At 71.6% G+C, this 112,172-nt stretch carries 109 protein-coding genes and 1 riboswitch (2 of these 110 only partly in view); of the genes, 56 read left to right on the plus strand and 53 right to left on the minus strand.

From position 1 onward, the window contains the following. Positions 1-123 carry the 3' portion of an MFS transporter gene (locus ABT158_RS36735; RefSeq protein ID WP_352361562.1) on the plus strand. The gene continues 1,077 nt to the left of window position 1, outside the view, so 123 of the gene's 1,200 nt are visible here — the last part of the coding sequence; its start codon lies beyond the left edge, outside the window; the stop codon is at positions 121-123. A 266-nt stretch (positions 124-389) separates the two neighbouring features. Next, a complete protein-coding gene (locus ABT158_RS36740; RefSeq protein ID WP_352361564.1) occupies positions 390-1,187 on the plus strand; it encodes an alpha/beta fold hydrolase in 798 nt (265 codons plus the stop codon). 82 nt (positions 1,188-1,269) lie between these two features. Here the strand turns inward: ABT158_RS36740 and ABT158_RS36745 are convergent, their stop codons facing one another. Continuing rightward, positions 1,270-2,016, minus strand: coding sequence for an SRPBCC family protein (locus ABT158_RS36745; protein WP_352361566.1), 747 nt, complete (start codon positions 2,014-2,016; stop codon positions 1,270-1,272). Between the two features lie 284 nt (positions 2,017-2,300). On the opposite strand from ABT158_RS36745, the gene ABT158_RS36750 reads away from it, so the two are divergent. The 7 genes from ABT158_RS36750 to ABT158_RS36780 all read left to right on the plus strand — a co-directional run bounded on the left by ABT158_RS36750 (position 2,301) and on the right by ABT158_RS36780 (position 9,520). Then, positions 2,301-2,888, plus strand: coding sequence for a hypothetical protein (locus ABT158_RS36750; RefSeq protein WP_352361568.1), 588 nt, complete (start codon positions 2,301-2,303; stop codon positions 2,886-2,888). 16 nt (positions 2,889-2,904) lie between these two features. Next, on the plus strand, positions 2,905-4,074 hold the full coding sequence (locus ABT158_RS36755) for a sensor histidine kinase (protein WP_352361570.1): 1,170 nt from the start codon (positions 2,905-2,907) through the stop codon (positions 4,072-4,074). After that, positions 4,071-4,727 (plus strand): response regulator, encoded by a 657-nt coding sequence (locus tag ABT158_RS36760; protein WP_352361572.1) that lies wholly within the window; start codon positions 4,071-4,073, stop codon positions 4,725-4,727. Before ABT158_RS36755 ends, ABT158_RS36760 begins: the two co-directional genes overlap by 4 nt. 29 nt (positions 4,728-4,756) lie before the next feature. Then, positions 4,757-5,074, plus strand: coding sequence for a DUF3140 domain-containing protein (locus ABT158_RS36765; RefSeq protein WP_352361574.1), 318 nt, complete (start codon positions 4,757-4,759; stop codon positions 5,072-5,074). Between the two features lie 82 nt (positions 5,075-5,156). Next, positions 5,157-5,369 carry a hypothetical protein gene (locus ABT158_RS36770; RefSeq protein ID WP_352361576.1) on the plus strand — a complete coding sequence of 71 codons (213 nt, stop codon included), beginning with the start codon at positions 5,157-5,159 and terminating at the stop codon, positions 5,367-5,369. 86 nt (positions 5,370-5,455) lie between these two features. Next, a complete protein-coding gene (locus ABT158_RS36775; protein WP_352361578.1) occupies positions 5,456-8,332 on the plus strand; it encodes an ATP-binding protein in 2,877 nt (958 codons plus the stop codon). Between the two features lie 171 nt (positions 8,333-8,503). Further along, a complete protein-coding gene (locus ABT158_RS36780; protein WP_352361580.1) occupies positions 8,504-9,520 on the plus strand; it encodes a fatty acid desaturase family protein in 1,017 nt (338 codons plus the stop codon). Between the two features lie 3 nt (positions 9,521-9,523). On the opposite strand, the gene ABT158_RS36785 is transcribed toward ABT158_RS36780, so the two are convergent. Further along, positions 9,524-9,739 (minus strand): hypothetical protein, encoded by a 216-nt coding sequence (locus tag ABT158_RS36785; protein WP_352361582.1) that lies wholly within the window; start codon positions 9,737-9,739, stop codon positions 9,524-9,526. A gap of 47 nt (positions 9,740-9,786) precedes the next feature. Here ABT158_RS36785 and ABT158_RS36790 point away from each other — a divergent pair, with 47 nt between their 5' ends. From ABT158_RS36790 to ABT158_RS36805, 4 genes are all read left to right on the plus strand, one after another. Next, positions 9,787-10,908, plus strand: a complete 1,122-nt coding sequence (locus ABT158_RS36790; RefSeq protein ID WP_352361584.1) for a sensor histidine kinase — start codon at positions 9,787-9,789, stop codon at positions 10,906-10,908. Beyond that, positions 10,905-11,573 (plus strand): response regulator, encoded by a 669-nt coding sequence (locus ABT158_RS36795; RefSeq protein WP_352361586.1) that lies wholly within the window; start codon positions 10,905-10,907, stop codon positions 11,571-11,573. The genes ABT158_RS36790 and ABT158_RS36795 overlap by 4 nt, the downstream gene beginning before the upstream one ends. 97 nt (positions 11,574-11,670) lie before the next feature. Beyond that, on the plus strand, positions 11,671-12,921 hold the full coding sequence (locus ABT158_RS36800; protein WP_352361588.1) for a cytochrome ubiquinol oxidase subunit I: 1,251 nt from the start codon (positions 11,671-11,673) through the stop codon (positions 12,919-12,921). Between the two features lie 11 nt (positions 12,922-12,932). Then, on the plus strand, positions 12,933-13,673 hold the full coding sequence (locus tag ABT158_RS36805) for a cytochrome d ubiquinol oxidase subunit II (RefSeq protein ID WP_352361590.1): 741 nt from the start codon (positions 12,933-12,935) through the stop codon (positions 13,671-13,673). 41 nt (positions 13,674-13,714) lie between these two features. Here ABT158_RS36805 and ABT158_RS36810 read toward each other — a convergent pair whose 3' ends face one another. From ABT158_RS36810 to ABT158_RS36820, 3 genes are read right to left on the minus strand one after another with little or no spacing between them, the layout of a single operon-like run. Continuing rightward, positions 13,715-15,466, minus strand: a complete 1,752-nt coding sequence (locus ABT158_RS36810) for a bifunctional metallophosphatase/5'-nucleotidase (RefSeq protein ID WP_352361592.1) — start codon at positions 15,464-15,466, stop codon at positions 13,715-13,717. Positions 15,467-15,491: 25 nt separating this feature from the next. Next, positions 15,492-16,265, minus strand: coding sequence for an alpha/beta fold hydrolase (locus ABT158_RS36815; protein ID WP_352361594.1), 774 nt, complete (start codon positions 16,263-16,265; stop codon positions 15,492-15,494). Positions 16,266-16,273: 8 nt separating this feature from the next. Beyond that, on the minus strand, positions 16,274-16,996 hold the full coding sequence (locus tag ABT158_RS36820) for an SDR family NAD(P)-dependent oxidoreductase (protein ID WP_352361596.1): 723 nt from the start codon (positions 16,994-16,996) through the stop codon (positions 16,274-16,276). Positions 16,997-17,063: 67 nt separating this feature from the next. Between ABT158_RS36820 and ABT158_RS36825 the strand changes: the two genes are divergently transcribed. Then, on the plus strand, positions 17,064-17,696 hold the full coding sequence (locus tag ABT158_RS36825) for a TetR/AcrR family transcriptional regulator (RefSeq protein ID WP_352361598.1): 633 nt from the start codon (positions 17,064-17,066) through the stop codon (positions 17,694-17,696). 19 nt (positions 17,697-17,715) lie between these two features. On the opposite strand, the gene ABT158_RS36830 is transcribed toward ABT158_RS36825, so the two are convergent. Beyond that, positions 17,716-19,380, minus strand: coding sequence for an alpha-amylase family protein (locus tag ABT158_RS36830; RefSeq protein WP_352361601.1), 1,665 nt, complete (start codon positions 19,378-19,380; stop codon positions 17,716-17,718). Between the two features lie 160 nt (positions 19,381-19,540). Between ABT158_RS36830 and ABT158_RS36835 the strand changes: the two genes are divergently transcribed. Beyond that, positions 19,541-20,002 (plus strand): MarR family winged helix-turn-helix transcriptional regulator, encoded by a 462-nt coding sequence (locus ABT158_RS36835; RefSeq protein WP_352361603.1) that lies wholly within the window; start codon positions 19,541-19,543, stop codon positions 20,000-20,002. Positions 20,003-20,015: 13 nt separating this feature from the next. Here ABT158_RS36835 and ABT158_RS36840 read toward each other — a convergent pair whose 3' ends face one another. After that, on the minus strand, positions 20,016-21,128 hold the full coding sequence (locus tag ABT158_RS36840; protein ID WP_352361605.1) for an NAD(P)/FAD-dependent oxidoreductase: 1,113 nt from the start codon (positions 21,126-21,128) through the stop codon (positions 20,016-20,018). Between the two features lie 167 nt (positions 21,129-21,295). Here ABT158_RS36840 and ABT158_RS36845 point away from each other — a divergent pair, with 167 nt between their 5' ends. From ABT158_RS36845 to ABT158_RS36855, 3 genes are all read left to right on the plus strand, one after another. Further along, positions 21,296-21,703, plus strand: coding sequence for an SgcJ/EcaC family oxidoreductase (locus ABT158_RS36845; RefSeq protein WP_352361607.1), 408 nt, complete (start codon positions 21,296-21,298; stop codon positions 21,701-21,703). A 35-nt stretch (positions 21,704-21,738) separates the two neighbouring features. Then, the gene (locus ABT158_RS36850; protein ID WP_352361609.1) at positions 21,739-22,716 is read left to right on the plus strand and encodes a sigma-70 family RNA polymerase sigma factor; all 978 of its coding nucleotides are present in this window, start codon (positions 21,739-21,741) and stop codon (positions 22,714-22,716) included. Between the two features lie 85 nt (positions 22,717-22,801). Next, positions 22,802-24,199, plus strand: coding sequence for an MFS transporter (locus tag ABT158_RS36855; RefSeq protein ID WP_352361611.1), 1,398 nt, complete (start codon positions 22,802-22,804; stop codon positions 24,197-24,199). Here the strand turns inward: ABT158_RS36855 and ABT158_RS36860 are convergent. Further along, positions 24,165-25,148 carry an aldo/keto reductase gene (locus ABT158_RS36860; protein ID WP_352361613.1) on the minus strand — a complete coding sequence of 328 codons (984 nt, stop codon included), beginning with the start codon at positions 25,146-25,148 and terminating at the stop codon, positions 24,165-24,167. The two genes, ABT158_RS36855 and ABT158_RS36860, sit on opposite strands and share 35 nt — an antisense overlap. 62 nt (positions 25,149-25,210) lie before the next feature. On the opposite strand from ABT158_RS36860, the gene ABT158_RS36865 reads away from it, so the two are divergent. The 3 genes from ABT158_RS36865 (at position 25,211) to ABT158_RS36875 (ending at position 27,686) form a co-directional block, all read left to right on the plus strand. Further along, on the plus strand, positions 25,211-26,089 hold the full coding sequence (locus tag ABT158_RS36865; RefSeq protein ID WP_352361615.1) for a LysR family transcriptional regulator: 879 nt from the start codon (positions 25,211-25,213) through the stop codon (positions 26,087-26,089). A gap of 148 nt (positions 26,090-26,237) precedes the next feature. After that, positions 26,238-26,438, plus strand: a complete 201-nt coding sequence (locus ABT158_RS36870; protein WP_352324961.1) for an EF-hand domain-containing protein — start codon at positions 26,238-26,240, stop codon at positions 26,436-26,438. 63 nt (positions 26,439-26,501) lie between these two features. After that, positions 26,502-27,686 (plus strand): PucR family transcriptional regulator, encoded by a 1,185-nt coding sequence (locus ABT158_RS36875; protein ID WP_352361617.1) that lies wholly within the window; start codon positions 26,502-26,504, stop codon positions 27,684-27,686. Between the two features lie 67 nt (positions 27,687-27,753). On the opposite strand, the gene ABT158_RS36880 is transcribed toward ABT158_RS36875, so the two are convergent. Both ABT158_RS36880 and ABT158_RS36885 read right to left on the minus strand, forming a co-directional pair. Beyond that, complete coding sequence (locus tag ABT158_RS36880; protein ID WP_352361619.1) at positions 27,754-29,040, minus strand: hypothetical protein; 1,287 nt, start codon at positions 29,038-29,040, stop codon at positions 27,754-27,756. Between the two features lie 151 nt (positions 29,041-29,191). Continuing rightward, on the minus strand, positions 29,192-29,335 hold the full coding sequence (locus ABT158_RS36885; RefSeq protein ID WP_352361621.1) for a hypothetical protein: 144 nt from the start codon (positions 29,333-29,335) through the stop codon (positions 29,192-29,194). Positions 29,336-29,492: 157 nt separating this feature from the next. Here ABT158_RS36885 and ABT158_RS36890 point away from each other — a divergent pair, with 157 nt between their 5' ends. Further along, on the plus strand, positions 29,493-30,743 hold the full coding sequence (locus ABT158_RS36890; protein WP_352361623.1) for an MFS transporter: 1,251 nt from the start codon (positions 29,493-29,495) through the stop codon (positions 30,741-30,743). Here the strand turns inward: ABT158_RS36890 and ABT158_RS36895 are convergent. The 3 genes from ABT158_RS36895 to ABT158_RS36905 are packed head-to-tail and all read right to left on the minus strand — an operon-like array spanning position 30,735 to position 33,104. Continuing rightward, positions 30,735-31,214 carry a hypothetical protein gene (locus tag ABT158_RS36895; protein ID WP_352361625.1) on the minus strand — a complete coding sequence of 160 codons (480 nt, stop codon included), beginning with the start codon at positions 31,212-31,214 and terminating at the stop codon, positions 30,735-30,737. The genes ABT158_RS36890 and ABT158_RS36895 overlap by 9 nt on opposite strands. Positions 31,215-31,271: 57 nt before the next feature. Then, positions 31,272-32,426 carry an NAD(P)/FAD-dependent oxidoreductase gene (locus tag ABT158_RS36900; RefSeq protein WP_352361627.1) on the minus strand — a complete coding sequence of 385 codons (1,155 nt, stop codon included), beginning with the start codon at positions 32,424-32,426 and terminating at the stop codon, positions 31,272-31,274. 39 nt (positions 32,427-32,465) lie between these two features. Beyond that, positions 32,466-33,104: a hypothetical protein gene (locus ABT158_RS36905; protein ID WP_352361629.1), complete on the minus strand. Its 639-nt coding sequence runs from the start codon at positions 33,102-33,104 to the stop codon at positions 32,466-32,468. Between the two features lie 84 nt (positions 33,105-33,188). Between ABT158_RS36905 and ABT158_RS36910 the strand changes: the two genes are divergently transcribed. From ABT158_RS36910 to ABT158_RS36940, 7 genes are all read left to right on the plus strand, one after another. Next, positions 33,189-33,818, plus strand: coding sequence for a helix-turn-helix domain-containing protein (locus tag ABT158_RS36910; RefSeq protein ID WP_352361631.1), 630 nt, complete (start codon positions 33,189-33,191; stop codon positions 33,816-33,818). Between the two features lie 77 nt (positions 33,819-33,895). Continuing rightward, entirely contained in the window at positions 33,896-35,065 is a 1,170-nt protein-coding gene (locus ABT158_RS36915; protein WP_352361633.1) for a homogentisate 1,2-dioxygenase, read from the plus strand. Further along, entirely contained in the window at positions 35,047-35,820 is a 774-nt protein-coding gene (locus tag ABT158_RS36920; RefSeq protein ID WP_352361635.1) for a hypothetical protein, read from the plus strand. The genes ABT158_RS36915 and ABT158_RS36920 overlap by 19 nt, the downstream gene beginning before the upstream one ends. Next, the gene (fahA, locus tag ABT158_RS36925; RefSeq protein ID WP_352361637.1) at positions 35,817-36,920 is read left to right on the plus strand and encodes a fumarylacetoacetase; all 1,104 of its coding nucleotides are present in this window, start codon (positions 35,817-35,819) and stop codon (positions 36,918-36,920) included. Before ABT158_RS36920 ends, fahA begins: the two co-directional genes overlap by 4 nt. 77 nt (positions 36,921-36,997) lie before the next feature. Beyond that, entirely contained in the window at positions 36,998-38,149 is a 1,152-nt protein-coding gene (locus ABT158_RS36930; protein WP_352361639.1) for a L,D-transpeptidase, read from the plus strand. A gap of 90 nt (positions 38,150-38,239) precedes the next feature. Continuing rightward, complete coding sequence (locus ABT158_RS36935) at positions 38,240-38,671, plus strand: NfeD family protein (protein WP_352324976.1); 432 nt, start codon at positions 38,240-38,242, stop codon at positions 38,669-38,671. Between the two features lie 4 nt (positions 38,672-38,675). Next, a complete protein-coding gene (locus ABT158_RS36940; RefSeq protein WP_352361641.1) occupies positions 38,676-39,761 on the plus strand; it encodes an SPFH domain-containing protein in 1,086 nt (361 codons plus the stop codon). A gap of 45 nt (positions 39,762-39,806) precedes the next feature. Here ABT158_RS36940 and ABT158_RS36945 read toward each other — a convergent pair whose 3' ends face one another. The 5 genes from ABT158_RS36945 to ABT158_RS36965 form a co-directional block, all read right to left on the minus strand. After that, a complete protein-coding gene (locus tag ABT158_RS36945; protein ID WP_352361643.1) occupies positions 39,807-40,976 on the minus strand; it encodes a Gfo/Idh/MocA family protein in 1,170 nt (389 codons plus the stop codon). Between the two features lie 26 nt (positions 40,977-41,002). Further along, positions 41,003-42,625: a type 2 periplasmic-binding domain-containing protein gene (locus ABT158_RS36950; RefSeq protein WP_352361644.1), complete on the minus strand. Its 1,623-nt coding sequence runs from the start codon at positions 42,623-42,625 to the stop codon at positions 41,003-41,005. 16 nt (positions 42,626-42,641) lie between these two features. Beyond that, entirely contained in the window at positions 42,642-43,508 is an 867-nt protein-coding gene (locus ABT158_RS36955; protein WP_352325035.1) for a carbohydrate ABC transporter permease, read from the minus strand. A gap of 11 nt (positions 43,509-43,519) precedes the next feature. Beyond that, positions 43,520-44,431 carry an ABC transporter permease gene (locus ABT158_RS36960; protein ID WP_352325034.1) on the minus strand — a complete coding sequence of 304 codons (912 nt, stop codon included), beginning with the start codon at positions 44,429-44,431 and terminating at the stop codon, positions 43,520-43,522. Positions 44,432-44,584: 153 nt separating this feature from the next. Continuing rightward, the gene (locus ABT158_RS36965) at positions 44,585-45,718 is read right to left on the minus strand and encodes an ROK family protein (RefSeq protein WP_352361647.1); all 1,134 of its coding nucleotides are present in this window, start codon (positions 45,716-45,718) and stop codon (positions 44,585-44,587) included. 170 nt (positions 45,719-45,888) lie between these two features. On the opposite strand from ABT158_RS36965, the gene tdh reads away from it, so the two are divergent. The 4 genes from tdh (at position 45,889) to ABT158_RS36985 (ending at position 50,297) form a co-directional block, all read left to right on the plus strand. Further along, the gene (gene tdh / locus ABT158_RS36970) at positions 45,889-46,917 is read left to right on the plus strand and encodes an L-threonine 3-dehydrogenase (protein WP_352361649.1); all 1,029 of its coding nucleotides are present in this window, start codon (positions 45,889-45,891) and stop codon (positions 46,915-46,917) included. Further along, positions 46,917-48,089 carry a glycine C-acetyltransferase gene (locus ABT158_RS36975; RefSeq protein ID WP_352361651.1) on the plus strand — a complete coding sequence of 391 codons (1,173 nt, stop codon included), beginning with the start codon at positions 46,917-46,919 and terminating at the stop codon, positions 48,087-48,089. The genes tdh and ABT158_RS36975 overlap by 1 nt, the downstream gene beginning before the upstream one ends. 13 nt (positions 48,090-48,102) lie before the next feature. Then, positions 48,103-49,005 carry a LysR family transcriptional regulator gene (locus ABT158_RS36980; RefSeq protein ID WP_352361653.1) on the plus strand — a complete coding sequence of 301 codons (903 nt, stop codon included), beginning with the start codon at positions 48,103-48,105 and terminating at the stop codon, positions 49,003-49,005. Between the two features lie 122 nt (positions 49,006-49,127). Continuing rightward, complete coding sequence (locus ABT158_RS36985) at positions 49,128-50,297, plus strand: MFS transporter (protein ID WP_352361655.1); 1,170 nt, start codon at positions 49,128-49,130, stop codon at positions 50,295-50,297. 6 nt (positions 50,298-50,303) lie between these two features. Here the strand turns inward: ABT158_RS36985 and ABT158_RS36990 are convergent, their stop codons facing one another. The 6 genes from ABT158_RS36990 to lhgD form a co-directional block, all read right to left on the minus strand. Beyond that, complete coding sequence (locus ABT158_RS36990; RefSeq protein ID WP_352361657.1) at positions 50,304-51,911, minus strand: GTPase family protein; 1,608 nt, start codon at positions 51,909-51,911, stop codon at positions 50,304-50,306. Continuing rightward, positions 51,908-53,734: a GTPase family protein gene (locus ABT158_RS36995; RefSeq protein WP_352361659.1), complete on the minus strand. Its 1,827-nt coding sequence runs from the start codon at positions 53,732-53,734 to the stop codon at positions 51,908-51,910. The genes ABT158_RS36990 and ABT158_RS36995 overlap by 4 nt, the downstream gene beginning before the upstream one ends. 109 nt (positions 53,735-53,843) lie before the next feature. Beyond that, complete coding sequence (locus ABT158_RS37000) at positions 53,844-54,503, minus strand: response regulator transcription factor (protein ID WP_352361783.1); 660 nt, start codon at positions 54,501-54,503, stop codon at positions 53,844-53,846. An 83-nt stretch (positions 54,504-54,586) separates the two neighbouring features. After that, positions 54,587-55,999, minus strand: a complete 1,413-nt coding sequence (locus tag ABT158_RS37005) for a sensor histidine kinase (RefSeq protein ID WP_352361661.1) — start codon at positions 55,997-55,999, stop codon at positions 54,587-54,589. Further along, positions 55,999-56,691 (minus strand): response regulator transcription factor, encoded by a 693-nt coding sequence (locus ABT158_RS37010; protein WP_352361663.1) that lies wholly within the window; start codon positions 56,689-56,691, stop codon positions 55,999-56,001. Before ABT158_RS37010 ends, ABT158_RS37005 begins: the two co-directional genes overlap by 1 nt. 17 nt (positions 56,692-56,708) lie before the next feature. Next, a complete protein-coding gene (lhgD, locus tag ABT158_RS37015) occupies positions 56,709-57,899 on the minus strand; it encodes an L-2-hydroxyglutarate dehydrogenase (protein WP_352361665.1) in 1,191 nt (396 codons plus the stop codon). Positions 57,900-57,972: 73 nt separating this feature from the next. Between lhgD and ABT158_RS37020 the strand changes: the two genes are divergently transcribed. Beyond that, a complete protein-coding gene (locus ABT158_RS37020) occupies positions 57,973-58,344 on the plus strand; it encodes a hypothetical protein (RefSeq protein ID WP_352361667.1) in 372 nt (123 codons plus the stop codon). Positions 58,345-58,348: 4 nt separating this feature from the next. Here the strand turns inward: ABT158_RS37020 and ABT158_RS37025 are convergent, their stop codons facing one another. Then, entirely contained in the window at positions 58,349-59,347 is a 999-nt protein-coding gene (locus ABT158_RS37025) for a hypothetical protein (RefSeq protein WP_352361669.1), read from the minus strand. A gap of 35 nt (positions 59,348-59,382) precedes the next feature. Beyond that, the gene (locus ABT158_RS37030; protein WP_352361671.1) at positions 59,383-60,654 is read right to left on the minus strand and encodes an MATE family efflux transporter; all 1,272 of its coding nucleotides are present in this window, start codon (positions 60,652-60,654) and stop codon (positions 59,383-59,385) included. A 70-nt stretch (positions 60,655-60,724) separates the two neighbouring features. On the opposite strand from ABT158_RS37030, the gene ABT158_RS37035 reads away from it, so the two are divergent. Then, positions 60,725-61,693, plus strand: coding sequence for an aldo/keto reductase (locus ABT158_RS37035; protein WP_352361673.1), 969 nt, complete (start codon positions 60,725-60,727; stop codon positions 61,691-61,693). 146 nt (positions 61,694-61,839) lie between these two features. Here the strand turns inward: ABT158_RS37035 and thpR are convergent, their stop codons facing one another. The 4 genes from thpR to ABT158_RS37055 all read right to left on the minus strand — a co-directional run bounded on the left by thpR (position 61,840) and on the right by ABT158_RS37055 (position 65,701). Beyond that, entirely contained in the window at positions 61,840-62,397 is a 558-nt protein-coding gene (gene thpR / locus ABT158_RS37040) for an RNA 2',3'-cyclic phosphodiesterase (RefSeq protein WP_352361675.1), read from the minus strand. A gap of 30 nt (positions 62,398-62,427) precedes the next feature. Continuing rightward, positions 62,428-63,636: an MFS transporter gene (locus tag ABT158_RS37045; RefSeq protein WP_352361677.1), complete on the minus strand. Its 1,209-nt coding sequence runs from the start codon at positions 63,634-63,636 to the stop codon at positions 62,428-62,430. Positions 63,637-63,692: 56 nt separating this feature from the next. Then, positions 63,693-64,139 (minus strand): MarR family winged helix-turn-helix transcriptional regulator, encoded by a 447-nt coding sequence (locus tag ABT158_RS37050; RefSeq protein WP_352361679.1) that lies wholly within the window; start codon positions 64,137-64,139, stop codon positions 63,693-63,695. Between the two features lie 125 nt (positions 64,140-64,264). After that, positions 64,265-65,701, minus strand: a complete 1,437-nt coding sequence (locus ABT158_RS37055; RefSeq protein ID WP_502911599.1) for an NCS2 family permease — start codon at positions 65,699-65,701, stop codon at positions 64,265-64,267. A 91-nt stretch (positions 65,702-65,792) separates the two neighbouring features. On the opposite strand from ABT158_RS37055, the gene ABT158_RS37060 reads away from it, so the two are divergent. Both ABT158_RS37060 and ABT158_RS37065 read left to right on the plus strand, forming a co-directional pair. After that, entirely contained in the window at positions 65,793-66,005 is a 213-nt protein-coding gene (locus tag ABT158_RS37060; protein ID WP_352361683.1) for a DUF2530 domain-containing protein, read from the plus strand. 92 nt (positions 66,006-66,097) lie between these two features. Beyond that, positions 66,098-67,558 carry an alpha/beta hydrolase gene (locus ABT158_RS37065; RefSeq protein ID WP_352361685.1) on the plus strand — a complete coding sequence of 487 codons (1,461 nt, stop codon included), beginning with the start codon at positions 66,098-66,100 and terminating at the stop codon, positions 67,556-67,558. Positions 67,559-67,678: 120 nt separating this feature from the next. On the opposite strand, the gene ABT158_RS37070 is transcribed toward ABT158_RS37065, so the two are convergent. Continuing rightward, positions 67,679-70,711, minus strand: coding sequence for a sacsin N-terminal ATP-binding-like domain-containing protein (locus tag ABT158_RS37070; protein WP_352361687.1), 3,033 nt, complete (start codon positions 70,709-70,711; stop codon positions 67,679-67,681). Between the two features lie 94 nt (positions 70,712-70,805). Then, positions 70,806-71,606, minus strand: coding sequence for a DUF3027 domain-containing protein (locus ABT158_RS37075; RefSeq protein ID WP_352361689.1), 801 nt, complete (start codon positions 71,604-71,606; stop codon positions 70,806-70,808). Between the two features lie 125 nt (positions 71,607-71,731). Here ABT158_RS37075 and ABT158_RS37080 point away from each other — a divergent pair, with 125 nt between their 5' ends. After that, complete coding sequence (locus ABT158_RS37080) at positions 71,732-73,237, plus strand: MFS transporter (RefSeq protein WP_352361691.1); 1,506 nt, start codon at positions 71,732-71,734, stop codon at positions 73,235-73,237. Here ABT158_RS37080 and ABT158_RS37085 read toward each other — a convergent pair. Beyond that, the gene (locus ABT158_RS37085) at positions 73,234-73,629 is read right to left on the minus strand and encodes a cold-shock protein (RefSeq protein ID WP_352320910.1); all 396 of its coding nucleotides are present in this window, start codon (positions 73,627-73,629) and stop codon (positions 73,234-73,236) included. The two genes, ABT158_RS37080 and ABT158_RS37085, sit on opposite strands and share 4 nt — an antisense overlap. A 90-nt stretch (positions 73,630-73,719) precedes the next feature. Beyond that, positions 73,720-74,328, minus strand: a complete 609-nt coding sequence (locus tag ABT158_RS37090; RefSeq protein ID WP_352361693.1) for an HAD family hydrolase — start codon at positions 74,326-74,328, stop codon at positions 73,720-73,722. Between the two features lie 112 nt (positions 74,329-74,440). Here ABT158_RS37090 and ABT158_RS37095 point away from each other — a divergent pair, with 112 nt between their 5' ends. Then, positions 74,441-74,833: a hypothetical protein gene (locus tag ABT158_RS37095; RefSeq protein ID WP_352361695.1), complete on the plus strand. Its 393-nt coding sequence runs from the start codon at positions 74,441-74,443 to the stop codon at positions 74,831-74,833. A gap of 34 nt (positions 74,834-74,867) precedes the next feature. Beyond that, positions 74,868-75,485, plus strand: a complete 618-nt coding sequence (locus ABT158_RS37100; RefSeq protein ID WP_352361697.1) for a TetR/AcrR family transcriptional regulator — start codon at positions 74,868-74,870, stop codon at positions 75,483-75,485. Here the strand turns inward: ABT158_RS37100 and ABT158_RS37105 are convergent. Next, the gene (locus ABT158_RS37105; RefSeq protein WP_352361699.1) at positions 75,478-75,645 is read right to left on the minus strand and encodes a hypothetical protein; all 168 of its coding nucleotides are present in this window, start codon (positions 75,643-75,645) and stop codon (positions 75,478-75,480) included. The genes ABT158_RS37100 and ABT158_RS37105 overlap by 8 nt on opposite strands. Before the next feature lie 45 nt (positions 75,646-75,690). On the opposite strand from ABT158_RS37105, the gene ABT158_RS37110 reads away from it, so the two are divergent. After that, positions 75,691-78,021, plus strand: a complete 2,331-nt coding sequence (locus ABT158_RS37110) for a helicase-associated domain-containing protein (RefSeq protein WP_352361701.1) — start codon at positions 75,691-75,693, stop codon at positions 78,019-78,021. A gap of 25 nt (positions 78,022-78,046) precedes the next feature. Here the strand turns inward: ABT158_RS37110 and ABT158_RS37115 are convergent, their stop codons facing one another. Then, on the minus strand, positions 78,047-79,399 hold the full coding sequence (locus ABT158_RS37115) for a hypothetical protein (protein ID WP_352361703.1): 1,353 nt from the start codon (positions 79,397-79,399) through the stop codon (positions 78,047-78,049). Between the two features lie 422 nt (positions 79,400-79,821). Here ABT158_RS37115 and ABT158_RS37120 point away from each other — a divergent pair, with 422 nt between their 5' ends. From ABT158_RS37120 to ABT158_RS37130, 3 genes are all read left to right on the plus strand, one after another. Continuing rightward, positions 79,822-81,297 (plus strand): AMP-binding protein, encoded by a 1,476-nt coding sequence (locus tag ABT158_RS37120; protein ID WP_352361704.1) that lies wholly within the window; start codon positions 79,822-79,824, stop codon positions 81,295-81,297. Positions 81,298-81,365: 68 nt separating this feature from the next. Beyond that, on the plus strand, positions 81,366-81,719 hold the full coding sequence (locus tag ABT158_RS37125; protein ID WP_352361706.1) for a hypothetical protein: 354 nt from the start codon (positions 81,366-81,368) through the stop codon (positions 81,717-81,719). Positions 81,720-81,786: 67 nt separating this feature from the next. Further along, entirely contained in the window at positions 81,787-83,439 is a 1,653-nt protein-coding gene (locus tag ABT158_RS37130) for a DNA repair helicase XPB (protein ID WP_352361708.1), read from the plus strand. Between the two features lie 219 nt (positions 83,440-83,658). Here ABT158_RS37130 and ABT158_RS37135 read toward each other — a convergent pair whose 3' ends face one another. Next, positions 83,659-83,994, minus strand: coding sequence for a hypothetical protein (locus ABT158_RS37135; RefSeq protein WP_352361710.1), 336 nt, complete (start codon positions 83,992-83,994; stop codon positions 83,659-83,661). 120 nt (positions 83,995-84,114) lie between these two features. Here ABT158_RS37135 and ABT158_RS37140 point away from each other — a divergent pair, with 120 nt between their 5' ends. Continuing rightward, complete coding sequence (locus ABT158_RS37140; protein WP_352361712.1) at positions 84,115-86,115, plus strand: HelD family protein; 2,001 nt, start codon at positions 84,115-84,117, stop codon at positions 86,113-86,115. A gap of 62 nt (positions 86,116-86,177) precedes the next feature. Next, positions 86,178-86,708: a YbhB/YbcL family Raf kinase inhibitor-like protein gene (locus ABT158_RS37145; RefSeq protein ID WP_352361714.1), complete on the plus strand. Its 531-nt coding sequence runs from the start codon at positions 86,178-86,180 to the stop codon at positions 86,706-86,708. Between the two features lie 101 nt (positions 86,709-86,809). Here ABT158_RS37145 and ABT158_RS37150 read toward each other — a convergent pair whose 3' ends face one another. The 6 genes from ABT158_RS37150 to ABT158_RS37175 form a co-directional block, all read right to left on the minus strand. After that, positions 86,810-87,262: a hypothetical protein gene (locus tag ABT158_RS37150; protein ID WP_352361716.1), complete on the minus strand. Its 453-nt coding sequence runs from the start codon at positions 87,260-87,262 to the stop codon at positions 86,810-86,812. 152 nt (positions 87,263-87,414) lie between these two features. Beyond that, entirely contained in the window at positions 87,415-89,043 is a 1,629-nt protein-coding gene (gene groL, locus ABT158_RS37155) for a chaperonin GroEL (protein WP_352361718.1), read from the minus strand. A 345-nt stretch (positions 89,044-89,388) separates the two neighbouring features. Next, positions 89,389-89,589, minus strand: coding sequence for a cold-shock protein (locus ABT158_RS37160; protein WP_106250594.1), 201 nt, complete (start codon positions 89,587-89,589; stop codon positions 89,389-89,391). A 243-nt stretch (positions 89,590-89,832) separates the two neighbouring features. Then, positions 89,833-90,108 (minus strand): MoaD/ThiS family protein, encoded by a 276-nt coding sequence (locus tag ABT158_RS37165; protein WP_352361720.1) that lies wholly within the window; start codon positions 90,106-90,108, stop codon positions 89,833-89,835. Positions 90,109-90,133: 25 nt separating this feature from the next. Beyond that, the gene (thrC, locus tag ABT158_RS37170; RefSeq protein ID WP_352361722.1) at positions 90,134-91,366 is read right to left on the minus strand and encodes a threonine synthase; all 1,233 of its coding nucleotides are present in this window, start codon (positions 91,364-91,366) and stop codon (positions 90,134-90,136) included. Positions 91,367-91,379: 13 nt separating this feature from the next. Beyond that, positions 91,380-91,520, minus strand: a riboswitch (SAM riboswitch). 79 nt (positions 91,521-91,599) lie between these two features. After that, positions 91,600-92,154: an RNA polymerase sigma factor gene (locus ABT158_RS37175; protein ID WP_189654051.1), complete on the minus strand. Its 555-nt coding sequence runs from the start codon at positions 92,152-92,154 to the stop codon at positions 91,600-91,602. A gap of 31 nt (positions 92,155-92,185) precedes the next feature. Here ABT158_RS37175 and ABT158_RS37180 point away from each other — a divergent pair, with 31 nt between their 5' ends. Together ABT158_RS37180 and ABT158_RS37185 are read left to right on the plus strand one after the other, a co-directional pair. Continuing rightward, positions 92,186-93,610 carry an alpha,alpha-trehalose-phosphate synthase (UDP-forming) gene (locus tag ABT158_RS37180; protein WP_352361725.1) on the plus strand — a complete coding sequence of 475 codons (1,425 nt, stop codon included), beginning with the start codon at positions 92,186-92,188 and terminating at the stop codon, positions 93,608-93,610. A 41-nt stretch (positions 93,611-93,651) separates the two neighbouring features. Beyond that, entirely contained in the window at positions 93,652-94,836 is a 1,185-nt protein-coding gene (locus tag ABT158_RS37185; RefSeq protein ID WP_352361727.1) for an MFS transporter, read from the plus strand. Here ABT158_RS37185 and ABT158_RS37190 read toward each other — a convergent pair. From ABT158_RS37190 to ABT158_RS37200, 3 genes are all read right to left on the minus strand, one after another. Next, on the minus strand, positions 94,814-95,395 hold the full coding sequence (locus ABT158_RS37190; protein WP_352361729.1) for a hypothetical protein: 582 nt from the start codon (positions 95,393-95,395) through the stop codon (positions 94,814-94,816). The two genes, ABT158_RS37185 and ABT158_RS37190, sit on opposite strands and share 23 nt — an antisense overlap. 96 nt (positions 95,396-95,491) lie before the next feature. Then, positions 95,492-96,262, minus strand: a complete 771-nt coding sequence (gene otsB / locus ABT158_RS37195; RefSeq protein WP_352361731.1) for a trehalose-phosphatase — start codon at positions 96,260-96,262, stop codon at positions 95,492-95,494. Between the two features lie 39 nt (positions 96,263-96,301). Next, complete coding sequence (locus ABT158_RS37200) at positions 96,302-96,601, minus strand: DUF3263 domain-containing protein (RefSeq protein ID WP_352320870.1); 300 nt, start codon at positions 96,599-96,601, stop codon at positions 96,302-96,304. Positions 96,602-96,721: 120 nt separating this feature from the next. Between ABT158_RS37200 and ABT158_RS37205 the strand changes: the two genes are divergently transcribed. From ABT158_RS37205 to ABT158_RS37225, 5 genes are all read left to right on the plus strand, one after another. Beyond that, complete coding sequence (locus ABT158_RS37205) at positions 96,722-97,528, plus strand: SAM hydrolase/SAM-dependent halogenase family protein (protein WP_352361733.1); 807 nt, start codon at positions 96,722-96,724, stop codon at positions 97,526-97,528. Positions 97,529-97,657: 129 nt separating this feature from the next. Continuing rightward, positions 97,658-98,221: a hypothetical protein gene (locus ABT158_RS37210; RefSeq protein WP_352361735.1), complete on the plus strand. Its 564-nt coding sequence runs from the start codon at positions 97,658-97,660 to the stop codon at positions 98,219-98,221. Then, positions 98,218-99,402: a S8 family serine peptidase gene (locus tag ABT158_RS37215; RefSeq protein WP_352361737.1), complete on the plus strand. Its 1,185-nt coding sequence runs from the start codon at positions 98,218-98,220 to the stop codon at positions 99,400-99,402. Before ABT158_RS37210 ends, ABT158_RS37215 begins: the two co-directional genes overlap by 4 nt. A 26-nt stretch (positions 99,403-99,428) precedes the next feature. Next, positions 99,429-99,836: a Zn-ribbon domain-containing OB-fold protein gene (locus ABT158_RS37220; RefSeq protein WP_352361739.1), complete on the plus strand. Its 408-nt coding sequence runs from the start codon at positions 99,429-99,431 to the stop codon at positions 99,834-99,836. Positions 99,837-99,862: 26 nt separating this feature from the next. After that, a complete protein-coding gene (locus ABT158_RS37225; protein WP_502911600.1) occupies positions 99,863-101,020 on the plus strand; it encodes a lipid-transfer protein in 1,158 nt (385 codons plus the stop codon). 48 nt (positions 101,021-101,068) lie between these two features. Here ABT158_RS37225 and ABT158_RS37230 read toward each other — a convergent pair whose 3' ends face one another. The 5 genes from ABT158_RS37230 to ABT158_RS37250 form a co-directional block, all read right to left on the minus strand. Further along, a complete protein-coding gene (locus ABT158_RS37230) occupies positions 101,069-102,085 on the minus strand; it encodes an ABC transporter ATP-binding protein (protein WP_352361743.1) in 1,017 nt (338 codons plus the stop codon). Next, complete coding sequence (locus tag ABT158_RS37235) at positions 102,069-103,106, minus strand: ABC transporter ATP-binding protein (protein WP_352361745.1); 1,038 nt, start codon at positions 103,104-103,106, stop codon at positions 102,069-102,071. The genes ABT158_RS37230 and ABT158_RS37235 overlap by 17 nt, the downstream gene beginning before the upstream one ends. 13 nt (positions 103,107-103,119) lie before the next feature. Continuing rightward, positions 103,120-104,100, minus strand: coding sequence for an ABC transporter permease (locus ABT158_RS37240; protein WP_352361747.1), 981 nt, complete (start codon positions 104,098-104,100; stop codon positions 103,120-103,122). After that, positions 104,093-105,037: an ABC transporter permease gene (locus ABT158_RS37245; protein ID WP_352361749.1), complete on the minus strand. Its 945-nt coding sequence runs from the start codon at positions 105,035-105,037 to the stop codon at positions 104,093-104,095. Before ABT158_RS37245 ends, ABT158_RS37240 begins: the two co-directional genes overlap by 8 nt. Before the next feature lie 130 nt (positions 105,038-105,167). After that, entirely contained in the window at positions 105,168-106,802 is a 1,635-nt protein-coding gene (locus tag ABT158_RS37250) for a peptide ABC transporter substrate-binding protein (RefSeq protein ID WP_352361751.1), read from the minus strand. Between the two features lie 470 nt (positions 106,803-107,272). Here ABT158_RS37250 and ABT158_RS37255 point away from each other — a divergent pair, with 470 nt between their 5' ends. The 3 genes from ABT158_RS37255 to ABT158_RS37265 all read left to right on the plus strand — a co-directional run bounded on the left by ABT158_RS37255 (position 107,273) and on the right by ABT158_RS37265 (position 109,357). Continuing rightward, positions 107,273-108,208, plus strand: coding sequence for an ABC transporter permease (locus ABT158_RS37255; RefSeq protein WP_352320850.1), 936 nt, complete (start codon positions 107,273-107,275; stop codon positions 108,206-108,208). After that, entirely contained in the window at positions 108,201-109,067 is an 867-nt protein-coding gene (locus tag ABT158_RS37260) for an ABC transporter ATP-binding protein (protein WP_352361753.1), read from the plus strand. Before ABT158_RS37255 ends, ABT158_RS37260 begins: the two co-directional genes overlap by 8 nt. A 134-nt stretch (positions 109,068-109,201) precedes the next feature. After that, on the plus strand, positions 109,202-109,357 hold the full coding sequence (locus ABT158_RS37265; RefSeq protein WP_185845322.1) for a hypothetical protein: 156 nt from the start codon (positions 109,202-109,204) through the stop codon (positions 109,355-109,357). Between the two features lie 509 nt (positions 109,358-109,866). Here ABT158_RS37265 and ABT158_RS37270 read toward each other — a convergent pair. Together ABT158_RS37270 and ABT158_RS37275 are read right to left on the minus strand one after the other, a co-directional pair. Beyond that, complete coding sequence (locus tag ABT158_RS37270; protein WP_352361755.1) at positions 109,867-110,790, minus strand: hypothetical protein; 924 nt, start codon at positions 110,788-110,790, stop codon at positions 109,867-109,869. A 465-nt stretch (positions 110,791-111,255) separates the two neighbouring features. Beyond that, positions 111,256-112,172: the 3' portion of a KamA family radical SAM protein gene (locus ABT158_RS37275; RefSeq protein WP_352361757.1), read on the minus strand. The gene runs 400 nt beyond the window's last position; only the last 917 of its 1,317 coding nucleotides appear in the window; the start codon falls outside the window, past its right edge — the gene reads right to left on this strand; it ends in the stop codon at positions 111,256-111,258.

Consider the following 112,172-nt stretch of genomic DNA (forward strand, 5'->3'; position numbering starts at 1 on the left):
GGCTCGGCCCTGGTGACGGTCGGCGTGGTGACGGCGCTGCTGGCGATCGGGCCGGTACGGCGGCTCGGCCGCAGGTCGCAGGCGTCCGGGGGGAGCGGGCCGGTCACGGTCCCGGCGACGTAGCCGGCGCCGAGGGGGGCGGTGCCCACGGCACGTGCCGAGGCCGGGGCGCGCGGCTGGCAGACCGCCCGCCCCCGTCTGCGGCACGTGCCGTCCCCTCCTGTTCGCGGCACGCGATGTGGGAGCCGCCCCAGCGTCCCCCGCGCTCGGGACGACTCCACCAGGTAAGAGCGCAGAGGTACCCGTATCAGTACGTCCTCCCCCAAAAGATTTCTTGACAATTTTATTTGTCGGTGGCTAACGTGGGCACCACGAAACGGAGGAACACCATGAGCAGCATGATCAACTCCGCGGACGGCACCCCCATCGCGTACGAACGCGCAGGCCAGGGCCCGGCCGTCATCCTCGTGGACGGCGCACTCAGCTTCCGCGGCTCCAGCATCAACGGCGGCCTGGCCGAAGCGCTCGCCCCCGACTTCACGGTCTACACCTACGACCGGCGCGGACGGGGCGAGAGCGGCGACACCCAGCCGTACGCCGTCGAACGGGAGGTCGAAGACCTGGCCGCGCTCGTCAAGGAGGCCGGCGGCCCGGTCCGCCTGTACGGCACCTCCTCCGGCGCCGCCCTCGCCCTGGCCGCGGTCCAGCACGGCCTGCCGGTCGAGCGCCTGGCCCTGTACGAGCCGCCGTTCGTCGTGGACGGCACCCGCGCCCCGCTCAAGGACGACTACCCGCGACGGCTGGAGGCGCTGGTGGCCGCCGGCCGCCGGGCCGAGGCGGTCAGGATGTTCATGCGCGAAGGGGTCTGCCTGCCGGCGATCGTGGTGGCGATGATGCGGTTCATGCCGGCGTGGGCCACGCTCAAGGCCGTGGCGCACACCCTGCCGTACGACACCGCGCTCGTCTTCCCGTACCAGCGGGGCTTGCCGTACCCGGAGGGCGCGTGGGCGTCGGTGACCGTCCCGACGCTCGTCGCCGACGGCGGGAAGAGCCCGCAGTGGATGCGCAACTCCGTCGGCGCGCTGGCGAAGGCGCTGCCCGCGGCCGACTACCGCACGCTCGACGGGCAGACCCACATCGTCAAGCCGGAGGCCCTGGCGCCGGTGCTGCGGGACTTCTTCGCCTGAGGACCGCCGGTCGGGCGGTGACCGTGGGGTTCTTCGACTGAGGGCCGCCGGTCGGGCGGGTTCTTCGCCTGAGGGCGGGCGGTCAGGCGGAGACGGTGGCGAGCCAGTGGGTCCAGGCGGCTTCCAGGGCCTCGCCGTCCACCGGGGCGTAGGCGTGGTGCTCCACCACCGCCATGCCGCGTCCCTGGACGAACATGTACAGGCCGTCGTCCGTACGGACCGCCACGAACGTGCCCGGAGCGGTCACCCACTCCACGACGCCCCGCTCCGGCGAACGCCCCTCGATCGCGACCGTCACCTTCTCCCCCGCCACCGGACGCCCGGCGACGCCGAGCGCGGCCCCGAGCGCGGCCCAGAACCGCTCCTCCGACGCGCACGGGCCGGCCAGGAACAGGTTGTGGGTGGAGATCCGGCCGGGGAAGTGCCTGAGGTAGACGGCCAGCTTGTACAGGTACTGGAGGTCGCCGCGCTCCAGGTCGTCGTACTCCGACTCCCAGTCGTCGCCGAGGAAGCCGCTGTGGACGAAGCGGAGCACCGTGCTGCCCGCGCCGCGGGCTTCCAGCAGGTACTCGAAGGCCATGAACGTGCCGTCGGGGTTCTCCACGCCCCGGTGGGCCAGGCGGCGGCCCGGCTCCCAGGCGGTGACCACCGACTCGGTGGCGACGTCGTCGCCGAAGGTCTGCGTGCCCCGGCCGCCTTCGCGCGGTTCCAGTTCGGTACGGCCCATGAACCACGAGTCGATGCCCGGGCCCTCCGCGATGGCCTGCCAGACGACGTCGGGGGCGGCGTCCAGCGAGATCTCGTGGCGGATCTCGAACTCGTGCGGCATGGCGGTCTCCCTGTCACGGCCCGGCGCGGTGTGCGGCCGACGATCGCACCGACAATATCGCTTGTCAAGCCGACTCCTGTTGTCGGCCCGTCCGTGGGGCGCGGTCGGCGGGCATGTGGGCGCGGTCGGCATGCCTGTGGGCTCGGTCGGCGGGCAGGTGGGGCGCGGGAGCGAGGGGCATCCCTCTTGAGAGCGAGGCGGAGGATCGCCCGTCCCGGCGATCACATCCGGAGCGGAAAACCGCAGGATGAGTGCATCGCCCCGCCCCTTGAGGAGAACCCCCGATGAACACCCGCGCCGCCTTCGTGGCCGCCCCGCTGCTCGTCCTGTCGTACGGCGTGATCCGGATCGTCGACGGCCTGGACGGGAGCCGAGGGCCGGGGTTGGCCTGGACGGTCGGCCATCTCGCCTTTCTTGCCGCCCTTGCCCTGTTCATCGTGATATTTCGGGAAATGTGGCGGATGCTGGGCCGCAACCGCATCGCCACCGCCAGCCTCGTGGTCGGCCTGGTGGGCATCGCGTGCGCGGCCGCGCAGTTCCTGATCGACGTCGTCGTCGGGTTCATGGCCGCCGACCACGACGCGATGTCCCCGCTGTTCGACCAGGTCCAGGCGGTTCCGGGGGTGTCGCTCGCGGTCTACGCCGCCGGCCCGTTCCTGTTCTACGCCGCCCAGCTCGCCCTGGTCGTCCAGCTCGCCGCGCGGCGGCAGGTCAAGGTCTGGACCCCCGTCCTCGTCCTGCTCGACTTCGCCCTCCCGATCCTGGACAAGGACCTGATCCCGCTCGGCGCCGTGTGCATGCTGGTGTCGTTCTGGCCGCTGGCCCGCGGCCAGGCCCAGGCCGGCGCCCGGCACGCGCTCGTCCATGCGTGAGGAAGAATGGGACCCCGTGTCCGATCTGACGCTTGTCGACGTCTTTCGTCGCCGGCTTCGAGCGCTCCCCCACCTCTGGGTGGACGGGGCGCTCGCCCTGTTGATCGCCCTCGTCCAGGTCTGGCCGCTGATCTCCCGCCATGACCCGTACGGCGGCAGATGGGACTGGTGGGGGTACGTGATCGCGATCGGCGCCTCGCTCCCCGTCATCTGGCGGCGCCGGTGGCCGGTGACCATGCTGATCGTCAGCCTGGTCGTGGGCGCGCTCTACGACCTCGCCGACAACCTCGCCAGCCAGCCCATCTGGTACGGCGCCCTGGTCGCCTTCTACACGGTCGCCGCCTACTCGCCCCGCCTGCCCAGGGTCGTCATGCTCGTCACGACCCTCGTCGGCGGCCTGGCCTCCGTCGGCTCGTGGGAGACCGCGATGCGCGGGGTCGCCCTGTTCACCGCCGCCTACGCCATCGGCCGCGCGGCGGCCACCTCCCGCGCCCACGCCGCCGAGCTGGCCGAGCGCGCGGCCCGGCTCGAAAGGGAGCGTCAGTTGGAAGCCGAGCGCGCGGCCGAACGCGAGCGGGCCAGGATCGCCCGCGACATGCACGACATCCTGGCCCACGCGGTCAGCCTCATGGTGGTCCAGGCCGAGGCGGGGCCCGTCGTGGTGCGCAGCAACCCGGCCAGGGCCGAGGCCGCCTTCGACGCCATCGCCGCCGCGGGCCGGGACGCGATGGTGCAGCTGCGCCGCATGCTCGGCGTACTGAAGGAGGACGAGCCGCAGGCGCCGCGGGCGCCGCAGCCGACCCTCGCGGAGCTGCCCGCGCTGGCCCGCCAGGTGGCGGACACCGGCCTGGACGTGCGCTTCGCCGAGTCCGGCGAGCCCCGCCCGATCGGCCCCGACAGCGCGCTGGCCGCCTACCGGATCACGCAGGAAGCGCTCACCAACATCGTCAAGCACTCCGGCGCCGACCGCGCCGAGATCCGGCTCACCTGGGAGGACGACCACCTGATGATCGACGTCACGGACAACGGGCGCGGCGGCGGCCCCGCGCTGCCCTCGGGCGGCAACGGCCTGATCGGCATGCGCGAACGGGCCGCGGCCTGCGGCGGCAGCGCGACCGCCGGCCCGCGCGCGGACGGGCCGGGCTTCGCCGTGTCGGCGCGGCTGCCGCTGGGAGCCGGCCGATGAGCGTGCGCGTCGTGGTGGCCGACGACCAGGAGCTGGTCAGGGGCGGGTTCGCGATGATCCTCGACGCCCAGCCCGACATCTCGGTGGTGGCCGAGGCGGCCGACGGGGTCGAGGCCGTGGCCGCCGTACGGGCCCACGAGCCGGACGTGCTGCTGCTCGACATCCGCATGCCGAGGATGGACGGTATCGAGGCGGCCAGGATCGTGTGCGCCGAGACCGCCTGCCGGGTGCTGATGCTGACCACGTTCGACCTGGACGACTACGTGTTCGACGCGCTGCGCGCGGGCGCGAGCGGGTTCCTGCTGAAGGACGTGCGGCGGGACGACCTGGTGACCGCGGTGCGCGTGGTGGCCGCGGGCGAGTCGCTGCTCGCGCCCACGGTGACCAGGAGGCTGATCGCCGAGTTCACCTCCCGCCCCGCGACGACCGCCGCCCCCGCGCACACGCTGGAGTCGCTGACCGCCAGGGAGCGCGAGACGTTGCAGCTGATCGCCCGCGGCCTGTCCAACGCGGAGATCGCCGAGGCCATGGTGGTCAGCGAGCACACGGTGAAGACGCACGTCAGCAACGTGCTGAGCAAACTGGGGCTGCGCGACCGCGTGCAGGCGGTGATCGCGGCCTACGAGTCGGGGCTGACCGTTCCCGGGGCGTAACGCGAGGGTCGGGCGGGTAGGCGGCCCATATGACTGAGGGTTTCGACACGGACACGCTCTGGGACGAGTTCCACCGGGCGGTCAACATGAACTCAGAGGAGCTGCGCGGCTACCTGCTCGCCGACGCCTCGGACGAGGAGGGCTTCCCTCCCGACCCCGACATGGGCATCGACAAGCTGGGCAGGGGCGTGCTGCACGTCCTGAGCAAGCGGAAGGGCGACCTGACAAAGGCCGACCTGGACGTGATGCGCCAGGTCGTCGAGCTGGTCGAGACCATGGGCGACCGGACGGACGACGACTCGCGGCGCGAGCTCATGTCCGTCGGGCACGACCCGCTCAGGGCATAACGCCTCGAATTCAACAAATGGTGGATGTGGGGCGACGCAAAGTGATGAAATGTGCGAAGCCGACTTCGTCCGAGGAGATCCGTTGAGAGACAACCTCGACCTCGCCGCGAGCGCCCAGCAGCTGGCCGACGCCGCCCCGACGGGATCGATCGACCGTGCCGCGGCCTCGTCCGTGGCCATCACCTTGGCCACGACGCGTGACATCGCCGACGCGCGGCAGGCCCTCGACGGGTTGACCCCGGAGGAGGTGCGCCAGGCGGCGCTCACCCTCTTCGACCAGCTCTCGGAGAGCTGAGCTCACTGCTCCGGGCTGCTCTGACCGGGTGAAGGCGGACGGCCCGCCGGGAATCCGGCATGGCCGCATGCCCGTACGGTGGAGGCATGCGGATCGGGGTCCTGGGGCCGCTCCAGGTGGCTGGGGCCGAGATCGGCGGCGCCCGGGTGCGGGCCCTGTTCGTCCGGCTGGCGCTCGACCCGGGCCGGGTCGTAACCGCCGACCGGCTGATCGACGACCTGTGGCCCGGCGAGCCGCCCGCCCATCCGGCCGCGGCGCTCCAGTCGCTGGTGTCGCGGGCCCGCAGGCAGGCGCCCGGGCTGATCTCCTCGCACCCGGCCGGCTACCTGCTGGACGTGCCGCCCGGCGAGGTGGACGCGTCGGCGTTCGAGCACCTGGTGCGGGCCGGCGACCCGCGTGGCGCGCTGGCGTTGTGGCGCGGGCCCGCGCTGGCGGACGCGGCCGGGCTGGCGTTCGCCGCCGCGCCCGCGGCCCGGCTGGAGGAACTGCGCCTCACGGCCCTGGCCGCCGCGATCACCGCCGACCTGACCACCGAATCCGCGTCCGAGGGGTCGCGAGGTGGACGGGACGGCGGGCCGGGGGTCGTGGCCGAGCTGGAGGAGCTGGTCGCGGCGCACCCGCTGCGGGAGCCGTTCCACGCCCTGCTCATGCGGGCGCTGGTGGCGCGCGGGCGGCGCGGCGAGGCGCTGGAGGTCTTCGCGCGGATCAGGGCCGACCTGGCCGACGAGCTGGGCGTCGATCCCGGCCCCGAGCTGCGTGCGGCCCACATGGCGGCGTTGCGCGACCCGGCTCCCGCGCCGAGGGGCAACCTGCCCGCCCGGCTGACCGGTTTCGTCGGCCGGGCCGGCGACGTCGCCCGGCTGCACGCCCTGCTGGGCGGCCGGGACGAGCGGCTGGTCACGCTGGTCGGCCCCGGCGGCGTGGGCAAGACCCGCCTGGCGCTGGAGGCGGCCCGCGGCCTCGACGTGCCCGACGGCGTGTGGCTGGTCGAGCTGGCCTCCGCCACGGGGGTGCGGGCCGCGGTCGAGAGCGTGCTGCGGACGACCGACGTGGTCCGGGCGCTGCGCGGCACGTCGCCGCTCATCGTGCTGGACAACTGCGAGCACGTCGTGGAGGAGGCCGCCACGGTCGCGCGGTGGCTGCTGTCGGAGGTCGCCGGGCTGCGCGTCCTGGCCACCAGCAGGGAGCCGCTCGACATCCCCGGCGAGGTGCTGCATCCCGTCCCGCCGCTGCCCGAGGCCGCGGAGCTGTTCCTGGCGCGGGCCGCGGCGGCCAGGCCCGGCCTGGAGGTGAGCGCGGCCGACGCCGAGCGCGTCTGCCGGGAGCTCGACGGCATCCCGCTGGCGATCGAGCTGGCCGCCGCCCGGCTGCGCACGATGCCGGTGTCCGTGCTGGTCCGGCAGCTCGGCGACCGGCTGGCCTTCCGCGGGGGGGGTACGTCCGAGCCGCGCCATCGTACGTTGCGCGACGTGATCGACTGGAGCTGGAACCTGCTGTCGGCGCCCGAGCGCGAGCTGCTGCGCGGGCTGACGGTCTTCTCCGGCGGCGCGACGTACGAGGCCGTCGCGGAGGTGTGCGGCGGCGACCCGGACGATCTCGCCTCGCTCGTGGACAAGTCGCTCGTCTCGGTCTCCGGCGAGCGTTACTCGATGCTGGCCACCATCAGGCAGTACGCCGCCGCCGACCTGCCCGCCCTCCGGCAGGCCCACGCCCGCTACTACACCCGGCTGGCCGAGACCGCCGACCCCCTCCTGCGTACCGGCGAGCAGCTCGCCTGGCTGGAGGCGCTGGACGCCGAGCAGGACAACCTCGACGCCGCGCTGCGCCACTCCGACGACCCGCTCAGGCTGATCCTGCCCCGGTTCTGGCCCTGGATCATGCGCGGACGGCGGCGCGAGATGAGCGAGCGGGCGGCGGCCGTGCTGCGCCGGGTCGGGGACGTGCCGCCGCCGGGACGCGAGCTGGCGCACGGGCTGTGCCGGGTGCTCACGGGCGGCGAGCCGACCCCGGCGGTGCTCGACTCCGACCATCCCGCCGCGCTGAACTTCTGGGCCATGAGCGGCGCGCAGCGCCCGCCCGCCGACGTCGTCGAGCTCGCCGAGGACGTCGTCGAGCGCCTGCGCGACTCCCCCGACCTGTGGACGCGCTCGGCCGCGCTGCTGGTCGGCGGCATCGTCCGGTTCGAGTACGGCACGGTCGCCGGCGCGCGGGACCTGCTCGGCCCGGCGCTCGACGGCTTCCGCCGCACCGGCGACCGCTGGGGCCAGTGGGCCTGCCTCTACTGGTTGTCGCTGGTCGCCGAGAACCGGGGCGACTTCGCCGCCGCGCTCGCCCTCGCCGAGGAGCCGGGACGCCTGGCCGCGGAGCCGCCGTGGCTGGACGCGCCGTTCGGCCCGATGACGTTCCTGCTCCGGCTCGGGCAGCTCAAGGCGCGGGCGGGCGACCACGAGGGGGCCGCCGCCACGCTGGCGGAGGCGTGGCGGTCGGCGCTGCGGGCCGAGGACGCGGCGACCCAGGCCAGGGTCCTGCACGCCCGCGCCGAGCTGGCCCGGCGCACCGGTGACCGGTCGGCGGCGGCCCGGCTGCTCGACCGCGCGCTGACCCTGGACGACGGCGACGGGCCCGCGCAGTTCAGGGCGTTCATGCAGGTCGAGCTGGCCCGCGTGGCGGAGCCTGGGCCGCCGCTGCGCACGGCGCTGGAGCTGATGGAGACCTGCGGCGACCGGACGGCCCGCGCGACCGTGCTGGAAGGCGTGGCCGAGCACCTGCCGCCCCGGCCGGCGGCCGAATTGCTGGGCGCGGCCCGCGCGCTGCGCGGCGTCGCCGACTCCGCCGACCCCGCCGTGGTGGCCCTGGACGGACGGTGCCGCTCCGCCCTCGGCCCCGACGCCTTCCACGAGGCTCTGACCAGCGGATCGGCGCTGCCGGACCCGGAGCGGCACGCATTGTCCCTGCTCGGCTGAGCCCGTCGCGTACGCGGCATGCGCCGCCGCACCATATGGTCGGGGAAGAGGCCACGGAAACCGACGACGAACCCCTTCTCCGCCGCTCCCGGACGAGCATGGAACACCTTCCGGTTTCGCGGCGGATACGCCAGGGTTGTGGCAACTTTCCACCGCAATGTGAGGAGATCTGTGGCCAGTCCAAGTGTGGTCGACACCCGGGGCAGTGACTTCGCCCGACTAGCCCGCCGAATCTCTGACGCCGGTCTCCTCGACCGGCGTCCGGTCTATTACGCCGTGCGGCTGGCCATCGTGGTCGCCGCGTACCTCGGCTGCTGGGCGTTGTTCGCCTGGGTGGGCGACTCGTGGTGGCAACTGCTCGTCGCGGTCGCGCTGGCCGTGGTCTTCGCGCAGATCGGCTTCGTCTCCCACGACCTCGGCCACCGCCAGGTGTTCAGGAAGCGGCGGCCGAGCGACGTGACGGGTCTCCTGCTGGGGAACCTCGGCATCGGCCTGGGCTGGGGATGGTGGACCAGCAAGCACAACCGCCACCACGCCAACCCCAACCACGAGGACCACGACCCGGACGTCTCACCCGCGGTGATCGTCTGGTCGGACGATCAGGTGGCGCGGAGCACGGGCCTGCCGCGGGCCCTCGCGAGGTACCAGGCGTTCCTGTTCTTCCCGCTGCTCACCCTTGAGGCCTGGCACCTGCACATCGCCAGCTTCAAGGCGCTGCTCGCGCCGGCGGCCAAGCGGCCGTGGGCGGAGCTGGCGCTGCTGACCGCCCACTTCGTGCTCTACTTCGGCGCGGTCTTCGCCGTGCTGCCGTTCGGCAAGGCGCTGGTGTTCCTGGCCGTGCATCAGGGGCTGTTCGGCCTCTACCTGGGCTCCACGTTCGCGCCCAACCACAAGGGCATGCCCGTCCTGACCAAGGACGACAAGCTGGACTTCCTCCGCAAGCAGGTGCTGACCTCCCGCAACGTCAGGGGCGGCCTGTTCACCGACGTGGCGCTCGGCCAGCTCAACTACCAGATCGAGCACCACCTGTTCCCGAACATGCCCGCGCCCAACCTGCGCAAGGCGCAGCCCATCGTCGAGAGCTACTGCGCCGAGGTCGGCGTCAGCTACCTGCAGACCGGGCTCGTCGCCTCCTACGGCCAGGCCCTGCGCCATCTGCACGAGGTGGGCGCTCCGCTGCGCCGCTGAGCCTCAGCCCTCCGCCTCGACCCGCCTCTCCAGATCGGCACGGCGCCGTTCGAGGTCGGCGATCAGCTCGGACTGCTCGTCGGCCTGGGCGATCATGGCCGCGGTCTCGATCTGGTCGGTCGCGCCCATGGTGCCCACCTGGTCGCGCACGTCCTGGTTCTCCGCCTTCAGCCGGGCCAGGTCCTCTTCGACCTGCCGGAGCTCATCCTTGGTACTCATCTCGGTCAACTACCCCATGACTCGCACGACCATACAAAATGGAGCACATGCGTAGATTGTCGGCGAGCACCGCGGTGTCCCTCGCGGTGGTCGCCGTCGCGCTCGCCGGCACCCTGGTCGCCGGGCTCAGGAGCGACCAGGCTCCCAGCGTGCTCGACGTGGTGCTGCCGATCGTGTCGTGCGGCGCGCTGATGTTGCGGCGGCGCCTTCCCGTCACGTCGCTGATCGTGGTCGTCGTGTCGGTGTCCGCCTACTATCCGCTCGCCCGGTTCGACGGGCCGCTGGTCGTGCTGGTGTTCGTGGCCCTCTACACCGCCGCCGACCAGGGACGGCTGGCCGCCGCGATCGCCACCGGGGCCGCCGTGCTGCTGGCGATGGGGTTCGGCGAGGCCCACGGGTCCAGGCACGTGGACGACGGCATGTTCGGCGCGATCACCGGCTGGGTGGTGGCCGCCATCGCGTTCGGCGGGGTCACCAGGAACCGCCGGGCGTACCTGCTGGAGGCGCAGCAGCGCGCGCTGGACGCCGAGCACTCCAAGGAGGAGGAGGCCAGGCGGCGCGAGAGCGAGGAACGGCTGCGCATCGCCAGGGAGCTGCACGACGTGCTCGGGCACAACATCTCCATGATCAACGTGCAGGCTTCGGCCGCGCTGCACGGGCTGGCCAGGCGTCCCGAGAAGGCCGAGGCCGCGCTGCGGACCATCAAGGAGACCAGCAAGGAGACGCTGCGCGAGCTGCGCACCACGCTGGGAGTGCTGCGCCAGGTGGACGAGGACGTCCCGACCAGGCCCGCGGACAGCCTGGCGCGGCTGCCGGACCTGGTCGCGGCGTCGGGGCTGGAGGTGGCCGTCGAGCCGTCCGGGCCCCTGGACGCCGTGCCGACCGAGGTCGACCTGGCCGCCGCCCGCATCATCAGGGAGTCGCTGACCAACGTCGCCCGCCATTCCGGCACGACGAAGGCCACCCTCTCGGTCAGCAACTCCTCAGGCAACATCCTGATCCGGGTCGAGGACGACGGCCCGGGCGCCACGTACACCGAAGGCAGCGGCTTCGGCCTGCAGGGCATGCGCGAGCGCGCCGCCGCGCTCGGCGGTGACCTGGAGGCCGGTCCGCGCCCCGAGGGCGGCTTCCGCGTCGTCGCCCGCCTGCCACTGAACGGAGTCCGATGATCCGCGTACTGCTCGCCGACGACCAGACCCTGGTCCGCGCCGGCTTCCGGTCGATACTCTCCGACGAGGACGACATCGAGGTCGTCGGCGAGGCCGGCACCGGCGCGGCGGCCGTGGCGGGCGCCCACGAGCACCGGCCCGACGTGGTGCTCATGGACATCCGCATGCCCGAGCTCGACGGCCTGGAGGCCACCCGGCGCATCGCCGGCGACCCGCGGCTCGACGGCGTCAAGGTCATCATCCTGACCACCTTCGACCTGGACGACTACGTCTACGGCGCGCTGCGCGCGGGCGCGGGCGGGTTCCTGGTCAAGGACACCGAGCCGGCCGAGCTGATCCACGCGGTCCGGGTCGTGGCCAGGGGCGACGCGCTGATCTCGCCGTCGGTGACGCGGCGGCTGATCGCGGAGTTCGCCGGCCGGGTCAAGCGGCCGGAGCCGGGACCCGAGCTCAACGCGCTCACCGAGCGCGAGCGGGAGGTCATGGGCCTGGTGGCGGCCGGGCTGTCCAACGACGAGATCGCCGCCCGGCTCGTGCTCAGCCCCGCCACGGCGAAGACGCACGTCAGCCGCATCATGACCAAGCTCGGCGTGCGCGACAGGGCCCAGCTCGTGGTGGTCGCGTACGAGGCCGGGATGATCACGCCGGGCTGGCTTACAACCTGAGTCGTACGACTTCAGTGATCTTCGGCCCGGGGTTGTACGCCGGATTGCAGACCGGAGGCTGACGCGCCGGAGCAGGCCGTGACGCCAAGCTCTCGGCATGGACACCGTCGACCTCGCCCGGCTGCAGTTCGCGTTCACCGCGGGCGCGCACTTCCTCTTCGTCGCGCTGACGCTCGGCCTGGCGACGCTGGTGGCCGTCGTCCAGACCCGGGCCACGTTCAGCGGCCACCCCGTCCACCTGCGGATGACGAGGTTCTGGGGGCAGCTCTACCTCATCAACTACGCCATGGGCATCGTCACCGGGCTGGTCATGGAGTTCCAGCTCGGCCTGTCGTGGAGCGGGCTGACCGACTACGCGGGCAACGTCTTCGGCGCCTCGCTGGCGATCGAGACGCTGGTGGCCTTCTTCGTCGAGGCGACGTTCCTGGGCCTGTGGATCTTCGGCTGGAACCGGCTGAACCGCTGGGCGCACCTGGCGCTGATCTGGGTCGTCACGCTCACCGCGTACGCGTCGGCGTTCTGGATCATGATCTCCAACGGCTTCCTGCAGAACCCGGTCGGCCACGCCGTCGAGGGCGGCAAACTCCGGCTCACCGACTTCGGGGCGCTGATCGCCAACCCGGCCGCGCAGATCGCGTTCGGGCACGTCATGGGCGGCGCGTTGATCGTCGGCGGGTTCTTCATGGCCGGGGTGAGCGCCTACCACCTGCGTAGACGCACGGCCGAGCACGACCTGTTCAGGAAGTCGCTCCGGATCGGCGTCGGCGTCGCGCTGCCGGCCTCGTTCGTCACGGTGACGTTCGGCGGGCTCGGGTTCCAGACCCTCCAGCCGTCCAAGCTGGCGGCCTGGACGGGCCAGGCCGAGCGGCTGGCCGCCGTGCAGGCGGACATGACGGCCAGGTTCGGGCCGGGCGACTACCTGCCGCCGACCGGCTGGGTGCAGGGGGCCGGCATCACGATGATGATCCTCTGGCTGGTGATGACCGTCGTGGCGGGGCTGAGCCTGCTGCTGATGTTCTTCCGGCCGGTCGTGCGCGGCTTCCGGGCCTGGCACTGGCTGCTGACGCTGATGATCCCCGTGCCGTTCGTCACCATGCTCGCCGGGTGGATCTTCCGCGAGGTGGGGCGCCAGCCGTGGGTGGTCTACGGGCTGCTGCGCACGTCCGAGGCCATGTCGCCGGTGACGGCGGGCGAGATGCGGCTGTCGCTGACGGCGTTCGTGTCGGTGTTCGCGGTGCTGATCGCGGTCAACTACTGGCTGCTGGCCAGGGCGGCCAGACGCGGGCCCGGCGCGGTCGCGCTCGGCGCCCTTCCGGCCGAGACGCCCGTCCCCGTCCCCGCGTTCTGAAGGAGCCGATCATGGAGATCTTCGTCCTGGCCTTCTTCGCCCTCGGCTACCTCGTGCTCGGCGGGGCCGACATCGGGGTCGGCATGGCGCTGCCGTACCTCGGGCGGTCGGCGGGCGAGCGGCGCGAGGTGATCGCCGCGATCGCGCCGTTCTTCCTCGGCAACGAGGTGTGGCTGGTGGCCGCGGCCGGCGTGCTCGCGGGGCTCTTCCCCGACCTGGAGGGCCACCTCCTGAGCGGCAACTACGCGGTGGTCGTCGCGCTGCTCGTCTCCTGGGTGGTCAGGGACATGGGCCTGTGGCTGCGCGGGCGGGTGCCCGGGGCGCGCTGGCAGGCGTTCTGGGACGGCGCGATCGTGGCCGGGAGCTGGGGGCTCGCGCTGAGCTGGGGGCTGCTGCTGGCCGAGGTGCTGCTCGGCATCCAGGGGCCGCTCGTGCTGCTGGCCGCGCTGGTGGTGGCGGCGCTGTTCGCGGTGCACGGGCTGGCGTTCGCGGCGCTGCGGCTGCGCGGGTCGTTGCGGGAGCGGGCCGGGGTGTTGTCCGGCGAGGCGGGCGAGGGCCGCACCTACGCGCTGACGGCCGGTGCGCTGCTGGTGGTCGGGGTGCTGGCCGGGCTGCGGCTGCCGCTGGTGGCGGGGTCGTCGGGGGCGCTGCTGGCGCCGGTGATCCTCGTCCTGATCCCGCTGCTGGTGGCCTCGCAGGGGTGGGTGTGGTGGACGTTCCGGCACCGGGTGAGCGGCCCGTCGTACCTGTGACCAGGCGGGTGACCCTGGTGGAGCACCCGCCTGGCGTCGGGTCAGAACAGCGGAGCGCCGTCGCGGGTCAGCCGCCAGTTGGCGGAGGCGAAGTCGGCGGGGTTGATCGTGCCCTTGGCGGTGGCGTACTCGATCAGCGCCTGGCGGATCTCCACCTGCGCGTTGTACAGCACGGGAGCGGTGGTGACGTGCGGGAAGCCGCCGCCGCCCGACTGGCGGTAGTTGTTGATCGCGACCACGAACTCCTTGCCGGCCGGGATCGGCGCGCCCTCGAAGGTGAGGTTGGCGATGCGCTGCCCGGCGGGCTTGGCCACGTCGATGTCGTAGGAGACGCCCGAGAGCTGGTCGTAGTTGTAGTCCGGGGTGTTGCCGGCGTTGGTCAGCTTGGTGACGTCCACCGGGTCGCCCGGGTTGAGCTGGTTGAAGTACCGGGCCGAGTACTCCAGGTAGTCCTTGATCTGGGCGCCGGTCAGCTTGATCGCCAGCAGCGTGTTGTCGTAGACGTAGAGCCCGGCCACGTCCCTGACCCGCACGTCACCGGCGGGGAAGACGGCGGTGCGGCTGAACGGCGCGGCGATCGACAACACCGGCAGCGTGTTGCCCGGCAGGGCGGCCTTCACCGTCTCGGTCTGCACCTGCTGGATGTAGTCGAGGATCGGCGTGTCCTTGTACGGCGACTCGGCCGCCGACAGCTCCTCGGCCGACTTGGCGACGACCTTGTTGACGTAGCCGACCGTGGTGTCGTGCTGCGGCTTGAGCAGCGAGACGATCTTCGGGTCCTCCGTCACCGTGTTGGTGTTGAGCGTCGCCGAGCTCTTGCCGGTGACGACCCACTTCCCGCGCTGCTTGGTGAGGGTGAAGTCGAGCCGCGACAGGCGCTGGCCCCACTTGCCCGGCTCGGTGAGCAGCACCTGCTGCCCGGTGGCCTTGTTGGTCACGAAGCGCTGGGCGACCTCGTTGTGCGCGTGCCCGAACAGCACCGCGTCGATCCCCGGCACCTGCTCGGCGACCATCGCCGAGGCGTTCTCCACGGGCAGGTCGGTGCCGTAGGAGGACATGCCGCTGTCGCCGGCGTGCGCGGTCACCACGACCACGTCCGCGCCGAGGCCGCGGATGACCGGCACCCACTTCCTGGCCGACTCGACCAGGTCGGTGAAGCGCAGCTTGCCCTCGACGTTCGCCTTGTCCCAGATGGCCACGCCGGGGTTGGTCAGGCCGAGCACGCCGACCTTGATCGGCTTGTCGCCCTTGACCTTCATGGTCTTGATCACGAACGGCCGGTACGCCGGCAGCCCGCTCCCGGCGTGCACGGCGTTGGCGCCCAGCACCGGCGCCCGCATCTGCCTGATCCAGGTGGCCAGCAGCGGCAGACCGTAGTTGAACTCGTGGTTCCCGAGGGTGACGGCGTCGTAGCCGATGGCGTTCATGGCCTTGGCCATCGGGTGGGTCTGCCCGGTCTCGGTGATCGGCTCGACCTTGGCGTAGTAGTAGGCCAGGGGCGTGCCCTGGATCGTGTCACCCGAGTCGAACAGCAGCGTGTGGTCCGCCCCGCGCTCGGCCCTGACCTTGTTGACCAGCGACGACACCTGGGCCAGGCCGATGGTGTTGCCCTGCTTGTCGGCGTAGGCGGCGTCCTTGAAGTAGTCCCAGTTGAGGGCGTTGCTGTGGATGTCCGACGTCCCCATCACGGTGACGGTGACGCTCTTGTCCCCGCTCGCGTGGGCGGGGAGCGCCACCAGGGCCAGCGCGGTCAGCGCGGCGGCCCCTGTGGCGGCGAGCTTCTTGGTCTGCATGTGCCTGGAGGGTAACCAGGACAAATTACTCGTTGGTTACGAAATCGCGGATCAAGGCTGTCACCTCTTCGGGACGTTCGTGTAGCACCACATGCCCGCTGTCCAGCTCGGCGTAACGGCTGCCGGGCAGCGCGGCGTGCAGCGCGCGGGCGTGCCCGACCGGCACAAGGTGGTCCTGCGTGCAGCCGATCACCAGCGTGGGCGCGGTGATGCTCGGGAGCAGGTCCCTGATGTCGGTCCTGAGGTCCAGCTCGATCTGGCGTACCGTGCCGGGGGGCGGGTCGCCGGCCATCGCCGCCTTCAGGCCGTCCTCGCCCAGGCCGCTCACGAAGGCCGGGCTGTAGCCGACCAGCGGGGCGTACGCCGCGAAGCTCTCGGGGTCGGTGTCCGCCAGCCGGGCCCAGGTGCGCAGGCCGAGCCGGAGCCGGGGGTCGCCGGCGTGCGTCCAGCCCGCGATGAGCACCAGCCGCCTGACCAGCTCGGGATGCCGGGCGGCGACCCCCGCCGCCACCATCGCGCCCAGCGAGAAGCCGACCAGGTCGGCCGGGCCGCCCTCGGGGAAGGCCGCCGCGACCTGCTCGATCAGCAGGTCGAGGGTGAGGTCGCCGCCGGGGTCGGTGGTCTCGCCGCTGCCCGCGTAGTCGGGGGTGATCACCGTGCGGATGTCGGTGAAGTTCTGGACGAGGTGGCCGTAGTTGCTGGCGGCGTCGCCGCCGGTGCCGTGCACCATGACCAGGCCGGGGCCGCTGCCCGCCCGGTTGAAGTGCACGTGTCCGCCGTCGTGCATGACTGTGGGCATGGGGGCTCCTAGAGGTTTCCGCCGCCGGTGGCGTCGAGGGTGGTGCCGGTGATGAAGCTCGACGCGGGCGAGGCGGCGAACGCGACCACGTCCGCGATCTCGCCGGGCTCGCCGATGCGGTTGAGCGCGTGCCTGCTCGCCGCGTACGCGCGGGCCCCGGGGTCGCTCAGCCAGCCCGCGTTGACGTCGGTGTCGATGATGCCGGGCGCGACGTTGTTGACCGTGATGCCGCGCGGCCCCAGTTCCTTGGCCAGGGCCAGCGTGAACACCTGCACCGCGCCCTTGGTCATCGCGTACGCGATGCCCTCGGGGTAGGCGATGCGGGCCGCGCCGGAGGTGATGTTCACGATGCGGCCGCCGTCGGGGATCAGCGGCAGCACCTGCCGGGTGAGGAAGAACAGGCCCTTGACGTTGACCGCGAACAGCCGGTCGTAGCCCTCCTCCGTCTCCTGCGCGAGCGGCTTGGACAGGCCGATGCCGGCGTTGTTGACCAGCACGTCGAGCACGTCGGTCTCCTCGGCCACCCGGCGGGCGAGCCGCTCGGCCTCCTCGGGCACGCCCAGGTCGGCCCGCACGGCCACGGCGTTCGCGCCGATCAGCCCGACGACCTCCTCGGCCGCGGCGGCGTCCCTGGCGTAGTTCACGATCACGCGGAACCCGTCCTTGGCCAGGCGCAGCGCGATGGCCCGGCCGATGCCCCTGCCGGCGCCCGTCACCAGGGCAGTCCTCATCGCTCGAATCCTTTCTTTAGCGATCGATACAGAAACCATAACATAGCGATCGCTATAGAATGAGGGCATGGCGAGGCAGCGGGCATTCGACAGGGACGCGGCACTGGAGAGCGCGCTGCGCGCGTTCTGGGAGCACGGCTACGAGGCGACCTCGATCGCGGCGCTGACCGCCGCCATGGGCATCAGGCCCCCCAGCCTGTACGCGGCCTTCGGCGACAAACGGCGGCTGTTCGAGGAGGCGGTGCGCCGCTACCAGCTCACCCACGGCGCGTTCACCACCAGGGCGCTCGCCGAGGAGCCCACCGGCCGCCAGGCCGTCGAACGCGTGCTGCGCGAGTCGGCCGCCGAGTACACGAACGCGGCCCACCCGCCCGGCTGCCTGATCATCACCGCCGCGGTCAACTGCGGGCCGGAGTCCGCCGACGTGGAGGAGTTGCTGCGCGGGTTCAGGGAGGCGGCGAAGGCGGCGATCAGAAAGCGCGTGGACGACGACGTGGCGGCCGGCCGGCTGGCCCCCGGCACCGACACCGAAGCCCTGGCCACCTTCTTCGCGTCGGTGATCCAGGGCATGTCCACGCAGTCCCGCGACGGCGCCTCCCACGCCGTCCTGGTGGGGGTCGCCGAACTCGCCATGGCGGCCTACCCGCCGCCCCCGCCCCGCCCTGACGGCCGCGCGGCCGTCCGGCACACCAAGCCCTGACCCGCGCGGCCGTCCGGACTTATTGCGACATGACGCCCGCGTCCTCCGGGGGCAGTTCGGGGGGCGAGGCGCGCAGCCAGCGGCAGCCGTGCGGGCCCAGCGCGAGCTTGGCCGTGCCGTCGGCCGACACCTTGATCGTGCCGTCCACCAGCAGGTCCGTGAGGTCGCAGTTCTCCAGGCCGTCCAGCCGCAGCTCGACGTCCTTGGCCGTGTCGCACAGGTTGTGGGCGACCACGACCGTCGCGCCGTCGGCGTCGCAGCGGTGCGAGAAGATCGCGTCGTCGCCGGTGTCCAGCACCGTGTACTGCCCCCACGCCAGCTCAGGGCACTCTCGGTAGCGCTCGATGAGGAGCTGGAACCAGCGCAGCAGCGAGTCGGTGTCACGTTTCTGGTCGGCCACGTTGACCCGGTCGGGCGCGAACGAGCCCTCGGGGATCTCGCGGACCGTCTCCTCCTTCTGGCTGAAGCCGCCGTCCTCGGACCACTGCATGGGGATGCGGACGGCCATCCGCCCCTCCTCGTCCAGGTTCTCCCCCATGCCGATCTCCTCGCCGTAGAAGATCACGGGGGTGCCGGGAAGGGAGAACAGCAGGCTGTAGGCCATCTTGATGCGCCGCAGGTCGCCGCCGAACATCGTGGGCAGCCGCCGCCGCAGCCCGCGGCCGAAGATCTGCATGTCCTTACGGGGGCCGAACGCCTCGAAGATCTCCTGGCGTTCCTCGTCGGTGAGCTTGTCGAGGGTGAGTTCGTCGTGGTTGCGGAGGAACATCGCCCATTGACAGTCCTTGGGGGCCCGGGGGCGTTCCCGCAGGGCGTCCATCAGGGGGCGGGCGTTGTTACGGGCGAAGGAGAGCCAGCTGTTCTGCATGCCGATGAAATCGAAGCACATGGTGATCTGGTCACCGAGCCCTTCACCGAAGTACCGCAGTAACTCCTTGTAGGGCAGGTTGACCTCGCCCAGCAGGATCGAGCCGCCCTTGCGCCTGGTCATGAAGGCCCGCAGGTCGGCCAGGAACTCGTGCGGGTTGGCCAGCTTGGGGTTGACGTTCTCGATGAGGAACGGCACCGCGTCCACCCGGAAGCCCGACAGGCCGAGCTCCATCCAGAAGCCGAGGATGCGGGTGATCTCGTCCCTGACCTCGGGGTTGCCGACGTTCAGGTCCGGCTGGTGACGATAGAAGCTGTGCAGGTAGTACTGGCCGCTGCCCTCGTCGTACTGCCAGATGGAGTCCTCCTTGTCGGGGAAGACCACCTGTTTCGGGTCATCGGGCTCGGGGGTGTCGGACCAGACGTACCAGTCGCGCATCGGCGAGTCCTTGCTCCTGCGCGACTCCTTGAACCAGGGGTGCTGGTCCGAGGTGTGGTTGACGACCAGGTCCGCGATCACCCGCAGGCCCCGGTCGTTGGCGGTCCGCATGAACTCCACGAAGTCGCCCAGGGTCCCCAGCCGGGGATCGATGCTGTAGAAGTCGGTGATGTCGTAACCGTCGTCCCGGTTGGGGGTGGGGAAGAACGGCATCAACCAGAGGCAGGTCACGCCGAGGCCCGCGAGGTAGTCGATCTGCTGGGTCAAGCCGCGGAAGTCGCCCACGCCGTCGCCGTTACCGTCCTTGAACGTCTCCACGTCCAGGCAGTACACGACGGCGTTTTTCCACCAGACGTCGGAGGTGTACGTCAGTCGCATGGCGGGCCTGCTACCCACCCGGCCAGAAGAAATGTCCTTTTGGTGGTTTGCGTCCGGTTCTAATCCCGTGACCTCGGGCTACCAGGGCATCGCCGAACCCAAGCGGCCGTGCGGATCCCGCACGAATAGTTCGGCAGCCGAACCGATGTAGGCTGATCTCATGGCCAAGCCCGAGGAGCAGCTGGGAGTCGTCTCCGCCCTGGTGCGCTCGACCTTCCTGGTCAACGCCGTCTACGCCGAGTCCGCCCGCGCGTACGGACTGACCTCCCAGCAGGGCCAGCTCCTGTGCGTGCTGATGGCCCAGCCGTACGGGATGAGCGAGCTGGGCTCGATGTTGCGCCTGGCCAAGTCGAGCCTCACCGAGCTGGTCGACCGCACCGCGCAGCGCGGCATGGTGCGCCGCGAGCCCAACCCGGCCGACCGGCGCGCCGTCCAGGTCACGCTGACCGAGGAGGGCGCCAAGCTCGCCGACGAGTTCTACACCGAGGCGTGCCGGCGCATCGACGAGCTGCCGTCGGGGCTCGACGAGGCCGAGCGCGCCACGCTCGCCGACCTGCTCTCCCGCCTGGTGCGGGACAACAACGCCCCCACGGTCTTCATCGAGCGCGCCGACACCCCCTGACCGCCGCCCGCGGTCACACCCCGGCCGGCGCCGGCTCGCCGGCGACCCCGAACAGCTCCGCGAACCGTCCGGTGAACAGGTCCCGGCCCTTGTAGTCGGCCACCGACCCGGCCGGCAGCACGATCGGCCCCTCGGGCGAGGGCAGCTGGCCGACGCCCCCTTCGGCCCCCAGCGGCAGCAGCACGAACGGCAGCGGCGAGGGCCGGTACACCGACGAGGGCCGCTCGCCGCGCAGCTGGGCGACGATGTTCGCGGCCACGACCTCGGCGTGCTGCATCGCGTTCCCGGCCATCTTGGCCTCGGCCAGGTCGGTGATGTCGCCGATCGCGTAGACATGCTCGTGGCCCTCGACGTTGAGCCGTTCGGTCACCCGTACGTGGCCGCGGGGCGTGCGCGCGTCGCCGAGGTCGCCGTCGAGGTAGCCGGTCCGGACGCGCACGCCGTACGCGCGGAACCAGATGTCGGCCGACAGCTCCCCCGCCGTGGACCCGACGGTGAACGGCTCGGCCCGCCCCGGCCCGACGGGCGGCTCGGCGTCCAGCGTGGTGCCGAGCAGCAGCTCCACCCCCAGCTCGGCGAGCTGGCTGCGCAGGTCGGCGCGCACCTGCGGCTCGAACGCCGGCAGCAGCTCCGTGCCGTGATCGACGATCGTGACCCGCTTGTCCGGCCACACCGCCTTGATCTCCCCGGCCAGCTCCAGCCCGACCGGCCCGGCCCCGGCGATCAGCACCCGCCCGGCCCGCGCGAGCTCCCCGTGGACGGCGTGGATGCGCTCCCGCGCCTGCCCGGCCAGGTCGTCCTCGAACTTGAACGGGAAGGGGTACCCCGACCCGGTGGCCAGCACGAGGAAGTCGGCCTCCACCCGTTCCCCGGACGCCAGCAGCACACCCCGCGAATCCACCGAGACCGCCCGCTCCCGGACGATCCGGCCACGCCGCATCAACCGGTCGTAGGGAAAGAACATCTTCCCGGCCCATTCCGGCCGGGCGAGGGCCCGCATGGACGCGGCGTTCTGGACAAAGGCGTCCTTGGGCTCGACGAGCACGACGTCCGCGTGCTCGTCCAGCGCCTTGGCGGCCGCCGCGCCGCCGTAACCACCACCGATGATCGCCACAGTACGGCTCATGGTGCACATCTCCCGTCGGAACCACAGCTTGTTCGTATTACGAACCATAATAGTTCGTAACCCGAACCGCAACCGCCCGAAAAGTTCTCCGCCCCGGCGCGATGAGTTCCGGCGGCCCCGCCGGTACGTATCCGTGAACCTGTCACCAGCGATGAGGAGAGACAGCCATGACCGAGACCCGAGAGCACGACGTGGCCGCCATCAAGAGCGTCCTTGAGCGCCTCTACCAGGCATGGGCCGACGGCGACGCCGACGCCTTCGTCACCGGCTACACCGAGGACGCCACCGCGATCATGCCCGGCAGCGTGCGCCGGTCGAGGGAGGAGGTGCGCCGGAAGATGGCCGAGGGCTTCGCGTCCTACCTCAAGGGCAGCACGACCGCCGACCGGCTGGAGAGCATCCGCTTCCTGGGCGAGAGCGCCGCGATCGCGGTGAGCGAGACCGGCGTCCTGTTCCCCGGCGAGACCGAGGTCCCCGCCGAGCGTATGGTGTACGCGACCTGGGTGCTGGAGAAGCGGGACGGCGCCTGGCTGCTCGCGGCCTACCACAACAGCCCGGCCGTCGTGGCAGGCTGACGTACCCGTAGGCGGGCGGAAGGCAGGGCGAGGGCGTGGACGCGGTGACGCCGGGACAAGAGGGCTTCGATCGCCGGATCGAGCCGTTCCGCAAGGAGCTGCTGGCGTACTGCTACCGGATGCTCGGCTCGCCCCATGACGCCGAGGACCTGGTCCAGGAGACGTACCTGCGGGCGTGGCGGGCGCGGGAGCAGTACGACGGCACCCGCAGCTCCCTGCGCACCTGGCTCTACCGGATCGCGACCAATGCCTGCCTGACGGCCCTGGAGGTCCGCGGACGCCGGCCGCTGCCGTCGGGGCTGGTGGCCGCGTCCGACCCGCTCGCGCCGCTCGTCCAGGGGGAGAACCTGGCCTGGCTCCAGCCCCTGCCGGACTCGATGCTGGACGCGGGCGACCCGGCCGGTGCCGTGGTCGAGCGCAGCGGCCTGCGCCTGGCGTTCGCCGCCGCCCTGCAGCACCTGTCGGCGCGCCAGCGCGGCGCGCTGATCCTGCGGGACGTGCTGAGCTTCTCCGCGTCGGAGTCGGCGGAGATCCTCGGCACCACCGTCGTGTCGGTGAACAGCTCCCTGCAGCGGGCGCGCGCCCGGGTGAAAGAGGCCGGCGTCCGGCGCGAACCGCTCGGCGAGCCGCCGCTGGCCGAGCAGCGCGCCTGGGTCGACCGCTACATGCGCGCCTTCGAGCGCGCCGACGTCGAGGAGCTCAAACGGCTGCTCACCGAGGACGTCGTCATGGAGATGCCGCCGATGCTCAACTGGTTCGCCGGGCGCGGCAACTACGGCCTGTTCATGCACTGGGTCTTCGAGGCGGCCGGCACCGACTGGCGGCTGGCGACGATCACGGCCAACGGCCAGCCGGGGTTCGGCGCCTTCCGGCGCGCCGGCGACCGGTACGAGCCCCACACGCTGCAGATCTTCACCGTCACCGCCGAGGGCATCAGCCGGAACTCGGTGTTCCAGGGGGCCGAGATCTTCGCGGCCTTCGGCCTGGCCGCCGGATTCGACGCGCCCCGATGACCCCGGCGGGCCCGCAAGTTTCTTCAAGACCGGGCAGGGGCGGACGGCCGATGCTGGGCGGGTGATTTCTCCCGTTCCTACCCTGGTGACCGGCGTGCGTCGCGGCCCGATGCTCGCCGTGTTGCTCACCGGTCAGGTCATGGCCTCCATGGACGGCTCGATCGTATCGGTCGCCGCGCAGACCATCCGCCAGGACCTCCACGCCGGCGGCACGGCGATCCAGCTCGTCGTGTCGGGCTACCTGCTGACCGTCGGCGTGCTCCTGGTCACCTGCGCGCGCATCGGCGACCTCGTCGGGCAGCGGCGCGCGTTCCTGCTCGGGCTGGGCTGGTTCACCGCCGCCTCGCTGTTGTGCGGGCTGGCGCCCGACGTGGGCGTGCTGGTGCTCGCGCGCGTCGCGCAGGCCGTCGGGGCGGCGCTGCTCACCCCGCAGATCTTCGCGCTCATCCAGACGCACTGGCAGGGCGACGCCCGCCGCCGGGCGATCGGCCTGTACAGCATGGTGCTCGCCCTGGGCGTGGCGCTGGGGCAGGTCGTCGGCGGGCTGGTGGTCAGCGCCGACCTCCTGGGCCTGTCCTGGCGGCCGGTGTTCCTGATCAACATCCCGATCGGCGTGATCGCGCTGGCCGTGGGGCCGCGCCTGCTGCCGCCCTCGCCCGGGAACGCGCAGGCGCGCCTCGACCCGGGCGGCGTGGCGATCCTGACCGCGGCCATGGCCGCGATCACCGTCCCGCTGATCTTCGGCCCCGACCTCGGCCGGCCGCTGTGGATGTGGATCTCGCTGGCCTGCGGCGCCGCGCTGTCGGTGGTGTTCGTCCGGCACGAGGCCAGGGCCCGGCACCCGCTGCTCGACCTGGCCTCGGTACGGCCGCGCGGGGTGCGGCCGGGGCTGGCGGCGTGCTGGATCGTCATGGGCTGTTACACCGTCTTCCTGCTCACCCTCACGCTGCACCTCCAGACCGCGCTGGGGTTCTCGCCACTGTGGGCGGGGCTGGCCTTCGTCCCGTACGCGCTGGGGTTCGGCGCGCTCAGCCTGAGCTGGACCCGGTATCCGCGGGGACTGCAGCGGGTCCTGCCGGTCGCGGGTCCGGTCGCCTTCGCCGCCGGGGCGGCCCTGCCGGCGCTGCTGTGCGGGGACGAGTGGCGGCCGGTCGTGGCCGTCCCGCTGCTGCTCCTGGCCGGGGCCGGGCACGCCGCCGGGTACAGCCCGCTGATCGCGCGCGTCACCACGCTGGTCGAGCCGCGGCTGGCCTCGGCGATCTCGGCGCTGAACGCCACCGGGCCGGTGCTGGCCGGGGTGACCGCCGTCGCCGGGCTCGGCAGCGTCTACTTCGCCGCGCCGTCCTCGGCCGACGGCCTGCTGCGGGTCGTCGCCGCGGTCGCCGTGCTGCTCGTGGGCGCGGCCCTGTGCGCCGTCCGGGCGACGCCGGGGAGCGGCGACCCGGCGTTCACAGCAGGGTCCCGCCGGACACGTCGAACCTGACCAGCGCCTCGTCGATCCTGGTCAGGGTGTCCGGGTGCAGGGTGAGGTCGGCGGCGGCCAGGTTCTCCTCGATGTGGGCGGGGGTGCGGCTGCCCGGGATCGCCACGACGTGCTCGTCCTGGTGCAGCAGCCAGGACAGGGCCAGCTGGGCGGGGGTGATGCCGAGGTTGGCGGCCAGGGTGCGGATGGGGGCGTACCTGTCGTTGTTGCCGGCCAGGTTCTCCGCCGAGAACCGGGGCGCGTTGTGGCGGAAGTCGCCTTCCGCCAGCCGCTGGACCGTGCCGGTCAGGAAGCCGTTGCCCAGCGGGCTCCAGGCCACCAGGCCGACGCCGAGCTCGCGGGCCGCGGCCAGCAGGTCCGGCTCCACCGGCCGCCACATCGACCACTCGTTCTGCACGGCCGTCACCGGATGGACCGCGTGCGCGGCCCTGAGCTGCGCCGCCGTCACGTTGGACAGGCCGATGTGCCTGATCAGCCCGTCGCGCACCAGGTCCGCCATCGCGCCGACCGTCTCCTCCAGCGGGACGCCGGGGTCCGGGTAGTGCAGGTAGTACAGGTCGATCACGTCGGTGTCCAGGTTGCGCAGGCTGCGTTCGGCGTAGCGGCGGACCAGGCGCGGGTCGGCGTTCACGCGCAGCTCGTTGAACGCGTACCCGACCGGGTACGGGCGGCTCGGCTCGCCTTCGGGGATCGCCAGGCCGAACTTGGTGGCCACCACGACCTCGTCGCGGGGGCGGCCCTTGAGCGCGCGGCCGACCAGGCGCTCGTTGTGGCCGTCCACCCCGTAGGCGTCGCTGGTGTCGATGTGGCCGGCGCCGCCGTCGAGAGCCGCCCGCAACGCCTTCTCGGCACGGGTGTCGTCGATGTCGCCGTACACACCGGGCGAGAGCACCATCGCGCCGAAACCGAGCGCGGGGACCTGCAGTGTTCCGAGTTCGCGTGTCTTCATGACGATGATCGTGCCGCCGGTGGGCGCCCGGCGTCCAAGACCCTTTGCTATAACCATCGGTTATGGACGTGCACCTGCGGGACCTCCGCTACTTCGTCGCGGTGGCCGAGGAGCTGAACGTGACGCGCGCCGCCGAGCGCCTCTTCGTCTCGCAGCCGGCCCTGTCCAAGCAGCTCAGGGTGCTGGAGCGGCAGCTCGGGTTCGCGCTGCTGGAACGCGTGCACGGCGGCGTGACGCTGACCCGGCAGGGCGCGGCGCTGCTGCCGGTGGCCCGCGACCTGCTCGGACGCTGGACCGCCGGCGTGGAGACGGCCCGCGCCGCCGCCCCCGCCGGGACGCTGGTCATCGGCATGCAGACGGCCGTCGGCCGGGGGTTGCAGCAGGAGGCGCTGCGGCTGTTCCGGCAGGCCCGGCCCGGGTGGGAGGTGTCGCTCCGGCTCGTGGGCTGGGACGACCCGAGCGGCGGTCTCGCCGACGGCTCCTCCGACGTGGCGTTCATCTGGCTGCCGGTGCCGCCGGGGCTGGAGACGTACGTGCTGGTCACCGAGGAGCGGGGGGTGGCGATGCCGGCCGGTCACCGGCTGGCCGGCCTGGCCGAGGTCCCGTTCGCCGAGCTGCGGGACGAGCCGTTCATCGCGCTGCCCGCCGCGTCCGGCCCGCTGCGCGACTTCTGGCTCGCCCGCGACGCCCGGGACGACGACCCGGTCGTCGGCGTCACGGCGAACACGCCCGAGGAGGTGTTCGAGGCCGTGATCAGCGGTCTGGGCGTCGTCCTGGTGGCCGAGGGGAACGCGGCGCTCTACAAGCGTCCTGGCATGGTCTACCGCCCGGTGACGGGTCTGCAGCCGGGCCGGCTCGCCATCGCCTGGCGGCGCGGGGACGCCCGTCCCCACGTCACCGCCTTCGTCGAGGCCCTGAAGCAGGCCGCCGCCACGCTCTGAGGCGGCGGGGCCGGTCAGGCGAGCGAGCGCCGGCAAATCCGGGAAAGACTCGCTTTTCCGGCGATCACCCTGAATTCATCGGCACGTTTCGGGAAGTCGCCACTAAGGTCTGACCCGACGCACCGGTAACACAGGAAAGGCACCCCCTATGAGCGACCACGCCATCACCTTCGACCTCATCGACGTCGACAAGGACGGCCGCATCTCCGCCGTCGAACTCGTCCGCCTGATGGAGATCCTCGGCCAGCCCATCACACTGGACGCGGCCCAGGAAGGCGTGCGGAAACTGGACAAGGACGGCGACGGCCTGATTGACGTGGACGAGTTCGGCGCATTCCTGCAGAAATGACAGAAACAAGCTCTTGCTAGGCAAAGTCTTCTCGCCTGAGCCACAATGGCGACAGGAGGGACGATGGCCATCAAGAGTGACATCAGCGAAACCCGGCTCCCCGCGGACCTCGTGAGAACGCTCAAGGCGGGCATCGGAAAGGTCTCGGCCGAGGTGATCGAGGAGATCCAGACCCGGATCCCCGAGTACGCCCGACCGGCCGACGAGATCTACATCAAAGTCGTGAAGATGGCGGTCGAGGAGGCCATCGACGGCTTCCTCGACCGCATCGAGAACCCGGGCGCCCCCTTCGACGCCGAGCCGTTCCGCATGATCGGCAAGGGCGAGGCGGCCGAGGGCCGCAACCTGGAGCCGCTGCAGACGGCGATGCGGCTCGGCGCCCGCGTCTGCTGGCGGCGGCTGACGGAGATCGCCGACCCGCTCGGCCTGACCCCGCAGACCCTGTACGACCTGGGCGAGGCCATCTTCGTCTGGCTCGACCGGCTCGCCGACGCCGCCGCCCAGGGCTTCGACGAGGCCAGGGCGCACGCCGCCGGCGAACTCGAACGCCGCCGCAACCGCCTGCTCGACCTGCTCCTCAGCCGGCCGCCCGCGCCCCCCGAGGCCGTCGCCGACCTGGCGAGGGCCGCCGGTTGGCGGCTGCCGCGGACCGTGGCGGGCGTGGCGCTCGACGACCGGCACGGCACGTACCGGGCGCCCGCGCTGCCGCCGGACGTGCTCGGCGGGCTGGAGCGGCCCGCGCCGTGCCTGCTGGTGCCCGACCCGGACGGGCCGGGACAGGCGCAGCTGCTCGACCACGCGCTGCGCGGCCACCGTGCCGCGATCGGCCCGGCGGTGCCGCTGGCCGCGGCCGCGACGTCCCTGCGGTGGGCGCGCGAGGCGCTGGAGCTGTCGCGGCGCGGCGTGCTGCCGCGCGGGCTCCTGCGCTGCGCCGACCACATGGCCACGCTCGTGGTGTTCAAGGACGAGGAGCTGGTCGGCGCCATGGCGCAGGCCCGCCTCGCGCCGCTGGCCCACCTGCGGCCCGCCCAGCAGGACCGGCTGGCCGAGACGCTGCTCGCCTGGTTGCGGCACGGCCGGGGCGCCGGCGAGGTGGCCGCCCGGCTGCACGTGCATCCGCAGACCGTGCGCTACCGGCTGCGGCAGCTCGAAGAGCTCTACGGCGACCAGCTCGCCGATCCCGACGTCCGGTTCGAGCTGGAGATCGTGCTCAGGGCCCGCCAGGCCCTCATCGCCGCCGGGCCGTGAGCGGCCCGCCGCGCCCGGTCGGCGCGGCGGGGACCAGGCGGGACCGGGCGGGACCGGGCGGCTGCCGTCAGGCGGTGTGCAGGTAGACCTGGCCGAAGACCTCGGACAGGTTCTTGATGTCCGTGGCGACGTCGGCCTCGGGGCTGCTGTAGTCGTAGACGGTGGCCAGCCTCGGGCGCACGGTGCCGAGCTTCTTGAGCTGGTCCCAGGTGGTGTTGGCCGCCCACTTCTCGCCGTACACGCGGTTGACCTGGCCCTGCGCGTCCTGCCAGCGGCTCCACAGGACGACGGTCTCGGCGGCGTCGGCCTGGAGCGGGGCGGCGATGCGGTCGGTGATGGCCTGGGTGGCCTGCTCGGCGGTGAGCTTGGAGGTGCCGGCCGCGGTGAACCCGGCGTCCTCGGCGGCGATCTGGGCGTAGGCGTCCCAGGCGCGGGCGCGGACCTGGATCCACTGGTTGCGCTGGGCCTCGGCGGCGTCGATCTTCCAGGTGGCGTACTCGGTTGCCAGGTGGCCGGTGTCCAGGGTCAGCTGGTCGATCTGGCCGCCGGAGAGCCAGGCGCCGATCCGGGCGGGGTCGAGCAGCGGGTACTTCTTGGTCATCTCGGCCTTGCAGGCGTCGTTGGCGCCGCAGCCGAACAGCGGGACCACCGTGTGCGCCGCCAGCTTCTTGCCCGGCACGAGATTGCGCAGCGCGGTCGTGGCCTCGGTGACGAACTTGTCCAGTTCCTCGGCCGTGGCGAAGGTCTGGTTGTAGCCGAGCTGCGAGGTGAACCTGATCCCGGCGACCCCCGGCTGCGCGGCCAGGGCGGCGACCTTCTTGGCGGCCTCGGCCAGCTTGCCGGCCTTGTAGTCGTCGGCCAGCTCGGTCTCGATCCAGGTCCGCAGGCCCGCCCCGACCGCGCTCTTCACGGCCTGGCCCGCCGGGCTCTCGGCGGCGGCCGTCCTGGCGGCGGCCGAGATGCCGTCGGGGTCGACGTGGCACTTCTGGCCGTCCGGGCACTGGTCGGGGGTGCCGCCGTCCTCGGCGCCGTCGACGTCCGGGGAGCCGACGTCGTGCATCTCGCCGTCGCCCTCGGAGTCGGTGGCGCACTCGTTGCCCGCTTCGGTGCAGTCGACCACGATCTCGTGCATCGGGCCGGAGTCGATCATGTTCTTGCCGTCGTTGTCCAGCCAGAACCGGGCGATGTCGGCGGCCTCCTCGGGAGTGGCCAGCCAGCGGCAGACGACGAACGCCGGGGTGTCGGCGGACATCAGGTCGTTGCAGCCCCGTGGATCGTCCTCCGACCAGGCGGGAACTCCGACGCCGAGCAACGACAGGGCCAGTCCGATGACGAAGATCTTCCGCAGTCGCATGGCGCCTTTACTCCCATGGGGGGGCGATCGTGGGCAGATAGCACAATATCGGGACGATCAACAACCTTCAATGAGATCCACGGCCGGTCCTCACGCGGTTCTCGACGCGCAGTAGGCGTCGCAGTCGAGCGCGGGCGAGGCCGCGGGGCGGTCATCCGTCCTCTTCCGCCCAGTGCCAGCCCGAGCCGTCCGGGTTCTCCCGCACCACCCTCGTACGTCCCTGCACCACCCTGACCCACCCGGTACGCAGCACTTCCTCCCGGCGAGACGGGTGATCGACCTGCGCGTCAGGCATGCCTGGAAACTACGCGAGAACCGGGCGCGGTTCTTGCCCGGCGCCCGCACTTTTCCCGGCCGGCCCTGTCACCCCCGTGACAAATATTGGGACGACAACCCGCCGCCACAAACGGCAGACTGGGACGGATTTGAACGTTTTCGAGGGGACTGGCCCAGTGCACAACTATCTCCGCGACCTAGGGCTGCTCCGCGACCGCAAGTTCGCCCTGTTGTTGTCCGCGCGGACCATCTCCATGCTCGGCAGCGCGTTCGCGCCCGTGGCGCTCGCCTTCGGCATCCTCGACCTGCCCGGCGCGGACGCCACGACGTTGTCGGTGGTGCTCACCGCCGAGTCACTGCCCATGATCGTGTTCATGCTGTTCGGCGGGGTGATCGCGGACCGGCTGCCGCGGCAGCGGGTGATGATGGCCGGCGAGCTGCTCATGGCGCTGGGCTACTTCGCGCTGGCGGCGATGCTGCTGACCGGCTGGGCGCCGCTGCCCGTGATGAGCGTCGCGGCGGCCGCCTGCGGCGTGGGCATGGCGATCATGTTCCCGGCGCTGACCGGCATCATCCCCGAGATCGTGCCCGCCGAGCGGCTGCAGGCCGGCAACGCGCTGCTCGGCCTCGGCGCGAACGCCTCGCGCGTGGCCGGCGTGGTGCTGAGCGGCGGCACGGTGCTGCTGTTCGGCGGCGGCTGGGCCCTGCTGATCAGCGGCGCGATGTTCGCGCTGGCCGCCGTGCTGATCGCGCTGCTGCGCCCGACCCCCGCCGAGCGCGCGGCGGCCGAGCGGCACTCGGTGCTGGCCGACCTGCGCCACGGGTGGCGGGAGTTCAGCTCGCGGCAGTGGATCTGGGTGGTGGTGGCCCAGTTCTCGGTGCTGGTGATGGCGATCCAGGCCGGGCACGGCGTGCTCGGGCCGTTGCTGGCCAAGGAGACGCTGGGCGGGCCGGCGGCCTGGACGGCGTTCCTGGCGGGCGAGGCCGTCGGGACGATCGCCGGGGTGCTGGTGTCGCTGCGGCTGCGCCCGCGCCGGCCGATCCTGCTCGGCACGCTGTTGTGCCTGCCGACCGCGCTGCCGTACGTGCTGCTCGGGCTGGACGCGCCGCTGTGGGCGATCGTGGCGGGGGCGTTCGTGCTGGGCGTGTGCTTCGACGTCTTCGGCGTGCTGTGGCAGACGACGATGCAGCGCGAGATCCCGCCGGAGTCGTTGTCGCGGGTCAGCTCGTACGACGCGCTCGGGTCAATGATGTTCGGGCCGATCGGGCTGATGCTGGCCGCGCCGGCGGCGGTGGCCTTCGGCACCGAGGGGGCGCTGCTCGGCTGCGCCGCCCTCGTCGTGCTGTCCACGCTCGCCGCGCTGGCCGCGCCGGGCGTGCGCAACCTGCGCGCCCCCGAGCCGGAGCCCGAGCCGGTCTCACTCTGAGCGGAACCAGGCGTTGGCCCTCGGCTGGAACATCAGCGTGACGGCCCCGAGCACGGCCGTCACGTGCAGCACCCGGCTGATCGTGAAGAGCCAGGTCACCACGTCGGCCCCGGCGGCGGCCTCGGCGATCGAGCCACCGTGCAGCAGCCACTGGATCGGCCCCACGACCAGCGACAACGTGCCGAACACGCCGAGCCCGACGGCCAGCGTGAGCCTGGCCCAGTTCTGCCCGGCGCGCATCCGCAGCGCGAGGAAGACCGCCGCGGCGAAGACGGCCACCCGCAGCCCGGCGCCGGGCAGCAGGTCCAGGACGCCCGAGGTGCCCGCGTAGAGCTCCCTGCCGACGGCGAGCACGGTCTCGAACGCCCCCGCCGCGACGGCGGACATCCACAGCAGCGCGGCGGCGTGCACGACGGGCGGCGGCTGGGGGGTGCGAGGCTCGGCGGTCTGCGAGGCGAGGGCGGTGGTCATGGCGGGCTCCCTGTCGTGTCGGCTACAGGAAGAGTCTGATCCGCGCGCCCGCGCCGATCATGCCCGTCGTCCCCCGAATCCCGGTGAGGCGGGCCCTACCCCGAGGTCTCCGCTCGTGCGCAGGCCGCGGGCGGCCACGCGCTCGTGGCCGAGCCCGAAGCGCGGCTCGGGGGCGCGCTCGCCGTCCAGGATCGCGGCCACGTACGCGGCCAGGGCCGGGGCGTGCTTGAACCCGTGGCCCGAGTCGCCGCCGAGCAGCCACACGCCGGGGGTCTCCTCGGCGATGATCCACTCGGCGTCGGGGGTGAGCGCGTACTGGCAGACCTGGCTGAACAGCACCGGCGCGGCCGCCAGCGAGGGGAACCTGCGCCGCAGGTAGTCGCGGGCCTGCCCGACCGCGGACGGGTCCACCGCCCGGCTGCCCTCCTCCGGCTCGTACGGCTCGCCCTCGGCGTCGGAGGTGGCCTTCATGCCGACCCCGTCCACGTCGCCGTGCCCGTAGGCCGAGGAGCCGTAGTCCACCCAGGCGGGCGTCTCGGGGGACGACCACGCGGCGGGCGCGGCGAAGTGCACCGTGTCCTGCCTGGTCACCGTGACCGGCACGGAGAACAGGCCGGGCAGCCAGGCGCCGCACGCCCACACGACGCGGTCGGCCCGCCGCACCTCGCCGTCCACCTCGACCGCGCTCAGCCCCGGCACGGGCGCCGCCCGTCCCCTGACCAGCCGGACGCCGGCCGCCAGGGCCAGCCGGGCGGTCACCTGCGTCGCCCGCCGCGCCCTGAGCACGCCCGCGTGCGGCTCGTGGAGCAGGAAGCTCAGGTCGTCGCCGCGGTAGTCGGGGAAGAAGCGCCGGCCGTCCGCCGGGTCGAGCACCTCAACCGGGATATCCAGATTTTTCAGTACTTGGGCGCTGGCGTGCTCCCACCCGTCCGGCCGGGCCGCGAACCACACCATGCCCGACTCCAGGAACAGCTCCTCGCCGGCCCGCTCGCCCAGCCGCCGCCAGCCCTCCCGCGCCTCCCAGGCCAGCCGCGCGTACCAGTCGTCGGCGCCGTGCGCGCAGCGCAGGAGCCGCGTCTCTCCCGCGCTGGCCTGCCGGACGTGTCCGGGCTTGTGCTGTTCGACCAGGGTCACCTGCCAGCCGGTTTCGGCCAGCCGCAACGCCAGCGACGACCCCCATATACCAGCTCCGACCACAATGACCGATTTCATGGAACCACCGTGACCGCAGGAACCGCCCCGCGCAAGGGCTCAGACGATGATCAACCGGACCACGACGCCCGCGCAGTTGCCCGCCACGCAGACGCGCACCGGGATCTCGGAGATGCCGGCCGCCTGGGGCACCCCGCCCACGTGCCCGTCGGGGCCGATGGTCACGCCCGCGGGAAGCTTGTCATGGTCGGTCACGCTGAAGGTGGGGACGACGCCCTGAGGGCCGCCGTTGATGCCGATCTCGCCGGCGAGCGGGACGCCGGCCCGCCCCGGGAAGGTCAGCTCGCGCGGCTCCCATGGAACGTTCCCGAGCACGACGAGGGTGATGAGCTGCTCCTCGCACGAGTGCCCGGTGCAGAGCCGGACCGGGGCGATGAACGTGCCCACGCGCGACGGCGTGCCGGACAGCCGCCCGCTCGCGTCGACGCTTACCCCCACGGCGACGTAGCCGGGACGGAAGGTCACGCCCTTGGCGACCGGCAGCAGCCACTGGCTCACCGTGATGCCCTGGGTGAGGTAGAAGGTGTTCTCGACCAGCCGGTCGCCCCCCGCGCGCGGCGGCGGGTCGATCAGGGTCTCCCTCGCCGTGTACGCGATCGGCGTGGTGAGCGAGGGCACGGCCGGCGGCAGGGCGCAGAGAGCCAGCCCGGCGACCAGGAACAGCCACCTCTGCCGCATCTCCACCCCCCCGACGCCTCTCGTCCCTACGTACCCCTTCACCGTGCTCTTTCACTGGTCAGCCGTCACTCCATAATCGAAGTCATGGCCGCCGAATCCGCCCAGACGCTCGAACGCGGGCTGCGCCTGCTGCGACTTCTCGCCGACGGGAAGGGCGGGCGCACCCCGACCGAGCTGAGCACCGAGCTGTCGCTGAGCCGGCCGGTGGTCTACCGGCTGCTGACCACGCTGCTGAACGAGGGGTTCGTCCGCCGCGACGCCGAAGGGCGGGTGCATCTCGGGTTCGGGGTGCTGGTGCTGGCCCAGGCCGTGCAGCCGCTGCTGCGGGCGGCGGCGGTGCCGACGCTGCGGCGGCTGGCCGAGCAGGTGGGCGCGACGGCCCACCTGACCGTGGCCGAGGGCGACGACGGGCTGGCGGTGGCGGTGGTGGAGCCGTCCTGGACCGACCTGCACGTGGCCTACCGGGAGGGGTCACGCCATCCGCTGGCGAAAGGCGCGGCGGGCCGGGCGATCCTGGCCCTGCGCGAAGGGCGCGACGAATACCTCGTGACGGAGGGGCAGTTGCAGGTGGGGGCGCGGGGCATCGCCGCGCCCGTGACCGGGCTGCCGTGGCTGGAGGCTTCGGTGGGGGTGGTGACGTTCGGCCCGCTGGAGGAGGAGACGGGGCCGCGCGTGGTGGCGGCGGCCGCCGAGCTGGCCGCCGCGCTGGGTTGACATCTCCACACCGATGTCGGACGGTGGTCACACATAGAGGACACATGCGTCCGATAAGCGGACAACATGGAGGGCGGATGCCGTACTACCGCGTCGTTGGGGAAGTGCCACGCAAGCGGCACACGCAGTTCAGGCGGCCGGACGGCGGCCTCTACGCCGAGGAGCTGATGGGCGAGGAGGGCTTCTCGTCCGACTCCTCGCTGCTCTACCACCGCCACCTGCCCACCGCGATCATCAAGGCCGAGGCGGTCACGCCCGCCTCCGCGACGCGGCTGGAGCCCAACCTGCCGCTCTCCCCGCGCCATTTCCGCACGCAGGAGCTGTCCAGCGCCGGTGACCTGGTCGACGGCCGCATCCTGCTCGCCGGCAACGCCGACGTCCGGTTGTCGTACGCCACCAGCGACCGCCCCAGCGAGCTGTACCGCAACTCCATGGGCGACGAGTGCGTCTACGTGCAGCGCGGCTCGGTCCGCTTCGAGTCCACCTACGGCGTCATCGAGGCCGGCGAGGGCGACTACGTCGTCGTCCCGACCGGCACGATCCACCGCTGGGTGCCCGACGGGCAGGTCAACGTGCTGGCCATCGAGGCGTCCGGGCACATCAGGCCGCCCAAGCGCTACCTGTCGCAGTACGGGCAGTTCCTGGAGCACGCGCCGTACTGCGAACGCGACCTGCGCGCCCCCACGCAGACCCTGCTCGTGGAGGGCGAGGAGGTGCCCGTCCTGGTCCGCACGCGGGGCGGCCTGACCAGGCTCGTCTACCGCAACCACCCCTTCGACGTGGTCGGCTGGGACGGCTACCTCTATCCGTACGCCTTCAACATCGACGACTTCGAGCCGATCGTGAAGAAGACGCACGCGCCGCCGCCGGTGCACCAGACGTTCGAGGGGCCCGGGTTCGTGGTCTGCTCGTTCTGCCCGCGGCCGCTCGACTACCACCCCGAGGCCATCCCGATCCCGTACAACCACCACAACGTGGACTCCGACGAGTTCATGTTCTACGTGGGCGGCGACTACACCGCGCGCAAGGGCTCGGGCATCGACGTCGGCTCGGTCTCGCTGCACCCGGCCGGGTTCACGCACGGCCCGCAGCCGGGCGCGGTCGAGGCGGTGATCGACGCGGTCGCCCGCGGCGTCACCACCACGAGCGAGATGGCCGTGATGGTCGACACCTTCCGCCCGCTCGACCTCGGGCCGGGCGCGCTGTCCTGTGAGGATCCCGGCTACGCATGGACCTGGGCACGATGACTCTCTACAGCGAACTGGTCGACGACGCGGGCCTGTTCCCGCCGACGTCGCTGCACATGGACGAGGCGCTGGCCCGCAACCAGCGCGACCTGGAGCACGGCAACGACGTGCTCACCCACCGCTTCCTGTGCCCGGCCAGCCGGCTCGACCGGCTGCGCGGGCACGCCTACCGGCCGCGGCGCATCGGGCTGATCGTGGACACGCCCGAGCTCCCCGACTTCGCCGACCTGCCGGTGGACTTCGTCGAGATCCCGCTCGGGGCCGACGAGTCCGTCGCCGAGCTGGCCCGGCGCCTCGGCCTGCCGGCGCACGTGCGGCTGTTCGTCGAGGTCCCGCCGGACCGGAAGGTCGCCGGGGTGCCCGACGGGGTGGGGCTGAAGGTGCGCTGCGGCGGGCTGAAGGCCGAGGCGTTCCCGTCGGTGGAGCATCTCGCGGCGTTCGTCCGGGGCTGCGTCGAGGCCGACGTCCCGTTCAAGGCCACGGCCGGGTTGCACCACGCGGTGCGGCACTTCGACCCGAGCCTCGGCGTCGACCGGCACGGCTTCCTCAACCTGCTGCTGTCGGTCTGCGAGGCTGTGGAGGGCCGCGACCCCGCGCCCGTGCTGCGCACCACCGACGTCGGCCATCTCGTGCGGCTGGCCGGGGCCGTGAGCGAGGAGACCGCCAAGCGGGCGCGGCGGCTGCTGGTCAGCTACGGCTCCTGCAGCACCGGCACGCCCATCGAGGACCTGCAGACGCTAGGAGTGATTCAGTGAGCTGGGGAGTGGACAACCTGCCCTACGGCGTGTTCTCCCGTCAGGGCGAATCCCCCAGAGTGGGCGTCAGGTACGGCGACAAGGTGCTCGACCTGGCCGCCGCGCTGCACGACGAGGTGTTCGCCGCCCCCTCGCTCAACCCCTTCATGGCGAGGGGCCGCTCGGCCTGGCACGACACCAGGACCCTCATCCAGAACAAGCTGACCGGCGACTCCTCGGTCACCGAGAGCCACCTGATCCCGCTCGACCAGGTACGGCTGCACATGCCGTTCGAGGTGGCCGACTACGTCGACTTCTACTGCTCGCTCGACCACGCGAGCAACATCGGCCGGATCTTCCGTCCCGACGCCGAGCCGCTGCTGCCCAACTGGCGTCACCTGCCCGTCGGCTACCACGGCAGGTCGGGCACGGTCGTCGTGTCCGGCACGCCGGTCCGGCGTCCGCACGGCCAGCTCGGGGCCGGGGTCTACGGGCCGTGCGCCAAGCTCGACATCGAGGCGGAGCTGGGGTTCGTGGTCGGCGTGCCGTCGGAGCTGGGCTCGCCGGCCGGGGCGTTCGAGGACCACGTGTTCGGGGTGACGCTGGTCAACGACTGGAGCGCGCGCGACATCCAGGCGTGGGAGTACGTGCCGCTCGGGCCGTTCCTGGGCAAGTCGTTCGCGACCTCGGTCTCGCCGTGGGTCACGCCGCTGGAGGCCCTGCCCCGCGTCCCGGGCCGCCCGCAGGACCCCGAGCCGCTCGACTACCTGCGCAGGCAGGGCGACTGGGGCCTGGACATCGCCGTCGAGGTGGTGCTCAACGGCGACGTGATCTCGCGCCCGCCGTACCCGAGCATGTACTGGACGCCCGACCAGATGCTCGCCCACATGACCGTGAACGGCGCCTCCCTGCGCACCGGAGACCTGTTCGCCAGCGGCACGATCTCCGGCCCCGAACGCGACGAGCGCGGCTCGCTCATCGAGCTGACCTGGAACGGCGCCGAACCGATCAAGCTGTCCGGCGGCGACACCCGCACCTTCCTCCAGGACGGCGACACGGTGACGATCCGGGCCACCGCGGGCGGCCTGACATTGGGCGAGGTGTCCGGAAGCATCGGATAAGTAACTCAAGGTGCTTCGACCGTCACTCACCGCTAACCTGGAACTCCCCTTCCCTCGGAAAGCCCTCGGAGAGTGACGTGCGGCGTGCCGCGATCCTGTGTGTCGCCTTCCTCCTGGCCTGCTGCGGCTGCGGTCCCGTCGGCGACTCCCCGGCCGCGCCCGCGGTCGTGCACGTCTCCCCCGCCTTCGACGCCAAGCGGGCCCGTCCCGACAAGGGGCTGGTCATCACGGCGCAGGGCGGCCGGCTGACCCAGGTCCTGGTCTACGAGGGAGGCGAGCACGTCCCGGGCCGGCTCGACGCCTCGCACACCAGGTGGCGCTCCGACTGGACGCTCAAACCCGCGACCGAGTACACCGTCACCGCCACGGCCGCGGGCGAGAACGGCCCGTCCACGGTCTCCATGGGCCGCTTCCGCACCCGTGCCGCCGAGCACACGTTCGGGGTGGCCGCCACCGCGCCGCTGCCCGGCGAGACCGTCGGCGTGGGCATGCCGGTCGTCATCGACTTCGACACCCCGATCCAGGACAAGGCGGCCGTCGAGCGGTCGCTGGAGGTCACCACGAAGACCCCGGCCGAGGGCGCCTGGCGCTGGACCAGCGACACCCAGGTGGTCTACCGCACCCACCGGTTCTGGGCCTCGGGGCAGCAGGTGATGGTCAGCGCCCACCTGGCCGGGGTGCGCCCGGCCCCGGGCGTCTACGGCACTCAAGACTCCACCTTCGCCTTCACCGTGGGCCGCAGGCAGACCAGCACGGTCGACGCCCGCACCCACCAGATGGTCGTGCGCCGCGACGGCCGGGTGGTGCAGCAGATGGCCATCAGCGCCGGCATGGCCACCACGCGGGAATACACCACCACCAGCGGCATGCACCTGACCATGGACAAGGGCAACCCGGTCCGGATGATCTCCCCCGGCCGGGCCAAGGGCGACCCCGGCTACTACGACCTGCTGATCGAGCACGCCGTGCGCATCTCCAACAGCGGCGAGTACGTGCACGCGAAGGACAACGTCTGGGCCCAGGGAAGGGAAAACGTCAGCCATGGCTGCATCAACGCCCGCCCCGACCAGGCGGCCTGGTTCTACGCCGGTTCGCTGCGCGGCGACCCCGTGCTGATCACGGGCACCGCCCGCCGGCTGGAATGGGACAACGGGTGGGGTTTCTGGCAACTTCCGTGGGACAAGTGGGTCCTGGGCAGCGCCCTGACCGCCCCGGCGACCGGCCGGTGACGGGTGCCCTGCGGACGAATGGGGGATTACGGTGGTAAGGGGGAACCAGTCCTACACACAGGCCCGTTATAGGTTCAGGAGGGCCGGAGCATGGATGAATGGGTCATCTGGATAATCCTCGCAGTCGTCCTCGGTGTGGCCGAACTGTTCACTCTCACGGCGGCCCTCGGGCTCCTGGGCGTGGCCGCTCTCCTGACCGCCGTGACGGCCGCCGTCGGGCTGCCCGTCCCCTTGCAGATCCTCGTGTTCGCCCTGTCGTCCGCGGCGGGGATGGTGGTCATCCGGCCGCTGGCCGTCCGCCATCTTCAGCAGCCGCCGTTGCAGCGTTTCGGCGTGGAGGCGCTGGTCGGCAAGCCCGCGTACGTGGTCTCCGAGGTCACGGGCCGCGACGGGCGGGTCCGCATCGGGGGTGAGGAGTGGTCCGCGCGCGCTTATGACGAGACCCTGGTGATCCCCACCGGGGCAACCGTCGACATCATCGAGATCGAGGGCGCCACAGCCCTCGTGTATCCACGGGAGTGACCACATGGACCCGTTGCTGATAGCCGGACTGCTGATCATCCTTTTCGCCGCGTTCACCGTGCTCAAGGCCGTGCGGATCGTGCCCCAGGCGCGGGCCCGCAACGTGGAGCGGCTCGGCCGCTACCACCGCACGCTCAAGCCGGGTCTCAACTTCGTCATCCCCTACGTCGACCGCGTCTATCCGATGATCGACCTGCGCGAGCAGGTGGTGACCTTCCGCCCGCAACCCGTCATCACCGAGGACAACCTGGTCGTCGAGATCGACAACGTCCTGTACTTCCAGGTCACCGACCCGCGGGCGGCGGCGTACGAGATCGCCAACTACATCACGGCCATAGAGCAGCTCACCGTCACGACCATGCGCAACGTGATCGGCTCGATGGACCTGGAGAAGACGCTCACCTCGCGCGACACCATCAACAGCCAGCTGCGCGGCGTGCTCGACGAGGCCACCGGCAAGTGGGGCATCCGGGTCAACCGCGTCGAGGTCAAGGCCATCGACCCGCCCAAGACCATCAAGGACGCGATGGAGAAGCAGATGCGGGCCGAGCGCGACAAGCGGGCCGCGATCCTCAACGCCGAGGGCCAGCGCCAGTCGCAGATCCTCACGGCCGAGGGTGACAAGCAGAGCCGCATCCTGCGGGCCGAGGGCCAGCGCTCGGCCGCCATCCTTGAGGCCGAGGGCCAGTCGCGCGCCATCGACCAGGTCTTCCAGGCCGTCCACCGCAACGACCCCGACCCCAAGCTGCTGGCCTACCAGTACCTTCAGGTGCTGCCGCAGCTCGCCCAGGGCAGCGGCAACACGTTCTGGGTCATCCCGAGCGAGGTCACCTCGGCGTTGCAGGGCGTCTCGAAGGCGTTCACCGAGGCGCTGCCGAAGTCGGCCGCCACCCGCGAGGAGCAGCCCCGGCCGTCGGAGGAGCTGGACCGGGAGATCGCGGCGGCCTCGGAGGCGGCGGCCGAGGCGGTCGCCGACGCGCAGGAGGCCGAGAGCCCCAAGGGCCCCCGCCAGATCGCCCAGGCCGTCAACGAGCCGTCCCCGTTCCCCGACCTGGAGCGCGAGCGCGACCCCAAGGACACCGGCCGCTGACGTCCGCCGGGGCCGCGCGGGTTCCCCGCCCGGCCCCGGCGCCGCTCAGCGCTGGCCGTTGTCGAAGTACGCCGCCAGCTCCGGGTCCAGCGGCGGCACGTCGTACGGCATGCCGCCGTCGCGCAGCGACATCGTGGCCATGTACCCGGCGGCGACGCTCATCCTGGCCGCCACGGGTGAGGTGTCGGTCGCCCCGCCCTCCGTGACGAACCGGCAGAACTCGGCCATGATCTGCGGGTCGGCCCCGCCATGCGAGCCCTGCGCGGCCGGCACCCGGTAGGCGATGTCGCAGTCGTCCCGGTAGGAGGTGGGGCCGGTGTTCCACACCTTGACCGTGTCCCCCGGGCCGTCGCCGAAGTTCTCCAGCCGGCCCTCGGTCCCGATGACCGTGTAGTTGCGCACGTAGTCGGGGCTGAAGTGGCACTGCTGGTAGGCGGCGATGACGCCGTTGTCCAGGCGCATGTTCATGACCGACACGTCCTCGACGTCGATCACGTGGTGCAGGTCGCGCCGCTGCGTGGGCGGCCACTCGAACTCCCGCAGCCAGCCCTCCGGCCGGGGCGTCCCGGGCTCGCGGCGCGGCAGGTCGCCGTAGACCATCAGGTCGCCGAGGGCGTTCACGCGGGTGGTGTAGCCGCCGGCCAGCCAGTGGATCACGTCGAGGTCGTGCGCCGCCTTCTGCAGCAGCAGGCCCGTGGTACGGGTGCGGTCGGCGTGCCAGTCCTTGAAGTAGTAGTCGCCGCCGTAGGACACGAAGTGGCGTACCCACACGGTCTTGGGCTCACCGATCACACCCTTGCGGATGATGTCCCGCATCAGGCGCACCACGCCCATGTGGCGCATGTTGTGCCCCACGTACAGGCGGCTGCCCGTCTCGCGGGCGGCCCGCAGGATGTTGTCGCAGCCCTCGACGGTGATGGCCATCGGCTTCTCCAGGTACACGGCCTTGCCGGCCTGGAGGGCGTCGATGGCGATGCGCTCGTGCGTGTCGTCGGGGGTGTTGACGACGATCGCGTCGAGATCCGGCCGGTCGAGCAGCTCGCGGTACTCCCCGGTCAGGAACTCCGCCTCGAACCGCTCCGACTGCTTCTTGAGCACTGCCGGGTCGGAGTCGCACAGCGCCGCCACGACCGAGCCCTCGCCCGGCCGGTGGGCGGCCAGGGCGAGACTCGTCCGCAGGCCGAGCCCGATGACTCCGATGCGCAGGTCTTCCACAAGTGTCCTTTCAAACGGTAGAACGATCAACCCTTGGCGATGGAGGCCTCGTACTCGGCCCGCATCGCCTCGCCGCCCCTGCCCAGCCACTTCTTGACGAAGGCCGGCCAGTCCGACATCGACTTACGCCCGGTGACGATGTCGTCGACCATGTCCTTGCCCATGGTGCTCAGCTCGCCGTTCTTCTGGGTGTAGGTGTCGGAGAAGTGGCCGGTGGTGACGCGCTCCTGAAGCATAGGAGCGATCTTGGTCTCGAAGTCGTGGATGAGCTTGGTGCGCTCGGGCTGGCCGGGCAGGAACAGCGCGGACGGCGACCCGATCACGAACGAGAGCGGCTGCTGCGTGGTGGGCACCTCGGCCTTGCCCTTGTCGGTGAAGGCGAGGTCGCCGTCCTTCTTGGTGAAGTGGGTGCCCTCGACGCCGAAGTTGACCCGCTCGTACTCCTCCGTGCCGAACGGGGCGGCCAGGTAGTTGAGCACGCCGAGCAGGGTCTCGATGCGCTTGGCGTCCACCTTCTTGCTGATCGAGGTGAAGCCCACCGAGCCGAGCCCGGCGTTGTAGACCGGCTTGGACGACGGCGTGGCCGCGAACGGCACGATCGCGCCCAGGTTGTACTTCTGGGTCTTGGCGTCGTTGAGGAAGCCGGGGAACGACTCGACGTACGCGCCGATCTGGCCGTTGGCGACCTTGTCCTTGATGGTGGCCAGGGCGGGGTCGGGCCAGAACAGGTTGGCCTTGAAGCACTTGACCGCCAGCTCCAGGGCCGCCTGGTACTCGGGCGTCTCGAACTGGTGGATCAGCTTGCCGCCGGTCAGCTTCCAGGTGTTGGGGGCGCCGTACCAGTGGCTGAACATGTGCACGTGGTTGTAGTAGCTCGGTTCGAGCGGGTACTTGTTCTTCTTCACGTCGAGCAGCTGCTTGGCCTTGGCCAGGAAGTCGTCGGCGCCGGTGAACTCGGTGCCGCCGACCGGCTGCCAGTAGTCCTGGTTGACCAGGAACACCTGGCCGAAGCGGCTGTAGGCGACCGCCACGCCGTACAGCTTCCCGTCGGTGACCGCGGACTTCCAGGTCACGTCGCCCAGGTTGGCCAGGTTCGGGTACTTCTTGATGGCGTCGCCGCTCAGGTACGACGTCAGGTCGTGGAACTTGGCCGCCAGCAGCTCGGGCACCCGCTGCAGGCCCTGGTTCGGCGGGAACCAGACCAGGTCGGGCAGGTCGTCGCTGGCGATGATGGCGTTGAACTTGTCGGGGTAGCCGTCGCCCACGACGATGTTCATGCTCCACTCGGAGCCCAGGGCCTTGCTCAGCTCCTGCAGGTAGGTGTTCTGGCCGGGGGCGGGCGGCGCGACGTCCCACGTCTGGGTGAGCGAGGTGATCTTCTGGCCGTCGCCCGGGGCGGTGGCGACCGACTTGACCAGCTCGCTCGGGTACTTCAGGTACGCGGGGTCCTGGCCGGCGTCGATCGGCAGGTCGGGCGTGGGGATCTTGGCGGCGGTGTACGTCGGCAGCGTCAGCTTCTTGGACAGATCCGCGCCGCCCTTCTTCACGCCTGCGGGGCCGCTCTCGCCGCCGCAGGCCGCGAGCCCGGCGACGGTGGCGCCGGCGAGCGCGAGTCCGAGGAATCCACGACGGGACATGATGGATGACATGGTTGCTCCCGGGTTCTCAGCCCTTGATGGCGCCGGTGAGGACGCCCTTGGTGAAGTACTTCTGGAGGAAGGGGTAGGCGAGCAGGATCGGCACGAGCGCGATGATGAGCACCGCCATCTGCACCGACGAGGCGGGCAGGTCGCGCACGATCGCGACGTCGGAGCCCGTGGCCGAGGTGCCGCGGAAGATGAACTGCCGCAGCACGACCTGGATGGGGTGCTTGGTCTGGTCGTTGATGTAGAGGATCGCGGTGAAGAACGTGTTCCAGTACGAGACCGCGTAGAACAGGCCGACGACGGCGATCACCGCCTTGGACAGCGGGATCGCGATCCGCCACATCATCCGGAACTCGCCGCACCCGTCCATGCGGGCCGCCTCGAACAGCTCCTCGGGCAGGTTCTGGAAGAACGACCTGACCACGACCACGTTGAACGCGTTGACCAGCACCGGCACGATGAGCGACTGGTAGGTGTCGATCATGCCGAGTTCCTTGACCATGAGGTAGCTCGGGATCATGCCCGGCGTGAACAGGAACGTGGCCAGCACCATGAGCAGGATCGGCTTGCCGCCGAGCATGCCGCGCCGCGACAGCGCGTAGCCGAGGAAGACCGTGCAGATCAGGCTGAGCGCGGTGCCGGTGAGCGTGATGCCGATGCTGATCAGCACCGACCGGGTGACCGCGCCGCCGGACAGGATCAGCGAGTACGCCTCGAAGGTCGGGTGCGAGGGCCAGAGCACGTAGCTGCCGCCGTTGGCGATGCTCTCGGCGCGGCCCATCAGGCTCGTGCCGACGGCCAGCCCGAACGGGTACAGCACGGCCACGGTGATCGCGGTCAGCACGACGAACTTGAGCGTGCGCCCGGCGATGGTGGGGCGTTCCATCCACGGCGGCCTCATCGATAGATCCCCTGCTCTCCGAAGCGGTGCGCGAGCTTGTTGGCCGCGTAGATGAGCGCCGCGCCGATGAGGCCCTTCATGAGGCCGGCGGCGGTGCTCATGCCCCAGTCGCCGTCACGGATGCCGTGGTAGTAGACGTAGGTGTCGATGACCTCGGCCGCTCCGGCGCCCACGGCCTCCCGTTGCAGGACCATCTGCTCGAAGCCGACGGACAGGATGTCGCCCAGGCGCAGGATGAGCATCATGAGGATGACCGAGCGGATGCCGGGCAGCGTGACGTGCCACAGGCGGCGCTTCCAGTCGGCGCCGTCGATGGCGGCGGCCTCGTACTGGCTCATGTCGATCGCGGTGATCGCGGCCAGGAAGATGATCGTGCCCCAGCCGCAGTCCTTCCAGATGACCTGGGCCGTCACGAGCAGCTTGAACGTGTCCGCGTTCGACATCAGGTTGCCGATGGTGACGCCGTGCGAGTTCAGGAACGAGCTGACCGTGCCGGCGCCGCCGATGACCTGCTGGAACATCGCCACCACGACCACCCACGACAGGAAGTGCGGCAGGTAGACGACGGTCTGGATGAACCGCTTGACGCGGTGGCCGATCAGGGAGTTCAGCAGGAGCGCGAGCGCGATCGGGGCCGGGAAGTACAGGACGAGCTGGAGCGCCGTGATCTGCAGGGTGTTGCCGACCGCGCTCCAGAACTCCGGCTCCTCCAGCAGCATCACGAAGTTGTCCAGGCCCACCCAGGGGCTGCCCGCGATGCCGAGGAACGGCGCGTAGTCCTTGAAGGCGATGACGTTGCCGAGCAGTGGCACGTAGAAGAAGGCCACGAAGTACAGGACGCCGGGCAGGCACAGGGCCAGCAGCGTCCAGTCGCGCTTCAGCCGCTCAAGCAGGGTGACAGCGGCCACACGCTCACCTCCAGTCGGGTCGGGATGGCTGGAGGCTAGTACCGATTTATGCAAATAACTAGGTTAAAGCGATCAGTTCTGAGCATGCTTGCTGGATCGATGTCGCACAGCGACACGTCTGTGACAGAACGGTTATCTAATTAGCCAAGTTGGCTACGTAAAGAGCAGGCGATCTGCTTGATCGAGGGCAAACCGGACGGCTCCCAGCGTGATGCACTCGCTGCCCAGCCCCGACGCCACCACCTCCGGCGGGTAGAGGCAGTACTCCTCGAACAGCTCGCGTACCGGCTCGACCAGCAGGTCTCCGGCCGAGGACAGGCTGCCGCCGATGACCACCATGTCCGGGTCGAGCGGATTGACCACCGTGACGAGCCCGGCGGCCAGGCCGCGCGCGAACTCCCTGACCGCCTGGCCCGCCCGCTCGTCGCCGGCGCGGGCCCGGGCGATCGCGAACTCGGCGCACTGCCGGCTGGAGCGCAGCTCGCCCGGCTCGACGGCCATCGCGTAGTCGAGGACGTACCGGAAGGCGGTCCAGTTGTTGTTCGGCTGGGCCCCGATCTCGCCGCCGGCCGCGTGCGCCCCCCGGTACGGCCGGCCGCCGATGAGCAGGCCCATGCCGATGCGGTCGCCGGTGAACAGGTAGACGACGTCGTCGCGGCCCTGGGCGGCGCCCCGCCAGTGCTCGGCCAGGACGGCCAAGCGCATGTCGTTCTCGACCAGCACCGGCGCCGGGATCCGGGCCGACAGCTCGCCCTGCAGGTCGAGGCCGGTCCAGTCGGACAGGGCGATGCTCTTGACGACGCGCCCGGAGCCGTCGACCGTGCCGGTGGTGCCCACGCCGACGACGGTGACGTCCGCCAGCGCCAGCCCGGCCTGGGCGGCGGTCTCCGTGGCCAGCCCGACGATCTGGTCGAGCCGCTCGGCGGCGGGCATGTCGCGGTGGTTGGGCGCGCGGCGGGTGACGGTGATCGTGCCGTTCAGGTCGGCCAGCATGGCGCGCAGGCTGGAACCGCCGATGCCGACGCCCAGCACGTGCCCCGCCGAGGCGCGGAACCGGAAACGTTTGGCCGGGCGTCCCCGCTGGCGGTCGCCGGCCTCCTCCTCGCACTCCTCCGCCCAGCCCTCGGTGACCAGGTCGTCGACGATGACCTCGGCCGTCGGCCTGGACACCCGGGCGGACCTGGCCAGCTCCGACAGCGTGGCCACGTCGGCCTCGCGCAGCACGCGCAGGATGGCCGCCGAGTTGAGCTTGCGCAGAAGCGAGGCGTCGCCGCTCTGCTGTCGCACCGATACCTCCGAGTCGCCGGGCAGGTCATCTTCAAGCTTATTTCGTAATTGTGCCTGGTCCCGCTGCCGCGTGAAGCTGAGCTGTGGGGGCACTTAAGAATCCCTCGATGGACATGTTCCGAGGGGAGCGGGCACAGTGCGTTAGGTTCGGAACAGGGGGAAGTGAAGCGATGAAAGCGCTGGTCAAGCAGAAGGCCGAGCCCGGTCTTTGGCTGGTGGACGTGCCGGAGCCCGAGGTCAGGCCGGGCGAGGTGAAGATCCGGGTGCTGCGTACCGGCATCTGTGGCACCGACCTGCACATCCGCAAATATGACGACTGGGCGCGGCACACGCTGAAGCTCCCGCTCGTCGTCGGGCACGAGTTCTCCGGCCACGTGGTCGAGGTCGCGCCCGGCGTGGAGGACATCGCCGTCGGCGACCTGGTGAGCGGCGAGGGCCACATCGTCTGCGGCAAGTGCCGCAACTGCATGGCCGGACGCCGTCACCTGTGCCGCAATACGATCGGCCTCGGCGTCAACAGGGACGGCGCGTTCGCCGAGTTCGTCACGCTGCCCGCCTCGAACGTGTGGGTGCACCGGGTTCCCGTTCATCCCGACGTGGCGGCCATCTTCGACCCGTTCGGCAACGCCGTGCACACCGCGCTGTCCTTCCCCCTGGTCGGTGAGGACGTGCTGATCACCGGCGCCGGGCCCATCGGGCTGATGGCGGCGGCCGTGGCCACGCACGTCGGCGCGCGCAACGTGATGATCACCGACGTCAGCGACGAGCGTCTCGACCTGGCCGGCAAGCTCGGGGTCTCGCTCGCGCTCAACGTCTCCAGGGCGACGATCGACGAAGGCATGCGCCAGCTCCACCTGCGGGAGGGCTTCGACGTCGGGCTTGAGATGTCCGGTAACCCTGGGGCCATGCGTGACATGATCGCGAACATGACGCACGGAGGGAAGATCGCGATGCTCGGTCTTCCCGCCGAGGAGTTCGCCGTCGACTGGGCCACCGTGGTGACCTCGATGCTCACCATCAAGGGCATTTACGGCCGGGAGATGTACGAGACCTGGTACAACATGTCAGTCCTGCTGGAAAAGGGTCTCGACCTCTCCCCCGTGATCACCGATCGGTTCCCGTACCACGACTTCGACGCCGCCTTCGACACGGCCGCGAGCGGCCGTACGGGCAAGGTCATCCTCGATTGGAGCGCTTGATGTTCACGAACGTGCGCGAGCAGCTGCGTGCGACGCTCGACGAGATCACCGAGGCCGGGCTGCTCAAGCCCGAGCGGGTGATCACCACCCCGCAGAGCTCCCAGGTCGGCGTGGCCGGGCGCGAGGTGCTGAACTTCTGCGCCAACAACTACCTGGGCCTGGCCGACCACCCCGAGGTGGTAGAGGCGGCCAAGCAGGCGCTCGACCGCTGGGGCTTCGGCATGGCCTCCGTACGGTTCATCTGCGGCACCCAGGAGGTGCACAAGGAGCTCGAATCCCGCCTGTCGGACTTCCTGGGCATGGAGGACACCGTCCTCTACAGCTCGTGCTTCGACGCCAACGGCGGCGTGTTCGAGACCCTGCTCGACGCCCAGGACGCGGTCATCTCCGACGCCCTCAACCACGCCAGCATCATCGACGGCATCCGCCTGTCCAAGGCCCAGCGCTTCCGCTACGCCAACCGCGACATGGCCGAGCTGGAGGCCAGGCTCAAGGAGGCGTCCGACGCCCGGCGGCGGCTGATCGTCACCGACGGCGTCTTCTCCATGGACGGCTACCTCGCCCCGCTGCGCGAGATCTGCGACCTGGCCGACCGCTACGACGCCATGGTCATGGTGGACGACTCCCACGCCGTCGGCTTCGTCGGCCCCACCGGCCGCGGCACGCCCGAGCTGCACGGCGTCACCGACCGGGTCGACATCATCACCGGCACCCTGGGCAAGGCGCTCGGCGGGGCCAGCGGCGGCTACGTCTCGGCCCGCAAGGAGATCTGCGAGCTGCTGCGCCAGCGGTCGCGGCCGTACCTGTTCTCCAACTCGCTGGCCCCGGTCATCGCCTCGGCCTCGCTGCGCATCCTCGACCTGCTGGAGACCTCCGGCGAGGCGCGCGAGCGGCTGCGCGCGAACACCGCGCGCTTCCGCGGCGAGATGACCAAGGCCGGGTTCGACATCCTGCCGGGCGAGCACCCGATCGTGCCCGTGATGATCGGCGACGCCGCCGAGGCGGGGGCCATGGCCGAACGCCTCCTCGACCTGGGCGTCTACGTGATCGGCTTCTCCTACCCGGTGGTGCCGCACGGCCAGGCCAGGATCCGGGTGCAGCTCTCGGCCGCCCACTCCACCGAGGACGTCGACCGGGCCGTGGCGGCTTTCGTCCAAGCACGCCAGGGTTGAGTATCCTCGCTGCGTGATTGACACGCGGCGGCTGCGCACACTGCGGGCGGTGGCCGACCACGGCACGGTCACCGCCGCCGCGGCGGCGCTCCACCTGACCCCGTCGGCGGTCTCCCAGCAGCTCGTGGCGCTGGAGCACGAGGTGGGCCACCGGCTGTTCACCCGTGACGGCCGGGGCGTGCGCCTCACCGCCGTGGGCAAGATCATGGTGGGGCACGCCAACGAGGTCCTGGCCCAGCTCGAACGCGCCGAGGCCGAGGTGGCCGCGTACACCACGGGCGAGGCCGGCGAGGTGACCGTGGCCTGCTTCGCCACCGCCATCAGCGCCGTGCTCTCCCCCGCCATCGCCGCCCTGCGCGCCACCGCGCCCGGCCTGCAGGTCCGGGTGCTCGACGCCGAGGGCGACCACAGCCTGGCCATGCTGCTCGACGGCGGGGCCGACCTGGCGGTGACGGTCGAGTACCGGGGCGGCCCCGACGCCGCCGACCGCCGGCTGTCGCGCATCCCGCTGTACGCCGAGCCGTTCGACCTGGTCCTGCCCGAGGGGCATGCGGAGGCGGGGTCGGCCACGCTGGTGTCGCTCGCCGCCGACACCTGGATCGGTCCTTATCCGGGCAATCCCGTGCACGACGTCATCACGTTCGCGTGCCAGCAGGTGGGGTTCACGCCCAACGTCGTCCACTGCTCCGACGACTTCCGGGCCGTGGTGGCGCTGGTGGGGGCCGGTGCGGGGGTGGCGCTCGTGCCGCGGCTCGCGCTGCGGGACATGGCGCTGTCCGGGGTGGTGGTGCGCCAGACGCCGGGGCCCGACCGCCGCGTCTTCGCCGCGATCCGCAGCGGGGCCGACGCGCACCCGCTGCTCCGGCCGCTGTTGTCGGCGTTGCGCACGGTCGCCGCCTCCCTCACCTCCGGCTGACCGCCCCGCCGGCCCCGACGAAGGGCCGCGGCTTTCCGACCCGCCCTACGGCGGGGGCACCGGGGGGCTCGGGTGTCTCGTCGGGGGCGGAAGCCGGCGATCTTGCGGGTTAGCGTGGGCGCATGGGGAGAGACATGCCGTATCGGGGCCTGTTCCGGCTGCCCGGGGTCGGGGCGCAGGCCGTGTCCGGCTTCCTCTCCCAGCTCACCCAGCAGGTCGCGCCCGTGGGGATGGTGCTGGTCGTGCAGGACGCCACCGGGTCGCTGGCGCTCGCGGGCACGTGCGCGGCGGCGTTCTCGGTGGGCGCCGGCATGGGCAGGCCCGTCCAGGGGCGGCTCATGGACCGGCGCGGGCCGCGGCCGGTGCTCGCGGCGACGGCGTTCCTGCACGTCGTCGCGTTGATCGCGCTCGTCGCTGCGGCGGCGGCCGGGTGGCCGGTGTGGACCGCCGTGGTGCTGGCCTGGGTCGCCGGGGCCGGGCTGCCGCCGATCTCGGTGAGCATGCGCGTCGAGTGGGGGCGGCGGGTGTCCGACGGCGCCCGTACCGCCGTCTACAGCCTGGTCTACCTGGTGCAGGAGCTGGCCATGCTGGCCGGGCCGCTACTGTTCGGGCTGGTGATCGCGGTGGCCTCGGCCTCGCTGGCGCTGGGGGCGGTGGCGGTGGCGGCCGGGGCGGGCACGCTGGCGTTCTCGCGGGCGTTGCGGGCGGGCGGGGCGGCGTCCGTACGGGAGGGCGGGCGGGTCTTCGCGGACCGCCGGATGTTGCTGCTGCTGGCCGTGGTGCTGCTGCTCGGCGGGACCATCGGGGCGTTGCAGGTGGGGGTGCCCGCGTTGTCGGCCGCCCGTGGCGTGCCCGCCGCCACCGGGGTGCTGGTGGCGGCGCTCTCGCTGGGCGGCATCGCGGGGGCGGCCGGGTACGGGGCCCGTACGTGGGCGTCCTCGCCGGCGGCGCGGCTGGTGGGGGCGATGCTGGCGCTCGGGGCCGTGCTGGCGCCGCTGGCGGTGGTGGAGGCGTTGCCGGTGTTCTGGGTGGTGCTGTTCGTCGGGGGGATGGTGCTGAATCCGGCGTTGACGACGTCGTCGCTGCTGGTGGACCGGTTCGCGCCCGGGGCCCAGGGGGAGGCGTTCGGGTGGTTGTCCACGGCCGTGGGGATGGGGGGCGCGGCCGGGTCGGGGGTGGCGGGGGTGGCCGGGCAGTGGTTCGGGGCGCCCGCGCCGTTCCTGGTGGGCGCGGTGTCCGCGCTGCTGGGCGCACTGCTCGCGGTCCCCCTGCTCGGCCGGAGGAGGGCGTGACGGCGGTCAGGAGCGGGCCGTGGTGACCGCCTCGGTGAAGCGGGCGTAGCGGTCGAGCTCGGCCGTCACGGGGGCCAGCACGTAGTTCTGGGCGACCTCGCCGATGGCGGCGCGCAGGGCGCGGGCCGTACGTCCGGCCCGGCGCCGCCCGCCCGCCCACGCGGCCAGCCTGGACAGCAAGGCGATCACCACCCCGGCCAGCGCGCCGCCCGCCAGCAGCACGGTGGGCCACGGCACCGCGCCCACGGTCGGGAGCGGCGGCTGCGGCAGGCGCAGGTAGTCCATCCCGAACAGCACGCCCAGCCACAACGCGCCCGCCACCATGACGGCGAAGACCAGCCACTGCAGCACGTTCACCATCCGCCACCACCGCGGCCTGCGGGTCGTGCCGGCGGTGGTGCGGCCCACGGCCCGGTCCACCGCGTCGGCCAGCTCGGGTGAGCGCGAGCGCGCGGCCTGCCGCACCGCCGCCGCCCACGGGCCGGGCAGGTCCGCGGCGGCCGCCTCGCCGACGTCCCTGATCGCCGTCTCCACCTGTGCCCGCTGTACGGCCGACGCCGCCGGCACCGACGTGCGCCCCACGATCTCCTTGCCCGGCCTGCCCACCCCGATCCTGAGCCTGCGCAACGGGTCGGGACGGAACTTGCGCAACCAGCGGGTGACCGGCCAGCCGGTGGCGACCACGGCCCGGTGCCGGTGCCCCTTGGCCACGGCCTCCAAGACCAGCGGCACCCCGGCGGCTTGGGAGAGCGCGCCCGTGAGCCGCCGGTCCAGCCCGGCCGCCCGCCGGTCGCCGGGGTCCGGCCGCGCGCCGTCGGCGGCCAGCTGACCGGCGGCGGCGGTGACGTCGGCGGCCAGGCGGGCGGCCCACGACTCGCGCTCGGCGACCCGGTCGGCGAGCACCGAGCGCAGCTCCGGCAGGCCCGCCCCGGTCCTGGCCGAGACCGGCAGCACCGGCACGCCCGCCAGCCCGTCCTCCTCCAGGAGGCGGCGCAGGTCGGCCACGCAGCGGTCCACAGCCTGTGGAGGCAGGCGGTCCACCTGGTTGAGCACCACCAGCATCACGTCGCGGTGCCCGGCCAGCGGGCGCAGGTAGCGTTCGTGCAGCGCGGCGTCGGCGTACTTCTGCGGGTCCACGACCCAGACCAGCAGGTCCACCAGCGCCACCAGGCGGTCCACCTCAAGGCGGTGGGAGAGCCGGATGGAGTCGTGGTCGGGAAGGTCGAGGAGGACGAGACCCGACATCCCGGGCGCCTCGGCGGCGGAGTGGCGGCGCGGGACGTCCAGCCAGTCCAGCAGCGGGCTTGCTCCCTCGCCGTCCCACAGGGCGGCCTGGGCGGTGGACGTCGTCGGCCTGGTGACGCCCACGGCGGCCAGGTCCTCGCCGGCCAGGGCGTTGTAGAGCGAGGACTTGCCGCTGCCGGTCGCGCCGGCGAGCGCGGCCACGGTGTGGTCGACGGAGAGGCTGCGGCGGGCGCCGGCCCGTTCGGCGACGGACCGCGCGGCGGACACGTCCTGCTCGGGGAGGCGTCCTTCGGCCAGCTCGGCGGCCTCCAGCAGGGCGGCCAGCCGGGAGTCGAGCGAGGGCCCCTCCTTGCGGCGCAGCAGCTTCACGGCCCCTCCGTGCGGTCGCGAGCGGGCGGCTGGGGCGCGCCAGGAGCGGGCAGCTCGGCTGTGGGAGCGGGGGGAGCCGGGGGAACGGGGAGCTCCGCCGTCGGCGCGGAGGCGGTGGGGAGTTCGGCGCGGTGGTCGTGGACGGCGCGGGCCGCCGCGCGCAGGGCGTCGGCCGTGCCCCTGGGCGGTTCGACGGTCTCCAGCCGGTCGGTGAAGCGGGCGGCCTCCTCCGCCAGCAGCACTCGCACCCGTTCGCGCAGGTCCTCGCGGGCCCGCGTGGTCAGCGAGCGCACGGCCTGGTCGCCGAAGACGGCCTCCAGCAGCTTCTGCGACAACACGCTCGTGCCGCCCGCGATGCCGACCTCGATCCCGGTGAGCCCGCCGGTCGAGGCGAACACGGCCAGCATGAGCAGCAGCCCCGCCCCGTTGACCCCGAACGAGGCCAGCCGGGCGGTGGTGCGTCTCTCCGCCCCCTCCTCGCGTACGAGGTCGAGGACGAACTCCTGCCAGCCGCGCACCGCCGCCTCGGCCCGTCCGGCCAGGTCGGGAGAGGCCCGGCCGAGCCGCGCGGCCTCCATGGCGCCGAGCCGGTCGAGCAGCCCGCCGCCGCCCGGCGCGGCCGACCACCCTTCGAGCGCGCGTTCGGCGGCGCCGTCGGCCGCGCCCCTGATCAGCGACTCGACGCCGCTCTCCAGGGCGTCCTTGAGCTCGACGGCGGGGGCGCGGCCGGTGAAGAAGCCGACGATCCGGTCACGCAGCCACCCCACCCGGCTCTCCAGGGAACGCATGAGGTCGCCGGTGCCGATGAAGTCCTGCCAGCGGGCCAGCACCTCGCCGCGCAGCAGGGACCCGTCGCGCATGCCCTCGTCGAAGTCGGCCATGCCGCCCGCGTACGCGCCGGTCACGATCGTCCGCAGCCCGTCGAAGGCGGCCTGCTGGCGTTCGACGGCCGTGGCCAGCGCGGGGACGCGGGTGTCCAGGCTGTCCAGGGCGCCCGACAACGTCTGGCGGACGACCCGGGCCCGCTCGGCGGCGTCGGCGGCCAGCCCCGTGAGCCAGCAGACGATGGGCCGCACCGACTCCTCCGGCAGCCGCGCCTTCTCGTCGGGCAGCGCGGCCTCGGGCACGGTGAACAGCCGGGTGCCCGGCAGGCCGTTCTCCACCAGGAGCCGGTCGAGGTCGCGCGAGACGGGCTCGACGGCCTCGGGCGCGATCCGGTCGAGGACGACGGCCAGGGCCGTGCTGCGTTCGCGGGCCGAGCGCAGGAAGCTCCAGGGCACCTCGTCGGCGTACCGGGCGGCGGTGGTGACGAACAGCCACAGGTCGGCGGCGGCGAGGAGCTGCGCGGCCAGCTCCCGGTTGGAGGTGACCACGGAGTCGATGTCGGGGGCGTCGAGCAGCGCCAGCCCGGCGCCCAGCGCGTCGGAGGCGACCACGCGCAGCGCGCCCGCGCCGCCGCCGCCGGAGTCGCCGGTGGCGCGGGACAGGCCGGGCAGCACGTTCTGGCCCGTGAACCAGTCGCGGTCGGCCGGGTTGACGACGAGCGTGGGCACCAGCGTGGTCGGCCGCAGCACGCCGGGCTCGGCCACGTCGGCCCCCACCAGCGAGTTGACCAGGGTGGACTTGCCCGCCCCGGTGGACCCGCCGACGACGGCGAGCAGCGGCGCGTCGATCGCCCGCAGCCGCGGCAGCAGGTAGTCGTCGAGCTGCCCGGCCAGCTCGCGCAGGGCACGCCGGTCCGCCGCGGCCTCGCCGATCGCCAGCGGGAACAGCTCGCGGTCGAGCGGGCGGCGCAACGACTCCAACGCCCCCAGCAGATCCATAGGTGCCAACCCCGCTTCCCGCGGTACGCCGCTCGACACCTCGCGCCCGCAGGTCCACGCTACGGTGAGCGCCCGGGACGGTCCACCGGCCGGGGCCGCGCGGCGCGGATCAACCGGCGGGCGGCGGCTCCCTGAGCACGTACCCGACGCTGCGCAGCGTGTGGATCAGGCGGGGCTCGACGTCGTCCACCTTGCGCCGCAGGTAGGAGACGTACGACTCGACGACGCCGGCGTCGCCGCCGAAGTCGTAGTTCCACACGTGGTCGAGGATCTGCGCCTTCGACAACACGCGGCCGGCGTTGACCATGAAGTAGTGCAGCAGCTTGAACTCCGTCGGGGACAGCCGCACCTGGCGGCCGGCCCGCCAGACCTCGCGGGCGTCCTCGTCCAGCTCCAGGTCGGCCACCTTCAGCCGGCTGGCCGGCGCCCCCTCCGTCCTGGTACGGCGCAGCACCGCCCGGATCCTGGCCTGCACCTCCTCCAGGCTGAACGGCTTGGTGACGTAGTCGTCGCCCACCCGGAGGCCGGCGATCTTGTCCTCGGTGGCGTCCCGGGCGGTGAGGAACAGCACGGGCGCGTCGATCCGCCTGGCCACCTCGAACCCGTCCAGGTCGGGCAGCATGACGTCGAGCACCACCAGGTCGGGCGCGGCGCGTTCGGCGACCTCGACGGCCTCCTGCCCGTCGGCGGCGGTCAGCACCTCGAATCCGGAGAAGCGCAGGCTGGCGGAGAGCAGGTCCCTGATGCTGGGCTCGTCGTCCACCACCATGATCAACGCCTCGCGGACCTCGCGGAGCTCGGGTTTTGTCACAATTCCAGGGTGACCCAGGCACCTGAGGGTTAGCTGAAGGCTCACTCCAAGGCGAGTGGGAGTTCGACCCGGAAGGTGGAGCCCTCCTCGGGCGAGCTGGTCAGCGTCACGGTCCCGCCGTGGGCCTGGACGAGCGCCTGCACGATGGCCAGGCCGAGCCCGCTGCCGCGGTCCTCGGAGGACCGGCGGCGGCTGCGCGCGGAGTCGGCGCGGTAGAAGCGTTCGAAGACCCGCTCGACCTGCTCGGGCGGCAGGCCGGGGCCGCTGTCGGCGACCTCGGTGAAGACGGTGTCGTCGGTCGCCCCGGCCCGGACGACGATGGGCGTGCCGGGCTCGGTGTGCACGATGGCGTTGGTCATGAGGTTGCTGATGACCTGCCGCAGGCGCACCTCGTCGCCGGAGACGATGAGCGCCGCGCCGCCGACCACGTCCAGCTTCACCGTCCGGTCGGGGGCGAGGATCCTGGCGTCGTGCACGGCGTCGGCGACCAGGGCCAGCATGTCCACCGGACGCATCTGGAGCGGGCGCTGCTGGTCCACCCTGGCCAGCAGCAGCAGGTCGTCCACCAGCAGGCTCATGCGCCCGGCGGCCTTCTCCACGCGCTGCATCAGCTCGGCGGGGTCGGCGCCGGGGTTCTGGCGGGCGTACTCGGCGAAGCCGCGGATGGAGGTGAGCGGGGTGCGCAGCTCGTGGGAGGCGTCGCCGACGAACTGGCGCATGCGGTCCTCGGAGCGGCGTGCCGCCGCCTCCGAGGCAGAGCGCGCGGCGAAGGCGGTCTCGATCTGCGCGAGCATGCCGTTGAGCGACCTGGCCAGGCGGCCCACCTCGGTGCGGGGGTCGGCGTCCGGCACCCGGCGGCCGAGCTCGCCGCCCGCGATGGCCTCGGCCGTGCGCTCGATCTGCCCGAGCGGACGCATGCTGCGGCGCACGATCGTGACGCCCGCGACCGCCAGGATGAGCAGGATGCCACCGCCGCCGAGCAGCTCGATCAGCACGAGCCGCCGGGTGATGGCGTCCACCTCCTCCAGGTCCACCGCGACGACCAGCGTGCGCCGCTGGATCTCGCTCTGCAGCACCCGCCACTCGCCGTCGCCGCCGGCGGCGGGCGCGGTGTAGGCGTCCTCGCCGGGCGACTCGCGCAGCACGGGCTTGGGCTTGGCGTCCACGTCGCGGTCGCGCAGCATCGGGACGAACGCCTCACCCGGCTCCTTGACCAGCGCGATCGCGTCGGACTCGATGAGGATCGGGCGGTCGGTGGTCTCCCTGTCCCGCCGCCAGTCGCTGACGACCTTCTTGTGCATGCGCACGCTGAGCAGGTTGAGCTGGCTGTCCACCCGGTCCATGAGGTAACCGTGCAGGACCGAGACGCTGACCAGGCCGACGAAGGTCATGCCGCAGCCCAGCAGGGCCAGCATCGCCGCGATCAGCTTGACCCTCAGCGGCAGGGCTCTCATCAGGGGCTCGGCGGCAGGCGCAGCACGTATCCGACGCCCCGCAGGGTGTGGATGAGCCGGGGGCTACGGTTGTCGATCTTCCGGCGCAGGACGGACACGTACGACTCCACGATGCCCACCTCGCCCCTGAAGTCGTAGTCCCAGACGTGGTCGAGGATCTGCGGCTTGGACAGCACGCGGCCGGCGTTGGTCATGAAGTAGCGCAGCAGCTTGAACTCGGTCGGCGAGAGCGAGACGGCGTTGCCGCCGCGCCAGACCTCGTGGCTCTCCTCGTCCAGCTCGATGTCGGCGAAGGTCAGCCTCGGCGGCGCGGCCTGCGCGTCCCCGCTCGTGCGCCGGAGCACCGCGTGGATCCTGGCCACGACCTCCTCCAGGCTGAACGGCTTGGTGACGTAGTCGTCGCCGCCGATCGTGAGCCCGCGGATCTTGTCCTCGGTCTCGTCGCGGGCGGTCAGGAACACCACGGGCGTGTGCAGGCCGCCGCTCCGCATCCGCCGGACGATCTCGAACCCGTCCAGGTCGGGCAGCATGACGTCGAGCACGACGAGGTCGGGCCGGTGCCGTTGCACGGCGTTGACGGCGTCGAGGCCGCTCTTGGCCGTGGTCACGTCGAAGCCCGCGAACCTCAGGCTCGCGGCGAGGAGTTCGAGGATGTTGGGGTCGTCCTCGACTATCAGCAGGCGTGATTCCATCACCTCCAAGGATGCCCTCATCGGGAGAGTGCTGGAACAATTCCGGCAATATGCCGGGCAATTGCCAGGCTTGACGTCGCCGCGGGCGAGGGCGCGTTGCGGACCAGCACCACGCTCCCGTGGACGTCGACCACGAAGTCGTCCACCAGCCGGCCGTCCCTGGCGACGGCCTGGGCCCGGACGCCGCCACCGGTCCTGACGAGGTCGGCGGCGGTGAGCTCGGGCACGTACCGCCGGGCGGCCCGGACGAAGGCGCTCTTGACGAGCGAGCCGTAGACCTCCTTGATCCCGGTACGCCAGTGGGTGCGAGCCATGCGAAGTGTCCCCGGCCAACGCATGATTTGACCGAAATTCCGTACATCTCGCCATCGGTAGCCCTCGTAGGCCAGGGCCAGCACCGCGTTCGGCCCCACCAGGACCTCGTCGTCGATGTGCCGGGTCAGATGCACGCCCAGGAACGGGTACCGCGGGTCGGGCACCGGGTAGATCAGCCCGCGCACCAGCTCCCTGGCCGCCCCGGCCAGCGCGTAGTACTCGCCACGGAACGGCACGATCCGCACGTCCCCCGCCGCCCCGGCCATCCTGGCGACCGCGTCCGTGCCGAGGCCGCCGCAGACCACCAGCCGGTCGAAGGTGAACCGCCGCCCCCCGGCCAGCACCTCCACGCCCCTCGACGTCTCGCGGATCGCCCGGACGGGGTGCGACAGGCGGACCGAGCCGCCCATCCCTGCCACGTCAAGGGCGAGCGCGCGGGCGACGGCGGGGAAGTCGGCGATGGCGGTGTGCGGCGAGTGGATCGCGGCGACGCCGACCGCGTGCGGCTCGATCTCGCGCAGGCCGAGGCCGTCCAGCTCGGCGACGCCCGGCACGCCGTTGGCGCGCGCCCGCTCGGCCAGCGCGCGCAGCGGCGCGCGCTCGGCCCGCGTGCTGGCCACGACCAGCTTGCCGACCTCCCGGTAGGGCAGCTCGTTCTCGGCGCAGTACGCCTTCAGCAGCGCCACGCCCTCCCGGCACAGCCTGGCCTTGAGCGACCCCGGCGGGTAGTAGATCCCGGCGTGCACGACGCCGCTGTTGTGCCCGGTCTGGTGGGCGCCGACGCGCGGCTCCTTGTCCAGCACGGTCACCTCGGCGCCGCGCGCGGCGGCCAGCTCGCGCGCCACCGCCAGGCCGACGATCCCCGCGCCGACGACACCGATCTTTTCCGTCACACACCTGATTTTCCTGGTAAAGGCCGCCCTGCCGCCATACCTGGGCGAATCGAACATGAGTACGATGGCCTTCATGTACGTCCCGCCAGAGTGGCCCGCCGAGGTCCGCCCGCCCAGCGTCCCCGACTGGGAGACCTCGGCGGTGGCCTGGCTGCTCGACGCGGTGCCGCCCGACTACCGGGCCTACGAAGTGCTGAGGCGGCACCCGGTGGCCCTGGCCAGCATGGCCAGGCATCACGTCCGGTCGGCGGTCGAGGCCGCCCGCGCGGGCTATCGGGGCGCGGCCGTCGACCTCAAGGGCCACCTGCCGCCGCACGCCATCGAGGCCGTGCTCGACACCTACCGCGAGGAGGGGCCGCGGCTGGTGCGCCTGTCACGCTCGATCGAGGTGGTCGAGCGCGCGCTGCGCGGCGACATGTTCACCGCGACCATGCGCAACCCCTGACGGCTCACCGGGTGCGGCGCGCGATGAAGGTGATCACCCCGGTCGCGCCCGCGGCCGCGGCCAGCCAGATCAGCACGTCTTTGGCGGTCAGGCCGCTCGGCTCGCCGGTGTCGGACGGCCGCGCGCTCTCCTGGGCGGCGACGGGCTTCGGCGTGGGGGTGCGCGTGGCCTGGGCGCGCTCGGGCAGCGGCACCCGGTAGACCGGGCTGTTCGGGCCCTCCGAGCCGACCAGCAGGGCCTTGCCGTCGGCGGTGTAGGCGATCGACTCGGCCTGCCGCAGCTCCGGCATGGGAACCCTGGCCAGGGTCTCCCCCGACGGGCGGTAGAGGGTGGCCGAGAAGTACGTGCGGATGACGTAGGAGGAGCCGTCGGGGGCGTAGGCGGCGTCCGTGGCCATGATCGGGGCCGCGGCGACCCGGCGCAGGATGTTGACCTTGTCGGTGCGCAGCTTCTTCGGCGCGGCGTAGACGGACCCGGAGAACTCCTTGGACACGACGTACAGGCGGCCGGTGCGCGGGTTGATCATGATGCCCTCGGCGTTGCGGCCGCCGCCGGCGTAGCGGAAGCGGTAGCGGGTGGCCGGCAGCGTGGCGTCCTGGAGCGTGCGCGGCTCGGCGACCTTGTAGATGGACACGTCGGGCCAGGCGCCGTCGAGGTTGTCGCCGATGTCGGCGAACCAGAGCGTGCCCTGCCCGGTGTCCGGGTCCCTGGTCGCGGCCATGGCCTCCCAGTCCCTCGCCTCGGCGCCGCGCAGGTGGAAGGTGGCCTTCGTCCGCCCGTCGGCGCCGACCGCGTAGAACACGGGGGCGGCGGAGCTGTCGTTGTGGGTGTAGAAGACGTTCTCGTGCGTGGGCGACACGGCCAGGCCGCTCGACTCGGTGATGTCGCGGTCCTTGAACGTGAACAGCTTCTCCGGCCCGTCGTCGTCGGCCCACGCCGGAGCCGCCGACAGCGCGAACGTCGCCGCCACGGCGGCCAGGACCCGGAACACGACATCCCCCACCTCGCCATCATGCCCCACGGCTGCGCCCGGGACGCTCAGGCCACCGCCTCGGCCGTGCCCACGCGGGCACTGTGACGGCGGAACCCGGCCCCCTGAAGCACCAGGAGCAGGCCGTTGGCCGCCGCCATGGCCACCCAGAGCCCGGTGATGCCCCACGTCTGAGCCACCGGCACGGCGACCGCCAGGAGCACGCCGTAGCCGGGGACGAAGTAGGCCAGGCTCGCGCCGGACCTCTTGAGCGCGGTCAGCCCCATGCCCTGCACCGCCTGCGCGGCGTCGGCCAGCGACGACACCAGCATCAGCGGCAGCAGCGCGAGGGCCCGCTCGCGTACGGCGGCGTCGCCGGTGAACAGCCCGAGCACCTGCTCGCCGAGCAGCAGCAGCACCAGGGCCGCGGCCAGCGTCCCGGCGACGGCGAGCAGCGCGGCGGCGCGGTTGGCCCGCCGCGCTCCGGCCGGGTCGCCGGCGCGGGCCACCTCGGGCACCGACGCCTGCGCGACGGACAGCGAGACCAGCATGATGAGGCCGGTGAGCGTGGTCAGCACCGCGTGCGCCGCGGTGTCGCGGGCGCCGGTCGCGCCCGCGGCGAACGTGACCACGCCGAGCACCCCGAACTTGATCAGCACGGTCGCCGCCAGCGGCACGCTGACCCTGGCCAGCCGGACGATCTCGGCCACCCTGGGCCGCCCCTGACCGATCGGCCGCCCGAGCGCCCGGCGCAGCAGGCGGCTCGCCACGACCGCGGCCACCACGCCGGCGACCACCCAGGCCACGCCCACGCCGTCGAGGCCGAGCCGCGGCGCCAGCACCGCGGTGAGCACGCTCAGCAGCAGGCCGAAGGTCAGGCTGGGCCACAACACGTCGCGGCTGCGCCCGAGCGCCACCAGGATCGTGCTCGCGCCGCCGGTCGTGGCGAAGACCAGCAGGTAGGCGGCCAGGTACCAGGGCAGCAGGCCCAGCTCGCCGACCACCTCGCCGGGCACCCCGCTCATCCGCGCGAGCGCGGGCACGCAGATCACGGCGAGCGCCCCCAGCGTGCCCGTGACCAGGCTCAGCCAGCGCGCGTCCCGTACGACAGGAACCGCCGCGCCCGGATCGTCCCGGTACGGCGCCACGAACGGCCCCAGCCCCCGCAGCGCGCCCTGCACGGCGGCGGTGGCCGGGGTGAGCACCGCGGTCATCACCGCGAAGGCGGCCAGCGCGACCGTCTCGTGGTTGCCGAGCACGGACGTGACCACCAGCGTGCCCACCATGCCGGTGACCATCGCCAGGAAGACCGGCAGCGCGGCGCGGAGCAGGACGATCATGACGACCCCGCGCAGATCATGAACTCACCCTATGGCCTGGAGCGCACTCCAGGTATTTAGTGTGGACCCCATGGACTATGTCAACCTCGGACGCAGCGGCCTCCAGGTGAGCCCGCTCTGCCTCGGCACGATGAACTTCGGCCCGCTGACCTCGGAGGAAGACTCCTTCGCGATCATGGACAAGGCCCACGACCTGGGCATCAACTTCTTCGACACCGCGAACGTCTACGGCTGGAAGAGGGGCGAGGGCATCACGGAGAACATCCTGGGCCGCTGGTTCGCCCAGGGCGGCGGCCGGCGCGAGCGCACGGTCATCGCGACCAAGCTCTACGGCGACATGGGCGACTGGCCCAACGAGCGCCGCCTGTCGGCGCTGAACATCCGCCGGGCCTGCGACGCCTCGCTGAAGCGCATGCAGACCGACTACATCGACATCTACCAGGCCCACCACGTCGACCGGAACACGCCTTTCGAGGAGTTCTGGGAGGCCATGGAGGTCCTGCGGCAGCAGGGCAAGGTCATCTACGTGGGCTCGTCCAACTTCGCGGGCTGGCACATCGCCAAGGCCCAGGAGACGGCGGCGCGGCGCGGCACGTTCGGGCTGACCAGCGAGCAGAGCCACTACAACCTGCTCACCCGGGCGGTGGAGCTGGAGGTGCTGCCCGCCTGCGAGGACTACGGCATCGGCGTGATCCCGTGGAGCCCGCTGGCCGGCGGCCTGCTCGGCGGCGTCCTGCGCAAGATCGACAAGGGCCGGTCCGCCTCCGACACCATGGTGCGGGAGCTGGACAAGCACCGGGACAAGATCGAGGCGTACGAGAAGCTCTGCGACGAGCTGGGCGAGGACCCGGCGTACGTGGCGCTGGCCTGGCTGCTGCGGCAGCGCGCGGTGACCGCCCCGATCATCGGCCCGCGCACGCTGGAGCAGCTCGAAGGCAGCATGCGCACGCTGGAGATCGAGCTGGACGAGGCCACCCTGGCCCGCCTCGACGAGATCTTCCCCGGCCACCGCACCGCTCCGGAGGACTACGCCTGGTGACGGCGTGACCGGCCGGGCCCGGCACGACCACGGCCCGGCCGCTCGGGGCGGCTCAGGTCAGCAGGGCGCCGAGCAGGACGATCAGGAACAGCAGGCCGAGCACGAGCGGCAGCAGCCAGGGGCGAGGACGGTCCACGCCCTGGAGCCTAGCCCCGCTTCACCGGTGCGAGCGCCCAATCGCCGAGTGACTCGTACCTCACCTGAGGCCCGGTGTGGCTGCGGAACAGGTGCAGCCGCTCGGCCCGCCACGGCGACCCGGCGAACCCGGCCAGCGACTCCACCAGCTCCCTGAGGTCGATGTCCGTCCGGGCCCTGGCCAGGGTGAGGTGGGCGTGGAACCGTTTCTCGTCGGTCTGCACGGCCCCCGCGCGGCGGCCGGCCGCGCGGGCCGAGTCGGCCAGCCGGGTCATGGGGTCGCCCGTGACCCCGGCCCAGAGCACCCTGGCCCGCCGCGCCGAGGAGAACGCCCCGGCCCCGGCGAGTGCCACGTCGAGCACCGTGTGCCGGTGGGCGGCCCGCTCCAGGCGCACCTGGAGGTCGGGCAGCGCCCGTTCGGGCACCTCGCCGTAGAAGGCCAGCGTGACGTGCCAGGTGGGGCGGCCCGCCCAGCGCAGCCCCGGCACCTGCCCGACGTACGGCGCCACGGCCCGCTCGACCTCGTCGAGCGCCTCCTCAGGCGGGACCACGGCCGCGAAGAGCCTCATGTCATGCGATTGTCCCCGGACGGGGACGGATCACGCCATCGCCAGCGCCGGCCTGGCCATCCGGTTGCCGATCAGCTTGGTCACCATCACCGCGAGCCCGGTGCCCACCAGGACGAGCACGCCCGACAGCAGCACGCCCGTACGCGGCCCGCCCAGCTCCGACAGCCACCCGATCAGCGGCGCCCCGATGGGCGCTCCGCCGGTGAAGACCAGCATGTAGATGCCCATGACCCGGCCCCGCATCTCCGGGGACGTGGCGATCTGCACGCTGGCGTTCGCGGCCGTGTTGATGGTGATCAACGCGATGCCGGTCGGGACGAGTAGCAGCAGATAGACCGGGTAGAAGGGGGCCAGCCCGGTCAGCACCTGGAACAGCCCGAACCCGATCGCCCCGGAGAAGAGCACCTTGCGCGAGAGTCTGGCCCGCCGCGCCGCCAGCAGCGCGCCGCCCAGCGCGCCCACCGCGAACATGCTGGAGGCCAGCCCGAACGACGACGCCCCGGCGCCGAACACCTCGCGGGCCATCAGCGCGATCGACATCGAGAACGACTGCGAGAACATCGACACGAAGGCGATCAGCAGGATCGGCATGAGGAGCTCCTCACGCCGCAGCACGTACCGCAGGCCCTCCCTGAGCTGGCCCTTGGCCCTGGGCACCGGCTCGGACAGGTTGAGCTCGGACTTCCGCATGAAGATCAGGCTGGAGATCACCGCGCCGAAGGTGAGCGCGTTGATCAGGAAGATCGGTCCGGTGCCGCCCAGCACGGAGATCAGGATGCCGGCCACCGCGGGGCCCACCACGCGGGCGAGGTTGAAGATGGAGCTGTTCAGGGCGATGGCGTTGGGCAGGTCCTGCCGTCCGACCATCTCGACCACGAACGCCTGCCTGGTCGGCACCTCCACGCAGGAGATCAGGCCGAGCAGGAACGCCATCACGAACACGTGCCAGACCTGCGCGGCGCCGGTCATGGTCAGCACGCCGATGGTGAGCGCGAGCACCGCCATCATCGACTGGGCGGCGATGAGGATGGGCCGCTTGGGGTACCGGTCGGCGAGCACGCCGCCGAAGAGCCCGAACAGCAACATCGGCAGGAACTGCAGGGCGGTCGCCAGGCCGAGGGCCGCCGCGCTGCCTCCCGCGCCGTGCGGGCCCTTGGTGAGGTCGAGCACCAGCCAGTCCTGGGCGGTGCGCTGCAGCCAGGTGCCGACGTTGGAGACGGCGCCACCTGCCGCGAACATGCGATAGTTGCGAACCTTGAGCGACCGGAACATCCCGGTCTTGGGTTGCTCAGGCTCTATATCTTGCTGAGCTTCTCCAGGATCGGCGCCGCCTGCCGCAGGATCGACCGCTCCTCCGGCGAGAGCTCCTTCAGCCGCTGTGTCAGCCACGCCTCCTTGCGGCGGCGTTCCTCCTTCAGCAACGTCTGGGCGGCCTCGGTCACGGTCACGCTCACCTGACGCCGGTCGGTCGGGTGCGGGGTGCGTGCGACCAGGCCGCGTTCCTCTAGCGCGGCGATCACGCGCGTCATCGAGGGCGGTTGCACCTTCTCTAGCTCGGCCAATTCGCCGGGGGTTATCCCGGAATGCCGTTCCACGGCGGCGAGCGTCGCGAACTGGGTGGGCGTCAGCGAGTGCGCCGCCGCCTGACGCCGGAGTCGCCTGGTCAGCCTTGCCATCGACACGCGCAGGGCTGAGGCCAGGCCCGCGTCGCTGCGCAGGTCCATCTTGGGCTGGGTGTTCATTAGCACGTCTCATTACCTTTGCTAACTATATGCGAAGGCAAGATATTTCCCTAGGTCAGGTTCGTCTCACTCCTTGATACCCCGAAGCCGCCCCACATGCGCGGGGCGGCTCCTGGACGTCGAGGTCAGAGACCGATCGCGGCCCGGATCGGGCCGATCGCAAAGTACAGGACGAACAGCGCGGTGACGCCCCACATGAGCGGGTGCACCTCGCGCGCCTTGCCCCGCACGACCTTGACCAGCACGTAGCTGATGAAGCCGGCGCCGATGCCGTTGGAGATGGAGTAGGTGAACGGCATGACGACGATGGTGAGGAAGGCCGGGATGGCGATCTCGTAGTCGTCCCAGTCGACGTCGCGGACGGCGGTCATCATGAGGAAGCCGACGACGACCAGCGCGGGCGTGGCGGCCTCGTAGGGCACGACGGCGACCAGCGGCGCGAAGAAGACGGCGACCAGGAACAGCGCACCGGTGACCACGCTGGCCAGACCGGTCCGCGCGCCCTCCCCGACGCCGGCGGCCGACTCGATGTAGGTGGTGTTCGACGAGACCGAGCCGGCGCCGCCCGCCGCCGCGGCGATCGAGTCGACGAGCAGGATCTCCTTGGTCCGCGGCAGCGTGCCGTCGGCCTGGACCAGGCCCGCCTGGCGGCCGACGCCGACGATCGTGCCCATCGTGTCGAAGAAGTCGGTGATGAGCAGGGTGAACACGAACAGCACGGCCAGCAGCACGGAGATCCGGCTGAAGGCGCCGATCGGGTCGAACTCCGTAAACAGCGTCAGCGGGTTGTGGAACCCGAAGATCTTGTCGGCCGAGGGCAGGGCGGGGACGTTGAGCTGCCAGCCGCCGGCGTTCTTGGGCGAGGCCGCCCCCACCTTGGTGACCGCCTGGACGACGATCGCCAGCACGGTCGAGCCGACGATGCCGATCAGGATCGCGCCCTTGACCTTCCGCGCCACCATGGCGGCCGTGGCCAGCAGGCCCACGATGAACACGAGCACCGGCCAGGAGGTGAGCTGGCCGCCGATGCCCAGCTCCAGCGGCGTGCCCGCGGCCTTGCGCACGAACCCGGCGTCCACGAAGCCGATCAGCGCGATGAACAGGCCGATGCCGACGCTGATGGCGGTCTTGAGCTGGGCCGGGATGGCGCGGAACACCGCCGTCCGCAGGCCGGTGAGCACCAGGATCGCGATGATGACGCCTTCGAGGAAGACCAGGCCCATGGCCTCCTCCCAGGACATCATCGTGGCGATGTTGAAGGTCACGAAGGCGTTCAGCCCGAGCCCGGCGGCCATCGCGAACGGCACCCGGCCGACCAGGCCCATGATAATCGTCAGGACGCCGGCCACGAACGCCGTGCCCGCGGCGACCAGCGGCACCTGCGGGGTCGTGCCGTCACCGATGACCTGGCCCTCGATGTCCTTGCCGTAGGCGAGGATGATCGGGTTCAGCACCACGATGTAGGCCATCGTGAAGAACGTGGCCAGGCCGCCGCGCACCTCACGGGAGATCGTCGAGCCTCGTTCAGAGATTGCGAAGAAACGGTCTATTGCATTACGCATGTCACTCACGCGCCGAAGAGTGACAGTAGTGGTGAGCTGGGAAAAGTGTCCGCAATCGGATCGAGACCCGATTGGAAGCTAGGCTGGACACGTGAAGCAGCAGTGGCGCCCCGATCCCGAGCCGATCAAGACCAACGACACGGCCGCCGTCGGGGTCGGCACCGCCCTGTGGGCCGTCGCCCTGATCGTCCTGCTGATCTTCCGCCCGGCCCCCGAGAACACGTGGTGGATCTGGACCTGCGTCACCGGGGTCGGCTTCGGCCTCTTCGGCATGTGGTTCGTCAGCCGCCCGCGCCGGGGTTGACATTCATCATCTTCCGGACATCTCCGAAGTCATCAGGAACCCATGTCTCCCTCCACTACCTGGGCGGACACCGTCCCGGCAGGCTGGTCAGCATGAAGAAGGCGATGTTGACGATCCTGCTGGGCGCCGCCGTCCTCGCCGGTTGCGGCACCACAGGTGAGCCCGCGAAGCAGGCCCAGCCCGGCAAGGGCACCGTCGCCTGGAGCCCGTGCACCGGGCTGACCGGGCCCGACGGCAAACCGCTGCCCGAGGACGAGGCCGTCCAGTGCGGGGCCGTGCCGGTGCCGCTCGACTACGGCGACCCCGGCGGCCAGAAGATCGACCTGGCGCTGATCCGGATCAAGGCCGACGGCGACCCGCTCGGCTCGCTGGTCTTCAACTTCGGCGGGCCCGGCGGGTCGGGCGTCGACACGCTGGCCCAGGCCGCGAAGGCGTTCGGCAGCCTGGGCACCCGCTACGACCTCGTCAGCTTCGACCCCCGCGGCGTCGACCGCAGCGCGGGCGTCAGGTGCGGCGGCGAGCTCGACGCCCTCCTCGCCGCGCCCGCGGGGGCCGACGGCGAGGCCCTGTCGAAGAAGTTCGCCGCCGCCTGCGAGAAGGACTCGGGCAAGATCCTGCCCCACGTGGGCACCGTGAACGCCGCCCAGGACCTCGACCGCATCAGGGCCGCGCTCGGCGACCGGCGGCTCAACTACTTCGGCTTCTCCTACGGCACCCACCTCGGCGCCGTCTACGCCACCCGCTTCCCCGCGAACGTCGGCCGTTTCGTCCTCGACGGCGCCTTCGACCCCACGGTCACCTTCGAGCAGCGCGCCGTCACCCAGGCCACCGGCTTCGCCCACGCCTTCGAGGCGTTCGCCAAGGACTGCGTGGCCCGGACCTGCGACCTCGGCCAGGACCCGGCCGCCGTGCGGAGCGCCGTCGAGAAGCTGCTCGACGGGCTCAGGAGCAAGCCGCTCAAGGTCGGCGACCGGCAGCTCACCTACGGCCTGGCCCAACTCGCCGTCATCACCCCGCTGTACGCCAAGTCCGCCTGGCCGGTGCTGGAGCAGGCCGCCGCGGCCGGCATAAAGGGCGACGGCGCCACCCTGCTCGCCCTGGCCGACGCCTACACCGGACGGCGGCCCGACGGCACCTACTCCACCATGATGACCAGCCTGCAGGCCATCACCTGCGCCGACACCACCGAACGCCCGACCGCCGCCGACATGGCCCGGGTGGACGACCAGATCAAGAAGATCTTCCCCATCCTGTCGGCGGACGGCACCGCCACCGCCTGCGGCCACTGGCCCACCCCCGGCGACGACGCGGCCAAGCGCATCGACGCCACCGGCTCGGCGCCCATCGTGGTCATCGGCGGCAAGGGCGACCCGGCCACGCCGTACGAGTGGGCCACCGCGCTCAACGCCAAGCTCAGGACCGGCGTGCTCATGACGTACGAGGGCGAGGGCCACGGCGCCTACCTGAGCGGCGACGGGTGCGTGACGCGCACGGTGGACGCGTACCTGCTGAACGGCAAGGTGCCGGCGGCCGGCACCACCTGCGCGGCCTGACCGGGAGCGGGCCCCACCTGCGGGACCTGACCCCGGGAAGACGCTGGGAGCGGCCGCCACCCGCGCGGCCTGACCGCGGCGGGCCGCCCCCGCGACCGGGGGCGGCCCGCCGGTCTCAGGTCAGGACAGGTCGGCCTCGGCCAGCAGCAGCGGCACCGCCTCCGGGTCGCGCAGCAGCGCGGCCACGGCCAGCCGGTCGTTCCACTGGCCCGTCGCCCAGGCCAGCCCGCGGGCCAGCCCGTCGACGCCGGTGCAGTGGACCGCGCCCTCGAAGAACCGCCACGTGCAGGCGACGCCGTCGACCAGCAGCTTCTCGTGCTCGACGTACGTCTCGGGCGCAGTGGGCAGCAGCGAGCGCACCTGCGGCGGCACCGCGCGCACCTCGCCCTGCGATGTCACCTCGCCGGTGGCCAGCTCACCGGCCAGCGGCAGGTCGAGCAGCTCCGACAGCGCCTCGGCCAGGTCGTAGGAGGCCAGCACCAGCGGCCGGTCGGTGACGAGCTGCAGCAGGTCGGGGGCCTCGACCACCACGGCGTCCTCGGCGGCGGCCACCACGATGTCGCCGCCGAGCACCGCGCGCACCCGCGAGGGCGGCTCGACCCGGGCCGGATCGACGGCGGCCAGCGCGATCCACAACGCCCGCAGCTGCGCCCGGTCGACCTCGATCGCCGGGTCGGCCATCAGCTCCAGCAGCTCCTCCGGGCCGCCGTGGGCGGCCAGCAGCTCGGCCAGCGTGGTGCGCACGCCGAGCATCGACAGCGCCGCCTCGTCGAGCCCGGCCGGCGCGTCGGCGTAGAGGCCCTGCAGCAGCGGGTCGGCGCCGGGCAGCCGCAGCTCAAGCGGCTTGCGGCCGCCGAGCACCGGATGGTTGGCCAGCCACCACGCGGTGTACGAGGGCACCTCCACGCCCTCGACGCGCAGCGGGTGCAGCGCGGCCCGCAGCGGCGGCCGGGTCAGCAGCGGCAGCGCGGCCTCCCAGTCGGCCACCAGCTCAAGGTCGCGCACCGCCGCGAACTCGGCCACCACCGGCGGCACCGCGAGGTCGGGCAGCAGGTCGAGCACGTGGTCAAGCCAGTCGGTCTCGCCGTCGAGGTCGTGGTCGCAGTCGTCGGGGTCGAGCAGCACGTCGGAGTCGTGGGCGACGGCGAACCCGTCGAGCACGCCCGCCGCCGCCAGCACCCGCGCCCCGTAGGTCTCCTCCAGCTCGGGCGCGGCCACGCCGAGGTGGGTGTCGGCGGCCAGCAGCCCGGCCAGGGCCCCATCGGCGAGCATCAGCTCACCGGCCGCGTAGAGCTCGCCGTCGGCGCCGCGCAGCGCCAGCTCGGCCAGCCACGGCGCCTCGCCGGGAACCAGCCCGGACGCCGCCACCAGCGACAACACGGCCCGCGCGACCGGCTCGGGGTCGGCGCTGTCGAGCGACTGCGCGACGGCGGCCTTGGTCAGCGGGTCTTCGAGCACCGTGCGCGGGGTGGCCTCGGCGGCGCCCAGCCGCAGCAGCGCCGGATGGGCCGCCTCCGGATGCACGATGCGCAGCCCGAGCGGGGTGAGGTCGAGGTCGGCGCCGCCGTCGGTGAGGATCAGCGTGCCGCGGGGGCCGCGCACCACGCGGCCGTCGGTCAGCGGCACCGGCAGCGCGCCCAGCGACTCGGGGTCGTCGGCGGGCAGCACCGCGTACAGGGAACGCCACCAGGACGGCTCACGCGCCTCCACGGCCTCCCCGGACAGCAGGTCGACCACGTCGGCCAGCTCCACCCGGCGCACGCCCAGGGCGACCATGGCCGGATGCCTGGCCGGCCACCCGGCCGGCAGCAGCCCCGGCACGAAGTCGGCCACGGTGTCGAGCAGCTCGGCGGTGGCCCCGGCCACGACGGCCGCCTCCCGGCCCGCGACCACCCAGCCGTCGCCCTCGGGCTCGCGCGCCGGATGCTCGACCCGCCACTCGGCGTCGGGCTCGTAGACCTCGGCCTCGGCGAAGGACGGCGTCTGGACCGCGGGCGCGGGCGCCGACAACGCGGGCAGCAGCGGCGCGGACGGCAGGCGTTCGAGCACGGCCCGCCGGACACGCGCGTCGAGCTCGCCCTTGCCCATGAGGGACGGCACCAGGTCGAGCAGCCTGGAGGTGCGAGGCAGCTCGCCCAGCAGCCGGACATAGGCGTCGGCCGCCCGCTCGACCAGGAAGTCGGTGAGCGGCCCCTTGGCGACGTGCCGCCGGTCGGTGGCCATCGGGAAGGACGCGATCAGCAGCGCGGGCAGGTCGATGGGCTCGTCGCTCGGCGTCGGGGCGTGCACGACGGGCGGCACGGCGGCGGGCAGCGGGCCGGGCTCGCCGGTGCCGGTGACGGGCACCGCCCAGCGCAGCGACCAGAAGGGCCGCGCCCGCTCCTCGGTGGGCCGGTCGGCGAACAGCCTGGCGACCTCGTCGGGGGTGAACTCGCCGGAGTCCGACACGACGTGCCAGCCGTCGGCCACGACCGTGCGGGTGGCGCCGTCGAGGTCGATCTCGATGGCCTCCAGCGCGGGCAGGCCGAGCAGCAGCGCCGGGCTGGTCTCGGCCAGCATGACGCGGACGGCGTCGACCGCCGCGGCGTCGCGCAGCGGCAGCCGGACGAGCGTGTCGAACCCGTCGGGCACCTCCAGCGGCGGCGCGTCGAACGGCAGCCTGAGCAGCGGCACGTGGCCCGCCCGGTCGGCCAGCTCGCCCGCCAGCACGGGGATGCCCGCGACCAGCTCGGACGTGCCGGCCCGCGACCAGCGCACCGAGCCGCCGCCGCGCGAGCCGATGGCCGGCTCGTCGCAGACGGAGACGACGGCCGCGAAGCCCACGCCGAACCGGCCGGCCGCGCCGATCTCGTCGCGCTTGCCCGACACGCGCAACGTGGACAGGCCCTCCACGCCGGTGGCGTCGAGCGGGGCGCCGGTGTTGGCGGCCGTCAGCACGTCGCCGCGCAACGTCAGCCGCAACACCCCTGGCACCCCCGCGCGCAGCGCCGCGTCGGCGGCGTTCTGGGCGAGCTCGACGATCAGCCGGTCGCGGTAGCCGCCGAGCGCGAAGTCCTCCTCGGCGTTGGCGTCCTCGCGGAAGCGGGCGGGCGAGGCCGTCCAGGCGGAGAGGACGGCGGCTCGCATCCGGTCAGTGCCAAAGGTGTCGGTCATCGATCACGATCCTGGTCGAGTGAAGAGGGGCCAGGGTAGGTTAGCCCCCCTGACCGACGAAACCGCCGTGCCCGCGCTCGCGCCCGTGCTCCGGTCAGGAGTGGCCGAGCTCCTCGGTGGCGGATCCGTCCACCGAGCCCTCTTCCTCCTCGATCAGGTCGTAACCCAGGTCGTCGAGGATGGGGATGGCCTGCTCGACCGGCGGGGGCAGCACGGCCGCCTCCGAGTGGGCGCCGCAGCCGTGGTCGGCGGCGACGACCTTGCCGTCGTCGGGGGCGTACTCGTTGGTGCAGACGCCGAACGACAGCCGCAGCTCACCGGAGAGCAGCCAGTAGAACCCGCAGGTGGAACACTGCGCGGGCGCGGCGTGTGCGATCGGAGTGTGCGGCCCGTGCTCGCCCGCGTGCCAGCGTCTGGCAGCCCGGTCTCTGCCGATGGCCGAGAGCACACGGGCTCGGCCCAGGCCGTACTCGAAAACCATCTGGCGGTCGGCATCTTCGTCGAGCTCGGTGAAGCCGGGCGCCAGCCTGTCGTCGTCGTCGGGGGTCGGCAGCAGGTCGCCGACGCCCAGGTCGCCCGGCCGCAGCCGCTCGCTCCACGGCAGCCACTCGGGGGCGAGCAGCGCCCCGGAGCCGGGCAGCAGCACGGCCTCGCTGACCGTGACCTTCTTCGCGCGCGAGGCCCGGGTGACCGTGACGGCCCACCGCCAGCCGCGATAGGCCCGGTCGAGGCAGGCGAAGTAGTGGGTGACGATCCGGTCGCCCTCGCTCTCGAAGCCGAGGTGGTCGCCGGGCTCGCCCGGGTGCGCCAGCTCCTGCGCCGCGGCGCGCGCCAGATCGACTGCGGCGACGCAGGCCTGGTCGGGAGCGGGGACGCGGGCCCGGGTGCGGCTCATCGGGCCGCCTCCGCCTGAAGGTGCTGTTCGCTCACACTTCATTCTCACCCATAGGCGGACCTGGCAGACCCACAACCGCCGATCCGAAGCTGAGAAGAGGGGTGAATCGGGTAAGACTGGTAGGCGTGGGGGGTGGCTGGGAGCAGGCTCGGGACATCTCGCGGCGGATGGGCCAGGCCATCGGCGGCGCGGGACGCGCCGGCGTGCGTGCCGGCCGGGCCACCGCGAGCGGCGCCGTCCGGGCCGGCCGCGCCACCGCCAGGGGCGCGCGCAAGGCGGGCCGGGCGACCAGGAAGCTGACGTACGCGGGCGGCGCGGGCCGTACCGGGCTCGGCCGGCTGATCGAGCTGTCGGCCGGCAACAGCGCCGCCGACGCGCTGGTCACGGTGGCCCTGGCCAGCACGGTGTTCTTCGGCGTGCCGGTCGGCGAGGCGCGCGGGTCGGTCGCGCTCTACCTGGTCATCACGATGTTGCCGTTCGGGCTGCTCGCGCCGTTCGTGGGGCCGATCCTCGACCGGTTCAGGTCGGGGCGCCGCTACGTGATGGCCGGCACGCTGTTCGGACGGGGGCTGCTCTGCTTCGCCATGGCCGCCGCCGTGGGGGCGGGCGACCTGCCGACGCTGTTCATCGGCGCGCTGGGCGTGCTGGTGTTGTCGAAGGCGTACAACGTGTCCAGGGCGGCGATCATGCCGAGCGTGCTGCCCGCCGACATCACCCTGGTCTCGGCCAACGCGCGGGTGGCGCTGTTCACGCTGGTGGCGGCCGGGGTGGCGGTGCCGGTCGGGGCGGGCCTGACCGCGTGGCTGGGCAGCGCCGTGGTGCTGCGCGTGGCCATGCCGGCCTTCCTGCTGCTCGGCGTCGCCGCCGTACGCCTGCCGCGGCACGTCGACTCGCCCGACCAGGAGGAGGAGGGCGTGGCGCCGCGCTGGCGCACCCTGCTCAAGGTGGGCCCGGCCGTGGCCGAGGCGGTCTGGGCGAACGTGGCGCTCCGGATCTTCTCCGGTTTCCTGGTGTTCTTCCTGCTCTTCCTGGTCCAGGACAAAGCGGTGCCGTGGCTGGCCGCGCCGGCGGCGGCCGCCTCGTTCTTCGACGTGCCGAGGACGATCGCGCTGCTCGCCCTGGCCGCCGGGCTGGGCGGCCTGGCCGGGGCCGCGGTCGCCAACTGGACGCGCAGCCACTCCCCCCAGGTGATCGTGCTGGTCACGCTGGCGGTGACGGCCGCGACCACGATCGCCACGGCCGTGCTGTTCGGCCTGTGGACCGCGCTGGCGGTCTCGCTGGTCACCGCGTTCGCCCAGGAGCTGGGCAAGCTCGCGCTCGACGCGATCGTGCAGCGGGAGATCGGCGAGGAGGTGCGCTCGTCCACGTTCGGGGTGGTGGAGGCGGTGCTGCAGTTCGCCTGGGTGTTCGGCGGCCTGCTCGGGCTGGTGTTGTCGCTGACCCGCAGCTCCCTGGCCGGCTTCGTCGCGCCGGCGGTGGCGCTGACCGGCGCGCTCGGCTGGCTGCTGGTCACCAGGCGGGGACGGGTGCGGGCGGCGGCCAAGCTGGCCGGGCAGCGGGCCGAGGACCCCGATCAGCAACGGACCGAGACCCTCGACCGCACCAAACCCCTGACGAACCCGGGCGGTTAGGCGTCGAGGTCGTCCGCGACGGCCCTGAGCACCTGGGCGATCTTCTTGGCGTGCGCCGCCTCCGGGTGCTTGCCCCGCTGGTAGGAGGTGGACACGCCGTCGAGCAGCTTGATCAGGTCTTCGACGATGACGACCATCTCGTCGGGCGTCTTCCGCTTGCCCTTGGGCTTCGTCTTGGCCAGGGTCGGCGGCTGGTCCAGGATCCGGACCGACAGCGCCTGCTGGCCCCGGCGTCCCTCGGCCACGCCGAACTCCACCTTCTGGCCTGGCTTGAGCGGGCCGGCGTTTGTGGGAAGCGCGGAGGAATGCACGAAGACCTCACCGCCGTCGTCACGGGTGAGGAAGCCGAAACCCTTGTCGGCGTCGTACCACTTGACCTTGCCACTCGGCACAGGAGGACCTCGTTCAAACAGTCGAAAAGGATGAATGGATGTAGGTTATGCCCCGAAGCCCGCGGAAGCGACCGGGAAAATGCCCGGCAATTACCGTAGTTCGTCGCGCGCACGCCATCCGGCGAACCAGTCGGCGAATTCGGTCAGGTCGGCGAGCGCCACATCGGCTCCGTGCTCACGCAGCTCTCCCAGCGTGTAAGGGCCCGTCGCGACGGTCACGCTCATGGCGCCGCCCGCGCGTGCCGCCTCGATGTCGGCGACATGGTCACCAACATAAGCCGCCGCGCCGAAGCGCGCGAGTGCCGTTCCCTTGGCGGCTCCGAACACCGATCCGACCACTTCGTCCACGGCCAGCCCGAGCAGTTCGACGGTGCCGGCGGCGTCGCGCGGGTTCTTGCCCGTCACCACGATCACCCGGCCGCCGCGGGCCCGTACGGCGGCGATGGCCTCGTACGCGCCCGCCATCGCGGTGTGCACCGGAACGCCCACCGCGGGATAGATCTCCCGGAACAGCTCGGCGGCCGCGGGAATGGCCTCCGCCGGCATCCAGTTGGCCAGCTCGTACTCCAGCGGCGGCCCCAGCCGGGTGATGATCTCACCGCTGTCGATGTGCACGCCCAAACGGCTTGACAGCTCGTCGTAAACGGCCGCGATGCCTGATCGCGTGTCGGCCAATGTCATGTCCAGGTCGAAACCCACTGAGGTAGTCACCCGTGCAGGATGCCAAACGCCGCATCCACGTCGGTAACGACCCTTGTTGTGGGACTCTGGGAATGGGCAGAAAGGAATTACTTATCGGAGAGGAGTGACCGTGTCAGAGACCCCCCGCACGCCCGGCACGGGAGACCGGCTCGTCGCCGCCGCCGCTCCCCGTCCCCATCGGCCCGCCCGGCCGCGCGGCACGCCGGTGACGGCCTGGCGGCGCATCGTGTCGTTCGTGGCGTACGCGGTGCGGCTCGCGTCCAGGCTGGCGGCGCTCTCCTTGGCGCTGCACGCCGTCTTCACGGTGTTCCGGGCCAATCCGGCCAACGGCTGGTACCAGCTCGTCGAGTCGCTGGCCGCGGGGCTCTCGCTGGGCCTGGCCAACCTGTTCCAGCTCGCCGACCCGCGCTGGACCACGCTCGTCAACGACGGGCTGGCCGCGCTGGTGTGGCTCGTGGCCGGTTCGGCGCTGGCGGGCCTGGTCAGGCGCACCGCGCCCTGACGACTACTCTCGTTGCGGAGGTATCTGCACAGACATGACCAGATCGACCCGTGAGCGGATCATCGACGAGGCCCTGCGGCTGTTCGCCGAGCGTGGCTACGCCGCCACCTCCGTGGCCGAGATCGAGGCCGCCTCAGGGCTCTCCCCCGGCGCGGGCGGGCTCTACAGGCACTTCAAGTCCAAGTACGAGGTGCTCGCGGCCGCGATCAACGAGCATGCCGCCCGCACCAGGAGCCAGGTCGCCGAGAGCCTGGCCGAGCTGAGCACCATGGAGGCCGCCGCCGGCCTGGAGGACCGCCTGTCGCTGCTGTGCCGGGCGGGCCTGGCCAAGGTGCGGGAGGAGTCGGAGCTCACCCGGGTGTTCTTCCGGGACCTGAGCCAGTTCCCCGAGCTGGTCGCGGTGGTCCGCGAGGGGCTGCTGCAGCCCATGTTCGACGCGATCACCACCTGGTTCCGCGCCCAGCCCGAGTACGCCGGCGCCAAGGTCGACTGGACGGGCATCGCCGCGGTGCTCGGCGGCTCGGTGGTCCACTACCGGCTGTTCCAGGAGACCGTGGGCGAGATGCCGGGCCACGCGGAGAAGGACCAGTTCGTCGCCGCCTGGGTACGTCTGGCCGTCGGCCTGCTCCCCAGCCCCGCGCCGGTCACCTGACGTCGAGCAGCCGGTGCCGCCGACCGTGTAGCCGAACAGCGGCGCCGAAGCGCGTCGGCACCTTCGCGACGTCCCGGGCGTCCTGGCTGCCCCGCCGCTCCGCCGCGTCGGCCGCCCTGCTGACGTAGTTCAGCACCATTTGGTCCGCGCGCTCTCTCACGTCTGGCAATGCTGCCCCGATCAGGGGGGACATACCATGGCAACGATGGAGTTCACGGAGTGGATCAGGGGGCGCACCGACGAACAGCTTCGGGCGCTCGTCTCCGCGCGGCCTGAGTTGATCACTCCGGTGCCCGCGCATCTGGAAGGGCTGGCCGCGCGGGCCGCCAGCCCTTCGGCGATCGGCAGGGTGCTCGACCGGCTCGACCGGTTCACGCTGGCCGTCGTCGAGACGCTGGCCGTACAGGACGGGCCGGTGACGAAGGCGGCGCTGCGCGGCCTGGTCGGACGGGCGCTGGCGGCGGGCCGGCCCGAGCCCGCGCTGACCGCGGCCCTCGACCGGCTGCGTGACCTGGCGCTGGTCTTCGGCCCCGACAACGCGCTCGACCTCGGGCCGGGCGTGCGCAAGGTCCTGGAGGAGCCCGCCGGGCTCGGCCCCAGGGTCGTCGACGTGTTCCGGCACCACCCGCCCGAGCAGCTCGACGAGATGGCCGACGACGTCGCCCCCGGCACCGACGGGCCCGGCAAGGAGCGGCTGGCCGCCGCGCTGTCCGCGCCCGAGGCCCTGGTGGCGGCGGTCTCGCCCGAGGCCAGGGGCGCGCTCGACCAGCTCGTCTGGGGGCCGCCGACCGGACGGGTGCCCAACGCCAGGCGCGAGGTGCGCGTGGCCTCGGCCCGTTCGCCCATCGAGGAGCTGCTGGCGCGCGGGCTGCTCGCGGCCACCGGCGAGGAGAGCGTGACGCTGCCCCGCGAGGTGGGCCTGCACCTGCGCGGCGGGCGCGTCCACCGCGACCTGCTCGCCGTGCCGCCCGCGCTCGGCGGGGCCGCGCGCGACCGCGAGCTGGCCGACCGTACGGCGGCGGGCCAGGCGTTCTCGTTCGTCAGGTCCGTGGAGGAGCTGTGCGAGCGGTGGAGCATCGACCCGCCGGGGGTGCTGCGCACCGGCGGGCTCGGCGTACGCGACATGAAGCGCACCGCGACCGACCTCGACCTGCCCGAATGGGCGGCGGCGCTGGTCGTCGAGGTGGCGCACGCGGCGGGGCTGGTCGCCGCGGGCGGCGGCGTCGACGGCGAGTGGCTGCCGACCTCCGGCTACGACCTGTGGCGGGTCAGGGCCACCGCCGACCGCTGGGTGACGCTCGCCGCGACCTGGCTGCACATGGACCGCGTGCCCGGCCTGGTCGGCGAGCGCGACGACCGCGACCGGCCGCTCAACGCCCTGCACACCGACCTGCGCCGGGCCGCCGCGCCGGGGGTGCGCACGGCGGCTCTCGGCGTGCTGGCCGCCGCGCCGGGCCTCGCGCCCGACCGCGACTCGGTGCTCGAACGCCTGGCCTGGGAGCAGCCGCGCCGGCGCGGGCCGCTGCGCGAGCAGCTCACCGAGTTCGCGCTGCGCGAGGCCGAGCAGATCGGCGTGACCGGGCTCGGCACGCTGTCCGGCCACGGGCGGGCGCTGCTCGACGGCGGCGACGCGGCCGGCCTGCTCGCGCCGCTGCTGCCCGAGCCGGTCGACCACGTGCTGCTGCAGGCCGACCTCACCGCCGTCGCCCCGGGGCCGCTGACCAGCGAGCTCAACCGCTGGATGACGCTCACCGCCGACGTCGAGTCCAAGGGCGGGGCGACCGTCTACCGGTTCGGCGAGGGCTCGATCCGGCGGGCGCTCGACGCCGGGCACGGCGGCGAGGAGCTGCTGGCGATGCTGGCCCGCCATTCGGCCACGCCGGTGCCGCAGGCCCTGTCGTACCTGGTGACGGACGTGGCCCGGCGGCACGGGCGGATCCGGGTGGGCACGGCCAGTGCCTACGTCCGGTGCGACGATCCGGCGCTGCTCGACCAGATCACCGCCGACCGCCGTGCCGCCGCGCTGCGCCTGCGCCGGCTGGCCCCCACGGTGATCGCCTCCCGCTCGTCCAGGGCGGCGCTGGTGGACTCGCTGCGGGCCATGGGGTACGCGCCGGTCGCCGAGTCGCTCGACGGCGACGTGATCATCTCCCAGCTCGACAGCAGGCGTACCGAGGGGGTGGCGCCCGTACGCGCCGTGGCCTCGGTCAGCGGGCTCGATCCCGAGGTGGCCTCGGCGGCCGTCCGCGCGCTGCGCGCGGGCGACGCGGCTCACCTGGCGCGGCGCGAGCCGGTCGACGCCCCGGGCGGCGCGGTGCCCCGGGGGCCCGCCACGGCCACGATCTCGGCCCTCCAGGACGCCATCAAGCAGGGCGTACGGGTGTGGATCGGTTACCTCGACTCGCAGGGCAACGCCACCTCGCGCATCCTGGAGCCGGCCCGGATGGAGGGCGGCTACCTGACCGCGTACGACGAGACCAGGGCGGCCGTCCACCGCTTCGCCCTCCACCGCATCACCGGCGTCGCCGGCCTCTGACCCGCCTTCCCGGCCCGCGTCCGGGTCAGGGGTGGCGGGTGAGCGCGTGGGCCGCCAGCCGGGCCGCGGGGCCGTCCCCGGCGGCCAGGCGGCGCAGCTGGGCCGCCGCGTCGGCCGGGTAGCGCAGGGACAGCCCGCCGCACAGCCCGGCGACCGCCGCGGCCGCCCGCGGGTCGGCCGGGTCGCGGGCCCAGGTGAGCGCCAGGCGCAGGGCCTCGGGGGCGAGGGCGTCGTCGGCGCACATGTACGACAGCGCACCGCCCGCCGCCAGCCGTTCGCCCGCGCTGCCCTGGGCCCACACCTCCAGGAACTCCTGCCGCGCCTCCCTGAACGACCAGGCGGCCAGCAGCGCCACGCCCTCGGCCGCCCGCGCGCGCACGTCGTCCCCCTGGAGGGCCAGTGAGCGGGCCCACTCGCGCAGCGGCTGCCACAGCCAGTAGCCGTACCGGGCGACCAGCTCGCCGAGCACCTGGGCGCGGTGGTCCGGGTCGCGGAAGACGACCAGGCCGTCGTGCACGGCGATCAGCGGGTGCGGCGCGCCGGTGGGCCCCGGCCCCGCCTCGTGGGCCTCCCGGCTCCGCTCGAACGCGGCCAGCCGGCGGGCGAACTCCGCCTCGGGCAGCCCGTGCGCGAACGCGAGCGCCGCCACCGCCCGCACCTCGTGCATCGGCGGCTTGGTGTCGAACCAGGCGGCCACCTCCTCGGCCGCGGGCTCGTCGTCCCGCACCAGGCGCGTGGCCAGGCGGACGACCTCGGCGGGCGTGCGCAGCGCCAGCGCGCGGACCCGGGCGGTGGCGGCCCCGGCCGGGGCGCTCCGGCCGCCGAACGCGCTCAGGTAGAGGTCGAACAGCTCGCCGGGGTCGGGCGCGCACCACGGCTGCTCCACCTCGACCGCCTGCGAAGGGACGCCGTTCCGGGTGATCACCAGGTACGACCCCAGCTCGGCGAGCTTGCGGGCCAGGTCGAGCAGCTCGCCGCGGTCGGTGCTCCCGGCGATCCAGTCGTGCAGCAGGTACGCCCGCCCCGGCCCGTACTCGGTCCTGGAAAGCAGGTCGACGGTGCTGCCGGCCGGCGAGAGCACGGTGATCCTGCCCTCGGCCAGCGACATGCGCGACAGCAGGGCGATGGCGCCGAGCCGCTTGCCCATGTCCGCCTCTCCCACCAGGACGAGCAGGTGCCGCACGGACAGCCGGCGCACGGCGTCGGCGAAGCCGGCGGGCTCCAGGTAGGAGCGCAGCAGGGTGTCGGCCGCGCGCCGGTCGAGGTCGCGGGCCACCGGGACGACCAGAGGCCGGAGCCGCTCGGTGATGGCGACGACGCGCTCGGTGAGCGTTTTGTCGTCGAGGTCGCTCTCGCCTGCTTCAGGCGTCTCGATCACGAAGTCACCTCGGGCCTGACTGGGACGTTGACTGTGGAAAATGTCTTTCGCGAACTTTTTTGTCCGGCGACTTGTTTCCCCGCCTTATGGATTGACCGTGCGCGGCCTGGCAGCCACGGTTCTGACCAGGCATTCCTCACGAAGCTCGCGGCAACGGCCGCCGGCGCGCGCATGTCGATCATGTCCTCCATTGCTCTGGGCGACGGGCCGGTGACAAGAACCGCGACAGGCCATCTGGTAGCACGGAACCCTACTTATCCCACCAATACACGATCTAGCGCCACCCGAAAACTCGAATGACCCTCTAGGCCGATATTGGACATTTACTCGGCATGAGAGCATCGTCCACAATCGTCAGTCAAGGGCAGACGTGAGAACGTTCAGGGTTGACTGCGCGCGGCGCCTCCGATCAGGTTGTGCATGTGACCGAGCAAACGCTGGGCCAGCTGGCCGAGGAGTCATGGAACCGCTTCGACGACCACGACTCGGTGTTCTACGAAGGGGTCTGGCACCGCAGCCACGCGCTGGCCGGACGCGCGCGCCGGATGTGCGGCGGGTTCGTCGAGGCCGGGGTCCGGCCGGGCGACCGGGTGGTCGTGATGATGGCGACCTCCCCCGAGGTCCCGATCGTCTACCAGGCGTTGTGGGCGGCGGGCGCGGTGGTCACGCCCGTGGTCTTCCTGGTGGGGCCCGAGGAGCTGCGGCACATCCTGCTCGACAGCGGCGCGTCCGCCGTCGTCACCTCGCCCGAGCTCGTGGAGACCGTACGGGCCGCCGCGGTGGACGTCCCGATCCATGTGGACACGGCCGGGCTGGAGAGCGCCACCGAGCACGGACGGGTGCGCAGGGACCCCGGCGACCTGGCCGCGCTCATGTACACCGGTGGCACCACGGGCGTCGCGAAGGGGGTCATGCTGAGCCATCGCGGGCTCTGGCAGGTGGCCAAGGACGCGTACGAAATATCCCATCAAGAGGGGAAAAATCGTGCGATCGTGCCTGTGCCGCTCTCGCACGCGTACGGGTTGATCATCACCGTGGCCGGCCTGCACGCGACCGAGCCCCAGCAGGCCGTGCTCATGCGCTGGTTCGAGCCCGAGGCGTTCCTGCGACTGGCCGCCGAGCAGCACGTCCAGTACGGCACCGTGGTACCCGCCATGATCCACATGCTCCTGGCCCAGCCGCTGGAGTCGCACCCGCTCCCCGACCTGGCCTACCTCACCTGCGGCGCGGCGCCGCTGGGCCGGGAGGCGCTGCAGGAGTTCGAACGCCGGATGCCGGGCACGCAGATCCTGGAGGGCTATGGCCTGACCGAGACCAGCGCCGTCACCACCTTCAACCCGCCGGGCAGGCGCCGGCCGGGCAGCGTCGGCCTGCCGCTGGCCGGCTACACCATCACCATCCGCGACGCCGCGGGCGAGGCGGTGGAGTGCGGCGACGTCGGCGAGATCTGCGTCAGCGGCGACTCCCTGATGCTCGGCTACTGGGGCGAGCACGAACCCGACCCCGAGGGCACCGCGCTGGTCGGCGGCGAGCTGCGCACCGGCGACGTCGGCTGCGTGGACGACGACGGCTACCTCTACATCGTCGACCGCAAGAAGGATCTGATCATCCGCGGCGGCTTCAACGTCTTCCCGCGCGACGTCGAGGACGCGCTCAACCAGCACCCCGACGTGGTCATGTCGGGCGTCGTCGGCCGTCCCGACCCGCGGCTGGGCGAGGAGGTCGTGGCGTTCGTGCAGCTCAGGCCGGGGGCCGAGGAGAACGCCGAGGAGCTGATCGAGTGGGCGCGCGACCGGGTCGGACGGGTGAAGTACCCGCGCGAGGTGCGCTTCGTCGAGTCGATCCCGGTCACCAGCGTGCTCAAGCTCGACAGGAAGGCCCTGCGCGGGCGGTTGTGACCGTCCGCGCACACCGGGTCGGGCACGCCCGTATTCCGTGATAAACGTTGACCTGTCTGGAGGTGAACGTGAATCAAGAAGATCCGTCCGGCTACCCGCACCTGCCTTACGGGGCGCCCTACGGCGAGCAGCCGCCTCCACAGTACGGTTACGGCTACGGCGTGCCGCCGCGGCGCGACGAGGGCCCGCAGGCCGCCGCCATCGTCGCCGTCGTGCTCAACTTCCTGTCCCTCGCCTCCTGCCTCAACGTGCTCGGGCTGCCCGGCGGCATCCTGGCCGCCGTGGCGCTGACACGGGTCCGCGAGCAGCCGCGAAGCGCCCGTTCGCTGCTGGTCTGGAGCTGGGTGCTGTTCGGCGCCGGTTTCGTGCTGAACGTCGGGCTCTTCCTCTTCCTGGGCCTCACCGGCCGCCTGGACGACTGATCGATTACCCGTTCCGGGACTGTTCCTGCCGTCGTGTGTGTTGGATAAGGGTCAACCGTAGGAAGGGATGTCCGTGAACGACGGCCCGCTCATCGTCCAGTCGGACAAAACGCTGCTGCTCGAGGTCGACCACGAGAAGGCCGACGCGTGCCGCAAGGCGATCGCGCCGTTCGCCGAGCTCGAACGAGCGCCTGAACACGTCCACACCTACCGCGTCACGCCGCTCGCCCTGTGGAACGCGCGTGCCGCCGGCCACGACGCCGAGCAGGTCGTCGACGCGCTGATCGGCTTCAGCCGCTACCCGGTGCCGCACGCGCTGCTCGTCGACATCGCCGAGACGATGGCCCGCTACGGGCGTCTGCGCCTGGAGAAGGACCCAGTCAACGGGCTGGTCCTGACCTCGACCGACCGCGCGGTGCTCGAAGAGGTGCTGCGCTCGAAGAAGATCGCGCCGATGCTGGGCGAGCGCCTCGGCGCCGACTCGGTCATCGTGCACCCGAGCGACCGCGGCAACGTCAAGCAGGCGCTGCTCAAGCTGGGCTGGCCCGCCGAAGACCTGGCCGGCTACGTCGACGGCGAGGCCCACCCCATCAAGCTGCTCCAGGACGGCTGGGAGCTGCGCCCCTACCAGCGCGAGGCGGCCGACGCCTTCTGGCACGGCGGCTCCGGCGTGGTCGTGCTGCCCTGCGGCGCGGGCAAGACCATCGTGGGCGCGGCGGCCATGGCCCACGCCCAGGCCACCACGCTGATCATGGTGACCAACACGGTCAGCGCCCACCAGTGGAAGACCGAGCTGCTCAAGCGCACCTCGCTGACCGAGGACGAGATCGGCGAGTACTCCGGCAACAAGAAGGAGATCCGCCCGGTCACCATCGCCACGTACCAGGTGATGACGACCAGGCGGAAGGGCGTCTACAGCCACCTGGAGCTGTTCGACGCGCGCGACTGGGGCCTGATCGTCTACGACGAGGTCCACCTGCTGCCCGCGCCGATCTTCCGGATGACCGCCGACCTGCAGGCCCGCCGGCGGGTGGGCCTGACCGCGACGCTCGTGCGCGAGGACGGCCGCGAGGGCGACGTGTTCTCCCTCATCGGCCCCAAGCGCTACGACGCGCCGTGGAAGGAGATGGAGAACCAGGGCTGGATCGCGCCGGCCGACTGCGTCGAGGTGCGGGTCACGCTGACCGACGAGGAGCGGCTGGCGTACGCGATGGCAGAGGCCGAGGAGCGTTACCGCTACTGCGCCACCACGCCGTCCAAGACGTACGTGACCGAGGCGCTGGTCCGGCGGCATCTGGGCGAGCAGGTGCTGGTCATCGGCCAGTACATCGACCAGCTCGACGAGCTCGGCGAGCACCTCAACGCGCCGGTCATCAAGGGCGAGACCAGGGTCAAGGAGCGCGAGCGGCTCTACCAGGCGTTCCGCGACAAGGAGATCCAGGTCCTGGTGGTGTCGAAGGTGGCGAACTTCTCCATCGACCTGCCCGAGGCGGCCATCGCGATCCAGGTGTCGGGCACGTTCGGGTCGCGGCAGGAGGAGGCCCAGCGGCTCGGGCGGGTGCTGCGGCCCAAGGCCGACGGCGGTGGCGCCCGGTTCTACACGGTGGTCAGCAGGGACACCGTCGACCAGGAGTTCGCCGCCCACCGGCAGCGATTCCTGGCCGAGCAGGGATACGCCTACCAGATCATCGACGCCGACGACGTGCACGGCGAGGTGTGACCGGTTGAATGCCCGGCCGCTCGTTGCCTGAGCGGCCAGGCACGGCGTTTATGTCACGTCCACGAGACTCCACGGGTCGTCGACATCGAACCACCCCCCTCACCTGCGTACTATCACGCCGCCTGCGACATACCCCCATGATCCGGCAAACGCACCTGAAATGCCCGACTTTTTCGGTATTCCCACGTTCACTAAGAGATACGGTCTTTGCCGGATTCGCTAGCCGGCCAGCAGGCCGCCGAGGAACAGCACCGCGCCGGCGACGATCCAAGCGGCGACCCCCGTCCCCATGATGCGGCCGAACGTGCGCGGGTCCTGCCGGGACGCCGGGACCAGCCAGGCGGCCAGCGTGGCGCAGGCGGCCGGCACGGCGAACACCCCCGACACCGCGCAGACCGCGCCGAGACGCCGCGAACAGGCCGACGGGGACTCGCCGTCCGCGCAGAACGCCTCCAGCCCCCATCCGGCGAAGACCGACATCCCCCAGAGCGCCGCCAGCAGGAAGCTCGCGACCGTGGGGATCATCGGCGAGAGGACCAGGCGAAGCCGCGCCACCTTCCCTCCTTACCCCGCCGTGCGCCGGTAAATGCTTTGGAGGCACCGGACGGCCGCCGTTAAACTAGTCGATTCGCTGCCTTGACCACCTCCGTTTTCGACCATGGGAGGCGCTTTCGCATGCCCACACACCAACTCGCTCCCGACATACCCTCCGACGTGCTCGCCGCCGAGCAGGCCCACCTGGCCGAGTCCAGGGCCGCGCTCAAGGCGATGCGCGCCCACGCCCAGTCGTTGTCGGCCGACGCGGCCGGCGACTGGGTCTCGCAGCAGATCCTCCAGTCGCTGCTGGACCAGCGCGTGGCCGCCCTGGCCGACCATCCGGACACCCCGCTGTTCTTCGGCCGCCTCGACCGCGAGGGCGGCGACGACCTGCCGGGCACCCTCTACGTCGGCCGCCGCCACGTGCACGACGGCACTAGCCGGCCGCTGGTCATCGACTGGCGGGCGCCGGTGTCCCGCGCGTTCTACCAGGCCAGCCCGGCCGACCCGATGGGCGTCGTCCGCCGCCGCCGCTTCGGCTACCACGGCGGCGCGCTGACCGCGTTCGAGGACGAGCCGCTCGGCGAGGGCGGCGAGGTCGGCCCCTCGAAGATCCTGACCGAGGAGATCGAACGCCCGCGCACCGGCCCGATGCGCGACATCGTGGCCACCATCCAGCCCGACCAGGACGAGATCGTCCGCGCGACGCTGGCCCAGACCGTGTGCGTCCAGGGCGCCCCCGGCACCGGGAAGACCGCCGTGGGCCTGCACCGGGCCGCGTACCTGCTGTTCACCCACCGCGAGCGGCTGGCCAGGTCGGGCGTGATGATCGTGGGCCCGAACCGGGCGTTCCTGTCCTACATCTCCTCCGTCCTGCCCGCGCTGGGCGAGGTCAAGGTCGACCAGACGACCGTGGCCGGGCTGCTCGGCGAGCACGCCGCCGAGGAGGACCCGATGGTCTCCGCGGTCAAGGGCGACGCCAGGATGACCGCGGTGCTCGAACGGGCGCTGTGGATGCACATCGTCAAGCCCGAGGACGGCCTGGTGTTCACGAAGGGCGCCTACCGCTACCGGGTCGCCGACCACGAGGTGCGCGAGATGGTGGCCTCCCTGCGCGGCACCACCCGCTACTCGCCGGGGCGGGCCGCGCTGGCCCAGCGCCTGGCCCACCAGGTGCTCGTACGGATGGAGCAGCGCGGCGAGTCGCCCGACGACCGGGTCCAGGACGCGGTGGCCCGGTCGAGGCCGGTCAAGCAGCTCGTCGACGCGGTGTGGCCGAAACTGACGCCGGAACAGGTCCTGCACCGTCTGCTGTCCGATCCGGAATTCCTCACAAAAGCCGCCAAAACTGATTTGTCGCCTGACGAGCAGGAAATGCTGCTTTGGCGGAAGCCTTATCGGAGCTGGAAGTCCGCCAAATGGTCGGCCGCCGACGCCGCGCTCCTCGACGAGCTGCGCGACCTCATGGAGCGCACCCCGTCACTCGGCCACCTCGTCGTGGACGAGGCGCAGGACCTGTCCGAGATGCAGCTGCGGGCGCTCGGCCGGCGCTGCCGCAACGGCTCGGCCACCGTGCTCGGCGACCTGGCCCAGGGCACCACGCCGTGGTCCACCAGCTCGTGGGAGACCGTGCTGAAGCACCTCGGCCAGGACGAGGGCGAGGTGACCGAGCTGACGCTCGGCTTCCGCGTGCCGCGCGAGGTGCTCGACTACGCGGCCCGCCTGCTGCCCTCGATCGCCCCCGAGCTGGCCGCCCCGCGGTCGCTGCGTCCTGGCACGGGCTCGCTCACGGTCCGGCCGGGCGGCACGGTCGCCGAGGCCGCCCGGGAGGTCCTGGCCAGGGAGGGCTCGATCGGGGTCATCGTCCCCGACGCGATGGTGGGGGCGGTCTCCGAGTCGCTGTCCGGCCTGCCGCACGCGGTGCTCGACCCCGACGCGACGCAGGAGCACCGCCTGCTGATCGTGCCCGCCACGCTCGCCAAGGGCCTGGAGTACGACCACGTGATCGTCGTGGAGCCGGCCGACATCGTCGAGGCCGAGCCCCGCGGCCTGGCCCGCCTGTACGTGGTCCTGACCCGCGCGGTCACCTCGCTCACGGTGCTGCACGACAGGCCGCTCCCGGCGCAGCTCGCAACCTGACAGAGGGCGGGCACGGCCGCTTCTAGGATGGCCTGAAGGAGCTGTCAACCTAGGAGGATGCCGTGCCCGCACCGCTTCCGCATGAACACCTGCCCCCGGTCCCCGCGCTCGTGGTGGAGAGCGACGACATCCGCGACGGCGAGCGGCTGAACGACCTCCACGTCTTCGACGATTGGGGGATGACCGGCAGGAACGTCTCGCCCCAGCTGCGCTGGTCGGGCGCGCCCGAGGGCACCCGCGGCTACGCCGTCACCTGCCACGACCCCGACGCCCCCACCGGCAGCGGCTTCTGGCACTGGGTGCTGTTCGACCTGCCCGGCGACACCACGGAGCTGCCCAGGGGCGCGGGCACCGGCCCCGACTTCAAGGGCCTGCCCGCCGGCGCGGTCCACGCCCGCAACGACTACGGCACCAAGGCCTACGGCGGCGCCGCTCCCCCGCCCGGCGCCCCCCACCGCTACGTCTTCACGGTGCACGCGCTCGGGGTCGACGAGCTGGGCGTCGGCGGCGACGCGAGCCCGGCCGTGGTCGGCTTCAACATCACCGCCAACACGCTGGCCCGCGGCCACATCGTCGCGCACTTCGGCGTCTGAGACCGGCACAACACCGCGGCGAAGGCGCCCCGTTCACGTTCGGGGCGCCTTCGCCGTGGTGCCGCGTCGGGTTCCGTACGCCCGGCGCCACCAGACGGGGTTCAGTCGCCCTGCACCAGCTCGTCCGCGAACGTGAAGTCCCCGGGGGCGTTGGACGACAGGTCCTCGCTCTCGCCGGCCGGCCGGCCCTCGAAGGCGTCCGAGACGTCCTCGCGCTCGCCCGACACGTCCTGCCCCTCCTCCGAGACGTCCTCGCGCTCGCCGGACCACTCGTCGGCCTCCTCCGACGACCTGCCCTCGGCCTCCTCCGACGACCTGTCCTCGACCTCCTCCGAGCTCTCCCCGCGCTCGTCCTGCGACGTCCACCTCGACGGCGAGGCGCAGTAGTCGCGGTCGTACAGTTCCAGGTAGCCCGCGCAGTAGGACACGTCGACGTACTCCAGGGCCTCGTCCAGGTAACCGTGGTCGTCTGCCTGGGCGGGCATCGTCATGGCGGCCGCGGCGGCCAGCATGACGGCGCCGAGCCCGAGAACGCGCGCGGTGCGGGAATTCATGTAACTACTCCTTTGTGAGGTGAATCGTCACTTCGTTTCGTTACTTTCCGTAGTCAATAACTACTAAACGTGACGGGATCGGACACAACAAAAGGCGGCCGGATCCTTGGAGATCCGAACCGCCTTCTGATGCGTCAGCGACCAGGCGAGGCCTAGAAGTCCATGTCGCCGCCGCCGGGCATGCCGGCCGGAGCAGCAGGGGTCTTCTCGGGCTTCTCGGCGATGACGGCCTCGGTGGTGAGGAAGAGCGCCGCGATGGAGGCGGCGTTCTGCAGCGCGGAGCGCGTCACCTTGGCCGGGTCGATGATCCCGGAGTCGAACATGTTGACGTACTCGCCGGTAGCGGCGTTGAGGCCCTCGCCCGGGGTCAGGTTGCGCACCTTCTCCACGACGACGCCGCCCTCAAGACCGGCGTTGACCGCGATCTGCTTGAGAGGCTCCTCAAGAGCCTTCTTCACGATCGCCGCGCCGGTGGCCTCGTCGCCGTTGAGCTCGAGCTTGTCGAACGCCTTGGCGCCGGCCTGCAGCAGCGCCACGCCACCGCCGGGGACGATGCCCTCCTCGACGGCCGCCTTGGCGTTGCGCACGGCGTCCTCGATGCGGTGCTTGCGCTCCTTGAGCTCGACCTCGGTCGCCGCGCCGGCCTTGATGACCGCCACGCCACCGGCCAGCTTGGCCAGGCGCTCCTGCAGCTTCTCACGGTCGTAGTCGGAGTCGGTGCGCTCGATCTCGGCGCGGATCTCGTTGACCCGGCCGGAGATCGCCTCGGCGTCACCGGCGCCGTCGACGATGGTGGTCTCGTCCTTGGTCACCACGACCTTGCGGGCGCGGCCGAGCAGGTCGAGGGTGGCGGTCTCGAGCTTGAGGCCGACCTCCTCGGCGATGACCTGACCGCCGGTCAGGATCGCGATGTCGCCCAGCATGGCCTTGCGGCGGTCGCCGAAGCCCGGGGCCTTGACGGCCACGGAGCGGAACAGGCCGCGGATCTTGTTGACCACCAGGGTGGCCAGGGCCTCGCCGTCGACGTCCTCGGCGATGATCAGCAGCGGCTTGCCGGACTGCACGACCTTGTCGAGCAGCGGCAGCAGGTCCTTGTTGGCCGAGACCTTGCTGTTGACGATCAGGATGTACGGGTCTTCGAGAACGGCCTCCATGCGGTCGGAGTCGGTCACGAAGTACATCGACGTCATGCCCTTGTCGAAGCGCATGCCCTCGGTGAGCTCGAGCTCCAGGCCGAAGGTGTTGCTCTCCTCGACGGTGATGACGCCTTCCTTGCCGACCTTGTCCATCGCCTCGGCGATGAGCGAGCCGATCTCGGGGTCGGCGGCGGAGATGGAGGCGGTGGAGGCGATCTGCTCCTTGGTCTCCACGTCCTTGGCCAGCTTGGAGAGCTCCTCGCTGACCCGCTCGACGGCGGCCTCGATGCCCTTCTTCAGAGCCATCGGGTTGGCGCCGGCGGCGACGTTGCGCAGACCTTCGCGCACCAGAGCCTGGGCGAGCACGGTGGCCGTGGTGGTGCCGTCGCCGGCGACGTCGTCAGTCTTCTTGGCGACTTCCTTGACCAGCTCGGCGCCGATCTTCTCCCACGGGTCCTCGAGCTCGATCTCCTTGGCGATGGAGACGCCGTCGTTGGTGATCGTGGGAGCGCCCCACTTCTTCTCCAGCACGACGTTGCGCCCCTTCGGGCCCAAGGTCACCTTGACGGCGTCGGCGAGCTGGTTCATACCGCGCTCGAGACCGCGCCGGGCGTCCTCGTCAAACGCGATCATCTTGGCTGCCATAAGGCTAGACCTCCCAGATGCAGGGTGGCGTGTCCTGGACCGAGCCGACGCCCGCGACGGCATGGGCCTGCATCTCCGTTCGGCAGACCCCATCGTCTCGATCCGAGTTGTTGGCACTCTGCCACACAGAGTGCTAACGAACTGTTTAGCACTCTACCCTGTCGAGTGCAAGCCACGGGCACCCCACCCCAGCTCATCGGGCAGGTCATCGGGTGCGCCGGTTCGTACGGCGAGCCGCCCCCTGAGGCGCGGCCCGCCGTGCGAAGCCGACGGAGGAAACAGTGGCGAGCCCGTACGGACTGCGCTGCCGCACGTCCCGCCTTGGTGCATACCAGCGAGGGTGAATCAGACCGTGCGGACGGACTCCGCCTGCGGCCCCTTCTGGCCCTGCGTGATCTCGAACTCGACGCGCTGTCCCTGTTCGAGAGAGCGGTACCCGTCCATCATGATCGCTGAGTAATGGACGAATACATCCTTACCACCGTCTACCGCGATGAAGCCGTAGCCCTTGTCCGCGTTGAACCACTTGACGGTGCCCTGCGCCACTTCCGACTCCTCTTACTGGGCTCGCAGATCTCGCCCATTCCTTCGCGAGACCCGTAATCGCATGACTTTTGGGAAAATCAGCCAGACGATCGCCCTCGACCATACCTGTGGCACGGGGTTTGGCAACAGAGTCAACCGACAAAACGCTAATTTCATCGAAGGCTGAGTCGTTCGAGGTTGAATTTGGTTCTAAAACAAGAAGGCGCCCACAAGGGGCGCCTTCAAGAGTCGGTGGTCCGGCGGTCAGCCGCCCGCGACGGCGGGGATGATGGAGATCTGAGTGCCTTCAGGGGCGGGAGTGTCCAGGCCCTCGGCGAAACGGACATCCTCATCACCAACGTATACGTTGACAAAACGACGAATCTTGCCCGATTCATCCAGAATTCTCGCGCCGATCCCCGGGTAGTCGGAGTCGAGCTTGGCGAGAACGTCACGAAGAGTCGCCCCTTCGCCACTCACTTCGGCGTTACCCCCGGTGTAAGTGCGCAGAATGGTGGGAATCCGCACAGAAACGCTCATGGTTTTTGTTGCCTTTCCTGGATTGTCAGACAGTCGCGCGGAACGCGTCGAGAGAGGGCCGGATCACGGCGGTGGGCCGCGCGTCGTCGCTGATCGCGTCGAGCGTCTTCAGGCCGTCGCCGGTGTTCAGGACCACCGTCTCGGCCTCGGGGTCGAGCCTGCCCGTCTCGACGAGCTTCTTCAGCACGCCCACCGTGACGCCGCCCGCGGTCTCGGCGAAGATGCCCTCGGTGGAGGCCAGGAGCTTGATGGCGGCGACGATCTCGGGGTCGGTGACGTCCTCGACGCCCCCGCCCGTGCGCCGGGCGATGTCGAGCACGTACGGCCCGTCGGCGGGGTTGCCGATGGCCAGCGACTTGGCGATCGTGTCCGGCTTGACCGGCTGGACGACGTCGTGCCCCGCCTTGTACGCCGTCGAGACCGGCGAGCACCCGGCCGCCTGGGCCCCGAACACCTTGTAGGGGGCGTCCTCGACCAGCCCGAGCGCGATCAGCTCCTTGAACCCCTTGTCGATCTTCGTGAGCTGGGAGCCGGAGGCGATGGGGATGACGATCTGCTCCGGCAGCCGCCAGCCGAGCTGCTCGGCGATCTCGTACGCGAGCGTCTTGGACCCCTCGGCGTAGTAGGGCCGCAGGTTGACGTTGACGAACCCCCACCGCTCGCCCAGCGGGTCGCCGATCAGCTCCGAGCAGAACCGGTTGACCTCGTCGTACGTGCCGTCGATGCCGATCAGCCGGCCGCCGAACACCCGGGCCATGGCGATCTTGGCCGCTTCGAGGTCGGCCGGGATGAACACGCACGCGTCGAGGCCGGCCCGCGCGGCGGCGGCGGTGACCGCGCCGGCGAGGTTGCCCGTGGAGGAGCAGGAGAGCGTGTGGAAACCGAAGTTCCTGGCCGCCTCGACGGCGATGGCGACCACCCGGTCCTTGAAGGAGTGGGTGGGGTTGCCCGAGTCGTCCTTCACGTACAGGGACCGGATGCCGAGCGCCTTGCCGAGGTTGCCGGCCTTGACCAGCTTCGTCCAGCCAGGGTTCATGTTGGGCTTGCTCGCCACGTCGGCGGGGACCGGGAGCAGGGAGCGGTAGCGCCAGATGTTGGCGGGGCCGGACTCGATGTCCGCGCGGGTCACCTGGCCGAAGGAGTAGGCCGCTTCGAGCGGCCCGAAACACTCCAGGCAGGCGAAGCTGGGACCCAGGGGGTAGCGCGTGCCGCACTCGCGGCAGGACAGAGCGACGGCAGGACCAAAGTCGAGCGACATGAAGCGAGGCCTTCCCTCATCTTCGCCCGCGGCCACCTTGACCGCGAACCGGAATTGGCACCTTGTCCCGGTCGGCCTCGCCAGGTCGCGAGCACAAGCCGGGAGGGTTGCCGGGGCTTCGCAGGGCCGGTCCCTCCACCCCTCTGGATGAGCAATATTCAGTTGTCGAAAAGGACTCTACCTTCTCAAGTGGTGGAAACGACCACCCGTCTCACCATGCGAGAGAGCGCGTCTCACCGATAGTCCTCCCCGAGGACTCCCTGCACGTACTTGCGGGCCTGGTGGATGCGGGACTTGGCGGTGCCGAGCGGGATGTTGAGCTGCTCGGCCACCTCGTTGTAGTCGAGCTGGACGATGTCGCGCAGCACCAGCGCCTGGGCCAGGTCGGGCTTGTCGGCCTCCAGCGCCTCCATCGCGTCGAGCAGGTCGAGCCGCGAGCCGGCGATCACGCTGACCCGCCGCGCGTCCGGCTTCTGCATCGGCAGCTCCTCCGACGTCTGCTCGGCGGCCCTGCGCTTCAGCGAGCGGTACGTGGTGCGCGCGCAGTTGGCGGTCACGATGTGCAGCCAGGTGCTGAACCTGGCCCGCCCCTCGAACCGGCCGATGTTGCGCGCCACGGCCAGCAGAGTGTCCTGCGAGGCTTCTTCCGCGTCCTGGTGATAGGGCAGGATCCGGGCGCAGTGGCGCATCACGTCAGGCTCGATCCTGGCCAGGAGCTCGCCGAGCGCGCGATGGTCTCCGGCCGCGGCCGAGCGGGCGAGTTCCTCGGTTAGCTCATCTAGCGCCATAGCTGGGATCCTATGGGCGAAGGGAGCCCAAATGAACAGCGTTCTCGTGGCGTCCAACCGCGGGCCGGTCTCCTTCACCGTCGACGACGACGGTGAGCTGACCATGAAACGCGGTGGTGGCGGCCTCGTCTCGGGCCTGTCGGGGGTGGCCAAGGAGCACGGCGTGCTGTGGGTGTGCGCCGCGCTGTCCGACGGCGACCGCAGCGCCGTGCGCCTGGCCCCGGGGGGCCGGCTCGACCGCGGCGGCTACGACACGGGCGCCCTGCGGATGCTCGACATCCCCGCGGCCACCTTCCACCGCGCCTACAACGCCGTGGCCAACTCGACCCTGTGGTTCGTCAACCACCTGCTGTACGACATCCCCAACTCCCCCAGTTTCGGCACCAAGTTCCGGCGCGAGTGGGAGTCCTACCGCGACTACAACGGCGCGTTCGCGCTGGCGCTGGCCGAGGAGGCCGGGCACGGCGCGCGCGTGATGGTCCAGGACTACCACCTGACGCTCACCCCGGCGATGCTCCGCGCCGAGCGGCCCGACCTGCGCATCGCCCACTTCAGCCACACGCCGTGGGCGCCTCCCGAGTACTTCTCCCTGCTGCCCGACGCGGTGACCAGGGAGGTGCTCGACGGCATCCTGGGGGCCGACCACGCGGGCTTCCTCACCGCCCGGTGGGCGGCGGCGTTCATGGACTGCTGCGAGGCGCTGCTGGGCGCGCGGGTGGACCGCGCGGCCGGCACGGTCACCCACGAGGGCAGGACGACCCGCGTCGGCGTGCACAGCCTGGGCGTGGACGGCGCGGCGCTGTGGGCGCGGGCCTGCGAGCCCGACGTCGAGTCGCACATGGCCGCGCTGGCCGAGCAGGTGGCCGGACGCCGGCTGATCGTCCGCATCGACCGCACCGAGCTGTCCAAGAACATCGTGCGCGGGCTGCTGGCCTACCGGGAGTTCCTGGCCGCCCATCCGGAGTGGCACGGCAAGGTGGTCCACCTGGCCTTCGCCTATCCCAGCCGGCACGACCTGCCCGAATACCGCGAGTACACCGCGTCGGTGCAGCGCTGCGCGCGCGAGATCGAGGACGAGTACGCCACCGAGGACTGGGACCCGGTCATCCTCAACGTCAACGACGACTACCCGCGCTCGCTGGCCGCCTACCGGCTGGCGGACGTGCTGCTGGTCAACCCCATCCGCGACGGCATGAACCTGGTCGCCAAGGAGGGGCCGGTCCTGTCGCCGCGCTGCGCCCTGGTGCTCTCGCGCGAGGCGGGGGCGGCGGCCGAGCTGGGGCCGTACGCGCTGGTGGTCAACCCCTACGACGTGAGCGGCACGGCGGACGCGCTGCACGAGGCGCTGGTGATGCCCGAGGACGAACGCCGGCGGCGGCGCGACCGGCTGCAGGAGGCGGCCACCGCGCTGCCGCCGCACAAGTGGCTGGAATCCCAACTCGACGCCCTGCTTTAACATGAGAAGTCGGGTTCACTGCCAATGACGGAGGCTGCCGGGTGTCGACGGTCTCAGTGCCCATCCGACTCGTCCGGGACCGTCCGACCTGGCTCATCTACTTCCTGCTCGGCACGTTCGCCACGTTCGTGTACGGCCTGAGCGCCGCCCTCCCGCTCCTGCGCGCCGACCAGCGCACCACGGCCACCGTCGCCGGGCTGCACGGCACCGCCATGGCGGTCGGGACGATCGGCGCCGGGCTCGCGCTGCCCCTGCTCACCAGGCTGCTCGGCCGGCGCTCGACGTGCTGGTTCGGCCTGGCCGGGATGAACGCCGGCGTGCTGCTGGTCATGGCCGCCTCCGCGCTGCCCCTGACGCTGCTCGGCTACGGCGTGGCCGGCGGCTTCGGCTCGGTCATGCTCTACGCGGCGATGGCCGAGCTCAGCGACCACCACGGGGCCGCAGGGCCGGCCGCGCTCAGCGAGGCCAACGCCGTGGGCGTGCTGGTGGGGATGGTGGCGACGTTCGTGCTCAGCCAGGTGGCGCAGAGCGCGCTCGGCTGGCGGGCCGCCCTGCTGGTCACCCCGGCCGTCAGCGCCCTGCTGGCGCTGTCGATGGGCCGCTCCTGGCCCTCGCCCCGGGGGGCCGGCGGAGGGCAGGGCGACGTGGTCGCCGGGGCGGCCGTCCCGGCGCGGGAGGGCGGCGGGTGGCGCTTCCATCTGGCCGGGGGTGTGCTGTTCTGCTGCGTGGCGCTGGAGTTCACGTTCAACCTGTGGGCCGCCGACCTGTTCGCCCTCAGGACGGGCGTGCCGGTGGCCGTCGCGGCGACCGGGCTGACGGCGTTCGTCTGCGGCATGGCGGCGGGCAGGTTCGCGGGCGCGCAGCTGGCGCTGCGGCTGCCGGCCACGCCGCTGCTGGCCGGCGCTCTGGGGCTGATGGCCCTCGGCTGGGTGCTGTTCTGGGCGAGCACCGCGCCGGTCCTGTCGTACGTGGGGCTGGCGCTGAGCGGGCTGGGCGCGTCGCTGCAGTTCCCGCTCGCGCTGAGCACGCTGATCGCCGCCTCGGGCGACCGGGCGGACCGCGCGGCGGCCGCCTCGCCCGTGTGGGCGGGCGCCGCCATGGCGATCGGCCCGCTGCTGCTCGGCGCGCTGGCCGACGGCTACGGCACCGGGAACGCGTTCCTGCTGGTGCCCGTGGTCATCGGCCTCGCGGTCGCCGGGGTGCTCATCTCCAGTCGGCGTACTTGAGCGTGTCGGCCAGGCCGGGGGTGTCCCACTGGTCGACGACGAGGATCCGGCTCTTCGGCAGGTACCACTCGCGCTGCGTGAAGCGGGCCTTGACGCCGCCGCCCGAGTAGCTGACGCACGTGGCCTGCCAGGCGTTGTAGGCGGCCTTGTGCCCGGCCCCCATCTGCCGGTAGCCCCTGGTGACCTTGGGGCCGACGACCTCGCCCCACTTGCGGTTGATCGGGCAGGGCTGCACGTCGCTGGCCGGATAGTACGGGTTCTTGCCCGTGTAGGGCCCAAACCCCTCGGCGCCCCGCTTGATCGCGGCGGGACCGAGGACGTAGAACGCGTCGCACTCGGGCGAGCCCCAGCCCTGCGGCTTGGCGCACCGGCCGGTGACCACCTGGACGACGTCGCCGCCCGTGCGGTGGACGACCCACTCGATCGGGATGTAGAGCGTCAGGCCGCCGCGCAGCTTGAGCTGCTGGGCGGGGGCGGCGGAGGCGGCGCCGGGGACGGCGAGCACGGCAGCGAGGGTCGCGGCCGAGGCGGCGGCGAGGGCGAGGGATCGTCGTGACATGCGCACCAACGTAGGACCCGCCACTTGCAGCTCAGTCACGAACGGCTGAAAGCCGCGAGCCGGCCCGAAACGAGCCGGCTCACGAACGGCTGGACTCTAGGGACGGGTGAAGGCCGTCGTCAGCTCCCGCAGCAGCGCCACCACGCCGTCGGGCCCGTCGACCACGATGTCGGCCCGCTCGGCCAGTGCGGTCACCTCGGCCGAGCCGCTGCACACGGTCACGCCGGGCAGCCCCGAGGCGCGTACGGCGTCGAAGGCGGCCAGGTCGCCGAGGTCGTCGCCGACGAACATGACGGACCTGGCGTCCCGCTCGGCCAGGAACAGCCCGAGCGCGTGGCCCTTGTCCATGCCGGGCGGGCGCAGTTCCAGGACCATGCGTCCGGGCTCGATCACCAGGCCGTGTTTCGCGGCCAGCTCGGCCAGCGGCTCGCGCAGCACGGCGAGCGCGCCCTCGGGGTCGGGGGCGCGCCTGGTGTGCACGGCCACCGCCCTGCCCTTGTCCTCGATCACCACGCCGTGCAGGCCGAGCGCGTCGAGCAGCAGGGGCAGCTCGGCCCGGACGCGCGGCACGCCGGGCGGCGGCGGCGGCGCCGAGACGCGTCCGTGCTCCCACCGTTCGAAGCCGTAGTGGCCGAGCACCACGAGGCCGGGCACGTCGGCCAGGCCGGGCCCGAGTTCGAGCGCGGTGGCCGCCGGCCTGCCGGTCACGATGGCCACGGCGCCGACGTGCGCGCCCAGTTCGGCGAGCACGGCGGGGGCCTCGGGGTGGATCTTGGCGGAGGCGGGATCGGGCACGATCGGCGACAGGGTTCCGTCGAAGTCGAGCCCGATCACGGCGCCGGACGGATCTTTAAGGATCGCTTCCATACCAGGGATGTTCCTCACGCGGCTGCCGTACCCAGCCGGTCAGGGACGCATGCCGAGCCGTCTCGCCGCACGGTCGCGCTGACGGGTGGAGCGCAACCTTCGCAACCGTTTGACCAGCATCGGGTCCTGCTCCAGCGCCTCCGGTCTGTCGATCAACTCGCCGAGCAACTGGTAGTAGCGGGTGGCCGAGAACCCGAAGGTCTCCTTGATGGCCTGCTCCTTGGCGCCCGCGTGCCGCCACCATTGGCGTTCGAAGGCGAGGAGTTCGAGATCGCGGTCGTTGAGGGATGTCCGGGACGGTTCCTGGGCAGCACTGTCACCGCTGAGCGGTGCTCCCATGATGTCCTCCTCGGGAAGGGGCGTACGACGATCACATCGCACGCTTCGCGGCCCGTGGCCAATCGTAATGTGCGATCTGCGGCTGTTCACGGCGGATTGCCGGACGTACAGTCACGAAATGTGACCCCAGTCATCACGCTCCTCACGGACTACGGGCTCGAAGACGGTTATGTGGCCGCCTGCCACGGAGTGATCGCCGGGATCGCGCCCGAGGCGCGGGTGATCGACGTGTGCCACCTCGTCCCGTCCGGCGACGTACGGCGGGGCGCTGCCATCCTCGCCCAGACCATCCCCTACCTGCCTGAGGGCGTCCACATCGGCGCGGTCGATCCCGGCGTGGGCGGCGCGCGGCGGTCGGTGGCGGTCGAGGCGGGCGGCCGGGTGTTCGTCGGCCCCGACAACGGCCTGCTGTCGTGGGCGGTGCACGCCAGCGGCGGCGCGCGGGCCGCGTACGCGCTCGGCAACGAGGAGCTCTTCCTGCGGCCGGTGTCGCCCACCTTCCACGGCCGGGACGTCTTCGCGCCGGTCGCCGGGCGGCTGGCCGGCGGCCTGGACCCGGCCGAGCTGGGCCCCCGGGTGCCGGTCGAGCGGCTGGTCACGCTGCCCGCGCCGACCTCGCTGCTGCGGGACGGCTCGGTCGAGGGCGAGGTCGTCTCGGTCGACCGCTACGGCAACACGCAGCTGTCGATCGCGGCCGGCGACCTGCAGGCGCTGGGCGTGCAGGTGGGCGACACGCTGGGGGTGTGGCTCGGGCGGCGGCAGGTCGCGATGCCCTTCCGTGCGACGTTCGCGGCGGTGCCGCCGGGCGAGCTGGTGGCGTTCACGGACTCGGCGGGGCTGATCGCCATCGCGGTCAACTACGGCGACGCGGCGCAGCGGCTGGGGCTCCCACCTGGGGCGCACGTCCGACTTTCGCCGACACCCTAGGGCGAATAGCCGCATATCATCAATTACTCCGCGTATCGGGCTGTTTACCGAAGCGTCGGAACGAATCATCGGCCGCGTGCCAGAATGCACGGCAGATCGGGCGTCCCTCCCCTCCCGTTCGAGGTTGACGTGTACCAACTGTCCGTCGTGCTGCTCTCCATCCTGTCGGTGTTCTGGCCGCCGGCCGACGCGCCCGTGCCGGAGCGCTGGCACGCCTGGCCGGTGACGCGGATCTTCCCCCTGGTCGTGCCGGGTCTCAGCCCGTCGGGGGCCAGGGTGACGTACGTGCTGGCGGGCGTGGCCCCCGAGGCGCCGTGCCGGGTGGCGTTCCAGCCCGCCGCGGTGGGGCCCGGCTGCCTGACCGCCCTGCGGGCCACGTACGCCGACAGCACCCAGACGTACGTGGCCACCGTCGGCATCGCCGTGCTCGGCGAACCGGGCCCCGGGACGTACCGCGGGGCGCGCCCGGCCACCGTGCGGCCCGTGGCCTTCCCCGGCGGTCCGGCCGAGCGGTTCGGCCGGCGGCAGTACGTCACCGGGGCGGTGGCCGGTACGGGTGACCCCTACCTCGTGGCGACGGCCGCGGGATACGCCGACGGGCGGGCGTACCGGCCGGGCGACCGCGTCGCGCCGCGGCTGCGCGGGATCGCCCGGCAGCTCGCCGAGGCGTTGTACCGGGCGCTGACCCGATGAGGGGGCTCGCGTCCCTGCTGCCGGCTCTGATCCTGGCGGCCGGGGTCGCGGGCGTGGCCTCCAGCGCCACCGACGACGTGCGGACGGCGGCCTCGCCGAGCCTCCCCGGCGGTGTGGGCGCCGCCGCGCGGGCCCGGCAGTGGCAGCTCGGAGCGCTGCGCGTGCCCAGGGCGTGGCGGGAGAGCCGGGGCGCGGGCGTGCTGGTGGCCGTGCTGGACACCGGCGTGAACGGCCGCCATCCCGATCTGCGAGGGGCCGTCACCCAGGGCCCCGACCTGACCGGCGCGCCCCCGCGGCTCTGGGGGCACCACGGCACCGCCATGGCCGGTCTGATCGCCGGCCGCGGGCACGGCCGGGGGCGCGCGGAGGGCGTGGTCGGCGTGGCCCCCGCGGCGCGGGTGTTGTCGATCAGGGTCACGCTGGAGAACACCGACCCGCTGCGCGCCGAGCAGCGCGCCGGCCGCCGCGACGCCCTGGCCGCCGGCATCAGGTACGCGGCCGACCACGGCGCGGACGTGATCAGCATGTCCCTCGGCGGCGGCAGCGGCGCGTGGGAGGGCTCGGCGGCCGAGGAGGAGGCCGTGCAGTACGCGCTCGCCCGCGGCGCGGTCCTGGTGGCCTCGGCGGGCAACGACGGCGACACGGCCAACAGGAAGAACTTCCCCGCCGCCTACCCGGGCGTGATCGCCGTGGGCGCGGTGGACCGGCGGCTCAGGGTGGCCCCCTTCTCCAACCGCCAGGACTACCTGTCGGTGGTCGCGCCGGGCACGGACGTCGTCACGGCCGACGGCGGCGACGGGTACGTGGTGGGCGACGGCACCAGCTCGGCGGCGGCCATGGTCGCGGGCGTGGCGGCCCTGGTGCGGTCGGCCCATCCGGAGCTGTCGCCGTACCAGGTGCGCACGGCCGTCGAGCGCGGCACCAGGAGACGGCCGGCGGGCGGCCACAGCCCCGCCTACGGGCACGGGGTGGCCGACGCGCCGCTCGCCCTGCGGGAGGCCAGGCGGCTGGCCCACGGAAGGGTCTCACCGGCCGCCCGGCCCGGCCCGTACTTCGGGCGGGGGCCGGCCAGGCCGCCCGCCTCCAGGGCGCCGGTCGTGGCCGGGATGGTGGTGCTGGCGGCGGCCATGTCGGCGCGGGTGGTCGCGACCCGGCGGCGGCGCCGGAGGGATTCACCCTAGCAAGCGCTTGTGTAATACTCCTGGCTATGACCTTAGCGATCGACGGCTGGTTCGCCATCGACGGGGACGGCGCCACCCACCTCATCGGCACCACCTGCCTGACCTGCGGGACCGTCGCCTTCCCGCCGCAGCCCGGCCTGTGCCGAAACCCGCGCTGCGCGGGCGAGGAGACGGCCGAGGTCCGCCTGCCGCGGCGCGGGCGGGTCTGGTCCTACACCGAGGCGGGTTACCCGCCGCCGGAGCCGTACGTGGCGGCGGAGCCGTACCGGCCGGTCACGCTGGCCGCCGTCGAGCTCGACGAGGCCGGGCTGGTGGTGCTCGGCCAGGTCAAGGACCTCACGGCCGGCGACCTGGAGGTGGGCATGGAGCTGGAGCTCGTGCACGGCCCGCTGGCCGACGGGCCGCTGGTGTGGATGTGGGGGCGGGCCTCGTGAGCGCGGTCGTGGTGCTCGGCGCGGGCATGCACCCGTGGGGCAAGTGGGGACGTCCCTTCGCCGAGTACGGCGTCGCCGCCGCCCGCGCCGCCCTCCGCGACGCCGGCGTGGCCTGGACCGACGTCCAGTACGTGGTGGGGGCCGACACGATCAGGAACGGCTACCCCGGCTTCGTGGCCGGCGCCACCTACGCCCAGGCACTCGGCTGGACGGGCGCCAGGATCGCCTCCTGCTACGCGGCCTGCGCGTCGGGGGCCCAGGCCGTGGACATCGCGCGGACCAGGATCATGGCCGGGCTGTGCGACGTCGCGCTCGTGGTGGGCGCGGACTCCACCCCCAAGGGCTTCTTCAAGCCGGTCGGCGGCGACCGGCACGACGACCCCGACTGGCTGCGCTTCCGCCTGCTCGGCGCGACCAACCCCGCCTACTTCGGCCTGTACGCCCGCAGGCGCATGGCCCTGTACGGCTCCACCGCCGCCGACTTCGCCGCCGTCAAGGTCAAGAACGCGCGCGCCGGCTCGCTCAACCCCATGGCCCGCTACCGCCGCCCGGTCACGGCGGAGGAGGTGCTCGCCTCGCCCATGGTGGCCGACCCGCTGCGCCTGATGGACATCTGCGCCACCTCCGACGGCGGGGCAGCGGTCGTGCTGGCCTCGCAGGCGTACGCCAGGCGGCTCGGCGCGACGGCCCCGGTGCGCCTGGCCGCCGTCTCCACGGTGACCCCGACCTTCCCCAACACGATCCTGGAGCTGCCGAACTTCGCCACCGAGTCCCGCGCCGCCGTTCCCGCGCCCGAGAGGCCCTTCAGGGCCGCGATCGCGCACGCGGCCTACGAGGAGGCCGGCCTGGGCCCCGAGGACGTCTCCTTCGCCGAGGTGTACGACCTGTCCACCGCCCTGGAGCTGGACTGGGTCGAGGACGTCGGCCTGTGCCCGCGGGGCGAGGCGGACAAGCTGCTGCGGGCGGGCGAGACCGCGCTCGGCGGCCGGGTGCCGGTCAACCCGTCGGGCGGCCTGGCCTCCTTCGGCGAGGCGATCCCGGCCCAGGCGATCGCGCAGCTGTGCGAGCTGACGTACCAGCTGCGCGGCGCGGCGGGCGGGCGGCAGGTGCCGGGCGCGCGCGTCGGCCTGGCGGTCAACCAGGGGCTGTTCGGCCACGGCTCGGCGATCGTGGCCACCACGTGACGAGGCCCTCCAGGAGAGTCTCCCGGAGGGCCTCACGATCGCTCGCGGTCAGCCCGCGTGCACCACGTCGTGCGTCTCGGCGAAGTGACAGGCGCTCTCGTGCCCGGTCCCCGTCCGGATCTGCAGCAACGGCTCCTCCTCCGCGCAGATCTCCTGCGCCTTCCAGCAGCGGGTGCGGAAACGGCAGCCCGACGGCGGGTTGGCGGGCGAGGGCGGGTCGCCCTGCAGGATGATCCGCTCGCGCTGCTCCCGGCCCTCGGGGTCGGGAACCGGCACCGCCGACAGCAGCGCCTGCGTGTACGGATGAGCGGGCTTGTCGTAGATCTCGACGTCCTTGCCGAGCTCGACGAACTTGCCCAGGTACATCACGCCCACCCGGTCGGAGATGTGGCGGACCACCGACAGGTCGTGGGCGATGAAGATGTAGGCCAGGTTGAACTCGTTCTGCAGCCGCTCCAGCAGGTTGATCACCTGGGCCTGGATCGACACGTCCAGCGCCGAGACGGGCTCGTCGCAGACGATGATCTCCGGCTGCAGCGCCAGGCCGCGGGCGATGCCGATGCGCTGCCGCTGGCCGCCCGAGAACTGGTGCGGGTAGCGGTTGATGTGGTCGGGGTTGAGCCCGACGACCTCCAGCAGCTCCTGCACCTTGCGGCGGCGGTCGCCCTTGGGCGCCACCTCCGTGTGGATCTCGTACGGCTCGCCGATGATGTCGCCGACGGTCATCCGGGGGTTCAGCGAGGTGTACGGGTCCTGCATCACCATCTGGATGTTGCGGCGCATGCGCTTGAGCTCGCCGCCCCTGGCCTTGGCGATGTCCTTGCCGTTGATCTTCACCGAGCCCGAGGTCGGCCGCTCCAGCGCCATCAGCACCTTGGCCAGCGTGGACTTGCCACAGCCCGACTCGCCCACGATGCCCAGCGTCTCGCCCCTGTTGAGGTCGAACGAGACGCCGTCCACGGCCTTGATCGCGCCGATCTGCTTCTTGAGGACGATGCCCTGGGTCAGGGGGAAGTGCTTGACCAGGTCGCGAACCTCAAGAATGCGCTCACTGCCGTTCGCCATCGAGGACCTCCCTCCAGTAGTGGCAGGCGCTGCCACGCGTGCCGCTGATCTCGTAGAGCTGGGGGGCGGCGGTCACGCAGTTGTCCTGCCGGTACGGGCACCGGGGATTGAACGCGCACCCGCTCGGCAGGTCGAGCAGGTTGGGCGGCAGGCCCTTGATCGCGTACAGCTCCTGGCCCTTGAGGTCCACCCGGGGGATGGACTCCAGCAGGCCCTTCGTGTACGGGTGCGCCGGCGCCCGGTAGATGTCGTGCACCGGGGCGTTCTCCACGATCCGGCCGGCGTACATGACCGAGATCTTGTCGGCCACGTCCGCCACGACGCCCAGGTCGTGGGTGATCAGGATCATGCCCATCTGGCTCTCGCGCTGCAGCTCGGCCAGCAGTTCCATGATCTGCGCCTGGACGGTCACGTCCAGGGCGGTGGTCGGCTCGTCGGCGATCAGCACCTCGGGGTCGAGCGCGATCGACATCGCGATCATGATGCGCTGCCGCATGCCGCCCGAGAACTGGTGCGGATAGTCGTTGACGCGCTGCCGGGCGGCCGGGATGCGGACCTTGTCCATCAGCTCGACGGCCTTGTTCATGCCGTCGCGCTTGGACATGCCGCGGTGGACCCGGAACATCTCGCTGATCTGCCAGCCCACGGTGAACACCGGGTTGAGCGCCGAGAGGGCGTCCTGGAAGACCATCGCGATGCGCTGGCCGCGCACCTGGGTGCGCGCGTCCTCCGAGAGCTTGAGCAGGTCGGTGCCCTTGAAGCGGATCTCGCCCTTGGGGATGACGGCCGGCGGCATGTCCAGGATGCCCATGATCGCCTGAGCGGTCACGGACTTGCCCGAACCCGACTCGCCGAGCACCGCCAGCGTCTCACCGGGGTTGACCGTGTAGCTCACGCCGTTCACCGCGCGCACGACGCCCTGACGCGTACGGAACTCCACGTGCAGATCGTCAACCGCGAGCAGCGGTTCGTCGCCCAGCCCTCCCTCGGCGGGCAACACGTCTGTCGACGTCTTCTTCACTTGATCCCCCCTTCTACCTGAGCTTCGGATCGAGAGCGTCACGCACGGCGTCGCCCAGCATGATGAACGCGAGCACCGTGATGCTCAGGAACAGGGCCGGGAAGAACAGCGGCAGCGACGCGTCGAGGAACCGCGGCCGGGCGTCGGCGATCATGAGGCCCCACGAGATGTCCGGCGACTGCACGCCGACCCCGAGGAACGACAGCGCCGCCTCCGCCGCGATGTAGCCGCCGAGGTTGATCGTGCTGACCACGATCACCGGCGCCAGCGAGTTCGGCAGCAGGTGCTTGAACATGATGCGCCACTGGCCCGCGCCCACCGCCCGCGCGGCGACCACGAAGTCCTGGCTCTTGGCCGTGATCACCGAGGCCCGCATGATGCGGAACACCATCGGCCAGCCGAGCACCGCCAGGGCCGCGATGACCAGCATGATGCTGTTGATGCCGCTGTCGCGGAAGGTGGCCGCGATCAGCAGGGCGCCCAGGATCGGCGGGATGGCGAAGAAGATCTCGGTGACCCGGGAGGAGACCGAGTCGATCAGGCCGCTGCGGAAGCCGGCGAACAGGCCGAGCAGGCCGCCCAGGACCATGGTGATGATCGTGGTGGTCACGCCGATCACGATCGAGTTGCGGGCGCCGTAGATCGTCCTGGCGAACACGTCACAGCCCTGGCTGTCCTTGCCGAACGGGTGCCCCACGCTGGGGAGCTGCCGGGCGGTGGACAGGTCGCAGGTCTGGGCGTTGGTCGGGTCGATCGAGGTGAACAACGACGGCCAGAACGCCATGACCAGCAGGATCGCGATCAGCACCGCGGAGATGATGAACATCGGCCGGCGGCGCAGGTCGTACCAGGCGTCGGTCCACAGGCTGGCGGGCTTCTCCTGCTTCTGCTTGCCGCGCCTGCCCTGCTTGTCGGGGGACGGTGGCGCCGGGGCCTCCGTGACCAGCGACTTCGCTTCCGGCAGCATGGGCCCGACGTTTGCTTCGTTACTCATAGCGGATCCTCGGGTCGAGCACTGCGTACAACATGTCGACGACCAGGTTGGCCAGGATGTAGATCAGCACCAGCACGGTCACGATGCCCACGACGACCGGTTGTTCTCGCAGCAGGATCGACTGGAACAGCTGGTTGCCGATGCCCGGCAGGTTGAAGATCGTCTCCGTGATGACCGCGCCGCCCATCAGGTTCCCGAGGTCGGCGCCGAGGTAGGTGACCAGCGGGATCAGTGCGTTGCGGAGCCCGTGCCTGCCGATGACGCGGCGTTTGGCCAGGCCCTTGGCGGTGGCCGTGCGGATGTAGTCCGCGCGCAGCGTCTCCACCAGGCTCGTCCGCGTCAGCCTGGTGAGATAGGCGATCGACGTGCCGGCGAGCACGAAACCGGGCAGCAGGTAGCTGCGGAACCCGGCCGAGATGCCGGCCACGGGGAAGATGTCGCTTCCCGTCCACAGCTTGAGCTTGACTCCGAGAACGAGCTGCAGCACGAAGCCCGTCACCAGCGTGGGGACGGAGATCAGCAGCAGCGTCGAGGCGAGGATGGCGGTGTCGGAGGCCCTGCCGCGGCGCAGCGCCGCCCACAGGCCGAGGCCGACGCCGATGATGGCCTCCATGACGAGCGCGGTCAGCGCGAGGTTCAGCGTGACCTGGAACTTGCCGGCCATGAGCTGCGAGACCGGGATCCTGGAGAAGGTGGTCCCGAAGTCTCCGTGGAAGAGCACGCCGCTGAGGTAGTACCAGTACTGCAGCAGCAGCGGGTCATTCAGGTGGTATTGGTCGCGCAGGACCTCGGCCACGGCCGGGTCCAGGCGCTTCTCGCCCGCCAGTGCCTGGATGGGGTCGCCGGGCAGGGCGAAGACGATCGCGAAGATGAGTAGCGTGGCGCCGAGCAGGACGGGTATCGCCTGCAGCAGTCGCCTGATGACATAACGGCCCATTCAAGCCCTCCGGTACATGCGTGGAGGCAGTCACCCTCGTAGCCGCGGTTTGCCCGGCCCCAAAGTGACTGCCTCCAAGCTCAGTCCTCCGATGGGCGGACGGCAAGAGCCGTCCGCCCGGCGAATGACGTCAGGCCTTCTCGATGTCGGCCCACTGAACCTGGTTGAGCAGGTTCAGCTTGACGCCCTTGACCTTGGCGGAGTGTCCGAAGTTGCTCCGGTAGAAGTACACCGGGATGTACGGCATGTCCTTGATCAGGATGTCGTCGGCCTGCTGGTAGAGCTTGAGGCCCTCGGCGGCGTCGGCGGCCTGGTCGCCCTTGGCGACGATGTCGTCGAACTCCTTGTTCTCGTACCCGCCGTAGTTCGAGCCGGTCGAGATGGCCTGGGTGCCGAAGATCGGCGTCAGGTAGTTCTCGGCCGACGGGTAGTCGATCGACCAGCCCATGCGGAACAGGCCCTTGTACTTCTTGGCGTCCAGGTCGTCCAGGATGGCCTTGAAGTTCTCGAACGGCTTCGGCGTGACCTCGATGCCCAGGTTGGCGCGGAGGTTGTTGGCGACGGCCTCGATCCACTCCTTGTGGCCGCCGTCGCCGTTGTAGCCGAGCTCCAGCTTGGCCGGGCCCTTGGCGTCGGCGTAGAGCTTCTTCGCCTCGGCCGGGTTGTACGTGCAGGCCGTGCAGGCGCCCTGACGGTAACCGGGGATGGCCGGGTTGATGAAGTCGTCGGCCGGGGCGCGGGTGCCCGCGAAGACCGTCTCGGTGATGGTCTTGCGGTCGATGGCCATGGAGATGGCCTTGCGCACGTCCGGGTTCTTGAACTCGGGGTTGTACTTCAGCGGGACGCCGATGTAACCGACAGAGGCGTCGGGCTCGTCGAAGTAGCGGTCGCCGAGGACGGACTTGGCGGTCGCGATCGCCGAGGCGGGCAGCGAGTCGTCCACGTCCAGGTTCTCGGCCTGGAGGTCCTGGAAGGCGGTCTCGGCCGAGCTGTAGATCTTGAACTGCAGCTTGGTCCAGTTCTTCGGCTTGGCGCCGGGGAACTTGTCGTAGACCGTCATGTCGATGGTCTGCGCGCCGCCCTTCTTGTAGGGCTTGTCGACCTTGAACAGGCCCTGGCCGATCGGCTGCTCGCCGTAGGCCTGGGTCACCTTGCCGTCGGCGCCGAGCGCGGAGGCCGGCAGCGGGTAGAAGGCGGTGTACCCGAGCATCGTCTTGAACTGCGAGAACGGTGCGGACAGCGTCACCTCAAGGGTGCTGTCGTCGACAGCCTTGAGGCCCTTCATCTCCTTGGCCGTCGGCGTCTTGCCCTCGCCCGGGTGGACGTCGGCGAAGCCGTCGATGCGCGAGAAGAAGGCGGAGGAGCTCATGGCGTTGTCCTGGTTGGCGCCATAGTTCCAGGCCCGCGCGTAGTCAGCCGCGGTGACCGGCTTGCCGTCGTGCCAGGTGTAGCCGGACTTGAGCTTGATCGTCCAGACCTTGCTGTCCTGGGTGGTGATCGACTCAGCGGCCTCTTCAACCGGCTGCTTGTTCTCGTCGTACTTGACGAGCGGCGAGAACACCGCGGCGAGGACTTCGGAGCCCTCGGTCTCGGTGGTGTTCAGCGGGTTGAGGAGCTCCTGAGGCTCACCGATCTCCATGCGGACCGGCGTTTCGCCGCCGCCCGCGGCAGTGCCGCCGTCCGAGGCACCGCCGCCACACGCGGCAACCGCGAGGGCGAGCAGCGCGGTACCGGCGACGATCTGTGCGCCCTTAGTAACACGCATGGTGAAAAAAATCCTCCCTCTACAGGTGGGCGACAGCGCTGAGCTGCGGTGATGGTAAGCAGCCTGACGGGGGGTTCCTGGTATCCCCCGGATTTGGCTGACATGGTCAAACCAGCCGACGCCCTGCCAGTCGATCGCGACTATCCCTTACTACTTGCCACCAGCGAGTCTCTGGCGCGTTGCAGTTCGGTCACACGTGCGCCAATCCAGCGTCACAGACATTCTTCCTATAAGACTACAAACACCCCAGGGATGCTCAAACAGGTCAAGCCTCGACGTGAACGGCGGATGAAAATTACCCCCTACAGGACCGTGGTCGCGCCCTTCCCGCCATGGCCCGCCTCGCTGGGCTACGGTTGTGCGAGTCTTGACGGCACCTTGGAACCTGGCGCCCCAAGACTCCGTCCAAGCATCTGCCGCGTCCCTCGCGGCAGGCACCCCACCGACCTGGATCCAATAGAGTCCTAGCCATGAGCCAGCCGGAATCCGCTGTCGCGGACGCCCAGGCGGGCGGCCGAAGCGGGCAGGAGCCGCTGGCCAAGCTCGCCGAGAGATACGGACTTCGCCGTGCCATCGCGCGGCCGAGGTTCCCTGTCTATCTGCGCCAGCTCTGGGAGCGGCGACACTTCATCCTGACGTACGCGACGTCCCGCAACGTCTCGAAGTACTCCAGCTCGGCCCTGGGCCAGCTGTGGCAGGTGCTGACCCCCCTCCTCAACGCCGGCATCTACTACGTGATGTTCGGCGTCATCCTGGGCGGCCGGGGCGGCATCGAGAACTACCCGGCCTTCCTGCTGACCGGGATGTTCGTCTTCACCTACACCCAGCGCGTGGTCACGGCGGGCGCCAAGTCGATCTCCGGCAACCTGTCGATGATCCGCGCCCTGCACTTCCCGCGCGCGTCGCTGCCGCTGGCGTACACGATCCAGGAGTTGCAGCAGCTCGCCATCTCCATGGGCGTGCTCCTCGTCATCGTGACGGCCACCGGCGAGTGGCCCACCTGGTTCTGGCTCATGATCCCGGTGGTGCTGGCGCTCCAGACGATGTTCAACATCGGGGCCAGCCTGGTGATCGCCCGGATGGGCGCCCAGATGCGCGACCTCAACCAGTTGCTGCCGTTCATCACCCGCACCTGGCTCTACGCCTCGGGCGTCTTCTTCTCGATCCAGGACAAGGTGGTCGGGTCAGCGAAGCTCCCGCAGTGGGTCGCCGACGTGATGTACCTGAACCCGACGGCTTCCTACATCGAGTGGATGCGCGACATCCTGATCAAGAGCTACCACCCGCAGAACGGGCACTACCCGCCGACCATGGTGTGGGTGTCTTGCGTATTCTGGGCAGTGTTCTCACTCGGCTTCGGCTTCTGGTACTTCTGGCGGTCCGAGGAGAGGTACGGGCGTGGCTGAACTGACCGAGGAGCTGTCACAGGTGAAGGGCGAGGAGCCCGCCGTCCCCGGCAAGGACGTGAGGGTGCACCCCAACCCGGAGCCCCGGGGCAAGAGTCCGCTCGACGTTCCGACGGGCACCCCGACCGTCATCGTCGACGACCTGCACATCGTCTACCGCGTCTACGGCACGGCCACCGACAACGAGAAGGGCAACGCGGTCAACGCCCTCACGCGCCTGCTGAAGCGCCAGGGCCGGCCGCAGATGAAGGAGGTCCACGCCGTCAAGGGCGTGACCTTCGTGGCCTACCACGGCGACGCCATCGGCATCGTGGGCCGCAACGGGTCGGGCAAGTCCACGTTGCTGCGCGCCATCGCCGGCCTGCTCCCGCCGCACGAGGGCGCCGTCTACACCGACGGCCAGCCCTCGCTGCTCGGCGTCAACGCCGCGCTCATGCGCGAGCTGACCGGTGAGCGCAACATCGTCCTCGGCTGTTACGCCATGGGCATGACGCCGGCGGAGGTCAAGGAGAAGTACCAGGAGATCGTCGACTTCTCCGGCATCGACGAGTTCGTCCAGCTGCCCATGTCCACGTACTCGTCGGGCATGGGCGCGCGGCTGCGCTTCGCCATCTCCTCGGCCAAGACCCACGACGTCCTGCTCATCGACGAGGCCCTGGCCACGGGCGACCGCGAGTTCCGCAAGAAGAGCGAGGCCCGCATCCGGCAGATCCGCGAGTCCGCCGGCACGGTCTTCCTGGTCGCCCACGACCTCAAGGTCATCGAGGAGACCTGCAACCGGGTCATCTGGCTGCACAAGGGCAAGATCCGGATGGACGGCGACCCCAAGGAAGTCATCGCCGCCTACAACAAGGGCTGAGCCCGCCCGCTTTTCGATCACCTGCGCGAAACGTGGGTGACTCGCGCGCCGAAACACTGACAGCGTGACTGCCGTTCCGATAGTATTCGAACGCGAATTCGATCCAAGGAACGCTGATGGAGTGGGGGCGCGCGATGGGAGAGCTTTCGGCCGCGATCGACCACCTGGCCATCGAAGACGTGGCCGAGATCCCCAGGATGCAGCTCGCCGAGCAGCTGCTGGAGCTTCACTGGCAGATGGCCCGGTTGCAGGCCCAGATCGCCCGGCGCACCGGCGTCCGGCTGCCCTAGCGGCTCGCGCCGGACCAGGGGGGACATGAGAAGGCCGCCGACCCCGTGGCGGGGCCGGCGGCGGGCTCGGCGCGGCGCCGCTGCCCTGCAGTCAGCGGCGGTTCGCGCGCGTGAACCCCGGGCTGGAGCGCATCCGCCCAGACCCGTGGCGGGCCCGTCCGCCCGAGCGGCGGACCCGCGACCGACGCGCGGCAGTGCCGTCGGGGCGCTCGGCACCTTGTGAGCGCACCCCATCGGCCTGTCCTGTCGGTGCGACGACGCCCCCGTGGTTCCGCGGGCGTCCACCGACGCCGGGGAGAGCGGGAACCCGCCGTCGCGGGAACAATCTGGCACCTGAACGCGGGCCGCCTCACGGCCGTCACGGCCGGTTCACGAGCGTCGGCACCTGGGACGCCGGCGAACCGTCGCACGGCCCTCGGCGGGGCCGCGTGCGCGCGTCGTCACGTCATGTCCGGGACGCGCCCGCGCGGGTCACGTCCGCGACACGTCCGGGACGCGCCGCGCTCGCCTCAGTCGCGAACCCAGGAGCCCCGCACCGAGCTCGTCAGCGCGTCGCTGCTCCAGCCGAGGGCGGAGACCATGTCGCTGTAGGAGCCGGCGGCCTTGGAGCCGTTGGCCGAGACGAAGCCCGCGGTGTCCTGCATGAGCGGGGTGATCTCGTCGACGGACGCGGTCCGGGTGGTGCCCGGCAGCGCCTCGACGACCGGCGCGGCCTCGACGGGGGCGACCTGCCCGACCATCGGGGCCAGCTCGCCGCCGGACGCGTGCGGCAGGGCCATCCTGGCGGCGCGGGTGAGCCCGCCCATCCCGGACTCCGTGGACAGGTCGCGCAGGCCCTTGGTGGCGCCCGTCATGCTCGTGGTGGCGGTGCCGGCCGTGCCTGAGCTCGTGCCGGGCAGCAGCGCGCCGCCGCCCACCTTGCCCATCGCGCCGCCGACCGAGGCCCCGGCCAGGGCGGTCATCGTGTCCATGGCGCCGCGCAGCGGGGCGCTCGTGCCGGTGAGCCCGCTGTTGCTCTGGGGCGCGCCCTTGACCAGCGGCTGCGCCATGCGGGCGCCGCCGAGCAGCGGCAGCGACTTGGCCAGTCCCCGGCCGCCGCCGCCGATCGCGCCGCTGCCGAGGATGGGCGACAGCTCGGGCAGCGGGCCGCTCTGCTGGGTGACGTCCTCGGCCGCGTTCGGCGTCATCGCCAGGCTGGCGCGCCGGTTCTCGTCGGCGATGTCGCGCGCCCTGGCCTCGCCGGCGGCGTCCGCCGACTTGGCCTTGCCGGCCCCGGTCAGGCCGCCGAGGCCGCCGCCCAGGCTGCTGAGCAGCCCGCCGCCGAGCAGCCCGCCGAGCAGGTCGAGCGGGCCTCCGCTGGTGCCCCCGCCCAGGCCGTCCAGCGGGACGATCTTGGCGGTGTGAGTGAATTGAACTTCTGCTTGAGCTGGCACGGCCAAAGCCGCCGCCAAGCCGAATGCTGTGACGGCAACGGCCGCCTTGACTACTCGATTCATGATTGCCTTCCCGGCTCGTGATCGATCGCTCTCGAATGCGGTGGAAATGCGAATCGATAACCCCCGAATGCCGTGGCGCACACGCTATGGGCACCACACGAAGCGTGCTGTCACGGCTGAGCTACGGAAGCAGTTGTATCACTGACGGTGATCGCCCGCAGGCGGCCGGAAAGCCCATGTAGCAGGGTTTGCAGCCCGGTTACCGAGTAAAGGGGGAGCGTTGAGCGGAGAGACAAAACGGGAAATACCCCGGTTTTGATTTCGATTCCGCGCGGACCCGAACGCCATCGGGACCGCGCCGCCGACGTGCGCCCGCACGGCCCGCGAACAAGTGGTCGCATTAACAAATGTCACGGGCCGGGGGCGCACAATTCAGGGACGGTGGCGCGAGAACGCGACCACTCAGATGGGCAGCAAGGCGTCGGCCGGCTCGAACGGAAAACGCTCGGCGAACGCCGGCCGCAGATCCGTCAGCCAGACCGCCGACGGGTCGTACCGGGCGAAGAACGGCCGCCCGACCAGCTCGGGGTCGCGGGCCTGGATGAGGTGGAGCACGAAGACGCGCTCACCGGCGATCTCGGTCACACCGTCCACACACACCTTGCCCGGCGTGGCCGACATGGACGGCCCCCGGACCGTACGGCAGAGCCCGGAGACGGTCGAGTAGGCGTCCCTGAAGATCTCGTACGCGCGGGCCAGCGGGACCGCGAAGTAGTCCTGCGGCCCGGTGTCGCGCTCGACGAACATGTAATAGGGAATCAGCCCCATCCGCAGCTGCCGCCGCCACATCGACGACCACACGGCGGGATCGTCGTTGATGGACCTGATCAGCGGCGCCTGGGTCCTGATCGTGGCCCCGCTGCCGAGGATGCGTTCGACCGCCGACTCCACCAGCGGCGACTCCAGCTCCCGCGGATGCGAGAAGTGGGCCATGAACGCCAGGTTCTTGCCGGCCTTCACCACCTCCTGGAACAGGCCGAGCGTGGCGTCGGCGTCGGGATCGGTGGTGAAGCGCTGCGGCCAGTAGGCCAGCGCCTTGGTGCCGATGCGGATGGATTCGAGCTGGTCGAGGCCGAGCAGCGGCTCGATGTAGCGCCGGATGACCGGCTCACCCATGATCATGGCGTCGCCGCCGGTGATCAGGACGCTGGTGACCTCGGGGTGGTGGCGGATGTAGGACACCATGCGGTCGATGTCGTCGGAGGCGAACTTCAGGTCCGCGTCCCCGATGAACTGCGCCCACCGGAAGCAGTAGGTGCAGTAGGCATGGCAGGTCTGTCCCTGTTTAGGGAAGATGAGCACTGTCTCTGGATATTTGT

It is taken from the genome of Nonomuraea sp. NPDC001636, assembly GCF_040298265.1.
In the GTDB taxonomy this organism is placed as follows: Bacteria; Actinomycetota; Actinomycetes; order Streptosporangiales; family Streptosporangiaceae; genus Nonomuraea.

Excerpts from the sequence above, each read along its gene's own strand:
- otsB (WP_352361731.1), bottom strand. The coding sequence starts at position 96,262 with ATGGAAGCGATCCTTAAAGATCCGTCCGGCGCCGTGATCGGGCTCGAC.
- ABT158_RS36750 (WP_352361568.1), top strand. The coding sequence starts at position 2,301 with ATGAACACCCGCGCCGCCTTCGTGGCCGCCCCGCTGCTCGTCCTGTCG.
- ABT158_RS36910 (WP_352361631.1), top strand. The coding sequence starts at position 33,189 with ATGGCCGCCGAATCCGCCCAGACGCTCGAACGCGGGCTGCGCCTGCTG.
- ABT158_RS37000 (WP_352361783.1), bottom strand. The coding sequence starts at position 54,503 with ATGGTGGTGGACGACGAGCCCAGCATCAGGGACCTGCTCTCCGCCAGC.
- ABT158_RS37190 (WP_352361729.1), bottom strand. The coding sequence starts at position 95,395 with ATGTCACGACGATCCCTCGCCCTCGCCGCCGCCTCGGCCGCGACCCTC.
- ABT158_RS36920 (WP_352361635.1), top strand. The coding sequence starts at position 35,047 with ATGGACCTGGGCACGATGACTCTCTACAGCGAACTGGTCGACGACGCG.
- ABT158_RS37035 (WP_352361673.1), top strand. The coding sequence starts at position 60,725 with ATGGACTATGTCAACCTCGGACGCAGCGGCCTCCAGGTGAGCCCGCTC.
- ABT158_RS36870 (WP_352324961.1), top strand. The coding sequence starts at position 26,238 with ATGAGCGACCACGCCATCACCTTCGACCTCATCGACGTCGACAAGGAC.
- ABT158_RS36915 (WP_352361633.1), top strand. The coding sequence starts at position 33,896 with ATGCCGTACTACCGCGTCGTTGGGGAAGTGCCACGCAAGCGGCACACG.
- ABT158_RS36810 (WP_352361592.1), bottom strand. The coding sequence starts at position 15,466 with ATGCAGACCAAGAAGCTCGCCGCCACAGGGGCCGCCGCGCTGACCGCG.
- ABT158_RS36895 (WP_352361625.1), bottom strand. The coding sequence starts at position 31,214 with ATGACCACCGCCCTCGCCTCGCAGACCGCCGAGCCTCGCACCCCCCAG.
- ABT158_RS36795 (WP_352361586.1), top strand. The coding sequence starts at position 10,905 with ATGATCCGCGTACTGCTCGCCGACGACCAGACCCTGGTCCGCGCCGGC.
- ABT158_RS37165 (WP_352361720.1), bottom strand. The coding sequence starts at position 90,108 with ATGAGCGTTTCTGTGCGGATTCCCACCATTCTGCGCACTTACACCGGG.
- ABT158_RS37200 (WP_352320870.1), bottom strand. The coding sequence starts at position 96,601 with ATGGGAGCACCGCTCAGCGGTGACAGTGCTGCCCAGGAACCGTCCCGG.
- ABT158_RS36790 (WP_352361584.1), top strand. The coding sequence starts at position 9,787 with ATGCGTAGATTGTCGGCGAGCACCGCGGTGTCCCTCGCGGTGGTCGCC.
- ABT158_RS37140 (WP_352361712.1), top strand. The coding sequence starts at position 84,115 with ATGCCCACACACCAACTCGCTCCCGACATACCCTCCGACGTGCTCGCC.
- ABT158_RS36940 (WP_352361641.1), top strand. The coding sequence starts at position 38,676 with ATGGACCCGTTGCTGATAGCCGGACTGCTGATCATCCTTTTCGCCGCG.
- ABT158_RS37150 (WP_352361716.1), bottom strand. The coding sequence starts at position 87,262 with ATGAATTCCCGCACCGCGCGCGTTCTCGGGCTCGGCGCCGTCATGCTG.
- tdh (WP_352361649.1), top strand. The coding sequence starts at position 45,889 with ATGAAAGCGCTGGTCAAGCAGAAGGCCGAGCCCGGTCTTTGGCTGGTG.
- ABT158_RS36745 (WP_352361566.1), bottom strand. The coding sequence starts at position 2,016 with ATGCCGCACGAGTTCGAGATCCGCCACGAGATCTCGCTGGACGCCGCC.
- ABT158_RS37180 (WP_352361725.1), top strand. The coding sequence starts at position 92,186 with ATGAACAGCGTTCTCGTGGCGTCCAACCGCGGGCCGGTCTCCTTCACC.
- ABT158_RS36765 (WP_352361574.1), top strand. The coding sequence starts at position 4,757 with ATGACTGAGGGTTTCGACACGGACACGCTCTGGGACGAGTTCCACCGG.
- ABT158_RS36760 (WP_352361572.1), top strand. The coding sequence starts at position 4,071 with ATGAGCGTGCGCGTCGTGGTGGCCGACGACCAGGAGCTGGTCAGGGGC.
- ABT158_RS36955 (WP_352325035.1), bottom strand. The coding sequence starts at position 43,508 with ATGGAACGCCCCACCATCGCCGGGCGCACGCTCAAGTTCGTCGTGCTG.
- ABT158_RS37220 (WP_352361739.1), top strand. The coding sequence starts at position 99,429 with ATGACCTTAGCGATCGACGGCTGGTTCGCCATCGACGGGGACGGCGCC.
- thpR (WP_352361675.1), bottom strand. The coding sequence starts at position 62,397 with ATGAGGCTCTTCGCGGCCGTGGTCCCGCCTGAGGAGGCGCTCGACGAG.
- ABT158_RS37240 (WP_352361747.1), bottom strand. The coding sequence starts at position 104,100 with ATGAGTAACGAAGCAAACGTCGGGCCCATGCTGCCGGAAGCGAAGTCG.
- ABT158_RS36875 (WP_352361617.1), top strand. The coding sequence starts at position 26,502 with ATGGCCATCAAGAGTGACATCAGCGAAACCCGGCTCCCCGCGGACCTC.
- ABT158_RS37070 (WP_352361687.1), bottom strand. The coding sequence starts at position 70,711 with ATGACCGACACCTTTGGCACTGACCGGATGCGAGCCGCCGTCCTCTCC.
- ABT158_RS37045 (WP_352361677.1), bottom strand. The coding sequence starts at position 63,636 with ATGTTCGCGGCAGGTGGCGCCGTCTCCAACGTCGGCACCTGGCTGCAG.
- ABT158_RS36845 (WP_352361607.1), top strand. The coding sequence starts at position 21,296 with ATGACCGAGACCCGAGAGCACGACGTGGCCGCCATCAAGAGCGTCCTT.
- ABT158_RS37175 (WP_189654051.1), bottom strand. The coding sequence starts at position 92,154 with ATGGCGCTAGATGAGCTAACCGAGGAACTCGCCCGCTCGGCCGCGGCC.
- thrC (WP_352361722.1), bottom strand. The coding sequence starts at position 91,366 with ATGTCGCTCGACTTTGGTCCTGCCGTCGCTCTGTCCTGCCGCGAGTGC.
- ABT158_RS37225 (WP_502911600.1), top strand. The coding sequence starts at position 99,863 with ATGCACCCGTGGGGCAAGTGGGGACGTCCCTTCGCCGAGTACGGCGTC.
- ABT158_RS37055 (WP_502911599.1), bottom strand. The coding sequence starts at position 65,701 with ATGCGTAATGCAATAGACCGTTTCTTCGCAATCTCTGAACGAGGCTCG.
- ABT158_RS37050 (WP_352361679.1), bottom strand. The coding sequence starts at position 64,139 with ATGAACACCCAGCCCAAGATGGACCTGCGCAGCGACGCGGGCCTGGCC.
- ABT158_RS36835 (WP_352361603.1), top strand. The coding sequence starts at position 19,541 with ATGGCCAAGCCCGAGGAGCAGCTGGGAGTCGTCTCCGCCCTGGTGCGC.
- ABT158_RS37215 (WP_352361737.1), top strand. The coding sequence starts at position 98,218 with ATGAGGGGGCTCGCGTCCCTGCTGCCGGCTCTGATCCTGGCGGCCGGG.
- ABT158_RS37020 (WP_352361667.1), top strand. The coding sequence starts at position 57,973 with ATGTACGTCCCGCCAGAGTGGCCCGCCGAGGTCCGCCCGCCCAGCGTC.
- ABT158_RS36815 (WP_352361594.1), bottom strand. The coding sequence starts at position 16,265 with ATGCCCACAGTCATGCACGACGGCGGACACGTGCACTTCAACCGGGCG.
- ABT158_RS37230 (WP_352361743.1), bottom strand. The coding sequence starts at position 102,085 with ATGGCGAACGGCAGTGAGCGCATTCTTGAGGTTCGCGACCTGGTCAAG.
- ABT158_RS36975 (WP_352361651.1), top strand. The coding sequence starts at position 46,917 with ATGTTCACGAACGTGCGCGAGCAGCTGCGTGCGACGCTCGACGAGATC.
- ABT158_RS36985 (WP_352361655.1), top strand. The coding sequence starts at position 49,128 with ATGGGGAGAGACATGCCGTATCGGGGCCTGTTCCGGCTGCCCGGGGTC.
- ABT158_RS36995 (WP_352361659.1), bottom strand. The coding sequence starts at position 53,734 with ATGGATCTGCTGGGGGCGTTGGAGTCGTTGCGCCGCCCGCTCGACCGC.
- ABT158_RS36880 (WP_352361619.1), bottom strand. The coding sequence starts at position 29,040 with ATGCGACTGCGGAAGATCTTCGTCATCGGACTGGCCCTGTCGTTGCTC.
- ABT158_RS36785 (WP_352361582.1), bottom strand. The coding sequence starts at position 9,739 with ATGAGTACCAAGGATGAGCTCCGGCAGGTCGAAGAGGACCTGGCCCGG.
- ABT158_RS37245 (WP_352361749.1), bottom strand. The coding sequence starts at position 105,037 with ATGGGCCGTTATGTCATCAGGCGACTGCTGCAGGCGATACCCGTCCTG.
- ABT158_RS37255 (WP_352320850.1), top strand. The coding sequence starts at position 107,273 with ATGAGCCAGCCGGAATCCGCTGTCGCGGACGCCCAGGCGGGCGGCCGA.
- ABT158_RS36865 (WP_352361615.1), top strand. The coding sequence starts at position 25,211 with ATGGACGTGCACCTGCGGGACCTCCGCTACTTCGTCGCGGTGGCCGAG.
- ABT158_RS36905 (WP_352361629.1), bottom strand. The coding sequence starts at position 33,104 with ATGCGGCAGAGGTGGCTGTTCCTGGTCGCCGGGCTGGCTCTCTGCGCC.
- ABT158_RS37075 (WP_352361689.1), bottom strand. The coding sequence starts at position 71,606 with ATGAGCCGCACCCGGGCCCGCGTCCCCGCTCCCGACCAGGCCTGCGTC.
- ABT158_RS36840 (WP_352361605.1), bottom strand. The coding sequence starts at position 21,128 with ATGAGCCGTACTGTGGCGATCATCGGTGGTGGTTACGGCGGCGCGGCG.
- ABT158_RS36860 (WP_352361613.1), bottom strand. The coding sequence starts at position 25,148 with ATGAAGACACGCGAACTCGGAACACTGCAGGTCCCCGCGCTCGGTTTC.
- ABT158_RS36805 (WP_352361590.1), top strand. The coding sequence starts at position 12,933 with ATGGAGATCTTCGTCCTGGCCTTCTTCGCCCTCGGCTACCTCGTGCTC.
- ABT158_RS36950 (WP_352361644.1), bottom strand. The coding sequence starts at position 42,625 with ATGTCATCCATCATGTCCCGTCGTGGATTCCTCGGACTCGCGCTCGCC.
- ABT158_RS37010 (WP_352361663.1), bottom strand. The coding sequence starts at position 56,691 with ATGGAATCACGCCTGCTGATAGTCGAGGACGACCCCAACATCCTCGAA.
- ABT158_RS37100 (WP_352361697.1), top strand. The coding sequence starts at position 74,868 with ATGACCAGATCGACCCGTGAGCGGATCATCGACGAGGCCCTGCGGCTG.
- ABT158_RS36935 (WP_352324976.1), top strand. The coding sequence starts at position 38,240 with ATGGATGAATGGGTCATCTGGATAATCCTCGCAGTCGTCCTCGGTGTG.
- ABT158_RS37030 (WP_352361671.1), bottom strand. The coding sequence starts at position 60,654 with ATGATCGTCCTGCTCCGCGCCGCGCTGCCGGTCTTCCTGGCGATGGTC.
- ABT158_RS36800 (WP_352361588.1), top strand. The coding sequence starts at position 11,671 with ATGGACACCGTCGACCTCGCCCGGCTGCAGTTCGCGTTCACCGCGGGC.
- ABT158_RS36885 (WP_352361621.1), bottom strand. The coding sequence starts at position 29,335 with ATGCCTGACGCGCAGGTCGATCACCCGTCTCGCCGGGAGGAAGTGCTG.
- ABT158_RS37110 (WP_352361701.1), top strand. The coding sequence starts at position 75,691 with ATGGAGTTCACGGAGTGGATCAGGGGGCGCACCGACGAACAGCTTCGG.
- ABT158_RS37005 (WP_352361661.1), bottom strand. The coding sequence starts at position 55,999 with ATGAGAGCCCTGCCGCTGAGGGTCAAGCTGATCGCGGCGATGCTGGCC.
- ABT158_RS36820 (WP_352361596.1), bottom strand. The coding sequence starts at position 16,996 with ATGAGGACTGCCCTGGTGACGGGCGCCGGCAGGGGCATCGGCCGGGCC.
- groL (WP_352361718.1), bottom strand. The coding sequence starts at position 89,043 with ATGGCAGCCAAGATGATCGCGTTTGACGAGGACGCCCGGCGCGGTCTC.
- ABT158_RS36830 (WP_352361601.1), bottom strand. The coding sequence starts at position 19,380 with ATGCGACTGACGTACACCTCCGACGTCTGGTGGAAAAACGCCGTCGTG.
- ABT158_RS36900 (WP_352361627.1), bottom strand. The coding sequence starts at position 32,426 with ATGAAATCGGTCATTGTGGTCGGAGCTGGTATATGGGGGTCGTCGCTG.
- ABT158_RS37065 (WP_352361685.1), top strand. The coding sequence starts at position 66,098 with ATGAAGAAGGCGATGTTGACGATCCTGCTGGGCGCCGCCGTCCTCGCC.
- ABT158_RS36740 (WP_352361564.1), top strand. The coding sequence starts at position 390 with ATGAGCAGCATGATCAACTCCGCGGACGGCACCCCCATCGCGTACGAA.
- ABT158_RS37265 (WP_185845322.1), top strand. The coding sequence starts at position 109,202 with ATGGGAGAGCTTTCGGCCGCGATCGACCACCTGGCCATCGAAGACGTG.
- ABT158_RS36775 (WP_352361578.1), top strand. The coding sequence starts at position 5,456 with ATGCGGATCGGGGTCCTGGGGCCGCTCCAGGTGGCTGGGGCCGAGATC.
- ABT158_RS37250 (WP_352361751.1), bottom strand. The coding sequence starts at position 106,802 with ATGCGTGTTACTAAGGGCGCACAGATCGTCGCCGGTACCGCGCTGCTC.
- ABT158_RS36825 (WP_352361598.1), top strand. The coding sequence starts at position 17,064 with ATGGCGAGGCAGCGGGCATTCGACAGGGACGCGGCACTGGAGAGCGCG.
- ABT158_RS37130 (WP_352361708.1), top strand. The coding sequence starts at position 81,787 with ATGTCCGTGAACGACGGCCCGCTCATCGTCCAGTCGGACAAAACGCTG.